This is a genomic window from Bradyrhizobium sp. WSM2254 (assembly GCF_000472645.1).
Taxonomy (GTDB): domain Bacteria; phylum Pseudomonadota; class Alphaproteobacteria; order Rhizobiales; family Xanthobacteraceae; genus Bradyrhizobium; species Bradyrhizobium niftali.
Window position 1 is genome coordinate 1 of sequence record NZ_AXAB01000009.1, and the last position, 111,120, is coordinate 111,120.

The 111,120-nt window shown below is 65.0% G+C and carries 114 protein-coding genes (1 of these 114 only partly in view); 56 read left to right on the forward strand and 58 right to left on the reverse strand.

Going from position 1 to position 111,120, the window contains the following annotated elements; genetic code table 11:
• Window positions 1–244: 244 nt before the first annotated feature.
• The 4 genes from A3M7_RS0106925 to hemH all read right to left on the reverse strand — a co-directional run bounded on the left by A3M7_RS0106925 (window position 245) and on the right by hemH (window position 4,023).
• Complete coding sequence (locus A3M7_RS0106925; protein WP_027543269.1) at window positions 245–688, reverse strand: NfeD family protein; 444 nt, start codon at window positions 686–688, stop codon at window positions 245–247.
• 78 nt (window positions 689–766) lie between these two features.
• Window positions 767–1,759: an SPFH domain-containing protein gene (locus tag A3M7_RS0106930; protein WP_027543270.1), complete on the reverse strand. Its 993-nt coding sequence runs from the start codon at window positions 1,757–1,759 to the stop codon at window positions 767–769.
• Window positions 1,760–1,988: 229 nt separating this feature from the next.
• A complete protein-coding gene (locus A3M7_RS0106935) occupies window positions 1,989–2,960 on the reverse strand; it encodes an ABC transporter substrate-binding protein (protein ID WP_027543271.1) in 972 nt (323 codons plus the stop codon).
• 25 nt (window positions 2,961–2,985) lie between these two features.
• Window positions 2,986–4,023 (reverse strand): ferrochelatase, encoded by a 1,038-nt coding sequence (gene hemH, locus A3M7_RS0106940; RefSeq protein WP_027543272.1) that lies wholly within the window; start codon window positions 4,021–4,023, stop codon window positions 2,986–2,988.
• Window positions 4,024–4,104: 81 nt separating this feature from the next.
• Between hemH and A3M7_RS0106945 the strand changes: the two genes are divergently transcribed.
• Entirely contained in the window at window positions 4,105–4,503 is a 399-nt protein-coding gene (locus A3M7_RS0106945; protein ID WP_027543273.1) for an MAPEG family protein, read from the forward strand.
• Window positions 4,504–4,658: 155 nt separating this feature from the next.
• On the opposite strand, the gene A3M7_RS0106950 is transcribed toward A3M7_RS0106945, so the two are convergent.
• The 3 genes from A3M7_RS0106950 to A3M7_RS0106960 are packed head-to-tail and all read right to left on the reverse strand — an operon-like array spanning window position 4,659 to window position 8,487.
• Window positions 4,659–5,777, reverse strand: a complete 1,119-nt coding sequence (locus tag A3M7_RS0106950) for a nickel/cobalt transporter (RefSeq protein ID WP_027543274.1) — start codon at window positions 5,775–5,777, stop codon at window positions 4,659–4,661.
• Complete coding sequence (locus A3M7_RS0106955; protein WP_027543275.1) at window positions 5,768–6,406, reverse strand: DUF1007 family protein; 639 nt, start codon at window positions 6,404–6,406, stop codon at window positions 5,768–5,770. The genes A3M7_RS0106950 and A3M7_RS0106955 overlap by 10 nt, the downstream gene beginning before the upstream one ends.
• Window positions 6,406–8,487 carry a M3 family metallopeptidase gene (locus A3M7_RS0106960; RefSeq protein WP_027543276.1) on the reverse strand — a complete coding sequence of 694 codons (2,082 nt, stop codon included), beginning with the start codon at window positions 8,485–8,487 and terminating at the stop codon, window positions 6,406–6,408. Before A3M7_RS0106960 ends, A3M7_RS0106955 begins: the two co-directional genes overlap by 1 nt.
• Before the next feature lie 138 nt (window positions 8,488–8,625).
• Between A3M7_RS0106960 and A3M7_RS0106965 the strand changes: the two genes are divergently transcribed.
• From A3M7_RS0106965 to A3M7_RS0106985, 5 genes are all read left to right on the forward strand, one after another.
• Window positions 8,626–8,877, forward strand: coding sequence for a hypothetical protein (locus tag A3M7_RS0106965; protein ID WP_027543277.1), 252 nt, complete (start codon window positions 8,626–8,628; stop codon window positions 8,875–8,877).
• Between the two features lie 675 nt (window positions 8,878–9,552).
• A complete protein-coding gene (locus A3M7_RS0106970; protein ID WP_027543278.1) occupies window positions 9,553–10,695 on the forward strand; it encodes a type III PLP-dependent enzyme in 1,143 nt (380 codons plus the stop codon).
• A 146-nt stretch (window positions 10,696–10,841) separates the two neighbouring features.
• Window positions 10,842–11,429 (forward strand): GNAT family N-acetyltransferase, encoded by a 588-nt coding sequence (locus A3M7_RS0106975; RefSeq protein ID WP_027543279.1) that lies wholly within the window; start codon window positions 10,842–10,844, stop codon window positions 11,427–11,429.
• A gap of 148 nt (window positions 11,430–11,577) precedes the next feature.
• A complete protein-coding gene (locus tag A3M7_RS0106980; protein ID WP_027543280.1) occupies window positions 11,578–11,967 on the forward strand; it encodes a RidA family protein in 390 nt (129 codons plus the stop codon).
• 47 nt (window positions 11,968–12,014) lie between these two features.
• The gene (locus A3M7_RS0106985) at window positions 12,015–13,457 is read left to right on the forward strand and encodes a homospermidine synthase (RefSeq protein WP_027543281.1); all 1,443 of its coding nucleotides are present in this window, start codon (window positions 12,015–12,017) and stop codon (window positions 13,455–13,457) included.
• Between the two features lie 91 nt (window positions 13,458–13,548).
• On the opposite strand, the gene A3M7_RS0106990 is transcribed toward A3M7_RS0106985, so the two are convergent.
• From A3M7_RS0106990 to A3M7_RS0107045, 12 genes are all read right to left on the reverse strand, one after another.
• Complete coding sequence (locus tag A3M7_RS0106990) at window positions 13,549–14,289, reverse strand: acetoacetate decarboxylase (RefSeq protein ID WP_027543282.1); 741 nt, start codon at window positions 14,287–14,289, stop codon at window positions 13,549–13,551.
• A gap of 115 nt (window positions 14,290–14,404) precedes the next feature.
• Window positions 14,405–14,737 carry a hypothetical protein gene (locus A3M7_RS49580; protein WP_027543283.1) on the reverse strand — a complete coding sequence of 111 codons (333 nt, stop codon included), beginning with the start codon at window positions 14,735–14,737 and terminating at the stop codon, window positions 14,405–14,407.
• A 101-nt stretch (window positions 14,738–14,838) separates the two neighbouring features.
• Window positions 14,839–15,555: an MgtC/SapB family protein gene (locus tag A3M7_RS0107000; protein WP_027543284.1), complete on the reverse strand. Its 717-nt coding sequence runs from the start codon at window positions 15,553–15,555 to the stop codon at window positions 14,839–14,841.
• A 30-nt stretch (window positions 15,556–15,585) separates the two neighbouring features.
• Window positions 15,586–16,605, reverse strand: a complete 1,020-nt coding sequence (locus A3M7_RS0107005) for a WD40 repeat domain-containing protein (RefSeq protein ID WP_027543285.1) — start codon at window positions 16,603–16,605, stop codon at window positions 15,586–15,588.
• Window positions 16,605–17,651: a GTP-binding protein gene (locus A3M7_RS0107010; RefSeq protein WP_027543286.1), complete on the reverse strand. Its 1,047-nt coding sequence runs from the start codon at window positions 17,649–17,651 to the stop codon at window positions 16,605–16,607. Before A3M7_RS0107010 ends, A3M7_RS0107005 begins: the two co-directional genes overlap by 1 nt.
• A gap of 54 nt (window positions 17,652–17,705) precedes the next feature.
• Window positions 17,706–18,569 (reverse strand): metal ABC transporter solute-binding protein, Zn/Mn family, encoded by an 864-nt coding sequence (locus tag A3M7_RS0107015; RefSeq protein WP_027543287.1) that lies wholly within the window; start codon window positions 18,567–18,569, stop codon window positions 17,706–17,708.
• 5 nt (window positions 18,570–18,574) lie between these two features.
• Complete coding sequence (locus A3M7_RS0107020) at window positions 18,575–19,444, reverse strand: metal ABC transporter permease (protein ID WP_027543288.1); 870 nt, start codon at window positions 19,442–19,444, stop codon at window positions 18,575–18,577.
• A 6-nt stretch (window positions 19,445–19,450) separates the two neighbouring features.
• Window positions 19,451–20,206 carry a metal ABC transporter ATP-binding protein gene (locus A3M7_RS0107025; RefSeq protein WP_027543289.1) on the reverse strand — a complete coding sequence of 252 codons (756 nt, stop codon included), beginning with the start codon at window positions 20,204–20,206 and terminating at the stop codon, window positions 19,451–19,453.
• Window positions 20,207–20,208: 2 nt separating this feature from the next.
• Window positions 20,209–20,445, reverse strand: coding sequence for a hypothetical protein (locus A3M7_RS0107030; protein ID WP_027543290.1), 237 nt, complete (start codon window positions 20,443–20,445; stop codon window positions 20,209–20,211).
• Between the two features lie 43 nt (window positions 20,446–20,488).
• A complete protein-coding gene (locus A3M7_RS0107035) occupies window positions 20,489–20,989 on the reverse strand; it encodes a hypothetical protein (protein ID WP_008138982.1) in 501 nt (166 codons plus the stop codon).
• Complete coding sequence (locus A3M7_RS0107040) at window positions 20,986–21,597, reverse strand: permease (protein WP_027543291.1); 612 nt, start codon at window positions 21,595–21,597, stop codon at window positions 20,986–20,988. Before A3M7_RS0107040 ends, A3M7_RS0107035 begins: the two co-directional genes overlap by 4 nt.
• A gap of 271 nt (window positions 21,598–21,868) precedes the next feature.
• A complete protein-coding gene (locus A3M7_RS0107045) occupies window positions 21,869–22,465 on the reverse strand; it encodes a superoxide dismutase (protein WP_014491764.1) in 597 nt (198 codons plus the stop codon).
• Window positions 22,466–22,698: 233 nt separating this feature from the next.
• Here A3M7_RS0107045 and A3M7_RS0107050 point away from each other — a divergent pair, with 233 nt between their 5' ends.
• From A3M7_RS0107050 to A3M7_RS0107060, 3 genes are all read left to right on the forward strand, one after another.
• A complete protein-coding gene (locus tag A3M7_RS0107050; protein WP_027543292.1) occupies window positions 22,699–23,226 on the forward strand; it encodes a GNAT family N-acetyltransferase in 528 nt (175 codons plus the stop codon).
• 81 nt (window positions 23,227–23,307) lie between these two features.
• Entirely contained in the window at window positions 23,308–24,693 is a 1,386-nt protein-coding gene (locus tag A3M7_RS0107055) for an MATE family efflux transporter (RefSeq protein ID WP_027543293.1), read from the forward strand.
• 92 nt (window positions 24,694–24,785) lie between these two features.
• Window positions 24,786–25,220 carry a DUF2147 domain-containing protein gene (locus A3M7_RS0107060; protein WP_027543294.1) on the forward strand — a complete coding sequence of 145 codons (435 nt, stop codon included), beginning with the start codon at window positions 24,786–24,788 and terminating at the stop codon, window positions 25,218–25,220.
• 4 nt (window positions 25,221–25,224) lie between these two features.
• Here the strand turns inward: A3M7_RS0107060 and A3M7_RS0107065 are convergent, their stop codons facing one another.
• On the reverse strand, window positions 25,225–26,370 hold the full coding sequence (locus A3M7_RS0107065) for a DUF3095 domain-containing protein (RefSeq protein WP_027543295.1): 1,146 nt from the start codon (window positions 26,368–26,370) through the stop codon (window positions 25,225–25,227).
• 220 nt (window positions 26,371–26,590) lie between these two features.
• Between A3M7_RS0107065 and A3M7_RS0107070 the strand changes: the two genes are divergently transcribed.
• Entirely contained in the window at window positions 26,591–26,977 is a 387-nt protein-coding gene (locus A3M7_RS0107070; RefSeq protein WP_027543296.1) for a hypothetical protein, read from the forward strand.
• A 4-nt stretch (window positions 26,978–26,981) separates the two neighbouring features.
• Here A3M7_RS0107070 and A3M7_RS0107075 read toward each other — a convergent pair whose 3' ends face one another.
• From A3M7_RS0107075 to A3M7_RS0107115, 9 genes are all read right to left on the reverse strand, one after another.
• Window positions 26,982–27,191, reverse strand: a complete 210-nt coding sequence (locus A3M7_RS0107075) for a hypothetical protein (protein WP_027543297.1) — start codon at window positions 27,189–27,191, stop codon at window positions 26,982–26,984.
• A 128-nt stretch (window positions 27,192–27,319) separates the two neighbouring features.
• A complete protein-coding gene (locus tag A3M7_RS0107080) occupies window positions 27,320–28,042 on the reverse strand; it encodes an SDR family NAD(P)-dependent oxidoreductase (RefSeq protein WP_027543298.1) in 723 nt (240 codons plus the stop codon).
• Window positions 28,035–29,417: a class I adenylate-forming enzyme family protein gene (locus tag A3M7_RS0107085; RefSeq protein ID WP_027543299.1), complete on the reverse strand. Its 1,383-nt coding sequence runs from the start codon at window positions 29,415–29,417 to the stop codon at window positions 28,035–28,037. The genes A3M7_RS0107080 and A3M7_RS0107085 overlap by 8 nt, the downstream gene beginning before the upstream one ends.
• Complete coding sequence (locus A3M7_RS0107090; RefSeq protein ID WP_027543300.1) at window positions 29,404–29,649, reverse strand: acyl carrier protein; 246 nt, start codon at window positions 29,647–29,649, stop codon at window positions 29,404–29,406. The genes A3M7_RS0107085 and A3M7_RS0107090 overlap by 14 nt, the downstream gene beginning before the upstream one ends.
• A gap of 151 nt (window positions 29,650–29,800) precedes the next feature.
• Window positions 29,801–31,615 carry a long-chain-acyl-CoA synthetase gene (locus tag A3M7_RS0107095; protein WP_027543301.1) on the reverse strand — a complete coding sequence of 605 codons (1,815 nt, stop codon included), beginning with the start codon at window positions 31,613–31,615 and terminating at the stop codon, window positions 29,801–29,803.
• A 227-nt stretch (window positions 31,616–31,842) separates the two neighbouring features.
• Entirely contained in the window at window positions 31,843–32,118 is a 276-nt protein-coding gene (locus tag A3M7_RS0107100; protein ID WP_027543302.1) for a DUF3551 domain-containing protein, read from the reverse strand.
• Window positions 32,119–32,324: 206 nt separating this feature from the next.
• The gene (gene htpG / locus A3M7_RS0107105; protein ID WP_027543303.1) at window positions 32,325–34,199 is read right to left on the reverse strand and encodes a molecular chaperone HtpG; all 1,875 of its coding nucleotides are present in this window, start codon (window positions 34,197–34,199) and stop codon (window positions 32,325–32,327) included.
• Between the two features lie 122 nt (window positions 34,200–34,321).
• The gene (locus A3M7_RS0107110) at window positions 34,322–34,744 is read right to left on the reverse strand and encodes a hypothetical protein (RefSeq protein WP_027543304.1); all 423 of its coding nucleotides are present in this window, start codon (window positions 34,742–34,744) and stop codon (window positions 34,322–34,324) included.
• A 247-nt stretch (window positions 34,745–34,991) separates the two neighbouring features.
• A complete protein-coding gene (locus tag A3M7_RS0107115) occupies window positions 34,992–35,591 on the reverse strand; it encodes a nuclear transport factor 2 family protein (RefSeq protein ID WP_027543305.1) in 600 nt (199 codons plus the stop codon).
• A 186-nt stretch (window positions 35,592–35,777) separates the two neighbouring features.
• Between A3M7_RS0107115 and A3M7_RS0107120 the strand changes: the two genes are divergently transcribed.
• A complete protein-coding gene (locus A3M7_RS0107120) occupies window positions 35,778–36,551 on the forward strand; it encodes an energy transducer TonB (protein WP_245284207.1) in 774 nt (257 codons plus the stop codon).
• A gap of 72 nt (window positions 36,552–36,623) precedes the next feature.
• Here A3M7_RS0107120 and A3M7_RS0107125 read toward each other — a convergent pair whose 3' ends face one another.
• On the reverse strand, window positions 36,624–37,430 hold the full coding sequence (locus tag A3M7_RS0107125; RefSeq protein ID WP_027543307.1) for a response regulator: 807 nt from the start codon (window positions 37,428–37,430) through the stop codon (window positions 36,624–36,626).
• Between the two features lie 225 nt (window positions 37,431–37,655).
• Here A3M7_RS0107125 and A3M7_RS0107130 point away from each other — a divergent pair, with 225 nt between their 5' ends.
• Window positions 37,656–37,889: a NepR family anti-sigma factor gene (locus A3M7_RS0107130; RefSeq protein ID WP_027543308.1), complete on the forward strand. Its 234-nt coding sequence runs from the start codon at window positions 37,656–37,658 to the stop codon at window positions 37,887–37,889.
• A complete protein-coding gene (locus tag A3M7_RS0107135) occupies window positions 37,889–38,437 on the forward strand; it encodes a sigma-70 family RNA polymerase sigma factor (RefSeq protein ID WP_011090521.1) in 549 nt (182 codons plus the stop codon). Before A3M7_RS0107130 ends, A3M7_RS0107135 begins: the two co-directional genes overlap by 1 nt.
• Before the next feature lie 98 nt (window positions 38,438–38,535).
• Here A3M7_RS0107135 and A3M7_RS0107140 read toward each other — a convergent pair whose 3' ends face one another.
• The 8 genes from A3M7_RS0107140 to A3M7_RS0107175 all read right to left on the reverse strand — a co-directional run bounded on the left by A3M7_RS0107140 (window position 38,536) and on the right by A3M7_RS0107175 (window position 47,691).
• Entirely contained in the window at window positions 38,536–39,237 is a 702-nt protein-coding gene (locus tag A3M7_RS0107140; RefSeq protein ID WP_027543310.1) for a nitroreductase, read from the reverse strand.
• 127 nt (window positions 39,238–39,364) lie between these two features.
• Window positions 39,365–40,609 (reverse strand): acyl-CoA dehydrogenase, encoded by a 1,245-nt coding sequence (locus A3M7_RS0107145; RefSeq protein WP_027543311.1) that lies wholly within the window; start codon window positions 40,607–40,609, stop codon window positions 39,365–39,367.
• A 9-nt stretch (window positions 40,610–40,618) separates the two neighbouring features.
• The gene (locus A3M7_RS0107150) at window positions 40,619–41,866 is read right to left on the reverse strand and encodes an acyl-CoA dehydrogenase (RefSeq protein WP_027543312.1); all 1,248 of its coding nucleotides are present in this window, start codon (window positions 41,864–41,866) and stop codon (window positions 40,619–40,621) included.
• Window positions 41,867–42,011: 145 nt separating this feature from the next.
• Window positions 42,012–43,139, reverse strand: coding sequence for an acyl-CoA dehydrogenase family protein (locus tag A3M7_RS0107155; protein WP_027543313.1), 1,128 nt, complete (start codon window positions 43,137–43,139; stop codon window positions 42,012–42,014).
• A gap of 160 nt (window positions 43,140–43,299) precedes the next feature.
• Complete coding sequence (locus A3M7_RS0107160) at window positions 43,300–45,171, reverse strand: AMP-binding protein (protein WP_027543314.1); 1,872 nt, start codon at window positions 45,169–45,171, stop codon at window positions 43,300–43,302.
• Window positions 45,172–45,214: 43 nt separating this feature from the next.
• Window positions 45,215–46,021: an enoyl-CoA hydratase/isomerase family protein gene (locus A3M7_RS0107165; protein ID WP_027543315.1), complete on the reverse strand. Its 807-nt coding sequence runs from the start codon at window positions 46,019–46,021 to the stop codon at window positions 45,215–45,217.
• Between the two features lie 197 nt (window positions 46,022–46,218).
• Entirely contained in the window at window positions 46,219–46,977 is a 759-nt protein-coding gene (locus A3M7_RS0107170; RefSeq protein ID WP_027543316.1) for an SDR family NAD(P)-dependent oxidoreductase, read from the reverse strand.
• A 54-nt stretch (window positions 46,978–47,031) separates the two neighbouring features.
• Window positions 47,032–47,691 (reverse strand): TetR family transcriptional regulator, encoded by a 660-nt coding sequence (locus tag A3M7_RS0107175; protein ID WP_027543317.1) that lies wholly within the window; start codon window positions 47,689–47,691, stop codon window positions 47,032–47,034.
• Between the two features lie 157 nt (window positions 47,692–47,848).
• On the opposite strand from A3M7_RS0107175, the gene A3M7_RS0107180 reads away from it, so the two are divergent.
• Both A3M7_RS0107180 and A3M7_RS0107185 read left to right on the forward strand, forming a co-directional pair.
• Window positions 47,849–49,021, forward strand: a complete 1,173-nt coding sequence (locus A3M7_RS0107180; protein WP_027543318.1) for an acetyl-CoA C-acetyltransferase — start codon at window positions 47,849–47,851, stop codon at window positions 49,019–49,021.
• Between the two features lie 179 nt (window positions 49,022–49,200).
• Window positions 49,201–50,745, forward strand: coding sequence for an acyl-CoA synthetase (locus A3M7_RS0107185; RefSeq protein ID WP_027543319.1), 1,545 nt, complete (start codon window positions 49,201–49,203; stop codon window positions 50,743–50,745).
• Window positions 50,746–50,874: 129 nt separating this feature from the next.
• On the opposite strand, the gene A3M7_RS0107190 is transcribed toward A3M7_RS0107185, so the two are convergent.
• A complete protein-coding gene (locus A3M7_RS0107190) occupies window positions 50,875–51,417 on the reverse strand; it encodes a methylated-DNA--[protein]-cysteine S-methyltransferase (protein ID WP_027543320.1) in 543 nt (180 codons plus the stop codon).
• A 137-nt stretch (window positions 51,418–51,554) separates the two neighbouring features.
• Between A3M7_RS0107190 and A3M7_RS0107195 the strand changes: the two genes are divergently transcribed.
• A complete protein-coding gene (locus A3M7_RS0107195; protein ID WP_027543321.1) occupies window positions 51,555–52,373 on the forward strand; it encodes an alpha/beta fold hydrolase in 819 nt (272 codons plus the stop codon).
• Window positions 52,374–52,375: 2 nt separating this feature from the next.
• Window positions 52,376–53,188 (forward strand): alpha/beta fold hydrolase, encoded by an 813-nt coding sequence (locus A3M7_RS0107200; protein WP_027543322.1) that lies wholly within the window; start codon window positions 52,376–52,378, stop codon window positions 53,186–53,188.
• 181 nt (window positions 53,189–53,369) lie between these two features.
• Here A3M7_RS0107200 and A3M7_RS0107205 read toward each other — a convergent pair whose 3' ends face one another.
• Window positions 53,370–53,825, reverse strand: coding sequence for a carboxymuconolactone decarboxylase family protein (locus A3M7_RS0107205; protein WP_049823258.1), 456 nt, complete (start codon window positions 53,823–53,825; stop codon window positions 53,370–53,372).
• A 99-nt stretch (window positions 53,826–53,924) separates the two neighbouring features.
• Between A3M7_RS0107205 and A3M7_RS0107210 the strand changes: the two genes are divergently transcribed.
• The 6 genes from A3M7_RS0107210 to A3M7_RS0107235 all read left to right on the forward strand — a co-directional run bounded on the left by A3M7_RS0107210 (window position 53,925) and on the right by A3M7_RS0107235 (window position 60,671).
• On the forward strand, window positions 53,925–54,794 hold the full coding sequence (locus A3M7_RS0107210) for a sigma-70 family RNA polymerase sigma factor (RefSeq protein WP_027543324.1): 870 nt from the start codon (window positions 53,925–53,927) through the stop codon (window positions 54,792–54,794).
• Window positions 54,795–54,881: 87 nt separating this feature from the next.
• Complete coding sequence (locus tag A3M7_RS0107215) at window positions 54,882–56,138, forward strand: M20/M25/M40 family metallo-hydrolase (protein ID WP_027543325.1); 1,257 nt, start codon at window positions 54,882–54,884, stop codon at window positions 56,136–56,138.
• A 194-nt stretch (window positions 56,139–56,332) separates the two neighbouring features.
• Complete coding sequence (locus A3M7_RS0107220) at window positions 56,333–57,010, forward strand: GntR family transcriptional regulator (protein ID WP_027543326.1); 678 nt, start codon at window positions 56,333–56,335, stop codon at window positions 57,008–57,010.
• A gap of 117 nt (window positions 57,011–57,127) precedes the next feature.
• The gene (locus tag A3M7_RS0107225) at window positions 57,128–57,928 is read left to right on the forward strand and encodes a phytanoyl-CoA dioxygenase family protein (protein ID WP_027543327.1); all 801 of its coding nucleotides are present in this window, start codon (window positions 57,128–57,130) and stop codon (window positions 57,926–57,928) included.
• A 157-nt stretch (window positions 57,929–58,085) separates the two neighbouring features.
• Complete coding sequence (locus A3M7_RS0107230; RefSeq protein ID WP_027543328.1) at window positions 58,086–59,399, forward strand: NAD(P)H-dependent oxidoreductase; 1,314 nt, start codon at window positions 58,086–58,088, stop codon at window positions 59,397–59,399.
• Between the two features lie 183 nt (window positions 59,400–59,582).
• Window positions 59,583–60,671, forward strand: a complete 1,089-nt coding sequence (locus tag A3M7_RS0107235; RefSeq protein ID WP_027543329.1) for a TRAP transporter substrate-binding protein — start codon at window positions 59,583–59,585, stop codon at window positions 60,669–60,671.
• A 250-nt stretch (window positions 60,672–60,921) separates the two neighbouring features.
• Here A3M7_RS0107235 and pimD read toward each other — a convergent pair whose 3' ends face one another.
• The 5 genes from pimD to A3M7_RS0107260 all read right to left on the reverse strand — a co-directional run bounded on the left by pimD (window position 60,922) and on the right by A3M7_RS0107260 (window position 68,689).
• The gene (gene pimD, locus A3M7_RS0107240) at window positions 60,922–62,064 is read right to left on the reverse strand and encodes a pimeloyl-CoA dehydrogenase small subunit (RefSeq protein WP_027543330.1); all 1,143 of its coding nucleotides are present in this window, start codon (window positions 62,062–62,064) and stop codon (window positions 60,922–60,924) included.
• 181 nt (window positions 62,065–62,245) lie between these two features.
• The gene (gene pimC, locus A3M7_RS0107245) at window positions 62,246–63,436 is read right to left on the reverse strand and encodes a pimeloyl-CoA dehydrogenase large subunit (protein WP_027543331.1); all 1,191 of its coding nucleotides are present in this window, start codon (window positions 63,434–63,436) and stop codon (window positions 62,246–62,248) included.
• Between the two features lie 138 nt (window positions 63,437–63,574).
• Complete coding sequence (locus A3M7_RS0107250; RefSeq protein ID WP_027543332.1) at window positions 63,575–64,762, reverse strand: acetyl-CoA C-acyltransferase; 1,188 nt, start codon at window positions 64,760–64,762, stop codon at window positions 63,575–63,577.
• Complete coding sequence (gene pimA, locus A3M7_RS0107255; protein ID WP_027543333.1) at window positions 64,759–66,441, reverse strand: dicarboxylate--CoA ligase PimA; 1,683 nt, start codon at window positions 66,439–66,441, stop codon at window positions 64,759–64,761. The genes A3M7_RS0107250 and pimA overlap by 4 nt, the downstream gene beginning before the upstream one ends.
• A 151-nt stretch (window positions 66,442–66,592) precedes the next feature.
• Window positions 66,593–68,689, reverse strand: a complete 2,097-nt coding sequence (locus A3M7_RS0107260) for a 3-hydroxyacyl-CoA dehydrogenase NAD-binding domain-containing protein (protein ID WP_027543334.1) — start codon at window positions 68,687–68,689, stop codon at window positions 66,593–66,595.
• Between the two features lie 130 nt (window positions 68,690–68,819).
• Between A3M7_RS0107260 and A3M7_RS0107265 the strand changes: the two genes are divergently transcribed.
• From A3M7_RS0107265 to A3M7_RS0107305, 9 genes are all read left to right on the forward strand, one after another.
• Window positions 68,820–69,686, forward strand: coding sequence for an IclR family transcriptional regulator (locus A3M7_RS0107265; RefSeq protein ID WP_025575806.1), 867 nt, complete (start codon window positions 68,820–68,822; stop codon window positions 69,684–69,686).
• 66 nt (window positions 69,687–69,752) lie between these two features.
• Window positions 69,753–70,550, forward strand: a complete 798-nt coding sequence (locus A3M7_RS0107270; RefSeq protein ID WP_027543335.1) for an ABC transporter ATP-binding protein — start codon at window positions 69,753–69,755, stop codon at window positions 70,548–70,550.
• Window positions 70,547–71,260, forward strand: coding sequence for an ABC transporter ATP-binding protein (locus A3M7_RS0107275; protein WP_014498266.1), 714 nt, complete (start codon window positions 70,547–70,549; stop codon window positions 71,258–71,260). The genes A3M7_RS0107270 and A3M7_RS0107275 overlap by 4 nt, the downstream gene beginning before the upstream one ends.
• A 12-nt stretch (window positions 71,261–71,272) precedes the next feature.
• On the forward strand, window positions 71,273–72,151 hold the full coding sequence (locus A3M7_RS0107280; protein ID WP_027543336.1) for a branched-chain amino acid ABC transporter permease: 879 nt from the start codon (window positions 71,273–71,275) through the stop codon (window positions 72,149–72,151).
• 2 nt (window positions 72,152–72,153) lie between these two features.
• Window positions 72,154–73,173: a branched-chain amino acid ABC transporter permease gene (locus A3M7_RS0107285; RefSeq protein WP_027543337.1), complete on the forward strand. Its 1,020-nt coding sequence runs from the start codon at window positions 72,154–72,156 to the stop codon at window positions 73,171–73,173.
• Between the two features lie 40 nt (window positions 73,174–73,213).
• Entirely contained in the window at window positions 73,214–74,449 is a 1,236-nt protein-coding gene (locus A3M7_RS0107290; RefSeq protein ID WP_027543338.1) for an ABC transporter substrate-binding protein, read from the forward strand.
• 121 nt (window positions 74,450–74,570) lie between these two features.
• Entirely contained in the window at window positions 74,571–75,797 is a 1,227-nt protein-coding gene (locus tag A3M7_RS0107295) for an ABC transporter substrate-binding protein (protein WP_027543339.1), read from the forward strand.
• Between the two features lie 238 nt (window positions 75,798–76,035).
• On the forward strand, window positions 76,036–77,265 hold the full coding sequence (locus A3M7_RS0107300) for an ABC transporter substrate-binding protein (protein WP_025575793.1): 1,230 nt from the start codon (window positions 76,036–76,038) through the stop codon (window positions 77,263–77,265).
• Between the two features lie 193 nt (window positions 77,266–77,458).
• On the forward strand, window positions 77,459–78,742 hold the full coding sequence (locus tag A3M7_RS0107305) for a glycerate kinase (protein ID WP_027543340.1): 1,284 nt from the start codon (window positions 77,459–77,461) through the stop codon (window positions 78,740–78,742).
• A 224-nt stretch (window positions 78,743–78,966) separates the two neighbouring features.
• On the opposite strand, the gene A3M7_RS0107310 is transcribed toward A3M7_RS0107305, so the two are convergent.
• Window positions 78,967–79,494, reverse strand: coding sequence for a MarR family winged helix-turn-helix transcriptional regulator (locus tag A3M7_RS0107310; protein ID WP_027543341.1), 528 nt, complete (start codon window positions 79,492–79,494; stop codon window positions 78,967–78,969).
• Window positions 79,495–79,671: 177 nt separating this feature from the next.
• Between A3M7_RS0107310 and A3M7_RS0107315 the strand changes: the two genes are divergently transcribed.
• The 3 genes from A3M7_RS0107315 to A3M7_RS0107325 are packed head-to-tail and all read left to right on the forward strand — an operon-like array spanning window position 79,672 to window position 83,217.
• Window positions 79,672–80,712, forward strand: coding sequence for a branched-chain amino acid ABC transporter permease (locus A3M7_RS0107315; RefSeq protein WP_025575788.1), 1,041 nt, complete (start codon window positions 79,672–79,674; stop codon window positions 80,710–80,712).
• 7 nt (window positions 80,713–80,719) lie between these two features.
• The gene (locus A3M7_RS43775) at window positions 80,720–82,489 is read left to right on the forward strand and encodes an ATP-binding cassette domain-containing protein (protein ID WP_049823248.1); all 1,770 of its coding nucleotides are present in this window, start codon (window positions 80,720–80,722) and stop codon (window positions 82,487–82,489) included.
• On the forward strand, window positions 82,486–83,217 hold the full coding sequence (locus A3M7_RS0107325; protein WP_027543342.1) for an ABC transporter ATP-binding protein: 732 nt from the start codon (window positions 82,486–82,488) through the stop codon (window positions 83,215–83,217). Before A3M7_RS43775 ends, A3M7_RS0107325 begins: the two co-directional genes overlap by 4 nt.
• A gap of 166 nt (window positions 83,218–83,383) precedes the next feature.
• Here A3M7_RS0107325 and A3M7_RS0107330 read toward each other — a convergent pair whose 3' ends face one another.
• On the reverse strand, window positions 83,384–84,010 hold the full coding sequence (locus A3M7_RS0107330) for a pyridoxamine 5'-phosphate oxidase family protein (protein WP_027543343.1): 627 nt from the start codon (window positions 84,008–84,010) through the stop codon (window positions 83,384–83,386).
• 123 nt (window positions 84,011–84,133) lie between these two features.
• Between A3M7_RS0107330 and A3M7_RS0107335 the strand changes: the two genes are divergently transcribed.
• Complete coding sequence (locus A3M7_RS0107335) at window positions 84,134–85,018, forward strand: LysR family transcriptional regulator (RefSeq protein WP_027543344.1); 885 nt, start codon at window positions 84,134–84,136, stop codon at window positions 85,016–85,018.
• A gap of 151 nt (window positions 85,019–85,169) precedes the next feature.
• Here A3M7_RS0107335 and A3M7_RS0107340 read toward each other — a convergent pair whose 3' ends face one another.
• Together A3M7_RS0107340 and pobA are read right to left on the reverse strand one after the other, a co-directional pair.
• Entirely contained in the window at window positions 85,170–85,589 is a 420-nt protein-coding gene (locus tag A3M7_RS0107340) for a PaaI family thioesterase (RefSeq protein WP_027543345.1), read from the reverse strand.
• A 219-nt stretch (window positions 85,590–85,808) separates the two neighbouring features.
• Window positions 85,809–86,978, reverse strand: coding sequence for a 4-hydroxybenzoate 3-monooxygenase (gene pobA, locus A3M7_RS0107345; RefSeq protein WP_027543346.1), 1,170 nt, complete (start codon window positions 86,976–86,978; stop codon window positions 85,809–85,811).
• Window positions 86,979–87,236: 258 nt separating this feature from the next.
• On the opposite strand from pobA, the gene A3M7_RS0107350 reads away from it, so the two are divergent.
• The 10 genes from A3M7_RS0107350 (at window position 87,237) to A3M7_RS0107395 (ending at window position 96,874) form a co-directional block, all read left to right on the forward strand.
• The gene (locus A3M7_RS0107350) at window positions 87,237–88,253 is read left to right on the forward strand and encodes a TRAP transporter substrate-binding protein (protein WP_027543347.1); all 1,017 of its coding nucleotides are present in this window, start codon (window positions 87,237–87,239) and stop codon (window positions 88,251–88,253) included.
• A gap of 287 nt (window positions 88,254–88,540) precedes the next feature.
• Complete coding sequence (locus A3M7_RS0107355; protein WP_027543348.1) at window positions 88,541–89,050, forward strand: TRAP transporter small permease; 510 nt, start codon at window positions 88,541–88,543, stop codon at window positions 89,048–89,050.
• Window positions 89,051–89,052: 2 nt separating this feature from the next.
• The gene (locus A3M7_RS0107360) at window positions 89,053–90,372 is read left to right on the forward strand and encodes a TRAP transporter large permease (RefSeq protein ID WP_027543349.1); all 1,320 of its coding nucleotides are present in this window, start codon (window positions 89,053–89,055) and stop codon (window positions 90,370–90,372) included.
• Between the two features lie 12 nt (window positions 90,373–90,384).
• The gene (locus tag A3M7_RS0107365) at window positions 90,385–90,846 is read left to right on the forward strand and encodes a DUF3237 domain-containing protein (RefSeq protein ID WP_027543350.1); all 462 of its coding nucleotides are present in this window, start codon (window positions 90,385–90,387) and stop codon (window positions 90,844–90,846) included.
• A 79-nt stretch (window positions 90,847–90,925) separates the two neighbouring features.
• Window positions 90,926–91,606: a DUF2270 domain-containing protein gene (locus tag A3M7_RS0107370; RefSeq protein WP_027543351.1), complete on the forward strand. Its 681-nt coding sequence runs from the start codon at window positions 90,926–90,928 to the stop codon at window positions 91,604–91,606.
• Window positions 91,607–91,734: 128 nt separating this feature from the next.
• Entirely contained in the window at window positions 91,735–92,544 is an 810-nt protein-coding gene (locus tag A3M7_RS0107375) for a crotonase/enoyl-CoA hydratase family protein (RefSeq protein ID WP_027543352.1), read from the forward strand.
• Window positions 92,541–94,424: a feruloyl-CoA synthase gene (locus tag A3M7_RS0107380; RefSeq protein WP_027543353.1), complete on the forward strand. Its 1,884-nt coding sequence runs from the start codon at window positions 92,541–92,543 to the stop codon at window positions 94,422–94,424. The genes A3M7_RS0107375 and A3M7_RS0107380 overlap by 4 nt, the downstream gene beginning before the upstream one ends.
• A gap of 25 nt (window positions 94,425–94,449) precedes the next feature.
• Window positions 94,450–95,211, forward strand: coding sequence for an SDR family NAD(P)-dependent oxidoreductase (locus A3M7_RS0107385; RefSeq protein ID WP_025575316.1), 762 nt, complete (start codon window positions 94,450–94,452; stop codon window positions 95,209–95,211).
• Window positions 95,212–95,221: 10 nt separating this feature from the next.
• The gene (locus A3M7_RS0107390; RefSeq protein ID WP_025575318.1) at window positions 95,222–95,641 is read left to right on the forward strand and encodes a thioesterase family protein; all 420 of its coding nucleotides are present in this window, start codon (window positions 95,222–95,224) and stop codon (window positions 95,639–95,641) included.
• A gap of 81 nt (window positions 95,642–95,722) precedes the next feature.
• A complete protein-coding gene (locus A3M7_RS0107395) occupies window positions 95,723–96,874 on the forward strand; it encodes an ABC transporter substrate-binding protein (RefSeq protein ID WP_025575320.1) in 1,152 nt (383 codons plus the stop codon).
• Window positions 96,875–97,024: 150 nt separating this feature from the next.
• Here A3M7_RS0107395 and A3M7_RS0107400 read toward each other — a convergent pair whose 3' ends face one another.
• Window positions 97,025–97,753, reverse strand: coding sequence for a glutathione S-transferase family protein (locus tag A3M7_RS0107400; protein ID WP_025575322.1), 729 nt, complete (start codon window positions 97,751–97,753; stop codon window positions 97,025–97,027).
• A 35-nt stretch (window positions 97,754–97,788) separates the two neighbouring features.
• Window positions 97,789–98,052: a hypothetical protein gene (locus A3M7_RS0107405; protein ID WP_027543354.1), complete on the reverse strand. Its 264-nt coding sequence runs from the start codon at window positions 98,050–98,052 to the stop codon at window positions 97,789–97,791.
• A 124-nt stretch (window positions 98,053–98,176) separates the two neighbouring features.
• Here A3M7_RS0107405 and A3M7_RS0107410 point away from each other — a divergent pair, with 124 nt between their 5' ends.
• Together A3M7_RS0107410 and A3M7_RS0107415 are read left to right on the forward strand one after the other, a co-directional pair.
• Complete coding sequence (locus A3M7_RS0107410) at window positions 98,177–98,875, forward strand: YafY family protein (protein WP_027543355.1); 699 nt, start codon at window positions 98,177–98,179, stop codon at window positions 98,873–98,875.
• Between the two features lie 5 nt (window positions 98,876–98,880).
• Entirely contained in the window at window positions 98,881–99,204 is a 324-nt protein-coding gene (locus tag A3M7_RS0107415; RefSeq protein ID WP_027543356.1) for a YkgJ family cysteine cluster protein, read from the forward strand.
• Here A3M7_RS0107415 and A3M7_RS49585 read toward each other — a convergent pair.
• Together A3M7_RS49585 and A3M7_RS0107425 are read right to left on the reverse strand one after the other, a co-directional pair.
• Entirely contained in the window at window positions 99,201–99,599 is a 399-nt protein-coding gene (locus A3M7_RS49585; RefSeq protein WP_025575328.1) for a hypothetical protein, read from the reverse strand. The two genes, A3M7_RS0107415 and A3M7_RS49585, sit on opposite strands and share 4 nt — an antisense overlap.
• 221 nt (window positions 99,600–99,820) lie before the next feature.
• Window positions 99,821–100,168, reverse strand: coding sequence for a DUF3307 domain-containing protein (locus A3M7_RS0107425; protein WP_049823259.1), 348 nt, complete (start codon window positions 100,166–100,168; stop codon window positions 99,821–99,823).
• Here A3M7_RS0107425 and A3M7_RS49590 point away from each other — a divergent pair.
• The 5 genes from A3M7_RS49590 (at window position 100,155) to A3M7_RS0107445 (ending at window position 104,414) form a co-directional block, all read left to right on the forward strand.
• On the forward strand, window positions 100,155–100,415 hold the full coding sequence (locus A3M7_RS49590) for a hypothetical protein (RefSeq protein ID WP_198033715.1): 261 nt from the start codon (window positions 100,155–100,157) through the stop codon (window positions 100,413–100,415). The genes A3M7_RS0107425 and A3M7_RS49590 overlap by 14 nt on opposite strands.
• Before the next feature lie 158 nt (window positions 100,416–100,573).
• A complete protein-coding gene (locus A3M7_RS0107430; RefSeq protein WP_027543358.1) occupies window positions 100,574–102,019 on the forward strand; it encodes a TAXI family TRAP transporter solute-binding subunit in 1,446 nt (481 codons plus the stop codon).
• A gap of 123 nt (window positions 102,020–102,142) precedes the next feature.
• The gene (locus A3M7_RS0107435; RefSeq protein ID WP_027543359.1) at window positions 102,143–102,361 is read left to right on the forward strand and encodes a hypothetical protein; all 219 of its coding nucleotides are present in this window, start codon (window positions 102,143–102,145) and stop codon (window positions 102,359–102,361) included.
• 145 nt (window positions 102,362–102,506) lie between these two features.
• Window positions 102,507–103,616, forward strand: coding sequence for a cyclic nucleotide-gated ion channel (locus A3M7_RS0107440; protein WP_027543360.1), 1,110 nt, complete (start codon window positions 102,507–102,509; stop codon window positions 103,614–103,616).
• Window positions 103,617–103,628: 12 nt separating this feature from the next.
• Window positions 103,629–104,414 (forward strand): enoyl-CoA hydratase/isomerase family protein, encoded by a 786-nt coding sequence (locus A3M7_RS0107445; RefSeq protein ID WP_027543361.1) that lies wholly within the window; start codon window positions 103,629–103,631, stop codon window positions 104,412–104,414.
• Here the strand turns inward: A3M7_RS0107445 and A3M7_RS0107450 are convergent, their stop codons facing one another.
• Window positions 104,415–104,840, reverse strand: a complete 426-nt coding sequence (locus A3M7_RS0107450) for a DUF6157 family protein (RefSeq protein ID WP_049823260.1) — start codon at window positions 104,838–104,840, stop codon at window positions 104,415–104,417.
• 17 nt (window positions 104,841–104,857) lie between these two features.
• Complete coding sequence (locus tag A3M7_RS0107455) at window positions 104,858–105,502, reverse strand: glutathione S-transferase family protein (protein ID WP_027543363.1); 645 nt, start codon at window positions 105,500–105,502, stop codon at window positions 104,858–104,860.
• Window positions 105,503–105,589: 87 nt separating this feature from the next.
• On the opposite strand from A3M7_RS0107455, the gene A3M7_RS0107460 reads away from it, so the two are divergent.
• Window positions 105,590–106,570, forward strand: a complete 981-nt coding sequence (locus A3M7_RS0107460) for a YafY family protein (protein ID WP_027543364.1) — start codon at window positions 105,590–105,592, stop codon at window positions 106,568–106,570.
• 136 nt (window positions 106,571–106,706) lie between these two features.
• The gene (locus tag A3M7_RS0107465) at window positions 106,707–106,940 is read left to right on the forward strand and encodes a hypothetical protein (protein ID WP_027543365.1); all 234 of its coding nucleotides are present in this window, start codon (window positions 106,707–106,709) and stop codon (window positions 106,938–106,940) included.
• 56 nt (window positions 106,941–106,996) lie between these two features.
• Here A3M7_RS0107465 and A3M7_RS0107470 read toward each other — a convergent pair whose 3' ends face one another.
• The 3 genes from A3M7_RS0107470 to A3M7_RS0107480 all read right to left on the reverse strand — a co-directional run bounded on the left by A3M7_RS0107470 (window position 106,997) and on the right by A3M7_RS0107480 (window position 109,938).
• Window positions 106,997–107,944: a fatty acid desaturase gene (locus A3M7_RS0107470; RefSeq protein WP_027543366.1), complete on the reverse strand. Its 948-nt coding sequence runs from the start codon at window positions 107,942–107,944 to the stop codon at window positions 106,997–106,999.
• Window positions 107,945–107,959: 15 nt separating this feature from the next.
• A complete protein-coding gene (locus tag A3M7_RS0107475; protein ID WP_027543367.1) occupies window positions 107,960–108,976 on the reverse strand; it encodes an alpha/beta fold hydrolase in 1,017 nt (338 codons plus the stop codon).
• A 158-nt stretch (window positions 108,977–109,134) separates the two neighbouring features.
• Window positions 109,135–109,938, reverse strand: a complete 804-nt coding sequence (locus tag A3M7_RS0107480) for an MBL fold metallo-hydrolase (RefSeq protein ID WP_027543368.1) — start codon at window positions 109,936–109,938, stop codon at window positions 109,135–109,137.
• Between the two features lie 344 nt (window positions 109,939–110,282).
• On the opposite strand from A3M7_RS0107480, the gene A3M7_RS0107485 reads away from it, so the two are divergent.
• Window positions 110,283–111,120: the 5' portion of an AraC family transcriptional regulator gene (locus A3M7_RS0107485; protein ID WP_027543369.1), read on the forward strand. 113 nt of this gene lie beyond the right edge of the window; 838 of the gene's 951 nt are visible here — the first part of the coding sequence; it begins with the start codon at window positions 110,283–110,285; the stop codon falls past the right edge of the window.

The window sequence follows — 111,120 nt, forward strand, 5'->3', positions numbered from 1 at the left end:
TGGCCGACCGGGACTCTCCTCATCCCGCAAATGGCCGATCAGCTTCTCGAACCGGTACCACTTGACCAGGCCAGCCAGCCGATCCAGCGCCGCATTGGCGCCGGCCCCCTTCGGCATCAGCGCTTCCACAAAGCTCGGCTGTCCCGTCTGCTTAACCGCCATCGCTACCCTCCAAGGCTTTGCCCTAGGGAATCACAATTGACGAATTACGCAACAGGCCCACAAGGGGAGAGGGAAGAGAGAGCTACGCCACCGCCACCGTCAGATTCACGCCGTCGACCTGCACCACCTTCACGCGCGTCCCGGCCGGCGTATCGGGACCTGCGACGCGCCAGACCGTGTCGCCGATGCGCATGGTGCCGTTGCCGTCGATGATCGGCTTCTCCAGCGTGAACTCGCGGCCGAGCAACGCCTCGGTGCGTTTGTTGAGGAAGGGGCTTCCGCTCGCATCCGGACTCGGCCGCGAGAGACGGCGCCACACCGGCACCGCGGCAGCGGCGAAGATCGCGAACATCACCAGCTGCACCTGCCAGGACACGGCAACGGCGAACGAGATCAGCCCGACCAGCAGCGCTGCCAGCCCGAGCCAGAACAGGAATACGCCCGGCGCCAGCACCTCCAGCCCCATCAGGATGAAGCCGAAGATCAGCCAGTTCCAGGTGCCGAGCGATACGAACATGTCGGTCATGACACGACCTCTTTGAAGTGGCGCATGCCCCTATCGGAAAACCGGTGTCCACTTTTCCGGGGCATGCGCATGGTCCGGTTACGGCACCGCTGGCGGCGTCGGGCCGGACGACGGCACCGAGCCGCCGCGACGGGCCGCGGCAGCGGCGGATGCCGCACTCTCGCCGAACGTCGCCTTGGCGATCTCGCCGATGCCGGCAAGCGAGCCCAGCATGCTCATCGCCTCGACCGGAAGCATGATGACCTTCTGGTTCGGCGAGTCCGCCAGTTGCCCGAACGCCTTGATATACTTGTCGGCGATAAAATAGTTCAGCGCCGCGACGTCGCCCTTGGCGATGGCTTCGCTGACCATCTGCGTCGCCTTGGCCTCGGCCTCAGCGGACCGCTCGCGGGCCTCGGCGTCGCGGAACGCGGCTTCCTTGCGGCCTTCTGCTTGGAGGATCTGGCCCTGCTTGGCGCCCTCGGCGCGCAGGATCTCCGACTGCCGCTGGCCTTCGGCGGCGAGAATGTCGGCGCGCTTGACGCGCTCGGCCTTCATCTGCCGGCCCATCGCCTCGACAAGATCGGCGGGCGGCACGATGTCCTTGATCTCGATGCGGTTGACCTTCAGGCCCCAGGGCGAGACCGCGGCATCGACCACGCGCAGGAGGCGCTCGTTGATCTCGTCGCGATGCGACAGCACCTGGTCCAGATCCATCGCACCCATCACCGAGCGGATGTTGGTCATGGTCAGGACGGTGATGGCCTGGGTCAGGTTGGAGACCTCGTAGCTCGCCTTGGCTGCGTCGAACACCTGGTAGAAGGCGACGCCGTCCACCGTCACGGTGGCGTTGTCCTTGGTGATCACCTCCTGCTCGGGAATGTCGATCACCTGCTCCATCATGTTGATCTTGCGCCCGACGCGATCGAAATAGGGCACGATCAGGTTGAGCCCGGGGCTCAGCGTCTGGGTGTATTTTCCGAACCGCTCGATGGTCCAGTCATAGCCCTGCGGCACCGTCTTCACGCCGGCAATCAGCGTGACGATGACGAGCAAAACCAGAACAATCGCGAAAATGTCGAAACCGCTCATATATCCTCCAAGGCAGGAAAAAGCCCTTTCCCGCGCTGTCATTGGTCGGGATCGCAACCCTACCGGTTCAGCGGTCGCGATTCACGTCGGCATTCGGACGATTCTGCACAAGACACACCAGGAGGGGAACGGTCACGATATGTATTTCCGAAAGGCTCTTGAAAGCGTCCGGGCGCAGACCTAGCGGCGAAAGTTAACGAATCCGGGCATGTATCCGTCGCGGACGACCTTACTCGATGACATCGTTCGCTGTTGCAAGCAGGCTTGGAGGAATGGTGACGCCAAGCGCCTTGGCGGTCTTGAGGTTGACCGCGAGCTCGAACTTGGTGGGGTTCTGCACCGGCAGGTCGGCAGGCCGCGCACCCTTCAGGATGCGATCGATGTAGTTGGCGGCGCGGCGGAGCTGCTCGGTGCTGTCGGTGCTGTAGGACATCAGCCCGCCCTCGTCGACGAAGGTGCGGCTCCAGAACACCGCAGGCACGCGCGCCTCAGCGATCGCCATGAGCAGATGCGCGCGGTTGGCCATGGTGAAGAAGTCCGGCAGGATCAGCAGGCCGCCGTCCTTGCGCGAGGCCAGCGCCGCGATCGAGGCTGCGTCATGGACCGGTGCGGGCTCGACCGTCACACGAAGCGTCCGTGCGGCGTCCTCGATCGTGCTTAGCATGAGGGGCGCGAACGGCGCGGTGGCGGGATTGTAGACGACGAAGACGCGCGACACTTTCGGCGCCACTTGCGTCAGCATCTCCAGCCATTTGCCGGCCAGCGGGCCGTCGTAATCGGTGAAGCCGGTGATGTTGCCGCCGGGATGGGCGAGATTCTGGACAAAGCCCTGGCTGACGGGATCGGTCACCACGGCGAACACGATCGGGATCGTCGTGGTGCGCCGGCGCAGCTCTTCGACCGAGGGCGTGCCGACCGCGAGCAGGATGTCGGGCTTGAGCGCGATCAGCTCCTCGGCGAGCCCGGCGATCCGCGCCCGGTCGCCGGCGCCGCTGCGCCAGTCGATCCTGAGATTGTCGTGCTCTTTCCAGCCATGGCCGCCGAGCGCCTCGACCAGGATGGCGCTGCGTGTCTGCCCGATCGTATCGTCGGCGGCCGTGACCGAGAGCACGCCGAGCCGCTGCGTCGGCTGCTGCGCCAGTGCCGGGGACGGCAGCGCCGCGATCATCCCAACAAGCCCCAACACCTCGCGGCGGTTCATGGGGGGCCCATCAAATCCAGGCTCATCATATCCACCCCTGGAGCTCGCGCAGCACCAGGGAGCGGATCACGTCCATGCCGGGTTCGCTGTCGTTGAGGCAGGGGATTGCGGAAAACTGCTCGCCGCCATTGTGCCTGAAGATCTCGGCATTCTCCTGCGCGATCTCCTCCAGCGTCTCCAGGCAGTCGGCGGCAAAGCCCGGCGTCACCACCGCGATGCGGCGCACGCCCTCTTTGGCGAGCCGCTCCATCGTCTTGTCGGTGTAGGGCTGGAGCCACTCGTCATTGCCGAAGCGCGACTGGAACGTCAGCAGCAGCTTCGTCGCGTCCATGCCGAGCCGGCGGCGCAGCGCCTCGGTCGTGGCGATGCAATGCTCCTGATATGGATCGCCCTTGTCGACATAGGATTTCGGCATGCCGTGGAAGGAGGCGACGATCAGCTCCGGCTTGAACGGCAGGGTTGCCAGATGCGTCTCGATCGAGGCGGCGAGCGCCTCGATATAGGCCTCGTCCTCGTAGTACGGCGGCGTCACCCGCAGCGTCGGCTGCGCACGCAGGCGGGCGAGCACGCGGAACACCTCGTCGCAGACGGTTGCCGAGGTCGAGGCGGAATATTGCGGATAAAGGGGGACGGCGAGGATGCGGTCGCATCCCTCCGCGATCAGCGCGTCGATGCCCGACCTGATCGAAGGATTGCCGTAGCGCATCGCCCAGTCCACGACGACGTGATCGCGATCCGACAGCGCGGCCGCGAGCTTGTCGGCTTGCGACCGCGTGATCGTCTTCAGCGGCGACTCGTTCTTCTCGTTGTTCCAGATCTTCTGGTAGTCGAGCGCCTTGGTGCGCGGACGGCTGCGCAGGATGATCCCGTTCAGCACGAACTGCCAGATCAGGCCCTGGTCCTCGATGACCCGGGCGTCCGAGAGGAATTCCTTGAGATAGACCCGCACGCCCGGCGCATCGGCCGTATCGGGCGTGCCGAGATTGACCAGGAGCACGCCGACCCGTTTCTGGCCGGACTGGACGGCTGGCTGCGCGGTCTCGTTGAGGGCGACGGTCGTCATGATCAGTTGCGTCGCGCGTTGCACCGAACTTGTCAAGATGAGCCCGGTTTCGCTAGGGTCTCCCTAAGCGGGGGAGGGAAGATGACACTCGCGGAATGGTGCGTATTCGGAGCCCTGCTGCTCTATCTTGCGACGATCGTCTCGATCAAATGGATCCGGTTTCGCGGGTTCGACAATTCCCGGCCGCGCGATCCCGCCTTCTATGCAGACGCCATCGCGCAGCGCGCGCTCGGCGCCCACCAGAACGGCATCGAGACCTTTCCGTTCTTCGCCTTCGCGGTGCTGCTCGCCGAATTCAGGGACGCGCCGCAGCGGCTGATCGACGAGCTCGCGGTGCTGTTCCTGATCGTGCGGATCGCCTACGTGCTGACCTATCTCGGCAACCGCCCGACACTGCGCTCGATCCTCTGGAGCATCGGCTTTGCGATCAATCTCGGGATCTTCTTCATGCCGATGCTGAAGCGGTTTCTGCCGGTGTGAGGCTGCCGTGTCCCGGACGCGCTGCAACGCCCTTAGCGTTGCGGCGCAGAGCCGGGACCCAGCGGGCCACAGCTACAGTATGGAGAGATGGGCCCCGGCTCTGCAGCGCACCGTCGAAGGGACGCTGCGCTGCGTCCGGGGCACGAGAGCGTGCCTCAAAAACACGTCGTCCGTTCGGCGGCGACGTAGCCGAACAACAGGCCGACGCCGAACAGCAGCACGAGACCTGCGGCGCCGAATTCGATGCCGCGCATGAACAGCGCGCCGCCGCCGTCGCGCCCTGCGCTCAGGCGGCCGGCGATGTCCTTGGCGGAGACGGCGACGACGGCAATGGCCGCGACCGTGATCGCGGTGCCGAGCCCCATCAGGAAGGTCGCGGCGATGCCGGCCCAGAACAGGCCCTGGGCGAGCGCGAACACCAGCACCAGGATCGCCCCCGAACAGGGCCGGATGCCGACGGTCAGGATCGCGGCGAACCCGCGCCGCCAGCCGCCGGGGCCGGCGAGCTCGCTCGGCGCCGGGCCGTGGGAATGGCCGCAATGCTCGTCATGGACGTGGTCGTGCCCGTGATGGGCGTGGGCGTGACCATGATCATGGTGATCGTGGTCATGATGATCATGCGCATCATGATGGTGATGATGGCCGTGATCATGGTGCTGCGGCACGCCCGCGATCGCCGGCACCGGCTGGGCCACCTGAAGAGCGCGGATGAAGGCGCCGCCCTTGACCCAGACCAGCCGCAGGCCGAACAGCGCGATCAGGCCATAGCTCGCGATCTCGATCACGCCTTCGGCCTTGCACATGGTCTTGGCCGTCGCATTCAGCACCCAGGCCGAGATGCCGACGATCAGGATCGCCACCAGCGACTGCATCAGGGCCGAGGCAAACGACAACGCAATGCCGCGCCGCGCGGTCTCTCGGTTGGCGACGAGATAGGAGGCGATCACCGCCTTGCCGTGACCGGGCCCCGCGGCATGGAAGATGCCATAGGCAAACGAGATGAAGAGCAGCGTCCACACCGCCGAGCCGTCGGACTTCGCCGCGCGGATGGTCGCCGACATCTGGCGATAGAACTCCGACTGTTTTGCCAATAGCCAGCCGATGAGGCCGCTGGCCTCGGGCTCGGCCGCCTGCGCGGGTTTCGGTGCGCCGAACGGATTTTGCGCGAGGAGTTCGTGAAGCGCGGCATCGGCCACGCCCAGCACGACGATGACCGCGGCACAGGCGAGAAGCCCGCGGGCAAGCGGAGAATGCAAGCGACCGGTCACGGGCAATCCACCGTGATCTTGTTGGCGAACATCATGCCGAAATTGCTGTTCTCGCCGCTCATGAAGGTCTGCTCGTTGAGCTTCTGCGCGGTCGCGGTGCCGTCACTGGGACGGTCGAGCTTCATCTGGCAGCCGGCGGGCGCGCCGACCAGCTTGACCGGGTTGTCCTTGGCCATCTGGAAGTCGATGAAGAAGGAGCGGTCGAACACTTCGAGCACCAGCTGCTTGGGCTTGACCGGGTTCTTCAGCGGCAGCGTGAAGTGCAGGGTCAGCACCGTATCCTTGTAGTCGAGGAAGTAGTCGACCGGCTCCTGGAATCGCTCCTTCTTGCCGTCCGCTCGCGCGAAGGTGAAGTAGGCATATTCCTTCAGCGACTCGACATTGGTCTGCGCCAGCGGCCCGAGCTCCTCGCGCGTATAGGCGCCCTTGGTCTTGCTCTCGAGCCCCTGCACCGCATAGGCCGAGAACATGTCGTCGAAGGTCCAGGCGTGGCGGACGCCGGTGATGCTGCCGTCCTCGGCGTAGAGGAGCTCGCTGGTCGCGGTGATCCAGACATGCGGATGGGCGCTTGCCGCGCCCGCCGCGAGCGTGAGGCCGGCGGCGAGCAACAGACCGAGAAGGGCGCGCATGCCCATCAGGCCGCCTTCGGAGCGTCGAGCAGGCCGCGGCGGCGGAGCAGTGCGTCGGGCTCCGGCGGGCGGCCGCGGAAGGCCTCATAGGCGGCCTCCGGATCGACCGATCCGCCCGATGAGTAGATGTCGTCGTGGAGACGCTTGGCCACGGCGGGATCGAAGATGTCGCCGGCCTCCTCGAACGCGCCGAAGGCGTCGGCGTCCATCACCTCCGACCACATGTAGCTGTAATAGCCGGCGGCATAATGGTCGCCGGTGAAGATGTGACCGAACTGCGTGGGCCGGTGCCGCAGCGCGATCTCCTCGGGCATGCCGATCTTCTCCAGCTCCTTCTTCTCGAAGGCCCGCACGTCGCTGGCCGCCGCGGCCGGCTGGGTATGGAATTCGAGGTCCACCAGCGCCGAGGAGACGAACTCGACCGTGGCAAAGCCCTGGTTGAATTTTCGCGCGGCGAGGAAGCGCTGGAGCAGGTCGTCCGGCAGCGGCTCGCCGGTCTGGTAGTGGCGGGCGAATTGCTGGAGCACCTCGGGCCGTTCCTGCCAGTGCTCGTAGAGCTGCGACGGCAGCTCGACGAAGTCGGTGAACACGGCGGTGCCCGACAGCGACGGATAGGTCACGTTGGACAGCATGCCGTGCAGGCCGTGGCCGAACTCGTGAAACAGGGTACGGGCGTCGTCGGGCGACAGCAGCGAGGGCTCGCCGCCGGCCCCCTTCGCAAAATTGCAGATATTGAGGACGAGCGGCGCGACGTCGCCGTCGAGCTTCTGCTGGTCGCGCAGCGAGGTCATCCAGGCGCCGGAGCGCTTCGACGGCCGGGCGAAATAGTCGCCATAGAACAGCGCCTTGTGCTTGCCGTCCCGACCCTTCACCTCCCAGACCCGGACGTCCGGATGCCAGACCGGCACGTCCTTGCGCTCCTCGAAGGTGATGCCGAACAGGCGCGTGGCGCAGTCGAAGGCGGCGGCGATCATGTGGTCGAGCGCGAGATACGGCTTGATCGCAGCGTCGTCGAAATTGGCCCGCTGGAGGCGGAGCTTCTCGGCGTAGAAGCGCCAGTCCCACGGCGCGAGCTTGAAATTGCCGCCCTCGGCCGAGATCAGCGTCTGCATCTCGTCGCGGTCGGCGAGCGCCCGGGCGCGCGCCGGCTTCCAGACCCGCTCGAGCAGTCCCCGCACCGCTTCCGGCGTCTTGGCCATGGAGTCCTCGAGCCGGTAGGCGGCGTAGGTCGGGTAGCCGAGCAGGTTCGCGCTCTCCTCGCGCAGCTTCAGGATCTCGACGATGGTCGTATTGTTGTCGTTGGCGTTGCCGTTGTCGCCGCGCGCGGTGAAGGCCTTGTAGACCTTCTCGCGCAGGTCGCGTCGCGCCGAGCTCTTGAGGAACGACTCGACCGAGGAGCGCGACAGCGTGACGATGGCCTTGCCGGCCATGCCGCGCTCTTCCGCCGCGGCCTTGGCGCTGGCGACGAAGCTCTCCGGCAGGCCCTGGCGGTCGGCCTCCCCTAGCTCCATGAACCATTCCTGCTCGTCGCCGAGCAGGTGATGGCTGAAGCCGGTGCCGAGCTGGGCGAGCCTCTCGTTGATCTCGGCCATCCGCGTCTTGGCCTCCTCGGAGAGGCCGGCGCCGGAGCGGTGGAAGCGGGTATAGGTGCGCTCCAGCAGGCGGAGCTGTTCGGGCGAAAGACCCAGATTGGCGCGGTTCTCGTGCAGCTGGGCGATGCGACCAAACAGCACGGCATTCATCATGATCGGATTCCAGTGCCGCGCCGTCCGCAAGGAGACCTCCTTGTCGATCTCCAGGATGGCCGGGTTGGAATGCGCCGAGACGAGGTCGTAGAACACCGCCGCGACCTTGCTCAGCAGCTTGCCGGAGCGCTCCAGCGCCGTGATGGTGTTGGCGAAGTCGGGCGCGGCCGGGTCGTTGGTGATCGCCGCGATCTCGGCGGAATGGTCGGCGAAGGCCTGCTCGAAGGCCGGGAGGAAGTGCTCCGGCGTGATCTCGTCGAAGGGCGGGGTCGCGAACGGCGTCACCCAGGCCTTCAGCAGCGGGTTGGTCTCGGCGTCCGTAGTTTGGCGGAGGTCTGACATCGCAAGTCCCGGTTTTCGAGCTGGTTTGTTGCGGCCAGCTATAGCACGCGATGGGGCTTTTTTGGGCCATTTGGCCTTGCTCCCGCCCGCCTTTTCGGAGAGATTGCGGCCCTCGAAGACTAGGGATCCCTGAACCCCATGAACGCGCCTTCCTCCTCCCGCCAGATCGTCTGGCCCAGCGTCATCACCGTCATCAGCGCCGCCATCCTGATCGGCGCGGAGGTGTTCGGCGCGGCCTTTGCCGGCGGCTGGGCCCTCGCGATCCTGTTCGGTTTAGGCGATCAGGGCGCGCACATCCTCCAGGCCGTGCTGTTCGCACTCGGCGTGCTGGTGATGACCGCGTTCATCCGCGCAGCGCAGCGCGTCGAGCCCTTCACCAAGCGCCGCTGACGCTCGCTCGCGCGCGCGAGACACGCGTGCAGGCTTGAAAACTTAACGCGCGTTCATCTTCCGCGTCGCTCGCGCCACACTGCGCAAGCAGATGTTAGGCAAATCTGTCCTCAGCCTAAAAAAAATGTTGCGAAGCAGAGTCAAAACGCTTATGTGCGCTCTTGCCCAATTTCGCACGTGCCTGTGGTCGTGTGTCAGTCGGTAGGTATCCGGACAAGAGGCCGGACAGCCGCCAAGGGGTGAAGAAGCCGAGGGGCTCTTCGGAAGTGCGGAAGTCAAAAGACCGAAAGGTCGGACGACGAAGCAAACCCGGAGTGTCCAGCATCTCTCTCAAGAGATGCCATGTCGAAGGTGACTTCACTCTTTGCAACCGTGACTGGCAGCCGGAGGCGAACCGGCGCACCCCGCTCTCAACGGGGGACGCGACTTAAAGCAACGACGGATCGGGCTTTTTTGGTCTCTACCGGCAGTCCAACGCCGGCGCGGGCTACTGAAAAGGCTTGTCCTTCATTGCCAGGTGTGCGGGCGGGAAATTCCCAACCAATCCACGGCAGCACAGTCTGGTTTGAGTCTTGTGGCTTCGTCGCGCCTCCATCGCGCGATCCGGCCAGAGCACTCTTATCCGACGTCATTTTTTGAACGGATCCCCGTCGCTGGGCCGTTTGGGAGAGTGCTATGACCGAACGTATTCAGGAATTCCTGCGCAACCGCCGCAGCGAGGGCCGGGACACCGAGCCTTGCCTCGTCGTCGACCTCGAGGTCGTGCGCGACAATTACCAGACCTTTGCCAAGGCGCTGCCCGACAGCCGCGTGTTCTATGCCGTCAAGGCGAACCCGGCGCCGGAAGTGCTGGCCCTGCTCGCCTCCATGGGCTCCTGCTTCGACACCGCGACGGTCGCCGAGATCGAGATGGCGCTGGCCGCTGGCGCTACGCCCGATCGCATCTCCTTCGGCAACACGATCAAGAAGGAGCGCGACATCGCGCGCGCCTTCGCGCTCGGCATTCGGCTGTTCGCGGTCGATTGCGCCGCCGAGGTCGAGAAGATCGCCCGTGCCGCTCCCGGCGCGAAGGTGTTCTGCCGCATTCTCTATGACTGCGCCGGCGCCGAGTGGCCGCTGTCGCGCAAGTTCGGCTGCGACCCGGAGATGGCCGTCGACGTGCTCGACGTCGCCAAGCGCCTGGGCCTCGAGCCGTGTGGCATCTCCTTCCATGTCGGCTCGCAGCAGCGCAAGGTGAAAGCGTGGGACCGTGCGCTGGCGATGGCCTCGCAGGTGTTTCGCGACTGCGCCGAGCGCGGCATCAACCTGTCCATGGTCAACATGGGCGGCGGCTTCCCGACCAAGTACCTGAAGGACGTGCCGCCGGTCGTGACCTACGGCCGCTCGATCTTCCGCGCGTTGCGCAAGCACTTCGGCAACCAGATCCCGGAGACCATCATCGAGCCGGGCCGCGGCATGGTGGGCAATGCCGGCATCATCGAATCCGAGGTCGTGCTCATCTCGAAGAAGAGCGACGAGGACGAGGTGCGCTGGGTCTATCTCGACATCGGCAAGTTCGGCGGTCTCGCCGAGACCATGGACGAGTCGATCCGCTACGCCATCCGCACCGCCCATGACGGCGCGGACATGACGCCCTGCGTGCTCGCGGGACCCACCTGCGACAGCGCCGACGTGCTGTACGAGAAGTCCCCGTATCCACTCCCCGTCACGCTCGAGATCGGCGACAAGGTGCTGATCGAAGGCACCGGGGCCTATACGTCGACCTACTCGTCGGTGGCATTCAACGGCATCCCGCCGCTGAAGACGTACCACATCTGATTTGCCACATCTGACCCGCCTCTCTGTCCGAGGCCTGACGAACCCGGGAGCCGGCTTGCCGGCTCCTCCCTCACATTCCTGATTTCTGACGACGCCTTGGACCGGCGTGCTTCTGGCACGTCGGCTCAAGCGGGGACTGACGCGCCATGACCGCTTTTCGGAAGCCACAGATCGCCCTCACTTCGAAAGCCGCTCCGTTCGCAATCCGTGCGGAACGTGCTGCCGACGTCGCCGCCCGTGAAGCGCTGCTCGATGCCAGCTTTGGCGAGAACCGCCATGGCCGCACCTGCCAGCGCCTGCGCGACGGACGTGCACCTGCCGCAGGCCTCGCCCTGTCGGCTGTGCGCGAGGGGACACTCGTGGGAACCGTGCGGCTGTGGCACGTCAGCGCCGGAGGCAGGCCCGCTCTGGTCCTCGGACCGCTGGCGGTGGACCCTGCCTGCCGCGAGCTCGGGATCGGCGCCGCGCTGATGCAACAAGCGCTGGCCGCCGCCCGGGCGCGCGGGCATGAAGCCGTGATCCTGCTTGGCGATGCCCCCTACTATGCCCGTTTCGGCTTCTCAGCCGAGAAGACCGGCGCACTGATGCTGCCCGGCCCGTTCGAGCGCGACCGCCTGCTGGCGATCGAATTCCAGGCCGGCGCGCTGGATGGCGTTGAGGGGATGATCGTCCCGACCGGCGCGGCCCTGCCCAAACGGAGGGTAGTTCGCCCCCTCCAGGCGCACGCGGCCTAAGGGATTGCCATGATGGCGACGACCGAAGCCGCCTTGAACGGCAACGCCCGGCCGCGCCTGCGCTGAGCTCACTTCCTTTGGGGTTGCGCAGGCCCCGGAAACGCCCTTTAACCCCCGCGAAACACCTCTTTCAGTCGAGGTCCAAACTATGTCCCGTCGCCTGATCTCTACCGGCTCTCCCCTCGAGAAGACCGTCGGCTACAGCCGCGCCGTGATCGACGGCGATTTCGCCTTCGTCGCCGGAACCACCGGCTATGACTACACGACGATGACGATGCCGGCCGATGTCACGAGCCAGTCACGCAACTGCTTCAAGACCATCGAAGCCGCCCTGAAGGAGGGCGGATTCGAGATGGCCGATATCGTCCGTGCGACCTACTACGTCACCGACGCCAGCTACATCGATGCCCACTTCGCCGTCTGCGGCGAGGTTCTCGGTGACATCAGACCGGCCGCGACGTTGCTGGTCGTCACCGCTCTCGCCAAGCCCGAGATGAAGGTCGAGATCGAAGTCACCGCCAAGCGCCGCAGCGCCTGATCCCCCCTCACCCTTTGTTTGCCAGCACGTTCCGGAGAAACCATCCCATGAGTCCCGCCTCGCAGATCTACGCGAAGATCACCGGTCCCATCGTCATGGTCGGCTTCGGCTCCATCGGCAAAGGCACGCTGCCACTGATCGAGCGGCATCTCGATTGCGACAAGTCGCGCGTCACCGTGATCGATCCCAAGGACGAGGGCCGCAAGGCGCATTGCGAGAAGCACAATGTCCGCTTCATCCAGAAGGGTGTGACCAAGGACAATTACCGCGAGTTGCTGACCCCGCTGCTCACCGAAGGCGGCGGCCAGGGCTTTTGCGTCAATCTCTCGGTCGATACCGGCTCCACCGACATCATGGAGCTCTGCAACGAGCTCGGCGCGCTCTATATCGACACCGTCAACGAGCCCTGGCTCGGCTTCTATTTCGATTCCTCGAAGGGCCCGGAGGCACGCTCCAACTACGCCCTTCGCGAAGTGACGCTGGCCGCCAAGAAGGCGCGCCCCGCGGGCTCGACCACGGCCGTCTCCTGCTGCGGCGCCAATCCCGGCATGGTGTCCTTCTTCGTCAAGCAGGCGCTGCTCAATGTCGCCGCCGATCTGAAGCTCAATGCCCCCAAGCCGAAGACCAAGGCCGAATGGGCAGACCTGATGCGGCAGGCCGGCATCAAGGGCATCCACATCGCCGAACGCGACACCCAGCGCTCCAAGTCGCCGAAAGAGCCTGATGTCTTCGTCAACACCTGGTCGGTGGAAGGTTTCCTGTCGGAAGGCGTGCAGCCGTCCGAACTCGGCTGGGGCACCCATGAAAAATGGATGCCCGAAAATGCACGGACCCACGAAGCCGGCTGCGGCGCCGCCATCTATCTGATGCAGCCCGGCGCCAACACCCGCGTGCGCACCTGGTGCCCGACCCGCGGCGCGCAGTATGGCTTCCTCGTCACCCACAACGAGTCGATCTCGATTGCCGATTACTTCACGGTGCGTGACGCCTCGGGCACGGCGGTCTATCGGCCGACCTGCCACTACGCCTATCATCCGGCTGACGACGCGGTGCTGTCGCTGCATGAAATGTTCGGCCGCGCCGCCAAGATGCAGGAAAAGCACCACATCCTCGACGAGAACGAAATCGTCGACGGCATCGACGAACTCGGCGTGCTGCTGTTCGGCCATGACAACAATGCCTATTGGTACGGCTCGCAGCTCTCCATCGAGGAGACCCGCAAGCTCGCGCCCTATCAGAACGCCACCGGCCTGCAGGTGACCTCCGCCGTGCTCGGCGGCATGGTGTGGGCGCTGGAAAACCCGAACGAGGGCATCGTCGAAGCCGACGAGATGGATTTCGATCGCCTGCTGGAAATCCAGCTGCCCTATCTCGGCCCGGTGAAGGGTTTCTACACCGACTGGACGCCGCTGACGGATCGTCCGGGACTGTTTCCGGAAGATATCGACACCAGCGATCCCTGGCAGTTCCGGAATATTCTGGTGCGTTGATCGCACACCACGCCTGATCGATCATGATGCCCGGCCTCGCGCCGGGCATCTCGTTTCACGGCCTATTACTTCGCCAGGTTACTTCGCAAAGTTACTTGGCCATGTAATCGAACGCCACGCTGCCGAGCCCGAGCGTCAGGTCCGCTTTGAAATGCAGCGCCGAGACCACCTCGCGCACCGGCAGCCGGGCGACGTCGCAGAGTGCGTGGGGAAACAGGCCGAGTGCGGCAGGGCCGGTCCACGCTTCCTTCAGCACGACGTCATCGAGATGAAAGCGCACCAGCTCGCAGATCCGCGGGCTGCCGTCGACATGCGGGATGATCTTCAGGATGAAGTTCGGCGACGCCATCGACTTCAGCACCGTGTCGTGGTCGACCTTGCGGTGCTTGTAGCCCATCGTGGCCGAAGCGCAGAGCACCGAGCCGTAATGCAGCGAGCCGACCAAGACGTCGCTCTCGACCTCGATCTTGGGCCTTGCGAGCTTCTTCGGAAAGCCCCACAGCTCGCGGCCGCCGGCGATCGGGGCCTCGTCGTCCAGATACATCGCGTGGGTGTAGCTGCCCTCCTCGCCTTTGAAGCGGACCGGGATCACCTGCCCGGTTTCGGTGTAGTCGCCGAATCCGGTCGAGTCTGGCATGCGGATGAATTCGTATTTCACCACCGGCTCCGCCACCTCAAGCGGCTCGGGCACGATGGCGGCGAGGGCTTCGGGATCGGTCCTGTAGGTGATGATGAAATATTCGCGGTCGAAGAAGCGATATGGCCCCGGCGGGAATGACGGGTTGGTGAGCGGCATCGAATAAGCGGTGCGGCGGACGTCTTCGATCTTCATGGGCGGCCCCATCTGTCGTTGGCGCGACGGATTATGGAGCCGGCCGCCTGCCGAGGCGAGATCGTATAATCGGCATCGGTCGTCAAATGCGCGTCACAATACGCCGGCCGTCGGGCTACTTCTCCCTGATCGGCGGCGCGATCTTCTCGGCGGGCGCTTGCGGCAGCGCCGGCTTGGTGGCCGCGCCCTGCGTCTGCGGTTCGGGGCGCGCGGGCTCGGGCGCCGGGGTGGTCGGCCGGTCACCGCCGGGCTTGGATTCAGCCGGAGTCTTGCTCCGATCGTCGGACGGCGTGCCCTGGAGCGGTGGCGTCGCCTGTGCCGTCTGCATCCGGCTCTCGGCGCGGATTTGCGCCAGCGACAGGCCTGATACCACGACGCCGGCTGCGAACAGCGAGCAGGCGATCATCAGGTCGAATTTCAGTCTGCGCTTGTCATATTGGCCGGGCATGTCGATCACCGCCTTTGTCCGCGGAATCAACGAAATGGCCCGACTGCGGTTCCGTGCCGGACGAGGCGGGAACCGTGCCTCCGCGCGCCAAAACGCCGCGCTCAATCCGTGGTGCTGACTTCCCAGGTGGCGTGGCGCACGCCCGGCAGGTGCTGAAGATCGGTCGCCACCGCATTCAGCTCGTTCGGATCGACCGCGGTCGCGACCAGCTTTGCGACGATTTCGATCAGATCGTCCCCGGTCTCGGCCACGTCGATATCGGCCACCGGATATTTTGCGCCCTCGAGCTTCTCAACGAGCCGGTCGCGCATGTCGGGCAAGGCGTCCGCCGCCACCGCGAGCTTGAAGTAGTAGGTCGCCTCCGAGGTCTTCTCGTTCAGCGGGATGCGGTTGATGGCATTGACCAGCGGACGCAGCATGGTGTTGCCGGCGATCACGAACACGGTCAGCGCGGCCGCCTGCGCGATCATGTCGGCGCCGGCGCAGGAGCCGACCGCGGCCGAGGCCCACAGCGTCGCCGCGGTGTTGAGCCCGCGCACGTCCATGCCCTGCTTCATGATGACGCCGGCGCCCAGGAAGCCGATGCCGGAGACGACATAGGAGATCACCCGGACCGCGCCGTCAGCGCCGGTCAGGTGCATGGCGAGATCCACAAAGGCGGCAGCACCGACCGCGACCAGCACGTTGGTGCGCAGGCCCGCCGTGCGCTGGCGATATTGCCGCTCGGCGCCGATCAGCGTGCCCAGCACGAAGGCCGTGAACAGGCTGACCAGCGTGTCGGCGAAATCAGCAATCTGGAAGGTCGTTAGAAACCGCATGAGCCCCTATACGGCCGGAACGATGACAGATTAAAGCTCCAGCAGACCGCCGTCCCCATTTTCATCCGCAAAGGCCAGCAGCGTGCCCTTGGCGTTCCAGGCGAGCGCGGCGACCGGCGGGGTGCCGTTCTTGCGGACCAGGATCTCGGCGCCGTCTTCGAGCCGCACCATCAGCACGGTGCCGTCGCTATAGCCGGCGGCGAGGATGTCGTTCTTGGGATGGCAGGCGACGACCGAGACGCGCGCCTGCAGCGGCGCGAGCATCGCGGGCTCCTTGCCCATCGGACCGTCCTTGCTGGCGAACGGCCACAGGATGATGGTGTCGGCGCCCGAGGTCGCAAGCGCCTTGCCGCCCGCGCTCCAGGACATCGAACGGACGCGGCCGGGATAGCCGGTCATGCGCATGTGCCGGTTGTCGGCAAGCCGCCAGCCGTGCAGGGCGGCCTCGTGCATCGTGGTGACCAGGAACTTGTTGTCCGGGCTGAAGGTGACGCCGAGATGCGAGCCGGCCCAGGGCAGGAATTCGGCCGATCCTTCCATATTCGGAAACCACAGCGTCGCGCCGTTGTAATGCGCGATCGCGAGCCGCAGGCCCTTCGGTGCGAAGGCGAGCCCGCCGACGGTCGAGGGCACCTCGAGCGACTTCTCCTCGTTCTTGCCGCTCTTGACGGTGGCCGTCTTGCCGGCCGACCAAGCGAAAGCGCCGTCAGCATGCAGCGCCACCGCGTCGATCCAACGGCGCTTCGGGTCGGTGGCGAGCAGCGTCACCTCGCCCTTGGCGTCGAGCGCAACGACCCTGCCGTCGTCGCCGCCCATGATGAGGCGCTTGCCGTCGGAGGCGGTCGAGAGAATGCCGCCGCTGTGCACGGCGACCGTCGTGATCTCGCCCTTGGCGTCGACGAACGCGACATTCTCCTCGCCGCCGACGAAGGCGGCGCGGGGCCCAAGGAAATGCACCGAGGTCACGCCCATGCCGAGCGCGACCGGCTTGACGCGGTCGGTGACGGAGACGATCGAGGCGGAGTCGGGGGCGGGCGTAAACTCTTTCATCACGAGACGATGCAGCTCTCAAAACCCTCGCGAATGGCCTGTTCCGGCAATTCGCGGCCGATGAAGACGAGGCGGCTCTCGCGCGGCTCGCCGTCCTTCCATTTCCGCTGGTGGTTGCCCTCCAGCATCATGTGGACGCCCTGGAAGACGTAGCGGTCGTCGTCGTCGTGGAAGGCGAGGATGCCCTTGGAGCGCAGGATCTTGCCACCTTCCACCTGCACCAGGTTCTGGAGCCAGGGCATGAACATGTTCGGATCGAGCGGCTTGTCGGTCTTGAGCGACAGCGATTGCATGTCCTCGTCGTGATAGTGCTTCAGGCCGTGGCCGTGATCATGGTGGTGATGATCGTGGCCATGATGGTGATGATCATGGTCGTGGTCATGATCGTCGGCCTCCAGAAAGTCCGGCTCGATGTCGAGGATGCGGTCGAGGTCGAAGGCGCCACGATCGAGCACGTCGGCCAGCGCCACCGAGCAGCGCTCGGTGCGGTGGAGTTTCGCATAGGGGTTGATGGCGCGGATGCGGGCCTCGACCTCGGCGAGCTCGGGCTTGGTGACGAGGTCGGTCTTGTTCAGCACGATGACGTCGGCAAAGGCGATCTGGTTCTTGGCCTCGGGCGCGTCTTTCAAACGGTCGGACAGCCATTTGGCGTCGGCGACCGTGACCACCGCATCGAGGCGCGCGTTCTTCTGCACGTCTTCGTCGACGAAGAAGGTCTGGGCCACCGGCGCCGGATCGGCGAGGCCGGTGGTCTCGACGATGATGGCGTCGAACTTGCCCTTGCGCTTCATCAGCCCGTCCATGATGCGCACGAGATCGCCGCGCACGGTGCAGCAGATGCAGCCATTGTTCATCTCGAACACTTCCTCATCGGCGCCGATGATGAGGTCGTTGTCGATGCCGATCTCGCCGAATTCGTTGACGATGACGGCGTATTTCTTGCCGTGGTTTTCCGACAGGATGCGGTTCAAAAGCGTGGTCTTGCCGGCACCGAGATAGCCGGTCAGAACGGTCACGGGAATTTTCTGGGAGGTCGCTTCAGACATAACTACTCCGGGGTCGGGCATTTCCGCGCGACGCGAGGCGGGGTGGCCCCTGCCCTAGTGGTCAAGCGCGCTGGTCAGGGCCTTTATATTGTGCCTGACCATGTCAATGTAAGTGGGGGCAGGCCCCTTTTCACCCGTCAAACCGTCCGAAATCAAGGTCCCGCCGACCTTTGCCCCGGTCTCGGCGGCGATCCGCCGGATCAGGCGGTCGTCGCTGATATTCTCCAGGAAAACGGCCGGGATCCTCGCGGCCTTGATCTGGCCGATGATGGCGGCGATGTCCCGCGCGCTGGGCTCGGTTTCGGTGGAGACGCCGAGCGGCGCGATGAACCGGATACCGTATTCGGCGGCGAAATAGCCGAAGGCGTCATGGGTGGAGATCACCTTGCGCCGCTCGGGCGGAATTGTCGCAACGGCCTCGCGTACCTCGCGGTCGAGCGTTTCGAGCTTTTCCAGATAGGCCTTGGCCTGGGCGCGGAAGAACTCCGCATCATCAGGATCGGCCGCGGCCAGCGCGTTGGCGATATCCGTCACGTAGACCTTGGCATTGGGGACGGACTGCCAGGCATGTGGATCTGCAGCCGAGCCGAGCTTCAGGGGCGCGATGCCCGCGCTGGCGGTGACGACCGTTGCCTTGCTGCCGGAGGATTGCACGAGGCGCGGCAGCCAGCCCTCGAGGCCGAGCCCATTGACGACAACGAACTTTGCGTCCGCGATCCGCTTCGCATCGCTTGGCGCCGGCGTATAGACATGGACGTCGCTGTCGACGCCGACCAGCGTCGTGACGATGACCCGGTCGCCGCCGACATTGCGGACGAAATCGCCGAGGATCGAGAAGCTGGCGACGACGTTGAGCCGTTCCGCGCCGTGCAGCGGCGAGGCGATCAGCAGCAGGGCAAAGAGCGGAAGGAAGCGCATCGCCGTCACGCTTCCAGATGCCGGCCGGGAAACAACTGCCGGACGATGCCGCCGACGCGGCCGAACAGCACCGAGACGATGTAGAGCATAGTCGCGACCAGAATGATCGCAGGGCCCGACGGCACGCGGGTCTGGAACGACAGCACGAGGCCAGCATAGCCCGAGACCGCGGCAGCGACGACCGCGATGCAGATCATGACGGTGAGATCGCGCGACCAGAATCGCGCGATGCCGGCCGGCAGGATCATCAGCCCCACCGCGAGCAGCGTGCCGAGCGCCTGAAAGCCGTTGACGAGGTTGATCACGACGAGCGCGAGGAAAGCGAGATGCGCAGGTCCCCCGGCCCGGCTGACCGTGCGCAGAAACAGCGGATCGACACTCTCGATCACCAGCGGGCGGTAGATCACGGCCAGCACCAGCAGCGTGACCGTGGCGTTGAAGGCGACCACCAGCAGCGTCTGGTCGTCCATCGCGAGGATGTTGCCGAACAGCACGTGCAGCAGGTCGATATTGGTGCCCTTGATCGAGACGATGGTCACCCCCAGCGCCAGCGAGGCCAGATAGAAGGTCGCGAGCGAGGCGTCCTCCTTCAGCCCGGTCGAGCGCGCGACCACGCCGGCGAGGATCGCGACCGCAAAGCCCGCGATCAGGCCGCCGGCCGTCATCGCAAACAGATTGAGGCCGGAGAGCAGGAAGCCGACGGCAGCACCGGGCAGGATCGCGTGCGCCATGGCATCGCCAACGAGACTCATCCGCCGCAGCATCAGGAATACGCCGATCGGCGCGCCCGCCAGCGACAGCGCGATGACGGCGGCAAGCGCCCGCCGCATGAACTCGAATTCGGTGAACGGACTGATCAGCGCGTCATGGAGCATTGGGCGTCACGCCGCGCGCGAATGGGCGTCGTCGGCCGCGCAGGCCGCGGCGCTGTCGTCGAACGCCTCGCACATCCGCATTGCGACGACGAGGTTTTCCGGCGTCAGCACTTCCGCCGTCGGGCCCCAGGCCACAGGGCCCCGCGCCAGCACCAGGGTCTCGGTGAAATGGCTGCGCACCATCTCCATGTCGTGCAGCGCGGCGAGCACGGTGCGGCCCTCGCCATGCCAGTGCTTCACCAGCGCAAGCAGGTCGGTCGTGGTCTTGCTGTCGATGGCGTTGAAGGGCTCGTCGAGCACGATCAGCCGCGCATCCTGGAGCAGCACGCGCGCGAACAGCACGCGCTGCATCTGACCGCCGGAGAGCGTGCCGATCGGGCGGTTCTCGAAGCCATTGAGACCGACGGAGGCTATCGCGCGGAGGATTTTTCCGCGCGCGGCTTTGCCGATGCCGCCGAACAGGCCGGTGCCGCGCCACAGCCCGGTGCCGACGAAGTCGAACACCGAGATCGGGAAGCTGCGGTCGATCTCCGCGCTCTGCGGCAGATAGGCGATATCGCGGGAGTCGAGCCCGCCGAGGTGAATGCTGCCGTCGAGCGGCCTGAGAATGCCGACGATGCCGCGCAGCAAGGTCGATTTGCCGGCGCCGTTCGGGCCGATCACGGCGACCAGCGCGCCTGGCGCGACCTCGCCGTTGAGATGGTGCACGGCCGGATGCCGGTCGTAACCGAGCGTGACGTTGTGGAAATGCAGCGCCGCCATGGTCACCTCATCGCCAGAAACACGATGGCCCAGAGCACGGCGCAGACGGCAACGGCGGCCGAGAGGCGGCCCGCCATGGTCATGCGCAGGATCGACCAGGTCGCGGCCTGGGCCGGATGCGGCGAGGCCGCGTCATGCACGTGGGCATGGGTGTGGTCGTGCCCGTGCGAATGCGCGTCGCCATGAGAATGGCCGTGGGCATGGTCGTGATGGTGGGCGTGGGACGCGGCGGGAACCATGCTAGGACGTTATATTATAACATTACGCCTGTCCACGCCGGGCTCAGGGCTTGCCGATCACCATCGCGATGGCGGCTGCCACGAACGGGAACGGCACCGAGACGGCGCAGCGGAACCAGACGAACCGGGCCGGCATGAACGGGATTTCCCACAAGATCACCCGCTGGAAGGCGAACAGCGCCCAGGCGACGACATAGGCGACCACCTGCGGCACCCCACCGCCCGACTTCAACGCCACAGTGCCGATGGAAAAGCCGATAACGGGGCCGCCGGGCGTGGCAGCACCGGCGACCACGGCGGTCGCGACCCCGAGCCAGCCGCTGTCCGGTCCGAGCCAGCCGGTGATCACCTCCTGCGGAATGATGGCGGCGATGTAGCCCGAGCCGATCACGCCCAGCGCAATCCGCGGCACGATGTTGATGAAGTCCATCGAGCCTTCGCGCAGCGAGGCCTTGAACACCGGGGGCCCGCGGCGGAAGGCGATCAGGCCGACGCCGAACACCGAGCCCCACAGCAGGATGTCGATCAGGAGCGCCGCGCTCAATTCGCCTCCTCGTCGCTGTCGCGCTTCGGATAGAGCCGGACATAGACGAAGCGGCCGAGGCCGCCTGCGAGCACCGGCAGCGGCAGCGAGATGACGATCCGCCACAGCGTGAAATCGGTGCCCATGATCGGGATTTCCCAGGCGACCGCCCGGCCGTAGCCGATCAGGGTCCAGCTCACGACCATGGCGATGGTGGCGCCGAAATCGGCGCCGACCGCCAGCAGCGCGCTCGCCACCGGATAGGCGGTGAATGGCCCGCCCGGCAGGATCGCGCCGAAGGCGGTGCCGATCAGAAGGCCCTTCAGGCCGGATTGCGGCCCGAGCGAGCGCGAGACTTTTTCGTGCGGCAGGATCTCGGAGATGAAGGCGCCGAGCAGGCAGCCGGCCAGCACGCGCGGCAGGATGCCGCCGAACAGCGACAGATCGTGGGTGAGAATGTCGAGAACGCCGTCGGTGCCGTCACGCCGCCAGACCAGCGCCGCGCTGACCGCCACCAGGACCGCGATGATGATCGTCGACCAGCCGATCGGCTTGCGCACACGGCCCGGCCGCGGCTCGGACTCCGCGTCCTCGGCAGGGGCCGGGTCTTTCGGGGAAGGGTCTGACAACGGGCTCGGGTCGGCTCGAGGGTGATGCCCATCCTGATTAAGGGCGCCGCCCATGCGATGCAAACAGTACGATCACAGACCGATGCGCGCATGGCGCAGGACTGATTCAATCCATTCCGCGCAGCAAAAAGGCGGCCGCGTATGCGACCGCCTCTTGTTTTCGTCATTCCGGGGCGGCGCGCCAGCGCCGAGCCCGGAATCCATCGGGCGTCAGCCCGAGTGGACAAATGGATTCCGGGCTCGCGCTTCGCGCGCCCCGGAATGACTCCAATTACGCCTTGTCGAACAGGGACTCGACGTATTCCCAGTTCACGAGGTTCTCGACGAACGCCTTGAGATAGTCCGGACGGCGGTTGCGATAGTCGATGTAGTAGGAGTGCTCCCAGACGTCGCAGCCGAGGATCGGGGTGGCGCCGTGCACCAGCGGATTCTCGCCGTTCGGGGTCTTGGAGATTTCGAGCTTGCCGTTCTTGACCTGGAGCCAGCACCAGCCGGAGCCGAACTGGCCGACGCCGGCCGCCTGGAAGTCCGTCTTGAACTTCTCGAAACCGCCGAGGTCCTCGTTGATCTTCTTCTCGAGCTTGCCGGGCAGCTTGGTGCCGCCGCCATTGGGCTTCATCCAGCTCCAGAAGTGGATGTGGTTGTAGTGCTGGCCGGCATTGTTGAACACCGCGGGGTTCTTGCCGAACGAGCCCTTGACGATCTCCTCAAGGGACTTGCCTTCCCATTCGGTGCCCTTGAGCGCGTTGTTGCCGTTGGTGACGTAGGCCTGATGATGCTTGTCGTGGTGGAATTCCAGCGTCTCCTTAGACATGAACTGGCCGAGGGCGTCATAGGCGTAAGGGAGTGGGGGCAGCGTGAATGTCATGGGTTCTTGTCCGCAACTGGTGGGGAACGTTCTAACGGTCACCCCTTATAGAAGGTTCCGTCGCCGTTAAATACCGTCAATTTGCGAAAAGGCGTGATGCGGCCGCTTGGCCGGATTGCATAAAATCGTCGCATCGTGGGGGGTCGCTTCGACAGGCCGTAAAATATCATTGCCTTTGAGGCGCTTATGGCAGAACGAACGCACCACGGCGCGGAGACGCGAAAGAGAAAGCAATGAGCATCGAGATCGACATCCTGAACGGCGACGCTTCGTGGCGGATCGCACAGCCCCTGCTCAGCGCGATCTGGGGACACGACGCTGCCGAGAAGCCGTCGTGGAGCCACGTCAAATGGGCCAATGCCGACCTTCGCGTGCTGATCGAGACGCCCGAGGACGGCCTCGTCTGCCACGTCGGCATCTACTTCCGCACCGTCACCTGGAATGGACAGAAGGTTCACATCGGCGGCATCGGCGGGGTCTGCACCCGCGAGGACCGGCGCGGCCGCGGCTACGCCACCATGGCGATCGACGCGGCGGTACACACCATCCGGGCCAACGAGGCGGTCCGCTTCGCACTTCTGTTCTGCGAACCGCATAATTTTGCGTTCTACGAGGCCCGCAGCTGGCTGCCCTTCAAGGGCGAGGTCTATTGCGAGCAGCCAGAGGGGAGGATCCGCTTCACCCACATGGCGCCCTATGTCTTCAACATCGTCCGCGCGCCGACGCTCGGCACCATCGACCTCTGCGGCCTGCCCTGGTGAGCCCTGCGTGAGGCGCGGCTGGCGCGCCAGCCGCGCGCCTTATAATATGTCGCTTATCATTCAATATTCCGCCCGGTGAACATGACGATCGACGCCCCCATAGACGCCGCCCCGCCGCGTGCACCGGTCGCCTCCCCCATCGCCAGCCTGCTGACGGCGCCGATCCTGCCGACGCTGCTGCGGCTCGCGATCCCCAACATGATCGCGATGGTCGGCTCGACGCTGGTTGCGATCGCCGAGACCTCCTATATCGGCCGGCTCGGCACCATTCCGCTCGCGGCGATCGCGCTGGTGTTCCCGTTCGCGATGCTGACGCAGATGATGAGCGCGGGCGCGATGGGCGGCGGCGTCTCATCCGCGATCAGCCGCGCGCTCGGCGCCGGGGATCGCGGCCGCGCCGCGACGCTGGCGCTGCATGCCACCATCATCGGCCTCGGCGGCGGGCTGTTCTTCACGGTGATGATGCTCGTCTTCGGCCGCTCGTTCTTCACGCTGCTCGGCGGCCGCGAGCGCGTGCTCGAGGAAGCCAGCGGCTATTCGCAGGTGCTGTTCTCCGGCGCGGTCGCGATCTGGCTCGTCAACACGCTGGCCTCGGTGATCCGCGGCACCGGCGACATGCGCCTGCCCTCGATGACGCTGATCGGGGCGAGCGTGCTCCAGATCGCGCTCGGCGGCACGCTGGGGCTCGGCCTGTTCGGCGTGAAGCAATTCGGCATGCCGGGCGTCGCCGCCGGCCAGTTGATCGCATTCAGCTGCGCCGCGATCTTCTTCCTCTGGTATCTCCTGTCCGGCCGCAGCCGGCTGCCATTGGATTTCCGCGCGTTTCATTTTGAGCGCGCGATGTTTCTGGACATTCTCAGGGTCGGCGCGGTCGCCTGCCTCTCGCCGCTCCAGACCGTGCTCACCATCCTGATCTTCACGAAGATTCTGGCAACGTTCGGCACCGAGATGCTGGCCGGTTACGGCATCGGCTCGCGGCTGGAATTTCTGCTGATTCCGATCACCTTCGCCATCGGCATCTCCTCGGTGCCGATGGTCGGCATGGCGATCGGCGCCGGACATGTGAAGCGCGCACGGCGCGTGGCCTGGACCGCAGCCGCGGCGTCCGCCCTCACCGTCGGCCTGATCGGCCTCGTCATCGCGCTCGATCCCGCGTTGTGGGTGTCGCTGTTCACAGCCGATCCCGGCGTCACCGCCGCCGCGCACAGCTATTTCCACTGGGCCGGCCCGGCCTTTGCGTTCTTCGGCATGGGCGTGTCGCTGTACTTCTCATCGCAGGGCGCGGCGCGCGTCGGCGGACCGGTGCTGGCCTCCACCGCGCGGCTTCTGATCGTCGCGATCGGCGGCATCGGCCTCATGATGGCGCAGGCGCCGGCCTGGACCTTGTTCGCGCTGGTCGGCGGCGCCATGGTCGTGTTCGGATTGTCGACCGCGGCCTCGGTCGCCTTCGCCCGCTGGGGCAAATAAGCGCAGGCAAATAAGCGCGGGAATGTGATTCCATCCAGGGTTGCGCTATCCCGCTAGGCTGCTATGGAGGCGCTCCACTTCGGGGCCTTTCCATGATTACCAGATTCGCTACTCTCATCGTCCTTCTGGCTGCGCTGCTTGGCGCGACCACCGCCCAAGCGCAGAGCGCCGACGGGACCTGGCTGACGCAGGCCGGCGATGCCCGCGTCAAGATCAGCAAGTGCGGCGGCGGCATCTGCGGCCATATCGTCTGGCTGCGCGAGCCCTATGACACTGCGACCGGCCAGCCTGCGACCGACAGCAAGAATCCCAATCCTGCGCTCGCCAAACGCTCGATGATCGGCCTGCCGTTGTTCAGCAGCATGCAGCCGTCCGGCTCAAACAAATGGTCGGGCCAGATCTACAATGCCGACGACGGCAGCACCTATGCGAGCAGCGTCACGGTCACGGGTACAGACTCGCTGCGGGTCGAGGGCTGCGTCGGCGCGCTCTGCGGCGGCGAGACCTGGACGCGCTCGGGACACTAGCGCTTCAAGCCATCATCGCCTTCAGGGCCGTCGCCGCCGAGGCATAGCCGCCCCGTGCGCCGTCGATGAAGTGCACGTGGTCGCTGCGCAGCGCCGACGGCGTGAAGCAGGTCATCATCGCGGCGTCCTGCTGGTAGAGACCGTAGCGAACGATGCCGTCGCGCGCGGCAGCCACGAGACGATCGCTGAGGGCGCGTTCGAGCTCGGCCGTGCAGTCGAGGATCATGCGCAGGCCGTCGTCATATTTCCTGAAGTCCGAGTTCTCGACCACCTGACGTTTGTAGAGGCTGGGCACGAAGCCGCCCACGTTGAGGTCGAAACGCATGATCAGATAGACGAACAGCGTGTAGGCCAGCACGCTGGCGCGACGCGCAAGCAGCGGGCCGCCACGCCTGGTGCGGGCTTCATAGTCGAGCCCCTGCGGCGGCCATTTCAGCGGCGGCCCCTGCGGTGGCACCGGACGGGCGCCGTCTGGGCTGCGCTCGACGAGGTGAATGACGCCCTCGATCACCTTGCGGAACGCCAGCGGGTCCGCGCCACGCACCGGCATCACCAGAACCGACAGGATCAGGCCGCGCGAGGCCGGAATCACCTCGAAGCGGCAGGACAGGCCGGACAGATCCGGCTGCGTGCCGGCCGGCGCCTCAGCGACGGCGAACTCGCCGCGCTTCATCGCGGCGTCGGCCCAGGCGAGCCCGCCGCCGGAGAACATCGCATAGGACAGGTTCGCCGACGGACCGAAGCGGGCGACGCGCACGTCGAGACCTTGCGCCCGGATCGCACTCACCGGCACCAGCGCAACACGCATCGTCAGATCGAGATCCTCCCGCACCCAGGTCGCGGTCGCAGCCAGCGCGTCGCGGGCGCGATCGAGATCGCCGGGCGCGACCGCAAAGCTGGCGCCGTCACCGCCGAACACGAAGGGAAATTCCCGTCCCTCCAGCGCATTGGTCACCGCCGCGATCACGGCGGCGCCGGCCATGTTGACTGCCTTGTAACGCTGCGCCGCGATCGCCTTGGTGGAATCGACGATGTCGGCGACACCGATGCTCCAGTCATCCGGCAGCGGCGCATAGAGCGCGGGGTCCATCAGGCTGGTGAAGCCGCGGAAGACGGGAATGCCGCCATAGAAGGATTCGCCTGATGTCATCGGGGGATGCCGAATGGTTGGGACGCGTCCAGGAGAAATACGTGGCAGGATCGATTCGGGTTCGCCGGCCGATGCGCGGCGAAGCCCCGATCATTGGCCGAAATGGAGGCGGACAACAAGATCGCACCGCGCCGCAATGCCGCAGTTCGTCATTGATCGGCATCAAACAGCCGGCCGCAAATGACGTTTACGGTTGAGCTATCTGAAATGGTTGCGCGGGATGATCGGGGTGTCTGATTTTGGCAACAAGGACTCCACTTCGCCGGTACGCCGACGCACGGGGCTCGATGCGGTCAGTGCGGTGAAAATGCCGGAGGTGCTGACCGCCAGCGTCGATGCCTGGGCCGAGGCCCATCAACTGTCGCGCTCGGATGCAATCTGCAAACTGGTGGAGCTCGGCCTGAGGATTGCGCCTGCCGCACCGGCTTCAGGGTCCACGGTCGCCTCGGACGCGACCAGGCTCGAGGAGCTCGCGGTGCATGAGATCGAGGGACTACTCGATCCCGCATTGCCGGAGGACGAACGCGAGCGCCGCATCCGCCGCCTCACCGAAGGGCCGCCGGAATTCTCACATGAACGGATTGACCTGCCGAAGCACCGGACGTGAGCGACTAGTGCAGCTTCTCATCCTCACGCTTGCGCAAGGCGTCGACAGACGCGTCATGGCAGCCGACCAAGCGCACGAATTGCTGCGGGTACATCTCGTGACCGTGATCGCCGGAATTCTGATGCGTCATCGGCGGGCAACGGACGTCGTCCGGCTTCGCGCACGCTTGCTCCGTCCGGCCCTGATTTGAAGCGGTCATGTTTCGCGTGGTCATGGACTGCTCCCTGTCGATTGGGGCAGATCGATTGACGTAACCCAATCGATTGCGGGGGCATCTTACGACCAAATCCGGTCGAATGTCATTGCGCCGAATCAATGCAATTGTGGCGGCGAGGTTCCGCTTTACGCCGTGTTCCCGGCGTCGACCGTGAACACGGTGCCCGTGACGTTGCGGCCGCCCTCGCCAAGCAGATATTCCACCATGCGTGCGACGTCTTCCGTCTCCGGCAGCCGGCGCAACGCACTTCGGCCCGCGATGCGCTTGCGTCCCTCGTCGGAGAGATTGTGGGTCAGCTCGGTGTCGATGAAGCCAGGCGAGATCGCGTTCACGGTGATGCCGAGCTTGCCGACCTCGCGCGCGAGCGAGCGCGTGAAGCCGGTGGCGGCGGCCTTGGTCGCACCATAGACGGACAGGCCGTTATAGCCGGTGGTCGCGATGATCGAGGAGATGTTGATGATGCGGCCGGCGCCGTCGGCCATCATCTGCCGCGCGACATATTTGGTGAGGATGATCGGCGACAGCACGTTGAGCTGCACCAGCGCCTCGATCTCGGAATTGTGCATGGTGGCGAGCAGGCCTTCGGTGCCGAGGCCGGCATTGTTGACGAGGCCGTAGATCGGGCCGAATTCGTCACGGATGAGCTTTGCGAAAGCGGGAATCGCGTCGATCACCGCGAGATCGCAGGCGCGGAAGTGCAGGCGGCCCTCGGACTCGGCGATCGCCGCCTTGAGTTCGTCGCTCTCGCGCCGTGCCGCCGCGATCACGTTGTAGCCGGCGCCAGCCAGGCGCTTGCCGATCGCAAGGCCGATACCGCGGCTGCCGCCGGTGACGAGGACATTATGCATCGGTGCGCGCCAATTTTCCGGCCGGGGTGACATCAAGCGTCTCGACGAAGCGGATCACCGCCGGCACCTTGTGGGAAGCGAGCTGGGCGCGGCACAGATCCAGGATCTGGTCGCGAATCTCCTGCACGCGCGCCGGATCGGTGCCGTCGGCGAGGATCACGTCGGCGACGACAATGCCGCCGGTGATCGGACTCTTCCGCGACTTGGCCCGCGACATCCGCACGTCGGAATGGCGGTTGATGACCGCCTCGATCTCTTCGGGGTGGACCTTCAGCCCACCGATATTGATGATGCCGCCGCGGCGGCCGACGAAATAATAGCGGTCGCCGCGCAGCTCGACGATGTCGCCGCTGTCGACAAACCCATCGTCGTCGGTGAGCGCGGTGGCGTTGCGGCCGATATAGGCATGCGCCGTGCGTGTGGAACGGATGCGCAGCGAGCCGTCCACGATCTTCATCTCGACGCCGTTGCGATTGCCGAGATAGTCGGCCGGAAAGCCTTCGAGCCCGTCATTGACGGCGAAGCCGACGCCGGCCTCGGTCGAGGCATAGGCATGGCCGACGGAGGAATCGGGGAACGCCGCCTTCAGGCCGTCGAGCACCGCCTGGTCGGCGATCTCGCCGGAGAGACGGACGTAAGCCGGCGCGAATTGCGCGGCCGAGCCGCTCATCAGAAGCTTGCGCCAGTGCGAGGGCGTACCGGAGATGTGCGAGACGCCGCGCGCATTCAGCCGCGTAACGTGATCGGAGAGCGCCTCATGCGGATCCGACAGCACCATGGAGCCGCCGGAGAGAATGGCGCGGAGGAAGATCTGGAGGCCGCCATAACGGCGAATGTCGTAGAACGTCGCCCAGACCGGCGCCGGTCCGCGCGCGGGGCCTTCGGCGACGATCGCGCCGGTCAGCGCTTCCAGCGTATGGCCGGCGATCTTGGGTACGCCTGACGTGCCCGAGGTCAGCATCAGCCATTCGGTGGCGCGCTCGGTCTGCGCGGGCACGGTGGTTTGAAGCGGCAATTGTGCGGTGACGACCAGCGGCACGCCGGTCTCGGCCCAGCGATCGGGCTCGTCGGTGACGACGGCATCGATCCCGGCATCCGCGATCAGCGCGTCCAAATAGGTCGGGTTGAGATCGGGCGGACACAGCAGCATGCGGCGGGCGATGCCGTCGAGCTCGATCATGGCAATGCCCGACCGCAGCTGGTCGGACAATTGGAGCAGCACGGCGCGGCCGGACAGCTCGCGCAGGCGGCCGCGCAAGACCGTCTGCGACAGGATGTCGGTCAGCGACACGACATCGTGCGCATCCGACAGCGTGCGGCCCTTCAGCTCCGCGCCGAGATTGTCGCGAAGCGCAAAGGTCTCACGCGGGGACATTTTCGTAGGCCCGCACGAAATCGCCGATCGTGGCGGGGAACGCTGCGTCCTCGGAAATGGTGAAGGGATCGACGCCTGTTTCGTCCTCGAGCCGAGCGACGAGGATCGCGAAGGCGAGCGAGTCGAAACCCGTCTCGTGCAGGGACAGATCGTCCGAGAGTGCGGGAAGCGTGACGTGCTGTTCCCTGGCGATCTGCTGGATCGCTTCAATGACCTTGGACCTTACCGACATGGTTGGCTTGCCTCTTGCTTTGTTGATCGATCGGATGTCTTGCGGCGGCTCTTGATGACCGCCTCCCCATGAGGTCTGTTTACCCGACAGAAGTAAATGGCTTCTTGGACAATTCAGATAAAATTGGACCTATCTCCGGATTTCGGCTCCGCTAGAGCCTGATCGTACCACCCGCGATCTGAGCATAGGCGCCGGAATCGAGTGCGACATAGGCGCCGGACTTCGGATCGAGCATGAATAGCGGATCGGAGATCGCGCCCGGGTCAAATCCCTCGCGCGCGAGCTCGCCTTTCTTCTGCTTGAACGTCTCGGTCGCATCGAGCTCCCGCGAGATGCGGATGAAGACCGGGCGGGCGTAAGCCGGCAGGCGCCGTGCGAGATGCGCCGGCAATGCCGCGACGTCAAAACCCTCGTTCACGACGATCGCGCTCATCCCGGCGCGGCCATCAGTGCCGACGATGCTGACGCCGTAAGTGGTGGCGTCGATGACGCCGGTAAAATCGCGCATGGCGTCGTTGACCTCCGAGGTCGCGACGTTCTCGCCCTTCCAGCGAAAGGTGTCGCCGATACGATCGACGAAATGAAAGAAGCCCTTGTCGTCGAGCCGCATCAGATCGCCGGTGCGGAACCACGCATCGCCCTTGGCGAAGACGTTGCGCAGGATCTTCTTCTCGGTCTCGCCGGCGTCGGTGTAGCCCTCGAAGCGGCCGCCGCCCTGGTCCGCCGTGCCGATGCGGCCGATGGCTTCGCCCGCCTCGCCGCGGGCGGAGGCAATGCAAAGACCCTCTTCATTGCGCAACGGCGCGCCGCTATCAGGGTCGAGCTTGACGAGGCTCGCAGGAAAGCGATGCGCGAGCAGCGGCGGGATGCGCCCGATCGCGCCCGGCTGACCCTCGACGTTGAACAGGGAGAAATTGCCTTCGGTCGCCGCATAGAATTCGAGGATGCGGGGAATGGCGAAGCGGGACTGAAAGTCCTCCCAGATGTCGCCGCGCAGGCCATTGCCGCAGACGAGCCGCAGGCGATGGCGGTTCTCGTATTCCGACGGCGGCGCCTTGAGCAGATAGCGGCAGAGCTCGCCGATATATTGGAACAGCGTGCAGTCGTGGCGCACGATGTCGGGCCAGAAATTCGACGCCGAGAACTTGTCCGCGATGACTACCGAGCCTCCGGCAGCCAACATGCTGCACGGCGCGACGATGCCGCCGACCGAGTGGAATAGCGGCAGACAATCGTAGAGCCGATCCTGTGGGCCGGCGCCGGTGAGGCCGGCGAACCAAAAGCCCCAATTGAGGATTCGGCGATGGCTGATGCTGGCGGCCTTGGGCAGGCCCGTGGTGCCGGACGTGTAGATCAGCAGTGCACGGTCGTCGATGGTGACGTCGCCGTGCTCTTCGGGATAAAGCGGGCCGTCGTCGAGAGCGGCAAGGGCGACATCGATGGCACGTTCGCTGCGGGCATCGCCATGGGTCCAGACCTTGGCCTCGGTCTTCAGATGCGGCTTCGCACTCTCCAGCGTCTCCACCAGGTCGTGCGCGACGATGATGTGCAGGGGCCTCGCAACATCGAGGCAATGGGCGAGCGATTGCCCGACAAGCTTGGTATTGATCAGCGCGACCACACCGCCGACGCGGCTGATGCCGAGCCATGCGGCAACATAGTCGATGCCGTTTGGCATGATCAGGCCGACAGTGTCGCCCTTGGCGACGCCGACCGAGCGCGCCCAGCGCGCATAGCGGTTGATGCGTTTCGACAAACCTTCGTAGTCGAGCGTTGCGTCATCCGTGACCAGCGCAACGCGATCGGGCTGACGCTGCGCCCAATCGTCGATGACGTCGGCAAACAGCCGGCCCGGCAGCGTCTCGATCCGCGCAGTGAGCTCGATCGCCTTCAGCCAGATCTTTGACGCCGATGGCGCGCGCGCGGCCTTCGGTTGCTCGATGACGCCGGTGGTCATGCCGTTCATGCTTTCGGAACGTGTCTGCTGGTTCCGCCAGCTTAGTCCGCGCGCCCTGCCCAGGTGTTAAGAGACAAGGTAAAAGCCCGTTAGTGCGCGATTAACTCTGGTCATCCTTTACCAGGCCGACGGGACCGGCGCGCGGCCTGGCGTGATCCTTGCGATAGCAAATCGACGACGATGCGGCTGATGCCGCATCACCGAGAGGCGCACAATCGGGCGATCTGTGCGGATCGCTAGTGCACCTTCTTGTAGGGCCGGCGCGGTGGCGGCCCGTTAAAGGCGTAATAAGGATTGACGTCGCACGTCGCGGCGAGCCCTGACGCCGTGGCACGGCATTGCTCCAACGAGGTGAAGGAGCAGTCGAAATAATCACCGCCCCCGCCGCCGGGGCCGCCGCCAATGTAGCGGTGCATGCAAACGGGATAGGCCGGATCGTATCTCTGCGCGCTGGCATCCGCTACGCCCAGCAGCGTGAAGATCGCGGTGAGGGTCAGGAAGGGCAGGCGCATGGAGAAATCCTCGTATCGGTCGCGCCGGCGACTCTGATGCCGGCGACCTCATATGGCATAACACCGCGCCGGAGGCGACCGTTCCCGAGGACAGATGACGGCAAGGTGAGTATCGCGCGCTGTAGAGACGCGACCGTTTCGGCGGTTGCCTTGCACAAGCCCGCAGGCGTCACGGCCGGGACTTGCCCCGGCCTGACGCGTAGCGGCTAGCCGAGCCCCTGCAGCACCAGCCGGTTCAGCCTCGCTGCAAACGCCGCCGGATCTTCCGGCAATTCGCCATCCAGGATCTGCGCCTGCTCGAGCAGGAGCAGGCCGAGATCGTCGACCGTCTTCGAGCCGGCCTGCGCCTTGGTGATCGCGGTGACCAGGGGATGGCGCAGATTGATCTCGAGGATCGGCTTGGTGCGCATGCCGCGGTTCTGCTGCGCCAGGATGCGCTCGAGCTCGCGGCTCGGGCCCTGGCTGTCGGCGACGAGGCAGGAGGCGGAGCTCGTGAGGCGCGTCGAAGCCTTGACGTCGCTGACGCGCTCGCCGAGCGCGGCCTTGATCACGGCGATGGTGGCGGCTTCATCCGCCTCGGGCTCGTCCTTCTTCGCTTCGTCCTTGTCGTCGAGGCGCGGGATCAGGTCGAGGTTGAGATCGCCCTGGCTCAGCGACTTCAGCGGCTTGCCCTCGAACTCCGTCGGCATCGAGGTCCAGAACGCATCGACCGGATCGGACAGCAGCAGCACCTCGATGCCGCGCGCGGTCGCCGCCTCCAGCCGCGGATTGGATTTCAGCCGCTCGATGCTCTCGCCGACCAGATAATAGATCTCGGTCTGGTTCGGCTTGAAATCGGCGATGATCTGCTTGAGCGACCGCTTCTCGCCTGACGTCGTGGTGAAGCGCGACAGCGCCAGCAGCTTCTCGCGGCGCTCGAAATCCTCGTAGATGCCTTCCTTCAGAACCGCACCGAAGGCGTCCCAGATCTTGGCGAAATTCTCCGCGTCCTTCTCGGCGAGGCTTTCGAGCTCGGACACGACGCGTGTCGCCACGGCCTTGCGGATCTGGGCCAGCTGCGGATTGTTCTGCAGCATCTCGCGGGAGATGTTGAGGGGGAGATCCTCGCTGTCGACCACGCCGCGGATGAAGCGCAAATAACCCGGCAAGAGGTCGGCATCGTCGGTGATGAAGACGCGGCGGACGTAGAGCTTCACCCGGCCCTTGCGGTTCGGCTCGAACAGGTCGAACGGCTTTGTCGACGGCGCGAACAGCAGCACGGCGTAGGAGTAGCGGCCCTCGGCGCGGTAGTGCAGCGTCATCGCGGGATCGTCGAAGGCGGATGCGATCTGCTGATAGGCCTTCTTGTAGTCTTCTGCCGAAAGCTCGGATTTCGAGCGCTGCCACAGCGCGCTCGCCGAGTTGATCTGGCGCGGCTCGCCCTCTTCCGGCACGAGCTCGATGGGAAACAGGATGTTGTCGGAATAGGCACTGACGATGCGCTCGATCTCGTAGGTCTCGAGATATTTCTTGGCGTCGTCCTTCAGGTGCAGGACGATCTCGGTGCCGCGCACGACGCGCGCCGCTTCCTCGTCGCTCGCCCGGGCGATCTCGAAGCCGGAGCCGCCGGAGGACGTCCAGCTCCAGACGTCGCTCTCGCCGGCGCGGCGGCTGATGACGACGATCTTCTCGGCGACCATGAAGGCGGAATAGAAGCCGACGCCGAACTGGCCGATCAGGCCGAGGCCGTCCTTGGCCTCCCTGAGTTTGGACACGAAGGCCTTGGTGCCGGAGCGGGCGATGGTGCCGAGATGGTCGATCAGCTCCTGCCGCTCCATGCCGATGCCGTTATCGGCGATCGTGAGCGTGCCGGCCGTCTTGTTCGGGATGATCCGGATCTTGAGCGCGTCGCCCTCGCCCAGCAGCGCCGGACTGGCGATCGCCTCGTAGCGCAGCTTGTCGCAGGCATCCGAGGCGTTGGAGACGAGCTCGCGCAGGAAGATGTCGGTCTCCGAATAGACGGAGTGCACCATGAGGTGCAGCAGCTCGGAAACCTCGGCCTGGAATGGCTGCGTATGCACAGCCGTATCTGACGTCGTCATGCGTTTACCCGGTCAATCGAAATGGAAAACCGGGATATAACGCGATGAGACAGCGGATCAAGAGGACGTGAGAAGCCGCCCCTGCCCGCGGCAGGGGCACCTGTCCCTTGGCCCCAGGGCGATCAGGTCACGCAGCGGCCCGGCTGGAGCAGCTTGGCGACCTCGGTCAGGGAGCTGACCATCGGCTCGCAAGCGATGGTCGGCTTGTTGCGGCCCTGCTTCTGGTTCTGGTTCTGGTTCTGGTTCTGGAGCGCCGCGGGCGGCTTGGCGTTGCCGGTCTCGATCACCGCGGGGACCCGCAGCAGCACCGAGGTATCGGCAAGGTCGTTCAGCCGCATCGACACGGTGCGGGTGGAAACCGTTCCCGGCTTGATCTCGGCGAGCCGGTCGGCCTTGCCGGTCCGGTTGACGTCGTGGCCGGGCTTGTCGGCGACCGCCTGCCAGCGGTCGGCCAGATCATGGCCGGAGGCCAGTTGTACCTGCACCGCGCCGAGCGTTGCGACAATCGCGACGGCGCTCAAAAATACCTTTTGAATCTGTGACATGGCTGTCGACCCCTCGCCCCATGGCGATCGCGGGAACAACGCGGCCGGAGGAGCGGGGGTTCTCGGCAGAAACGATCACTTAACCGTGTGCAAAAAAGTCGCGCCCCGAAAAATATTTCCGGAGCCCTGGAACGACTTTCGCGGCTGGGAGTCGTCTCAGCAGCCGGCTATTCCCCCCTGCCCCATAAGCCGGCGACGTAGGGCGCGACTGTGGTGATGCCAGTCGCGCCTTACTTTTGTCTGGGGTTCACTTCGCCTTCCCGGCCAGCCACGCCCGCCCCTCGCCATAGAGCTTCTCGACCTCGGCGCCGGTCAGGCCCGGCATGTCGCGCTTGACCTTGTAGCCGATCAGCTCCTGCATGTAGGCGAGATGGCGGTAGCCTTCGGGAAGCGCGGCCAGCGCTGTCTGGTCAAGGCGGAGTGTCGCAGCGGGATCGACCGGGTCGATCCGGTCCTTCTCGTAGATCGGCTGGCGGCGGACGATGCCCCAACGGCCCTGCCGCTTCTCCAGGAAATCGTAGAAGCGTCCGGTGCAGACGACGTCGCAGAGCACATCGTGCACGCCCGCGCGCTGCGAGATCGTCATCTTGGTCTGCGCGATGGCGCGCTCGCCGGACAAATCGATGCTGGTGCCGCCGAGGAAATGCAGGATGCGGACACCCTTGGCAAAGCCCTCCTGGCTGACGCGGATGAAGTCCCGCGCCGGTCCCTGAAACCAGGTGGCGGACATCCAGCCTTCCTCGTGCCAGACAGTCGCAAAGCGCTCCCAGTCGCCAGCATCGCGCCACACCGCCCAATTCTCGACGAGATCGCGGATGGCGAGGCGATCGAGGAGTTGCTGGTCCATGATGCGAAATCTCCTGACGGCTTGAAGCTGCGATGGATGTCATCGGCCAGACGTATCAACGGGGCAATTTGGTTGCCGTCAAGCGGGCTTCCCAACCCTTCGAATTTGCCCGCACCCGCGCGAACGCGATACGAGCAGTGAGACTTGCAATCAACCTGATGGCGATTAGTATCCGGATTGATGCAGATGAAATTCCCTTTGTTGGCCGCCCTCCTCGGATTGCTCGCGGCTTCCCGCTCTTATGCCCAGACTGAACCGCAGAGCGACAGCGCCAAAGCCTGGAAGGCGAGGCTAACGGCGCACATTACCAGCAACAGGTTTTTCCCAGTTGAAGCAGGGGGGCAAACCGGCCAAGCCAAAGTCACATTCGTTATCGACCGGTCCGGCAGGTTGATCTCGCGGGCGCTGGCTGAAAGCACCGGCTCGCGGCCGCTCGATGCTGCTGCGTTGGAGATCGTCGCCCGCGCCCAGCCGTTTCCGGAGCCGCCTTCGGAGCTGAAGGAGGATACGTTCTCTTTCACGGTGCCGATTGTCTTCAACGGCCGCCAATTCCAGGTGCCGTCCTCCGGGTTGGTGCTGAGCCGGACGGGTCCCGCCCTCACGGAGTCCGATGCCATGGCCGCCTGGCGCAAGATGGTCACCGAACATGTCTGGCGCAACAGGGCGTTTCCGCCAGACGCGATAGGCCTGAAGGGCGATGCCGGCGTCACATTCGTGGTCGACCGCTCGGGCAAATTGATCTTGCACGCGTTGGTAGAGAGTACAGGCTCCCCACCGCTGGATGCGGCGGCTCTCAAGATGGTGGAGCGGAGCGAACCATTTCCGAAGCCACCTCCGGAGGCGAAGGACGATCTCCAGAGGGTTACCGTCCTGATGACGCTCGACGGAACGTATCGGCCGTGGATCGAGGACGAAGCCAAGGTAAAGGCCAAGATCAACAATGTCTGCCGAGGCTGCTGAAGCAGGAGGCCGGCGAATAAAAAAGACGGCGCGCCTTGCGACGCGCCGTTCTCTTATTCGATAGAGACTTCCTTACGCCGCCGGCGCCTTGGGCGCGCGGTTGCGCGAGTTGCGCTGGAAGAACAGCGCCTGGCTCGCCACCGCCGACACCATCGCCGGCTGGAACGGCTTCGAGATCAGGAACGCCGGCTCGGGGCGCTCGCCGGTGAGGAAGCGCTCGGGATAGGCCGTGATGAACACCACCGGCACCTCGAAGGTGCGCAGCAATTCGTTGACCGCATCGAGTCCCGACGATCCGTCGGCGAGCTGGATGTCGGCGAGGATCAGGCCGGGCCGCCTGTTCTTGGCCAGCGCCACAGCATCGGCATGGGTGCGCGCGACGCCGACCACGTTGTGGCCGAGATTCTTCACCAGGCTCTCGAGATCCATGGCAATGAAGGTCTCATCCTCGATGATCAGCACTTCGGTGGCGATCTCCGCCGCCATCTCGCGTCCCGCGGCGTCCGCGAGCCGCCGCGTCTCGGCGACATCGGTGCCGAGGATGTAGGCGACTTCCTCTTCCGAGAATCCCTCGAGCGAAAGCAGCAGGAAGGCCTGCCGCGGCAGCGGCGTGATGTTCGACAGCCGCCGCTCCGGCGGCATCGGCAGGGTTGTCACCTCGGCGTCGTCGTTGACGGAGACGGAATTCCAGATCTGGGTGAACAGCCGGAACAGGCCGGCCCGCGGCCCATGGCTCTCGTCGAGCACGGCGGGATCCCCGAGCATGGCTTCCAACATGGCTGCGACATAGGCGTCGCCGGAAGCCTGGCTGCCCGTCAGGGCGCGTGCATACCGGCGCAACAACGGCAAGTGTTCAGCGACAAGCTGTGAACGGGACATCCCCACTCCATTCATCTTCGGACCGACCTTAGAAGACTTAGAGAGATCACGAGGGGAGGCCCGGGTTCCCCTGCTCGGGCTGTCTACGTCTCAGGGCAAGAAAAGTTCCGTAGCTGGCGGAACTTTTTCTCGAACCTGGAATTGAGCCTATCCAGGGAACGGCTCCCGGTTGAGAAAACTTCTCGAATTTACAGTCACTTAACTCGGGGAAACGTGGAACAGGTCATGAAAGATCTCAAGTCTCAAGCCAGCAAAAGCACGACCCCCGGCAAGGGAGGGCTCACTCCGGAGATCCAATCCCGGATCGGGCATCAACTCCGCGCCATGTACGACGACGTCGTCCGGCAGGGGGTTCCGGATCGGTTCGCGGAACTGATCAAGAAGCTTGATGCGCCGGGAGCGACACCCCACGTGGAAAATGAGGGCGGATCCAACGACAACAACAATGGGAGGGATTAATGCCTCTCACGGACTCCCTGCGTAACGACATCCTCGCGGCCGTGCCAAGTCTGCGCGCGTTCGCGATCTCGCTCAGCGGCAACGCCGACCGCGCCGACGATCTGGTGCAGGAAACGCTGTTGCGTGCGCTAGCCAACATCGACTCCTTCCAGCCCGGCTCCAACCTGCCGGCCTGGCTGTTCACGATCCTGCGCAACCTGTTCCGCTCCGACTATCGCAAGCGGCGGCGCGAGGTCGAGGACGCCGAGGGCAATTATGCGAAGACGCTGAAGACACAGCCCTCGCAGAACGCGCATCTCGAGTTCGAGGAGTTTCGCACCGCGCTCGAAAAGCTCCCGCAGGACCAGCGCGAAGCGCTCATCCTGGTCGGCGCCTCCGGCTTCTCCTATGAGGACGCAGCGTCGATCTGCGGCTGTGCGGTCGGCACGATCAAGAGCCGGGTCAACCGTGCGCGATCGAAACTCGCCGCGCTGCTCTATGTCGATGGTGCCGAGGATTTCGGGCCCGACGAGACCGTGCGCGCCGTGATCGGCGGCAGCGGCGGCTAGCGGCAGGCCGTCATCGGACTGAGGCGACAAATGGAAAGGCGGCCGTTCACGCGGCCGCCTTTACGTGCGTCTGATGGCGCTGCACTTGAGCCAATAAATCACTTGTCCACGAAGGTCACGGTCTCGGCGACGCTCGCCCGCGAGGTGCGGTAGCTGTTGACCTTGTGGGCGTGGTCGGCATAGCCGAACGAGATGCCACAAACGACGCGGCGGTCATCGGGCAGATTGAAGTGACGGCGGATCAGGCCGGAGTGCCGCGCCAGCGCCGCCTGCGGAATGGTGCCGAGCCCGAGCGCCTGGGCGGCCAGCATGAAATTGGAGACATAGGCGCCGCAATCGATCGCGCCGTAGATGCCGAGCGGCTCGTTGGTGTGGATGACAGCGACATGCGGCGCGCCGAAGAAATTGTAGTTCTCCAGCGCCTGCTTGGCGTAGCCCATCTTGTCGCCGCGGGGGATCCCGAGCGTGTTGTAGAGCTGAAACCCGCTTTCGCGGCGGCGATCGAGATAGACGCCGACATATTCGCGCGGCGGGATGAAATCGTAATCGTCGCCGAGTCCGCCGGAGGCTTCCTTGTAGATCAGCTGGCGAAAGCGCTCCTTGGCCTCGCCGCTGGCGATGATGACCTCCCAGGGCTGGCTGTTGCACCAAGATGCGGTGCGCTGCGCGGTCTTCAGCACATGCTCGATGGTGGCGCGATCGACCTCCTTGGGCAGGAAGGCGCGCACCGAGTAGCGCTCGTTGAGCAACTCTTCGAGCACGCCGATGCGGTCTTCGGTTTGGCTCACTTTTGCATCCATGTTTAGCTCGTGCTCTTTTCTCGTAGGGTGGGCAAAGGCGCCGTAGCTAAAGGCGTGCCCCGGCGCATCTGCATATGGTGGGCACGCTTCGCTTTGCCCACCCTACGAGATACCGCGAGACGTGAGATCAACGCCCCTTGGTCGGGATCTTGTTGTACGGCACGTCCTTGTCGACGCGGATGTCACCCGGCAGGCCCAGCACGCGCTCCGCGATGATGTTGCGCAGGATCTCGTCGGTGCCGCCGGCGATGCGCATCGAGGGCGAGGACAGCAGCATCTGCTGGAACTGGCCCTGCACCGTCTCCTCATCGCTGCCTGTGAGAACGCCGGCCGCGCCCTGGAGGTCCATGGCGTAGGTCGCGATGTCCTGGAGCATCATGCCCGAGACCAGCTTGCCGATCGAGTTCTCCGGACCCGGCCGCTCGCCTTTCGACAGCGCCGAGATCGCGCGGTAGCTGGTATATTTCAGCCCGCTCGACTTCACCGCCCAGCTCGCAAGCTTGGAGCGCACCGCGGGATCGTCGATGGCGAGACCGTCCTCGAGCATCAGGTTCGCGCAGAACTCGAACATTTCGGGCACACCGGTCGCAAGCCGCGAGCCGATCGACATGCGCTCGTTCATCAGCGTGGTCAGCGACACGCTCCAGCCCTCGCCGACGGCGCCGAGGCGCTGGCTGTCCGGGATCACCACGTCGGTGAAATAGACCTCGTTGAACTCCTGCATGCCGTTGGCCTGCTTGATCGGCCGCACCTCGACCCCCTCGCTCTTCATGTCCAGGAAGAACATGGTAAGGCCCTTGTGCTTGGGCACGTTCGGATCGGTGCGCGCGATCAGAAGGCCGAAGTCGGAATAATGCGCGCCCGAGGTCCAGGTCTTCTGGCCGTTGACGACCCAATTGTCGCCCTTCTTCTCCGCGCGCGTGCGCAAGCCCGCAACGTCCGAGCCGGCCGAGGGTTCGGAGAACAGCTGGCACCAGATCTCCTCCCCGGAGGCGAGCTTCGGCAAGTACCGGCGCTTGGCGTCCTCGCTGCCGAAGGCCATCACGGTCGGGCCGCACATGCCCTCGCCGATCTGGAACGGCTGCGTCAGCTTGCCGTAGACGCCCTCCTCCTGCTGCCAGATCACGCGCTCGATCGGCGTGGCGCCGCGGCCGCCATATTCCTTCGGCCAGTGCAGGCAGGCCCAGCCGCCCTCCGCCTTCTTCTTCTGCCAGGCCTTGCCGACATCGACGATGTCGTGCTGGGCGAGCCGGATGCGGCCGAGCGAGGATTTTGACAGCTCCGCCAAAAACTCCTTCGGCGCGTTGCCCTCGACCCATTTGCGCGCGGTCTCGCGGAATGCGGCTTCCTGCGGGGTGTCGTCGAAGTTCATGGCAGACCTCTAACCTCTTCCCTTCGTCGGGATCTTGTTGAACGGCACGTCCTTGTCGACGCGGATGTCGCCGGGCAGGCCCAGCACCCGCTCGGCGATGATGTTGCGCATGATCTCGTCGGTGCCGCCTTCGACACGGGTGCCCGGCGCGCGCAGCAGCATGGCCTGGAAGCGGCCGGCGATCTCGGCATCCTCGGGGCCGCTGATGACACCGCTCGCGCCCTGCAAGTCCAGCGCGTAGGTCGCAACGTCCTGGATCATCGATCCGGCAACGAGCTTGCCGATGGAGTTCTCCGGCCCCGGCCGCTCGCCCTTCGACAGTGCCGAGATCGCGCGCATGCTGGTGTAGCGCAGGCCGCTCGCCTTCACCGCCCAGTTCGCGAGCTTCGAGCGCACCGCCCTATCGTCGATCGCCGGACCGTCCTCCAGCATCAGGCTGGTGCAATAGTCGAACAGTTCGGGGAAACCGGTCGAGACGCCCGCGCCGATCGACATGCGCTCATTCATCAGCGTGGTCAGCGAGACGTTCCAGCCGTCACCGACCTCGCCGAGGCGCTGATGGTCGGGGATACGCACGTTGGTGAAATAGACCTCGTTGAAGTCGGAAGCACCGCTCGCCTGCTTGATCGGCCGCACCTCGACCCCCTCGCTCTTCATGTCCAGGAAGAACATGGTGAGGCCCTTGTGCTTGGGCACATCAGGATCGGTACGGGTGAGCAGGATGCCATAGTCGGAATAATGCGCGCCCGACGTCCAGATCTTCTGGCCGTTGATGACCCATTCATCGCCATCCTTCTCCGCCCGCGTGCGCAGGCCCGCGACGTCGGAGCCGCCGGCCGGCTCGGAGAACAGCTGGCACCAGACCTTTTCGCCTGATGCGAGCGGCGGCAGATAGGTGCGCTTATGCTCCTCCCGTGCGAATGCCATCACGGTCGGCCCGCACATGCCGTGGCCGATGATGAACATATGGGAGAGCTTGCCGAACGGCCCCTCTTCCTGCTGCCAGATCACGCGCTCGATCGGCGACGATCCACGGCCGCCATATTCCCTCGGCCAGTGCAGGCAGGCCCAGCCCGCATCGGCCTTCTTCTTCTGCCAGGCCTTGGCGACCTCGAGGATGTCAGCGTTCTTGAGCTGGGTGCGGCCAAGCGAGGATTTGCGCAGCTCGTCCTCGTACTGCCTGGGCGCGTTCGCTGCGATCCAGGCGCGTGCGGTGGCGCGGAATTCGGCTTCCTGCGGGGTGTCGTCGAAGTTCATGGTCTTGTCTCTTCTTCCGTCATTCCGGGGCGATGCGAAGCATCGAACCCGGAATCCAGAGGTTACTTACTCATCTCGAGATTCTCAGATGTGCAATTGCACATCGTAGTTCGCCGCGTTGCGGCGCCCCGGGATGACGACAACATCAAGCCGCGTTCTTCTTGCGCATGCGGTCGATCAACCGGTCTTCCCAATAGGACAGGCTGCCGAGGGCCAGCGCCATCGCGTTCGCCCGGCGGTAGTACATGTGGCAGTCGAACTCCCAGGTGAACCCCATGCCGCCGTGCACCTGGATATTGTTCTTGGCGCAGTGCTGGAACGCCTGCGTTGCGCTGATGCGCGCGGCGGCGGCGGCTTCCGGCAATTCGGATGCGTTGGTCGAAAGCGCCCAGGCGCCGTAATAGCTGTTGGAGCGCGCCAGCGTCGCCGAGACGTACATGTCGGCAAGCATGTGCTTCACCGCCTGGAACGAGCCGATCTGGCGGCCGAAGGCGATGCGGTCGAGCGCGTAGTCGCGGCCCATCTCCAGCGCGCGGTCGGAGCCGCCAACCTGCTCGAAGGCGCACAGCACGGCGGCACGGTCGAGCACCTGGGTGAGGATGCTCCAGCCCTCGCCGGCCGCGCCCAGCGGCTCGGCCTTGCAGTCCTTGAAAGTGATCTCCGCCTGGCCACGCGTCGGATCAAGGTTGGTCAGGCTTTTCACCTCGACGCCGCCGCCCTTGAGATCGACCAGGAACAGCGAGATGTCGCTCTCACGCCCGCTCGACCCCGTGCGCGCTGCAACGACGGCGAAGTCGGCGATCGCGCCATCGGCCACGGGCTTCTTGACGCCGTTGAGCACGCCATTCGCAGCAGTGAGCTTGATGGCCTTCGGCGACGGATTGCCCTTGCCCTCGAACAGCGCCAGCGTCCCGATCGCCTCGCCCGAGGCAATCGCCGGCAGCCACTTCTTCTTCTGCGCGTCGCTGCCGGCGATCAGCAGCGCTTCGGCGGCGAGATAAACGGTCGAGGAGAACGGCACCGGCGCGTTGGCCCGGCCCATCTCTTCCGCGATCACGCACAGCTCGAGATGGCCGGCGCCCGCGCCGCCGAATTCTTCGGGGATTGCGACGCCGAGGAAGCCCATCTCGGCGAGGCCCTTCCAGAGTTCCTTGTCGTAGGGAGCCTTGCCGTCGAGCACGACGCGCACGGCCTTGGGCGGGCATTTTTCGGTGAGGAATTTGCGCGCCTGGTCGCGGAGTTGCTTCTGGTCGTCGGAGAAGTCGAAGTTCATGGCGGCTTGCTTTCTTATTGGGTCACTTGAATTGATGCCGTCATTCCGGGGCGCGACGACGTCGCGAGCCCGGAATCCATTTCGCCACGCGTATGCGGCCCGATGGATTCCGGGTTCGCGCTATGCGCGCCCCGGAATGACGAATGGAGAGAGGAGTGCTTCATCGCAGCACGATCACATCCTGATCCGGCTTGTCCGCATAGAGCCGCTCCACCAGCACAGCCCGACGCTCCAGGCCGGCGCGCTGGTTGATGTAGCCCTTGTCGGTCAGCTCATTGCCGTCGATCGAGGGCGGCTCGACCATCAGCATGGCGCGCGCGATGATGCGGCTGCTGGCGCCTTCGCACTCCCTGTTGTGCGCTTCCAGACCGCGCCTGAAACAGGCGATCACCTCGGGATGTTTCACGGCCTGCTCAAAGCTGAGATCGGGATTGCCGACAAGCTGGCGGCAGGCATGCAGGTTCGGCCAGGCGAGCAGGCCGATGAAGGCGCGATCCTGCCCTGCGACCAGCGCGTCATGCACGACAGGCGTTGCGGCTGCGATGGTGTCGGTGCGGAGCGAGCCGACATGGACGAACGTGCCGGTGGTCAGCTTGAAGTCTTCGACGACGCGCCCGGCAAAGATGATGCCCTTCACCGGATCGGCGTCGTCGACGAAGATGCCGGCGTCGCCGATGCAGTAGAAGCCTTCCTCGTCGAACATCTTCCTGGTCAGCTCCGGCTGGCCGAAATAGCCGGGCGTGACGTTGACGCCGCGCAGGCGCAGCTCGTATTTCGAGCCGCACGGCACCATCTTCAATTCGACGCCGGGGAACGGCAGGCCGATCAGGCCGACGCGCTCGGTGTCCCAATAGGTGCCGGTCGAGGTCGGCGCGGTCTCGGTCGAGCCCCAGCCGGTGTAGAACACGATGCGCTCGCCGGTGGTCTTCACCGCGAGAGCCTGCATGCGGTCGTAGAGATCGTCGGGCAGCCGCGCGCCGCCATAGGCCATGATCGACAGGTTCTTGAAGAAGGAGCGGCACAGCGCATCGTCCTTCTCCATGGCAGCGGCGAGCGCGGCATAGCCGGCGGGCACGTTGGCGTAATAGGTCGGCGAGATCTCGTGCAGATTGCGCAGCGTCTCCTCGAACTGGCCCGGCATCGGCCGGCCGTCGTCGATATAGAGCGTCCCGCCGTCGACCAGGATGGGATGGAACGCGGCATTGCCGCCCATCGTGTGGTTCCAGGGCATCCAGTCCAGCATGGTCGAGATCGGTCCGCCCGGATCGCGCGGCCGCACCTGCATCATCATCGCGGCATTGGCGCACATCATGCGCTGCGTGTTGATGACGGCTTTTGGCATGCCGGTCGAACCGGAGGTGAAGAGCAGCTTGCCGACGGTGTCGGGCGTGATTTTGTCAATCGACTCCGCGACAGCGGCGGTCACCGGCGTTGCCGCAAGCTCGGCAAAGCTGACGCTCTTGATGCCGTCGCAGGGCCGCAAGACGTGGACCACGGTGACGCCGGTAAGATCGAGCGCTTTGAGTGCCTTCTCAAAGGTCGGGCCGTCCTGCACCATCACCACGGCCGGCTTGATCAGGTCGAACAGGTATTTCAGCTTGACGTGATCATGGCTCATCAGCGAGTAGGCCGGCGACACGGGAGCCGCCGGAACGCGCGCCTGCATCGCCGCCTGCGTCATCAGCGCATGCTCGATCGAGTTGCCGGACAGGATCGTGACCGGGCGGCCATCGAGGCCAAGATTGAGCAGGCCTTGCGTCAGCGAATCCACGGTGCGCTTGGCGTCGCCGTAAGAGACCTTCCGCCATTCGCGGTTGGGGCCGCCGCGCTGGGCGAGCCAGACGCGCTCGGGTGCATGCTTCGCCCATTTGGCGAGCGAGGCCGGGATGTGCCTCTCGTGAGGTTGCAGCGGAATGCGCGACTTCAGCACCACCGTGCCGTCGCCGCGGCGCTCGACGTCGATGTCGCGTGCCAGCCACTCGACCTTGCGAAAGGCGGGCTTCGTCATCACCGCCGCCGCGCTGCCACTCATTTTGCGTCTCCCGGAATTACTGTCCTTTGCGGATCTTCGTCGTTCAGCGCCTGATATAGACAGGCTTTCGCTTCTCAAGGAAGGCCCTGATGCCTTCCGAAAATTCCTCGGAGCGGCTGCACAGGACCTGATTGCGGTCTTCCATCGCGATAACAGCTTCCAGCGATCCGGCATCGACGCTCATGTTGAGGCATTCTTTCGAGAGGCGTAGACCCACCGGCGAGGCCGTGATCATCGCATCGATGTAAGGCTCAGCCGCATCATCGAGCTTGTCCTCGTCGACGACCTCGGAGACGAGACCGACCGCGAGCGCCCGCTCGGCGCCGATGAAGCGCCCCGTGAGGATCAGCTCGGAGGCGACGGAGACACCGACGAGGCGCGGCAGAAAATAGCTGGTGCCGATGTCGCAGCCGCCAAGGCCGAGCTTGATGAAGGCGCAGTTCATCCGCGCCGATTTCGTCGCGATGCGGATGTCGGCCGCAAGCGCCAGCGCAAAGCCGCCGCCGGCCGCCGCGCCCTGCACCAGCGCCAGGATCGGCTGCGGACAGCGCCGCATCAGCATCACGATGTCGGCGATGCGCCGCTGCGAGTCCAGGGATTCGGTGACGCCGGGCGGCTCCTGCTGCCCAGCCCGGCGCGCCATCGCGGCCTTGAGATCGAGGCCCGCGCAAAAATTCTTGCCGGCGCCCTTCAGCACCACGAGGCGCGTCTCGCGGTTGCGCTGGAGGCCCTGGAAATAGACGTTGAGCGCATCGATCAGCGCGGGATCGAGCGCGTTGAGGCTGTCGGGACGGTTGAGCGTCACCCGGTCGACGCCGTCGTTGTGCTCGATCAGCAGGGGTTGGGACATGCGCGACTTCCTTCATCCGCAACAATGGTGCCGATTGCTGCGCCCTCTCCCCTTGTGGGAGAGGGCATGTACGTCGCTCGCCGCGCATTCGCTCGGGTGAGGGGTCTGCCTCCACAGGTGAGATCGCGGAGAGAACCCCTCATCCGTCGCGCTGCGCGCGCCACCTTCTCCCACAGGGGGAGAAGGGGAAGAGAGCTTTACCGCGGCGCCATGCGGATGGCGCCGTCGAGGCGGATGGTCTCGCCGTTCAGCATCGGGTTCTCGACGATGTGCACCGCCAGCGAGCCGTATTCAGCGGCATCGCCAAGGCGCGCGGGATGCGGCACTTGGGCGCCAAGGCTCTTGCGGGCCTCTTCGTTCAGGCCCATCAGCAGCGGCGTCAGGAACAGGCCGGGCGCGATGGTGTTGACGCGGATCTTCTGGCTCGCGAAGTCGCGCGCGGCCGGCAGCGTGAGGCCGACGACGCCACCCTTCGACGCCGCATAGGCGATCTGGCCGATCTGACCTTCATAGGCCGCCACCGACGCGGTGTTGATGATGACACCACGCTCCTCGCCAATCGGCTCGACGGTGACCAGGCGCTCCGCGAACAGCCGCAGGCAGTTGAACGTGCCGATCAAATTGACGTTGATGATGCGGGCGAACTTGGCGAGCGGATAGACGCCGTCCTTGCCGACGATGCGCTGCGAGCCGCCGATGCCGGCGCAGTTCATCAGCACGCGCGCGACACCGTGGGCGGCTTCGGCCTTGGCGATCGCAGCCTTGATGCCGTCCTCGTCGGTGACGTCAGCATGCAGCGCGACGCCCTTCACCTCGGCCGCGACCTTCTCGGCGTTTTCCTTGCTCTGGTCGATCACGCCAATCTTTGCGCCCTTGGCGGCCATGGCGCGGGCGGTCGCGGCACCAAGGCCCGAACCACCGCCGGTGATGAGAACGGCTACGTCTTTCAACTGCATCGCAAATACCTTTCCTTGGGCGTTTCTTCTCTGGACTTGACGGGTTCGGCCGGATCATCCGGCCGCGGCAGCTTCCTCGACGTTGGTGAGGATGCCGCCGCAGATCAGCGTTTCCATGTGCTTGATGTATTGCCGGCAGACTTCGTCGGTGACCGGGCCGACGCCGGTCGCGCGAGACATCGCGTGCCGGCCGAAGAACAGATGATCGCAAGCGCCGATCAGGCTGGTGTAGAACAGCACCGGATCGGTCTGACGGAATTCGCCGCGGCTGACGCCTTCGGCGAGCAGGCGGCGATGAAAATCCAGCAGCGGCGCGACGAAGAATTTCGAGACTTCGTCGGCAGAGCCGGCGACGCTCTCGTGCAGGAGATAGTGGATCAGCCGGTTCATGTAGGGGAACCGGTGATAGGCCCGGATGATGCCGCCAATATGCAGCTTCAGCTTCGCGGTCGGCGTGATCGGCTGGGCCAGCAGATATTCGAGGTTGGACAGCTCCGTTCCCGCATCGCGCTCGAGCAGCGCCAGCAGCAGGCCGTCCTTGTTGCCGAAGTGATATTTGACCAGCGCGGCGTTGGCGCCCGACTTCTGGGCGATGTCGGAGAGCGAAATCTCGATCGAGGAACGTTCGATCATCAGCTCGCTCGCGGCCACGAGCAATTTCTCTGCCGTGGAATTCTTTCCGTTGGGGAGCCTGGTCGGTACGCTGGTAGCCACGGAGTTCCCTGTTCTCGCCGCTTGAAGCGGGGCGCAGATAAGCCCAAGCAGCGCCTCATCACAAGAGTTAATTGATCGATTGACTAAATGATGTCGCGCCCTTTTAATCCGCCCCCGACAACCAACCCGATCCAGAAAAATTCAGGGAGAAACCGAAATGGCCGAGGCTTACATCGTCGCCGCTGCGCGTACCGCCGGCGGGCGCAAGGGGGGCCGCCTCGCCGGCTGGCATCCGGCCGATCTCGCCGCCAAGGTGCTGGACGAGTTGGTCGATCGCACCAAGGTCGATCCGGCCCTGGTCGAGGACGTGATCATGGGCTGCGTGATGCAGGTCGGCGAACAGTCCAACAACGTCGCGCGCAATGCGATCATGGCCTCGAAGCTGCCGGAAAGCGTGCCGGGCACCTCGATCGACCGCCAGTGCGGCTCCTCGCAGCAGGCGCTGCACTTCGCGGCCCAAGCCGTGATGTCCGGTGCGATGGACGTCGTGATCGCCGCCGGCGTGGAATCGATGACGCGCGTGCCGATGGGCCTGTCCTCGCAGCTCCCGGCCAAGAACGGCTTTGGCAATTACAAGAGCCCGGGCATCGAGGCGAAGTACCCCAACATCGTGTTCAGCCAGTTCACCGGCGCGGAGATGATGGCCGAGAAGTACGGCCTCTCCAAGAATGACCTCGACGAATATTCCTTCAACAGCCATCAGCGCGCGATCGCGGCGACGCAAGCCGGTCACTTCAAGAGGGAGATCGTCCCGCTCGAGATCACCCGCGCCGACGGCAGCAAGGATACCCACCACATCGACGAGGGCATCCGCTTCGACGCCACGCTCGACGGCATCAAGGGCGTCAAGCTGATCGCCGAGAACGGCAAGCTCTCCGCGGCCAGCGCCAGCCAGATCTGCGACGGCGCTTCCGGCGTCATGGTGGTGAACGAGCGCGGGTTGAAGCAGCTCGGCGTCAAGCCGCTCGCGCGCGTCCATCACATGACCATGATGGGCGGCGATCCCGTGATCATGCTGGACGCGCCGCTGCACGCCACCAAGCGCGCGCTGGAGAAGGCCGGCATGACGATCGGCGACATCGACCTGTTCGAGGTCAACGAGGCCTTCGCCTCGGTGCCGACCGCCTGGCTCAAGACCACCGGCGCCGATCCGGAGCGCCTCAACATCAATGGCGGCGCCATCGCGCTCGGCCATCCGCTCGGCGGCTCCGGCACCAAGCTGATGACGACGCTGATCCACGCGCTGCACCAGCGTGGCAAGCGCTATGGCCTGCAGACCATGTGCGAAGGCGGCGGCATGGCCAATGTGACGATCGTGGAGCGGCTGTAAACTACTGCTGCCACACTAACGGTGTCGTCCCGGCGAAAGCCGGGACCCATACCGCGAAATCTATCGATAGTGGTTGGTCGCAGTACCGAACGACGATCCTCCGCCAAACGACGCCCTGTGGTTATGGGTCCCGGCTTTCGCCGGGACGACATCTCGTGTGCCTTTTGGGACCTACGCTTATGACCCATCCGTCCGTCTACGCGAAGACCACGCCGAACAAGATCGCCTACCAGATGGCCGGCACCGGCAAGGCGATCACCTATCGCGAGCTCGACGAGCTCTCGAACCAGGGCGCACACCTGTTCCGCTCGCTCGGCCTGAAGGCCGGCGACCACATCGCGCTATTGATGGAGAACCGGCTTGCCTTCATGGAGATCTGCTGGGCAGCGCAGCGCAGCGGGCTCTATTACACCGCGATCAGCCGCTATCTGAAGCAGGACGAGATCGACTACATCATCGCCGATTGCGGCGCCAGGGTCGTGATCACCACGCCGAAATGCGCCGACCAGATCAAGGCCCTGATCAAGGGCACGCCCGGCGAGCCGGTCTTCTACATGATGGACGAGCCGCTGCCCGGATTCCGTTCCTACGACGAGGAAGCCGCAGCACAGCCGACGACGCCGATCGCCGACGAGGTCGCCGGCTACGACATGCTGTACTCGTCCGGCACCACCGGCCGGCCCAAGGGCATCAAGAAGGCGTTCGAGGGCAACAGGATCGACCTGCCGAACGCCTTCCTGCGCGTGCTCTGCGCCGACATGTGCGGCATGAATGCGGAGAGCACGTATCTCTCGCCGGCGCCGCTCTATCACGCGGCTCCCCTGCGCTTCAACATGATGGCAATCGTGCTCGGCGGCACCTCCATCATCATGGAGCGTTTTGACGCCGAAGAGTTCTTGAAGCTGGCCGAGAAGTACAAGGTCACACAATCTCAGCTCGTGCCGACCATGTTTGTGCGCATGCTGAAGCTGCCGGACGAGATCCGCACGAAGTACAACGTCTCGACGCTCAAGGGCGCCATCCACGCCGCCGCCCCCTGCCCGGTCGACGTCAAAGCAGCAATGATCGAATGGTGGGGACCGATCCTGATCGAGTATTACGCCGGCTCGGAAGGTAACGGCGTCACCGTGTGCAATTCGAAAGAATGGCTGGGGCATCGCGGCAGCGTCGGCCGCGCCGTGGTCGGCAAGATCAAGATTCTCGACGAGAACGACGAGGAGCAACCGACCGGCGAAATCGGCACGGTCTATTTCGCCGACGCGCCTGTTTTCACCTATCACAACGATCCCGAGAAGACCAAGAAGGCCTACAACGCCAAGGGCTGGTCGACGCTCGGCGATGTCGGCTATCTCGACAAGGACGGCTTTCTCTATCTCACCGATCGCAAGTCCTACATGATTATCTCGGGCGGGGTGAACATCTACCCGCAGGAGACCGAGGACGTGCTCATCACCCACCCCGATGTCGCCGACGTCGCCGTGTTCGGCGTGCCGAACGAGGAGATGGGCGAGGAGGTGAAGGCGGTGGTGCAGCCGCACGACATGACGCGTGCGGGCAAGGCGCTGGAAGCCGACCTGATCGCCTATTGCAAGGGCCGCCTCTCCGCCATCAAGTGCCCGCGCTCGATCGATTTCGAGGCCGAGCTGCCGCGCACGCCGACCGGCAAGCTGGTGAAGCGGCATTTGCGCGACAAATATTGGCCGAAGACGGCGGCGAAGATCTAGCCCGAGCAGTCGTTCCGAACACCGTCATGGCCGGGCTTGTCCCGGGCATCTACGTTCTTTGTGCGGCCGGGAAGACGTGGATGGCCGGGTCAGGCCCGGCCATGACCCCGAGCGAGCCTCAACGTAGCCTCAATCGAACAGGCTCGGCGTGTGGTTCACCAGCGCGCCTTCGATCTCGAGCATCTTCAGCTTCGTCACGACGCCGCCATTGGCCGAGAAGCCGCCGGGCTTGTTGCCGGCCGCCAGCACGCGGTGGCAGGGCACGACGATCGGGCACGGGTTGCGGCCCAGCGCCTGGCCGACATCGCGCGACAGCTCGACGCCGCCGAGCTGCTTGGCGATGTCGCCATAGGTGATGGTCTTGCCGGGCGGGATGCCACGGGCGATCTCGTAGACGCCGCGGTTGAAGTCGGGCACGCCGTCGAGATCGAGCGGGATGTCGGTGAGGTCATCCGGCTCGCCCGCGAGCAGATTTGTGATCCGGTCGATCGCCTGCTGCACCTCGGCGGGCGGCTCGGCTTCACTGGCATCGATGTGGCGCTGGCTGATGCGGGTGCGGATCTTCTGCTCGCCGCCCATCGGAAGCTGCGTGCCGTTGATGCCGCGCGGGCCCCAGGCGATGGCGCAGAGGCCGATCCTGGTATCGAACAGGGCAAAATGCTGGTCGGTCATGGCTTGGTTCCTGGCTGCGTCCTTGTCGCATGCCCCCAATGTGATCTCTGGCCAAATCTAGGCTTGGAAATAGTTGCGATCCACCCGGTTTCCGGGAATCTTGCACAGGAGTTCCGCCTCCTTCCCGCGAGCCCAGAATGCAGAGCCTTCACGTCAACGGTTACGACATGCCCTATCTCGACGTGGGCGAAGCCAAAGGCGGCCCGCCGCTGGTCTGCGTGCATGGATCGCTCTCGGACTTCCGCATCTGGGGCTGCGTGCTCGGGCCGCTGACGCAACGGCACCGGCTGATTGCCGTCAGCCTGCGGCACTTCTTCCCCGAGCAGTGGGACGGCAACGGCGACACCTATTCCATCAGCCAGCATGTCGACGACGTCATCGCCTTCATCGAAAAACTCGACCTCGGTCCGGTCGACCTGATGGGGCATTCCCGCGGCGGGCACATCTGCTTCCGCGTGGCGCAACGGCGGCCGGAGCTGCTCCGGCGGCTGATCCTCGCCGAGCCCGGCGGCGAACTCGATGCGAGCCTCGATCCCGATTACGTCGGTGGCCCCTCGCCGCTCTTGGCGCGGTTCACGGCCTCGGCCGAGAAGATCGCGGCCGGCGATGTCGACGGCGGCCTTGCCGTCTTCGTGGACACGCTGGAGGGCGCCGGCACCTGGCCGCGGCTCCCGGCGATGGTGAAGCAGAATCTGCGCGACAACGCCTATACGCTGATCGGGCAGGTCCGCGACAACCGCCCGCCGTTCTCGAAGGCGGATGCGGAATCGATCAAGATGCCGACGTTGTTCATCCTGGGCGCGCGGACCAAGGGCCTGCTGCCGAAGGTGCTGCATGCGCTGGCCGCGCACGTGCCCTATTCCAAGACGGCGATCATCCCGAACGCGACGCATCCGATGTTCGAGCAGGCGCCGCAAAAATACTCCGAAGTAGTGCTGGACTTTCTGGCGAGCTGAGCATGCAGAGCTTTCGCGTCAACGGTTACGACATGGCCTATCTCGAAGTCGGAGAAGGCCCGCCGCTGGTCTGCGTGCATGGCACGCTCGGGGATTTCCGCACTTGGTATTCCGTGCTCGGCCCGCTGTCGAAGAGCCATCGGGTGATCTCGATCAGCCTGCGGCATTTCTTTCCCGAGCATTGGGACGCCATCGGCGACGACTACAAGATGGCGCAGCACGTCGCTGATGTAATCGCCTTCATCGAGCAGGTGAGGCCCGCACCCGTCGATCTGATGGGACATTCGCGCGGCGGCCACATCGCCTTTCGCGTGGCGCAGGCGCGGCCTGATCTGTTGCGCAAGCTGGTGCTGGCCGAGCCCGGTGGCGATCTCGACGTCAGCCTGCCGGTCCCTGAAGGCACGCCCGCGCACCCGCCGCTGGCGACGCGCACGGCGCGCTCGGTCGAGATGATCCGCGCCGACGACATCGAGGGCGCGCTGCAGAATTTCTACGAGGGGATCGAAGGCGACGGCTCGTGGCGGCGCGTGCCGGCGGCGGCGAAGCAGCAATTGCGCGACAACGCCATCACCTTCCTCGGCCAGGTCAACGAGCAGCGCAGGCCCTATACGCTCGCGGATGCGCAGGCGATCAGGACGCCGACGCTCCTGATCGGCGGCGGCGCGACGACGGGAAGCCTGTCGGTGATGTGGCGCGTGCTGGCGGAGCACATCGCAGGAGCCAAGACGGCCGTGATCGCGAATGCCGGCCACTGGATGTTCGAACAGGCGCCACTGGAATATGGCGAGGTGGTGAACAGGTTTCTGGCGGAGTAGCTGGGTGTAAGGAACGCACCGTCGTTGATCCCCCTCGCCCCGCTTGCGGGGAGAGGGTGGGGTGAGGGGGAGCCTCCGCGCAGACGGTGACAGCGAGACTCGCGGAAACTCCCCCTCACCCGGAATTTGCGATGCAAATTCCGGCCTCTCCCCGCAAGCGGGGAGAGGCGAAGGAAGAGCCTCACACCTTCCACACGCCGACCGGCATCTTGATCGTCGCGTTGAGGCGGTTCCAGACGTTGATGGTCGCGATCGAGAGGATCAGGGTTGCGAGCTCGCGCTCGTCGAAATGCTTGGCGGCCTCGTTCCAGATCAGATCGGGCACCGGATCCTCACGGTCGGCGATACGGGTGACCGCCTCGGTCAGAGCCAGCGCGGCGCGCTCGGCTTCGGTGAAATAGGGGGTATCGCGCCAGGCCGAGACGGCGAACAGGCGCTCGTCGGTCTCGCCGACCTTGCGGGCGATCTTCGGGTGCATGTCGACGCAGACGCTGCAGCCATTGATCTGGCTGGCGCGCAGGTGCACCAGTTCCAGGAGCTTTTCCGGCAGGCCCTGTTTGGTCAAATTGCCGAGAGATTGCAGGACATTCATGGCCTCGGGCAGGACCATGACGGGGTGATTCATGCGGGCGTGCATCATTGTCGTCTCCATCTGTCGAATTTCGAAGGTTCCGGTCACATTGGCCGGATTGGCTTCGTCATGGGCATGACGGATCGCGACGAGGGAATGTGACCGATGACCCAAAAAAACTTTGAAGAAGATTTTCTCAGCCAACAGTTCGAGGCCAGCAGGGACCATTTGCGCGCGGTCGCCTACCGGATGCTGGGCTCCCGCGCCGAGGTCGACGATGCCGTGCAGGAGGCCTGGCTGCGGGTCAGCCGCTACGATACGTCCGATGTCGCGAATTTGCGGGGCTGGCTGACCACCGTGGTCGCGCGCATCTGCCTCGACATGCTGCGCGCGCGCAAATCGCGCCGCGAGGACCCGATGGGCCCGCATGTGCCGGAGCCGGTCGACGAGACGCGGGAGCGCGAAGCGGAGATGGCCGATTCCGTCGGCGCGGCACTGCTGATCGTGCTGGAAACCTTGCAGCCGGCGGAGCGGCTCGCCTTCGTGCTGCACGACATGTTCGCGGTGCCCTTCGAGGAGATCGCGCCGATCGTCGGGCGCTCCGTCGATGCCTCGCGCCAGCTTGCCAGCCGTGCGCGGCGGCGCGTGCAGGGCGCGCCGGTGCCCGAGACGGACCTGTCGCGTCAACGCAAGATCGTCGATGCCTTCCTCGCAGCTTCGCGCGAAGGCAATTTCGAGGGGCTGCTTGCCGTGCTCGATCCCGACGTCGTCTTTCGCGCCGACCAGGCCGCGGTGCGGCTCGGTACGCTGCCGGAGATCCGCGGCGCGGATGCGGTCGCGCAGCTCTACAAGGGCCGCGCCCAGGCCGCGCGCGCGGCGCTGGTCGATGGCGAGATGGGTGTTGCGGTCATCCTCGGCGGGCAATTGCGCATCGCGCTGCGCGTGAGCTTCAGCGGCGACCGAATCGCGGCGATCGAGGCGGTGGCCGATGCAGAAGAGATCGCGGCGATCGAGGTCGAGGTGCTGGAGCGCTAGGCCGGCGTGGCATCGCATCTGTCCGGATGCTAGGCTTTCCGCATAATCGCGCGCTGCCGGCGCTCAAGACGCGAAAGGACGCAAGTCATGACATCCCGCCTCATTCCCCTGCTCGCACTATCCCTGCTCGGCCTCACCGCCGGCGCCACGACTGCGCTCGCGGCCGCCGACGAGAAGCTGAAATCCGCCGCCGAGCAGGAGAAGGCACCGCTGATCGAGACCTTGCGCGACATGGTGATGATCGAGAGCGGCAGCAGCGACGCCGAAGGCCTGAAGAAGATGGCCGACTTCACGGAAGCCCGCCTGAAGGCGCTGGGCGCCACCACGGAGCGGCGCAAGACCACCGCGGGCACGCGCGCCGACATGGTGATCGCAACGTTCCAGGGCTCGGGCACGCGAAAGCTGATGCTGATCGCGCATATGGACACGGTCTATCAGCGCGGCATCCTCGGCAGCGAGCCGTACCGTGTCGACGGCAACCGCATCTACGGCCCCGGCATCGCCGACGACAAGGGCGGCATCGCCGTGGTGCTGCATGCGCTCAAGATCCTGACGGACGCCGGCTGGAAGGACTACGCGACGCTCACCGTGTCGTTCAATCCGGATGAGGAGGTCGGCTCGATCGGGTCGGGCGAGATCATCGCTGAGCTCGCCGATCAGCACGACGTCGTGCTCTCCTGCGAGCCGACGGTGGCTGCGCCCGTGGCCAAAAATGACGGGCTGCTGCTCGGAGCCAGCGGCACTGCGACGGCGAAAATGGAAGTGAAGGGCCGGGCCTCGCATGCGGGTGCCGCTCCCGATCTCGGCCGCAATGCGCTGATCGAGCTCGGGCACCAATTGGTGCAGACCAGGGATGTCGCCAAATCGATTCCCGGCACGCAGCTCAACTGGACCACCGCGCAGGCCGGCACCGTGCGCAACCAGATCCCGGAGAAGGCCGAGGCCGGCGGCGACGTTCGCCTCACCATCCCCGACGGCATCGCCAAATTGCAGGCAGCGCTCGACGCCAAGCTGAAAGAGAAGCTCGTTCCCGACACCGAGACGACGGTGACGATCACGCCGGGCCGCCCGCCCTTCGTCGCCAGTGATCGCGGCCGCGCACTCGCGCAGGAGGGACAGGCGATCTATGCCGAGATCGACCGCAAGCTCGACATCGCCGAGATGACCGGCGGGGCCACCGACGCCGGCTACGCCAACCGCAGCGGCAAGGCGGTCGTGGTCGAGAGCTTCGGCCTCGCGGGCTTCGGCTACCACGCCCGCGACGAATTCATCGACACCAACTCGATCGTGCCGCGGCTCTATCTGATGAGCCGGATGCTGGTCGAGCAGGGCAAGAAAAAGTAGGCGCCAGACCGGGCCAGATCATTTTCGCAAAAACAACCCCATGCACAGTAGGCCGCCCTAGCGATATCAATGGCTTAGTGGAGCCCCCAAATAGCGCCTGTGGCGGCGTCGGGCCGTGCTTGACGCCATCGGCCTCTCGCAGTACCTTCGAATACGGAATTCCGTATTCCCTCTCATGTTTCGGAGTCGCCGGCGTGATCCCTCTCGACCCGCTCCCGAACCTGATCGACCAGGTCTATGCGCGGATCCTGGAGGCGATCTCCGATCGCACGCTGCAGCCGGGCCAGCGCATCCGGCAGAACGAGCTCGCCGACAAGCTCGGCGTGTCGCGCCAACCGGTGTCGCACGCGCTGCATCTGCTGCATCGACAGGGCCTCGTCGCCGAAAGCGGCCGGCGCGGCTTTGAGGTCACCCAGCTCGATCCCGCGCGCATCCGCCAGCTCTACGAGGTGCGCGGCGCCCTCGATGCACTCGCCGCCAGGCTCGCCGCGACGCGCGCCGCAAGCGACGCGGCAGGGCGCACGCGGCTCGAGGCGGCGCTCGCCGCCGGGCGCCGCATCGATCGCAAGACGTCGCTTGCCGAGCTCATCACCCTCGACGTCGATTTTCATCGCGCGATCTACCAGCTCGCCGGCAATCCCGTGATCGAGGAGACGATCGCGCCGCAATGGCCGCATATGCGCCGCTCGATGGCGACGGTGTTGTCGGAGCTCGACTATCGCGGCAGCGCCTGGGCCGAGCATGCGACGATTGCCGGACACATTCTCGCGGGTGAGGCGAATGCCGCCGAACGCGCGGCACTCGCGCATGCGCAGACGGCGGGACGGATGACCGAGGAGAGATTGCGGGCGACGGACGAGGCGGCGGCGTAGCGATAAGCGCTGTCATTCCGGACGCGCGAAGCGCGATCCGGAATCTCGAGGTTCCGGGTTCGGTCCTGCGGACCGCCCCGGAACGACAACAAGAACAAAACAACAGGAGGACGACCCATGAAACTGTCTCAGGAGCAATTGGAGTTCTTCCACCGCGAGGGCTGGCTGTTCCTGCCCGAATTGTTCAGCCAGGAGGAGGTCGATCTGCTCGCGCGCGAGGCGGTCGGCATCTACGATGCCAACCGGCCGGAGGTCTGGCGCGAGAAGAGCGGCGCGCCGCGCACGGCGTTTGCCGCGCATCTCTACAACGAGGCCTTCCGCATCCTGGGCGCGCATCCGCGCATGATCGACCCGGTCGAGCAATTGTTCGGCGAGCCTGTCTACATGCACCAGTTCAAGATCAACGCGAAATCGGCCTTCACCGGCGACGTCTGGCAATGGCACCAGGACTACGGCACCTGGAAGCGCGACGACGGCATGCCGGAGCCGCGCGCGATGAACATCGCGATCTTCCTCGACGAGGTGATGCCGATCAACGGTCCCCTGATGCTGGTGCCGCGCAGCCAGAATGCCGGCGATCTCGAAGCCTCGCATGACCTTGCCACCACATCCTACCCGCTGTGGACGCTGGACGAGGCAACAGTGACGCGCCTCGTCAAGCAGGGCGGCATCGTCGCGCCCACGGGCAAGCCCGGCGGCATGCTGATGTTCCACGGCAATCTCGTGCACGGCTCAGCCGGCAACATCACGCCCTACCCGCGCAAGATCGTGTACCTGACGCTGAACGCGGTCTCGAACCATATCCGCAACCCCACGAGGCCCGAGTACATCGCCCACCGCGATTTCGCGCCGATCAAGACGGTGGACGACGACGCCCTGCTGCGGCTCGCACGTGCGCCGCGGCAGGCGGCGGAGTAAGCTGTCATTCCGGGGCGACGCGTAGCGTCGAGCCCGGAATCCATTGAGCCGCAGAGCCGCGGATAAATGGATTCCGGGCTCGCGCTTCGCGCGCCCCGGAATGACGAACGCTGATAGTTCGCATCGCCCAACAGCCATTGCACTCTCGGACATTCCCATGAACCTCTTCCGCCTCCTCCAGGCCCGCGCGTCCGCCGGCAAGCCTGTGCGTGTCGCGCTGATCGGCGCGGGCAAATTCGGCTCGATGTTTCTGGCGCAGGTTCCGCACACGCCGGGGCTGGAGGTGCCCATCATCGTCGACATCGACCGCGATCGCGCGCGCGAGGCCTGCCGCACGGTCGGCTGGGATGCGGCGCGCATTGCCGCGACCGTGTTCACCGATGACGGCGCACGCGCGATTGCCGGCGGTGCGATGGACGTGGTGGTGGAAGCGACCGGCAATCCCGCCGTCGGCATCAGGCACGCGCGCGCCGCGATTGCGGCGGGCAAGCATATCGTGATGGTCAATGTCGAGGCCGACGTGCTGGCGGGCCCGCTGCTCGCCGAGGAAGCGCGCAAGGCGGGCGTGGTCTATTCGCTTGCCTATGGCGACCAGCCGGCGTTGACGGCGGAGATGGTCGACTGGGCCCGCGCCACCGGCTTTCGCGTCGTCGCCGCCGGCAAGGGCACGAAATATCTGCCGGCCTATCACGACGTGACGCCGGACGGCGTCTGGCAGCATTACGGCCTGACTGCGGGCGAAGCGCAGTCCGCCGGCATGAATCCGCAGATGTTCAACTCATTCCTCGACGGCACCAAATCGGCGATCGAGATGGCCGCGATCGCCAATGCCTGCGGCCTCGACGTGCCGGCGGAGGGACTGTTGTTTCCGCCCTGCGGCGTCGACGACCTGCCGCATATCATGCGGCCGCGATCGCGTGGCGGCGTGCTGGAGCGCTCCGGCGTGGTGGAAGTCGTCTCCTCGCTCGAACGCGACGGACGGCCGGTGTTTCGCGACCTGCGCTGGGGCGTCTATGTCGTGCTGGAGGCTCCGAACGACTATGCCGCGGACTGCTTCAAGCAGTACGGCCTGAAGACCGATGCGAGCGGACGCTTTGCGGCGATGTACAAGCCCTATCATCTGATCGGGCTCGAGCTGAACATCTCGGTGCTGTCGGCCGCGTTGCGGGGCGAGCCGACCGGCCAGCCTTACGGCTTCCGCGGCGACGTCGCGGCGGTGGCCAAACGCGATCTGCGCGCCGGCGAGATGCTGGACGGCGAAGGCGGCTACACGGTGTGGGGCAAGCTGGTGCAGGCCGCCGCGAGCCTCAAGGCGGGCGCCCTGCCGATCGGCCTCGCGCATCGCTTGAAGCTGAGGCATGACGTCGCGCACGGCGCGGTCGTGCGCTGGAGCGACGTCGAATTCGACGCCGCCAACGAGACGGTGAAGATCCGCAAGGCCATGGAGGCCGCCTTCGCAGCGCAGCATTGAACGGCTGCACCGGTAGCGCAACCAAAGTGCGCTTGATTTGCGGAACCCCTTTCGTCATCCTGAATGGGATCCGGGAATACTGAATTTCGGACACCAGGAAACGTCGGCCTGCGGCGAACATCAAAGCGGCAACAAGACCGCGATCCCTCGTCGAGGACTCGACAACACCCAGAGGGGAAACGAATGGAACGTCGTAAATTCCTGACGGCAGGCGGATTGGGCCTTGCCGCGAGTGCCGTTGCTGCGCCGGCGATCGCACAATCGATGCCGGAGGTGAAGTGGCGGCTCGCCGCGAGCTGGCCCAAGGCGCTCGACACGCTCTATGGCGGCTGCGAATATTTCTGCAAGCGCGTCGCCGAAGTCACCGACAACAAATTCCAGATCCAGCCGTTCGCTGCCGGCGAGATCGTCCCGGGCCTCCAGGTGCTCGACGCCGTGTCGAACGGCACCGTCGAGATGGGCAATACGGCGCTGTATTACTATTGGGGCAAGAACCCGGCCTTCACCTTCGGCACGTCGCTGCCGTTCGGCCTGAACACGCGCGCGCACATCTCTTGGCTGCTGTTCGGCGGCGGGCAGGACCTCCTCAACAATCTCCTCAAGGAGCATAACACGATCGGCGTTCCAACCGGCTCGACCGGCGCTCAGATGGGCGGCTGGTTCCGGAAGGAGATCAAGTCGATGGAGGATTTCAAGGGCCTCAAATTCCGCGTCGGCGGCTTCGCCGGGACCATCATCGCCAAGGTCGGCGGCGTACCGCAGCAGATCGCGGGCGGCGACATCTATCCGGCGCTGGAGAAGGGAACGATCGACGCGGCCGAATGGGTCGGGCCCTATGACGACGAGAAGCTCGGCTTCGTGAAGGTCGCGAAATTCTACTACTATCCGGGCTGGTGGGAAGGCACCGGCCAGGGCCACAACATCATGAATCTCGACAAGTGGAACACGCTGCCCAAGCACTACCAGGCCGCGATCGAGATGGCCTCGCGCGATACCTTCACGTGGGTCACCGGGAAATACGATTACGTCAACCCGCCGGCGCTGAAGCGCCTGCTGGTGGCCGGCGCAATCCTGAAGCCGTTCCCGCAGGAGGTGCTGGAGGCCTGCTACACCGCCGCGAACGAGATTTACGCGGATCTCTCCAAGACCAACCCGCACTTCGCCAAGATGTACGCGAGCCTGTCCGCGTTCCGGAACGAATCGCTCGCCTGGATGCAGGTCGCCGAGCTCAGCTACGACAGCTTCATGATGCGGATGCGCACGCGGACGTGAGGCAGTGAGCCGATCGGTCGAACCACGCTGAAAGTGTCATCGCCCGGCTCGACCGGGCGATCCAGTATCCCAGAGGCCGGAGTTGGAAGGCTCGCTCCTGCCATATCCGCCGCGGCGTACTGGATGCCCGCCTACGCGGGCATGACAGCGGTGACTGTGGTGGAACGGCAAGATCAAACGACGAAAGCCCCGGAGATCTCTCCGGGGCTTTCGCTTTGGTCTTCCAATGCGTCCATGCGCGAAGTGGCGACTAGATCAACCCGCCCGCGTCGGCGACGCGGCGCTGGTGATAGTCGGTGTCGCCGAACGTGTTCTCGATCATGGTCAGGCGCTTGAAGTAGTGGCCGATCTTCGCCTCCATGGTCATGCCGATGCCGCCGTGGAGCTGGATCGACTGCTGGCCGACGAATTTCAGCGACTTGCCGATCTGCACCTTGGCCGCGGCGATCGCGTTCGAGCGCTCCTTGGCGTTCTCGAAGTCGTTCGCCATGGTTGCGAACATCGACATCGAACGCGCCTGCTCGGCCGCGACGAACATGTCGGAGGCACGGTGCTGGAGCGACTGGAACGAGCCGATTGCGACGCCGAACTGCTTGCGCGTCTTGATGTACTCGACCGTGGTCTTGAGCGACTCGTCCATCAGGCCGACCGCTTCGGCGCAAAGCGCGACGCGGGCTTCGTCGACGACGCGTTCGATCAGCGCGAGCGAATCCTCGGGATTGCCGATCGCGGCATCCGCGCCCACCTCGACACCGGTGAAGGTGATATCGGCGGCGTGCAGGCCGTCCTGGGTCGGGTACGATTTCCTGGTGACGCCCTTGGCATCCGCGGGCACCAGGAACACGCCGATCCCGGTCTTGTCGCGGCGGTCACCCCTGGTGCGGGCGGTGACGAGAAGTGTGGCGGCATTCTCGCCGTTGAGCACGACGAATTTTTCGCCGTCGATGATCCAGCCGTCGCCCTTTTTCTTGGCGGTCGTCGAGACATCGAACAGATCGTAGCGGGAGTTCTTCTCGAGCTGGGCAAACGCAAGCGTCTTGCTGCCGTCGATGATCCCGGGCACATGCGTAGCCTTCTGCGCATCGCTGCCGGCGTGGCGCAGGAAGCCGCCGCCGATCACGACGGTTGCGAGATAGGGCTCGAGCACCAGCGCCTTGCCGAGCGCTTCCATCACGATCATGGTCTCGACGCCGCCGCCGCCGAAGCCGCCATCGGCCTCGCTGAACGGCAGGCCGAGCAGGCCCTGCTCGGCGAGCTTGCCCCAGACGGCCTGGCTCCAGCCGCCCTTCTCCTTCATGTACTTCTTGCGGCTCTCGAAATCGTAGGAATCGGTCAGCAGGCCGTCGATGCTTTCCTTGAGAAGCCGCTGCTCCTCGGACAGATCAAAATCCATTTCTTTGGTTCCTCGTACCCGGACTATTTGGCTTCGTCATTCCGGGATGGCCCGAAGGGCCAGGCCCGGAATCCATTTCGCCTCAGCGTATGCGGCCCGATGGATTCCGGGCTCGCGACTTCGTCGCGCCCCGGAATGACGGTGAAAAATTGCCTCCCCGCCTCCGCGGAGAGGGAGCAGATCACAGCCCCAGCACCGCCTTGGCGATGATGTTGCGCTGGATCTCGTTGGAGCCGCCGTAGATCGAGACCTTGCGGTTGTTGAAGTAGCTCGGCGCGATCTGGGCGGTCCATTCCATGGCTTCGTTGGAGCCGTCGTCGCCGTGCACGTCGTAAGGCGCGGCGAACGGGCCGATCACTTCCATCAAGAGCTCGGTGGTGGTCTGCTGGATCTCGGAGCCCTTGATCTTCAGCACGGACGAGGCCGGATTGGGCTTGCCCTTGCCGTGCTTGCCTTCGTCGGCGACGACGCGGAGCTGCGTCAGCTCGAGCGCCTTCAGCTCGATCTCGCACGCCGCCAGCTTATCGCGGAAGGCGGCGTCCTGGATGATCGGCTTGCCGCCGGCTTCGACCTTGGAGGCGAGATCGCGGATGCGGCGCAGCCGCTCCTTGGAGACGCCGACCCGCGCGATGCCGGTGCGCTCATTGCCGAGCAGGAATTTGGCGTAATCCCAACCCTTGTTCTCCTCGCCGATCAGGTTCTCGTAGGGCACCTCGACGTCGTCGAAGAACACCTCGTTGACCTCGACGCCGCCGTCGATGGTCTGGATCGGGCGCACGGTGACGCCCTTCGACTTCATCGAGAACACGATGAAGGAGATGCCCATCTGCTTCTTGGCGCCGGGATCGGTGCGGCAGAGGCAGAAGATCATGTCGGCGTGCTGGGCCAGCGTCGTCCAGGTCTTCTGGCCGTTGATGATCCACTTGTCGCCCTTGCGCTCGGCCTTCGTCTTCAGCGAGGCGAGGTCGGAGCCGGAGCCGGGCTCGGAGAAGCCCTGGCACCACCAATCGTCAACGTTGGCAATGCGCGGCAGGTACTGCTTCTTCTGCTCCTCGTTGCCGAAGGTGTAGATGACGGGGCCGACCATGCTGACGCCGAAGGCGAGCGGCTGCGGCGCCGGATAGGACTGCAGCTCCTCGTTGAAGATGTAGTGCTGCACGGATGTCCAGCCGGTGCCGCCATATTGCTTGGGCCAGTGGCTGACGCCCCAGCCCTTCTTGTTGAGGATGCGCCACCACGTCACCATCTCGTCCTTCGAGAGGTGACGGCCCTCGACCAGCTTGCGCCGCGTATCCGGCGGCACGTTGTCGCGGAAGAATGACCGCACTTCCTCGCGAAACGCCTGCTCTTCCTTCGTGAATGCGAGATCCATCGGATCCTCCTGTTTCCTCGTCGTCCTGGCGAAGGCCAGGACCCATAACCACCGGCCTTCGTTTTGCGAAGGCAACTGCTGTCTGCCCGCCAAACTCCGGCCGCGGAGTATGGGTCCCGGCCTTCGCCGGGACGACAACTACTGCAGCACCTCGAACAATCCCGCTGCGCCCATGCCGCCGCCGACGCACATGGTGACGACCGCGTACTTGGCCTTGCGGCGGCGGCCTTCGATCAGGGCGTGGCCGGTCAGGCGCGCGCCGGACATGCCGTAGGGATGACCGACCGCGATCGCGCCGCCGTCGACGTTGATCTTGTCGGGGTCGATGCCGAGCTTGTCGCGGCAATAGAGCACCTGCACGGCGAAGGCTTCGTTCAGCTCCCAGAGGCCGATGTCGTCGACGGTGAGGCCGTGGCGCTTGAGCAGGCGCGGCACGGCGAAGACCGGGCCGATGCCCATCTCGTCCGGCTCGCAGCCGGCGGAGACGAAGCCGCGGAAGATGCCGAGCGGCTTGAGGCCGCGCTTCGCCGCTTCCTTGTCGCTCATGATGACGGAGGCGCTGGCGCCGTCCGAGAGCTGGCTGGCATTGCCGGCGGTGATCGAAAAACCTTCGCCGCGCACCGCCTTGAGGCCGGCGAGGCCCTCGGCGGTGGTCTCGGGGCGCGGGCCCTCGTCCTGCGAGAGCGTGACGTCCTTGAAGGAGACCTCGCCGGTCGCCTTGTCGGTGACCGCCATTTTGGTCGTGATCGGCGCGAGCTCGTCCTTGAACTTGCCGGCCTGCTGCGCGGCCGCGGTGCGGCGCTGGCTCTCCAGCGAATATTCGTCCTGCTTCTCGCGCGAGATGCCGTAGCGCTTGGCGACGATTTCGGCCGTGTCGATCATGGGCATGTAGACCTCGCCCTTGATCTTGAGCAGCGCAGGGTCCTGGGCGTGGAAGCCGTTCATCTTGTCGTTCTGCACCAGCGAGATCGACTCGCCGCCGCCGCCGACTGCGATCTCGACGCCGTCGAAGATCACCGAGCGCGCGGCGAGCGCGATGGCCTGGAGGCCCGAGGCGCATTGCCGGTCGATGGTGGTGCCGGCGACGGTAACGGGCAGGCCGGCACGGAGCAGCGCCTTGCGCGCGATGTTGCCGCCGGTCGCGCCCTGCTGGAGGGCGGCGCCCATCACGACGTCCTCGACCTCCTTCGGATCGACCTTGGCGCGGGCGACGGCTTCGCCGATGGCGTGGCCGAGCAGCGTGGCGCCCTCGGTGGCATTGAGCATGCCGCGATAGGCCTTGCCGATCGGCGTGCGGGCGGTGGAAACGATGACGGCGTCGGTCAAGAGCGACCTCCTGATACGGTTTTGGTGGATTGTGACGATTTCTGCTGCTGGCGCAATTCGTGGCGCGACAGCTTTCCGACCGGCGTGCGCGGCAGGTCGTCGACGAAGGCGACCTCGGCCGGCAATTCGTGCTTGCCGAGCTTGCCGGCGAGCTGGGCGCGCAGCTCCTCGAGCGAGAACGGCTTGGCGTCGGGCCTCAGCTTGATGAAGGCCTTGGCGGCCTCGCCGCGATACTGGTCGGGAATGCCGAGCACGATCACCTCGTGCACGCCGGGAATGGTGTAGATCGCCTGCTCGATCATCTGCGGATAGACGTTGAAGCCGCCGGAGATGATCATGTCCTTCTTGCGGTCGACCAGGAAGAAATAGCCGTCGGTATCGACATAACCGATGTCGCCGGTGAGGAAGCGGCCGTCGATGAAAGCCTCCGCGGATCCCGCTGGCTTGTTCCAGTACCCCTTGGTGACGTTCGGGCCCTTGATGCGGATCTCGCCGACCTCGCCCGGCGGCAGCACTTTTGTCGGATCGTCCAGCGACACGACGTCGAGCTCGATGCCGGGCAGCATCAGGCCGATCGAGCCGTGCTTGTCCGGTCCCGTGGGCGGATGGCCGGTGCCGGGCGAGCAGGTCTCGGTCATGCCCCAGCCGCTGCGCAGCTTCTTGCCGACCTTGCGCTCGAAGAAGCTGGCGATCTCCACCGGCAGCGGCGCGCCGCCGGAGCCGATGGTGGCGAGCGAGGAGAAATCGCGCTTGTCGAGATCCGGCAGCGCCGCGATCGCGATCCACATCGTCGGCACGCCCGGAAAGTATGTCGCGCGCTTGAGCTCGATGTCGCGCATCACGGCCTCGACGTCGAAACGCTGGTGCAGCGAGATCAGATTGCCGCGGTGGAGCGAGGACAGCAGCACGACGGTGAGCGCATAGATGTGAAACAGCGGCAGCACGCAGATCACGCGCTCGATGACGTCGCCGCGGGTCGCGCGCGACGGCTTGCCCCAGACGTCGTAGATCGACACCGCCGAGGTGAGGTTGCCGTGGGTGAGCATCGCGCCCTTGGGCAGGCCGGTGGTGCCGCCGGTATATTGCAGCAGGGCGACGTCGTCGGCTGTCACTTTCGGCCATTCTGCCGGCGCGGCCGCGCCCTCGACGAAGGCTTTGAACGTGACGATGCGGGGATCGTCGGGGATCGCCGCCTGCGGCGTGCCGACCTTGCCCCAATTGTCGTCCTCGCAGACGACGAGGCGGTCGATCAGGCCCTTCTCCAGGAATTTCAGCGCGGTCGGCAGCAGCGCGGCGAGGTTGGAGGTGACCAGAACGCGCGAGCCGGAGTCGGACACCTTGTGCGTCAGCGCGATCTCGCCGTCGAGCGGAGAAAGGTGCGCGACGCGGCTGCCCGCCTTCAGCGCGCCGAAGAAATTGACGGGGTGATCAGGCGTGTTGCCGAGGAACAGCGCGACGGAGGTGTTCTTGCCGCAGCCAGCGCGGAGGAACGCCGCCGCCGCGCGCTCGGCCATCGCGGCGAGCTCGCTGTAGGTGATCGGACGGTCGCGGAACTCCAGCGCCGTGCGCGGGCCGTAATCGGCGGCGGCTTTCGACAAGAGGTCAGGCAGCGAGCCCTGGACGATGGTGTCGTCCCAACGCACGCCTTCGGGATAAAACTGTTCGCCAGGATGGGTCATTGCTTCCCTTAACCACACAGACCGTCATTCCGGGGCGATGCGAAGCATCGAACCCGGAATCCATCAGGCAGCGCACTCGGAGGCGAAATGGATTCCGGGCCTGGCCCTACGGGCCATCCCGGAATGACCCCCATAGAGGCGCCAGCGACCATCACGCCGCTTTCGACGCCGCCGCCAGCGAGGCGAAGGTCTTGCCCTCCGCCGCGAGCTTCTTCAGCAGCGGTGCGGGCTCGAGGCTGGGGTCGTTGGTCTCCTTGGCGTAGAACGACAGGCGATCGGCGATGTGCTTGAGGCCGACGGTGTCGGCCCAGAACATCGGGCCGCCGCGATAGATCGGCCAGCCATAGCCGTAGAGCCAGACCACGTCGATGTCGGAGGGGCGCGCCGCGATGCCCTCTTCGAGGATCTTCGCGCCCTCGTTGATCATCGGATACATCATGCGCTCGAGGATCTCCTCGTCGCTGACGGCGCGCTTCTTGCGGCCGAGGCGGGCAAGCGTCTCGTCGATCAGCTTCTCGACTTCAGGGTCGGGCAGCGCCGAGCGCGAACCGGCTTCGTACCTGTAGTAGCCCTTGCCGGTCTTCTGGCCGAAACGGCCAGCTTCGCAGAGCGCGTCCGCGATCTCCGACTTGATGCCGCGGTCTTTCCGCGAGCGCCAGCCGATATCGAGGCCGGCGAGGTCGCCCATCGCGAACGGCCCCATCGGCATGCCGAACTTGGTGACGACCGCGTCGACCTGCTGCGGCAAGGCGCCTTCGAACAGCAGCTTCTCGGACTGCTTGCCGCGCTGCGCCAGCATGCGGTTGCCGACGAAGCCGTCGCAGACGCCGACCACGGCCGGCACCTTTGCGATTTTACGCGCGATCGTGACAGCCGTGACGAGGGCATCCGGCGCGGTCTTGTCGGCGCGCACGATCTCGCACAGCTTCATGACGTTGGCCGGCGAGAAGAAGTGCATGCCGAGCACGTCCTGCGGACGCTTGGTCGACTTCGCGATCTCGTCGATGTTGAGATACGAGGTGTTGGAGGCGAGGACCGCGCCCGGCTTGACATACTGGTCGAGCTTGCCGAACACTTCCTTCTTCACCGCCATGGTCTCGAACACGGCTTCGATCACCAGGTCAGCATCACCGACGTTCTCGATGCCGACGACGCCGTTGATCAGCGCCATGCGCTTGGCGGGCGCGTCAGCCGGGATGCCACCGCGCGCCGCGGTCGCTTCCCAGTTCTTCTGCATGATGCCGAGGCCGCGCTTGAGCTGCTCCTCGCCGGTCTCGATCAGGGTGACGGGAACCCCGGCATTGGCAAACGACATCGCGATGCCGCCGCCCATGGTGCCGGCGCCGAGAATGGCAACACGGTTGACGGGACGCGACTTGGTGCCTTCGGGGACGCCCGCGATCTTGCTGGCCTCGCGCTCGGCGAAGAAGGCATAGCGCTGCGCCTTGGACTGGTCGCTGGCGACCAGCTTGAGGAAGCCCTCGCGCTCCTTCTTCAGGCCCTCGTCGAACGGAAAATCGATGGCGTAGCCGACCGCGTCGGCGGCCGCGAACGGCGCTTCCAGGCCGCGCGCCTTCTTGGTCATGGCGGCAACCGCATTGGTGAAGATCGAGCGGTCGGCCTTGGCGGCCGCGATCTTGGAATCGTCGTCGCGCAGGCGGCGCAGCGGGCGCTTCTCGGCGAGCAATTTGCGGACGAAGGCTTCGCCGCCGGAGGCCGGACCTTCGATGATCTCCTCGATCAGGCCGTTCTTCAGCGCTTCCGCCGCACCAATCGGATCACCGCCGACGATCATCTTGACCGCGAGCTCGGGGCCGACCGCGCGCGGCAGGCGCTGGGTGCCGCCGGCGCCGGGCAGCAGACCGAGCTTCACTTCGGGCAGGCCGAGCTTGGCCTCTTTCACCGCAACGCGGAAATGGCAGGCCAGCGCGACCTCGAGGCCGCCGCCGAGCGCGGTGCCGTGAATTGCGGCAACGACCGGCTTCGGCGAGTTCTCGATCTCGGACAGCACGTCGTTGAGGGCGGGCGGCTTCGGCGGCTTGCCGAATTCGGTGATGTCGGCACCGGCGATGAAGGTGCGGCCGGCACAGGTCAGCACGATGCCCTTGATCGCGGGATCGGCGACTGCGGCCTTGATGCACTCCAGAATGCCACCGCGGACTGCGGCACTCAGCGCATTGACCGGAGGGCTGTTGACCGTGACGATCCCGACTTCGTCATGACGCTCAAGCTTGACCACTTCGCTCACGGTTTCCCTCCTTGGTGGGGATTTACTTTTGTTCGATTTCGCGGTGCGGAATTTAATTCCGCATCTTGACGGCAGGGTTATTTTGAAGCACGCACGTTGTCAACGACTCCGCGCAAGAAGCAGATCAGGGATGAAGCGTACAGGAAAGAAGACTGCGACCGATCGGAATTTCGTCGTCGCGCTTTCCCGCGGACTTGATGTGTTGCGCGCATTCCAACCCAGCGACGGCCTTCTCGGCAACCAGGAGATCGCGGCCCGCACCAACCTGCCCAAGCCGACCGTTTCGCGCCTGACCTATACGTTGACGAAGCTCGGTTATCTGACGCCGGTTCCCCGCTTCGAGAAGTATCAGCTCGCGCCGGCCGCGATGGCGCTCGGTTATGCGGCGTTGTCCAATCTCGGTGTTCGACATTTGTCCGAGCCGTTTCGCGAGGAAGTGATGCGCGCGACCGGCGGCGCGGTCGCGATCGGGGGCCGCGACCGTCACAGCATGATCTATTTCGGGCAGAGCCGCGGCAGCGAGACGGTCGGCGTTCAACTCGACGTCGGCTCCCGCGTGCCGATTGCAACCAGCGCCATGGGCCGCGCCTATTTCTGGGCGCTGGCCGAAGAAGATCGCGCCGAGCTGTCGCGCGTCCTGCGCGAGCATTACGGCAGCCGCTGGCCGAAGATGCGCGATGGCCTCGAACGTTCCGGCGAGACCGTCGCGAAATACGGCTTTGCGATTTCCGTCGGCGACTGGCACGACGACATCGGCGCCGCCGGCGTCGCGCTCAAGCTCAACGATGGAACCGGGCCTTACGCTTTCAATTGCGGCGCGCCCGCATTCCGCTTCACGGAAGAGCGCTTGATCAACGACATTGGACCGCGTCTGCTTGCGATGGTAAGGAACATCGAAGCGGCACTCGGGGGTCTGATGCCGCATTCCAAAAAAGAAGTCAGCAAAAAGCTGAAATCAGGAGGAAAAGTTGCGCGTGTGGCCGAGGGGTTCAGATAGCCTTTGTCATGATCGGGAGCGGTTCGCATCGCCCCGTCGCCCACTGAAATTCGCGGGCGAGACGAGATGACGCAGGCACAGCTCGCGCAGGGGACATCGCCCCTGCTCGCGGTTCGCGACGTCAGCGTCGTGTTCGGCGGCATCATTGCGCTCAACGGTGTGTCCTTCGACATGCACAAGGGCCAGATCCTCGGATTGATCGGCCCCAACGGCGCCGGCAAGACGACGCTCTTCAACTGCCTGTCGCGGCTCTACCAGCCGTCGTCCGGCGACATCCTGATGGAGGGCGCGAGCATCCTGTCGCGGCCGCCGCACCGGATCGCCGAGATCGGCATCGGCCGCACGTTCCAGAACGTGGCGCTGTTTCCGAACCTGTCGGTGATGGACAATGTCCGCGTCGGCACGCATGCGCGGACCTCCAGCGACATCATCAGCGACTCGCTGCGCCTCGCCTGGATTCGCCGCAGCGAGACCGACGTCAACAAGAAGGTGCACGAGATCCTCGCCTATCTCGACCTCGAGGACGTCGCCCACACCGTGGTGTCCGGCCTGCCCTTCGGCACCCAGAAGCGCGTCGAGCTGGCGCGCGCGCTGGCGGCCGATCCGAAGATCCTGCTGCTCGACGAGCCGGCCGGCGGCCTCAACCACGAGGAAGTCTACGTGCTCGGCGACCTGATCCGCCGCATCCGCGACGACCGCCACATGACCGTGCTGCTGGTCGAGCATCACATGGGCCTCGTGATGTCGATCGCCGACCACGTCGTCGCGCTCAATTTCGGTAAGAAGCTCGCGGAAGGCACGCCCGCGCAGGTGCAGGCGGACCCCGACGTCATCAAGGCCTATCTCGGGAGCAAGGACCAATGACGACGCTGCTCAACGTCAAGGACCTGCGCGCCTATTACGGCCAGGTCCAGGCGCTCCATGGCCTGTCCTTCTCGCTCAACGAGGGCTCGCTGACGACGCTGCTCGGCGCCAACGGCGCCGGCAAGACCACCACGCTGCGCGCGATCTGCAACATGGTGCGTTCCACCGGTGCGATCGAGTTCGAAGGCAAGCCGTTGAGCAACCGCTCCACCGAGAGCATCGTGCGGTTCGGCATCGCCCACGTGCCGCAGGGCCGCGGCACCTTCACGACGATGACGGTCGAGGAGAACCTCCAGCTCGGGGCCATCACCCGCAAGGACAGCGCCGGCATCGTTTCCGACATCGAGCGCATGTATGCGCATTTCCCGGTGCTGAAGCAGCGCCACACCCAGCAGGCCGGCACGCTCTCGGGCGGCGAGCAGCAGATGCTCGCGGTCGCCCGCGCGCTGATGCTGCGACCGCGGCTGATGCTGCTGGACGAGCCGTCGTTCGGCCTCGCGCCGCTGGTCGTGCGCGACCTGTTCGGCATCCTCGGCAAGATCAACCGCGAGGACAAGGTGTCGATCCTGGTGGTCGAGCAAAACGCCCAGCTCGCGCTCGAGCTCGCCGACCAGGCCTACGTGATCGAGACCGGACGCATCGTGATGTCGGGCAATGCCAAGGACATCGCGAACAACGAAGAAATCCGCAAATCCTATCTGGGTTACTGAGGAGCCGGCACGATGGAGCTGTTCACCAACCAAGTGCTGGCCGGCATCGCCACCGGCGCGATCTATGCCTGCATGGCGCTCGCGGTCGTCATGATCTACCAGGCCATCGACCATCTCAACTTCGCGCAGGGCGAGATGGCGATGTTCTCGACCTTCATCTCCTGGCAGCTGATGCAGTGGGGCGTGCCTTACTGGGCTGCCTTCATCCTCACGCTGGCGCTCTCCTTCGTCGCCGGCATCGCGATCGAGCGCATCCTGTTCAAGCCGCTGGCGAAGGCGCCGGTGCTGACCAACGTCGCCGGCTTCATCGCGCTATTCGCGATCATCAACTCCTCGGCCGGCCTGATCTGGGACTTCACCATCAAGCAATATCCGACCCCGTTCGGCTCCTCGCCGTTCCTCGGCAGCCAGCTGATCTCGACCCACCAGGCCGGCATGATCGGCGTCACCGTGCTGCTGCTGCTCGGCCTCTACTTCTTCTTCCAGTACACGCGCATCGGCCTGGCCATGCGCGCGGCCGCCTCGGTGCCTGAATCGGCCCGCCTCGTCGGCATTAACACGTCCTGGATGATCGCGCTCGGCTGGGGCATGGCGACCGCGATCGGCGCGATCGCCGGCATGCTGATCGCCCCCGTCGTGTTCCTGGAGCCGAACATGATGGGCGGCGTGCTGATCTACGGCTTTGCCGCCGCGGTGCTCGGCGGTCTCACCAGCCCGTTCGGCGCCGTGGTCGGCGGCTTCCTGGTCGGCATCTTCGAGAACCTCGCCGGCACCTACATCCCCGGCGTCGGCAATGAGCTGAAACTGCCGATCGCGCTCGCGCTGATCATCTCCGTCCTGGTCGTCAAACCCGCTGGCCTGTTCGGCCGGCACATCGTCAAGCGAGTTTGATCATGAGCGCAGCAGAAGAAGTCGTTGCAGAAGGCCACCAGGCGGTCGAGGCCGTTCCGAAGCGGGCCATGACGCTGGGCACCGGCACCTCGCTGGTGGTGCTCGCGGCACTGCTGATCGCGCCCGTCTTCGTCAAGAACTTCATCATCTTCCAGATGACGATGCTCCTGATCTACGGGCTCGCGGTGCTGGCGCTGAACATCCTGACCGGCGGCTCCGGCCAGTTCTCGCTCGGCCAGAGTGCGTTCTACGCGGTCGGCGCCTATACGACCGCGGTGCTGATGGAGCACTTCAACGTCAATTACGCGCTGACGCTGCCGATCGCCGGCGTCGTCTGTTTCGGCTTCGGCTTCCTGTTCGGCCAGCCGGCGCTGCGGCTCTCCGGCGTCTACCTCGCGCTCGCGACCTTCGCGCTCGCCACCGCCATGCCGCAGCTCCTCAAGCTGAACTTCCTCGAGCACTGGACCGGCGGCGTGCAGGGCCTCGTCGTCACCAAGCCGGACGCGCCGTTCGGCCTGCCGATGTCGCAGGACATGTGGCTGTACTACTTCACGCTCGTGGTCGTGATTGCGATCTACATCTTCTCGGTGAACCTGCTGCGCTCTCGCTCGGGCCGCGCCTTCATGGCGATCCGCGACAACGAGATTGCGGCCTCCGCCATGGGCGTCGACGTCGCGCTGTACAAGACCCTGGCCTTCGGCGTGTCCGCCGCCATCACGGGCGTCGCCGGCTCGCTCGGCGCCATCGCGGTGCAGTTCGTGGCCCCCGACAGCTACACCATCACGCTGGCGATCTCGCTGTTCCTCGGCATGGTCGTCGGCGGCGTGGGCTGGCTGCCCGGCTCGATCGTCGGTGCCGCCTTCATCATCTTCGTGCCGAACATCGCGGAGGGCATCTCCAAGGGCCTCTCCGGCGCCGTGTTCGGCGTACTCCTGTTCGCCGTCATCTACCTCGTGCCGCACGGCGCAAGGCAGGTTGCGATCGTGGGCCAGCAGCTCCTCGGCAAGCTCAAAAAGAACTGAAATACTCTCACCAAGACTGTCATCGACGAAGGAGACCGAATTGCTTTTTGGAAGAACACTGCGAGCCGCCGCGCTGGTCACCGCAACGGCGGTCATCACTTTCAACTCCGGCGCGGCATTTGCCCAAAAGAAATACGACACCGGCGCTTCCGACACCGAGATCAAGATCGGCAACATCATGCCGTATAGCGGTCCGGCGTCGGCCTATGGCATCATCGGCAAGACCGAAGAAGCCTATTTCAAGATGATCAACGACAAGGGCGGCATCAACGGCCGCAAGATCAACTTCGTCACCTATGACGACGGCTATTCGCCGCCGAAGGCCGTGGAGCAGGTCCGCAAGCTGGTCGAGAGCGACGAAGTGCTGGCCGTGTTCAACCCGCTGGGCACGCCTTCGAACAGCGCGATCCAGAAATACCTGAACGCCAAGAAGATCCCGCAGCTCTTCGTCGCCACCGGCGCCACCAAGTGGAACGACCCGAAGAACTTCCCCTGGACCATAGGCTGGCAGCCCTCCTACCAGAGCGAAGCGCAGATCTATGCGAAATGGCTGATGAAGGAAAAGCCGGACGCCAAGGTCGCGATCCTCTACCAGAACGACGATTTCGGCAAAGACTACCTCAAGGGCACCAAGGATGGGCTCGGCGCCAAGGCGGCGTCGACCATCATCATGGAGGAGAGCTACGAGGTGTCCGAACCGTCGATCGACGGCCACATCGTCAAGATCAAGGCCGCCAATCCCGACGTGCTGCTGATCTATGCGACCCCGAAGTTCGCGGCCCAGACCATCAAGAAGACCGCCGAGCTCAGCTGGAAGCCGCTCCAGATCCTCACCAACGTGTCGATCTCGGTCGGCAGCGTGATGAAGCCGGCCGGCTTCGAGAATGCGCAGGGCGTGCTGTCGGCAGCCTATGCCAAGGACTCCACGGATCCGCAGTGGAACAACGACCCCGGCATGAAGAAGTGGAACGAGTTCGTCGACAAGTACATGCCGGGTGCCGACAAGTCCGACACCAGCATGGTCTACGGCTATGGCGCCGCGTCGACGCTCGCCAAGGCGCTGGAAATGTGCGGTGACGATCTCACCCGCGCCAACCTCATGAAGCAGGCGGCGAGCCTGAAGGACTTTGCACCGGACACCCTGCTGCCCGGCGTCAAGATCAACACCGGCGCGACCGACTTCGCCCCGATCGCGCAGCTCCAGATGCAGCGCTTCAAGGGCGAGAGGTGGGAACTGTTCGGCGAGATCATCAGCGGCGACGTCGCCTCCGAGTGACACGCTGACGCAATAGTCCAACCGCAAAGAAGCCCCCGCGATCGCTCGCGGGGGCTTTTTGTTGACGTCGGGCGTCAATCTTGTTCAATGCGGCCCTGATCCAGCTCGGGGTAGGAGAACAATGACTGCCGGTCGTTTTCAGATTGCGGCCCTTTCGGCCGCACTCGCGTTGTGCACTGCGATGACTGGCCCGGTGCTGGCGCAAAAGAAATACGACAGCGGCGCTTCCGATACCGAGATCAAGATCGGCAACATCATGCCCTATAGCGGGCCGGCCTCCGCCTATGCCGCGATCGGCAGGACCGAGGAAGCCTATTTCAACAAGATCAACGCCGAGGGCGGCGTCAACGGCCGCAAGATCAAGTTCATCTCCTACGACGACGGCTATTCGCCGCCGAAGACGGTGGAGCAGGCGCGCAAGCTGGTCGAGAGCGACGGGGTGCTGCTCATCTTCGGCTCGCTCGGCACCTCCACCAACGGCGCGATCCGCAAGTACATGAACGAGAAGAAGGTGCCGCAATTGTTCGTGGCGAGCGGCGCCTCGAAGTGGAACGATCCCAGGCAATATCCCTGGACCATGGGCTGGCAGCCGAGCTACGCGAGCGAGGCGCGCATCTATGCCAAGTACATCATGAAGGAGAAGCCGGACGCGAAGATCGGCGTGCTGTATCAGAACGACGATTTCGGCAGGGACTATCTCAAGGGGCTGAAGGCCGGCTTGGGGACCAAGGCGTCGATGATCGTGATGGAAGAGGCCTACGACACCTCGGAGCCGGCGGTCGACGAGCACGTCGTGAAGCTGAAGGCCTCGGGCGCCGACGTCCTGATCAGCATCACCACGCCGAAATTCGCCGCGCAAGCGATCAAGAAGGCGGCCGAGATCAGCTGGCATCCGACCCACATCCTCTCCAACGTCTCGGCCTCGGTCGGCGGCGTGCTGGAGCCGGCGGGGCTCGAAATCTCGCAAGGCATCCTGTCGGCCAGCTACACCAAGGACGGCTCCGACCCGCAATGGAACGCCGATGAGGGCATGAAGAAGTTCTATGACTTCCTCGCGCACTACGATCCCAAGGCGAACAAGCTCGATACCGGCGTGGTGTTCGGATACGCCGCGGCCCAGACCATGGTGAAGGTGCTGCAGATGTGCGGCGACGACCTCACCCGCGAGAACGTCATCAAGCAGGCCGCCAGCCTGAAGGATTTCGCGCCGGACACGCTGCTGCCCGGTATCAGGATCAACACCGCACCGGACAATTTCGCCCCGATCGAACAGCTCCAGATGATGCGGTTCAAGGGCAGGAAATGGGAGCTGTTCGGCGACATCATCTCGAGCGAGATCGGCAATTGAACCAGCTCAACTCAAAATCGCCAGGCACGAGTTAAGCAACTCAAGACAGTCGCGCTGTCTCGCACTCGCACACGAGACCGCGCCCGTCCTTGACTACTAAAGAAGCAGCCCCTGTGACGCCGTTGAAGGGGCTTTCTGTTGAAGGCACAGGACAAATCGTATTGAATTGCGGCGGCGTCGCCAAAAACAATCAAGACAAGAAACGGGGCGCACACACCAAGAAAATAGGGAGATAGGAATGCCCGCTGTCACCGGCAAACTTGCGGCCGCGTCACTGGCGCTTGCGCTCATTGCGGCCTCGGCCTCCACTGCATCGGCCCAGAAGAAATACGATACCGGCGCGACCGACACCGAGATCAAGATCGGCAACATCATGCCCTACAGCGGACCGGCCTCCGCCTACGGCATCATCGGGCGGACCGAAGCCGCCTATTTCAAGAAGATCAACGAAGAGGGCGGCATCAACGGCCGCAAGATCAACTATATCAGCTATGACGACGCCTATTCGCCGCCGAAGACGGTCGAGCAGGCGCGCAAGCTGGTCGAGAGCGACGAGGTGCTGTTCATCTTCAACTCGCTCGGCACGCCGCCGAACTCGGCGATCCAGAAATACATGAACTCGAAGAAGGTGCCGCAGCTGTTCGTCGCGACCGGCGCCACCAAGTGGAACGATCCGCAGAACTTCCCCTGGACGATGGGCTGGCAGCCCAACTACCAGAGCGAGACGCAGATCTATGCGAAGTGGCTGCTCAAGAACAAGCCGGACGCCAAGATCGCCGTGCTCTACCAGAACGACGATTACGGCAAGGACTATCTGAAGGGCCTGAAGGACGGCCTGGGCGCCAAGGCGGCCTCGATGATCGTGATCGAGGAGAGCTATGAGACCTCCGAGCCGACCATCGACAACCACATCGTCAAGCTGAAATCGACCGGCGCCGACGTGTTCATGAACATCACGACGCCGAAATTCGCCGCGCAGGCGATCAAGAAGAATTCCGAGATCGGCTGGAAGCCGCTGCACTTCCTCAACAACGTCTCGGCCTCCGTCGGCAGCGTGATGAAGCCCGCCGGCTTCGAGAACGGCCAGGACATCATCTCGGCCGATTATCTGAAGGACGTGTCGGATCCCGCGTGGAACAACGATCCCGGCATGAAGGAGTTTTTGGCATTCATGACCAAATACTTCCCCGAGGGCGACAAGCTCGATAAGGGCACCATCGTCGGCTATGCCGTGGCACAGACGCTGGTCCAGGTGCTGAAGCAGTGCGGCGACAATCTCACTCGCGAGAACGTCATGAAGCAGGCGGCGAACCTGAAGGACTTCCGCACCGAGGCGCTGCTGCCGGGCGTGAAGATCAACACCTCGCCGACCGACTTCGCACCGATCAGCCAGCTGCAGCTCGAGAAGTTCAAGGGCGAGAAATGGGAGCTGTTCGGCGACGTGATCAGCGCCGACGTCGGCGGCTAGCCGCCAGCAGGATCCAGATATGCGAAAGCCCCCTGCGAGCCTCTCGCGGGGGCTTTTTGCTGCACGGCGATTATGATCACGCGATTGCACAATCGAATGATGGTAAACCCTGCTTACGCTTTCGCGCATGATACGGTAGGCAGGTGAACGGCGAATTCGCCGCCATCGCTTCAGTCTGCTCAAGGCCATCGTCATGACCGACCGACGTCCCCTGCTCCGCGCGCTCTACGACGCCGCCGTTGCCGCCGCACATCCGAATACAATTCTGGCGCCGCATCTGCCGCCGGCGCCAAAAGGACGCGTGATCTGCCTCGCCGCCGGTAAGGGCGCCGGCGCGATGGCCGCGGCCGCCGAGCGGCATTATCTCGACGCGCTGAAGCTCGCGCCGGAGCGACTGGTCGGCATCGCCACCACGCGCCACGGCTACGGCGTGCCGACCCGCCGCATCCGCGTGGTCGAAGCCGGCCATCCCGTGCCCGACGAAGCCGGCCTCAAGGGCGCGGCCGATACGCTCGCGCTCGCGGGCGAGGCCGGGCCCGACGATCTGCTTCTGGTGCTGCTCACCGGCGGCGGCTCGGCGAACTGGATCGCGCCGGTGGACGGCATCAGCTTTGCGCAGAAGCAGGCGGTCAACAAGGCGCTCTTGCGTTCGGGCGCGCCGATCGGCGAGATGAACGTCGTGCGCAAGCATCTGTCGCGGATCAAGGGCGGACGGCTGGCGCGCGCCGGCAGGAACGCCGCCGAGATCGTGACGCTCGCGATCTCCGACGTGCCGCATGACGATCCCTCCGCGATCGCCTCCGGCCCCACCGTGCCCGATCCGACCACGCTGGCCGATGCGCGCGCGATCGTGGCCAGGTACAAGCTCGCTATCGACGATGCCGTGCGCCGCGCGCTCGACGATCCCAACAACGAGAGCTGCAAGCCTGATGATGCCGCCTTCGCGCGCGCGTCGTTCGAATTGATCGCGCGGCCCAAGCAGTCGCTCGACGCCGCGGTGAAGCTCGCGAAAGAGGCCGGCTACGAGACCATCGATCTCGGCGCCGATCTCGAAGGCGAGGCGCGCGAGGTCGCGGCCAGTCATGCCGAACTCGCGTTGCAGGCGCGCGCGCAGGGCAAGCGCGTCGCGATCCTCTCCGGCGGCGAGCTCACGGTCACCGTGCGCGGCCAGGGGCGCGGCGGTCCGAACCAGGAATACGCGCTGGCGCTCGCCGCCCTGCTGAAGGACACGGCCGGCATCTCCGCGCTCGCGGGCGACACCGACGGCGCCGATGGTGGCGCCGGCCACCCCACCGACCCCGCAGGCGCGCTGATCGACGCGGCGACGTTTGCGAAGATGAAGGCGCTGGCGCTCCAGCCGCAGGCCTATCTCGACAACAACGACGCGACGGCGTTCTTCGAGGCGACCGGCGATCTGCTGATGCCCGGCCCGACGCTGACGAACGTGAACGATATCCGGGTGATCCTGGTGGATTGAGGCGCCTGCCCAGACGACGGTGTCATTCCCCGCGACCCGGCTACGCCAAGGCTTCGCCGGGGTTGCGGTCCAGGGGCGCCGAAGCTTTAGCGTAGGCGGCAAGCGGGGAATCCAGTACGCCGCTGCTTCTCTGTATCCCACTACGGCCCCTGGAATACTGGATCGCCCGCCTTCGCGGACGATGACGGCGGAGAATGTGGATCGACCGCGGTTAGCCGCGCGCCTCAAAACTCGTTGGCGATCTTCGAGAGCATCTCGATCAGGGCTTCGCGGTTGGCCTGGCCGAGCAGGTCGTTCAGCCGCGCCTCGTGCTTGGTGGCGACGAGCTTTTTCGCCCGCGTCAGCACGGCCTTGCCCTTGTCGGTCAGAACCAGGATATGCGAGCGGCGGTCGTTGGTGGAGCGGATCCGCGCGCAAAGGTCGCGGCTTTCGAGATTGTCGAGCAGGGCCACGAAATTCGGGCGCAGGATGCCGAGGGTGGAGGCGATCTCGGTCTGGTTACGCCCCGGGTTCTTCTCGACCAGCAGCAACACCGAGAACTGCGCCGGCGTGAGCTGGAGCGAGGCCATGCAGCGCAGGAAGTTCTCGAACACCTTAAGCTGCGCCCGCTTCAGGACGTAGCCGAGCTGCTCGGAGAGCTCGCCGAGCTGGAGGGCTTCGGCTGCCCCCTGGGCCTCGGCCGCGTCCTTGCGGCCCTTGGCCGTGTCGGCAGGCTTTTCAGAGGACTTTTCAGCGGATTTGGAAACGGTCATCGCCTCGTGCTCGTAATCCCGCTAAATTCGGGACGGGTCGCCCCGCCCCTTGAAGTTATATTTGATAATTGTTATGGACCATATCAAATATCGCCAGCGCATTTCAATGGCTGTGAGCGGACCGTCCACCGCAATTGCGGAGACCGGTCCTTAATCTTTGAGGGGGAGCGTCCGGTCTTGAACACCACTATCATGCTGTTCCTGGTGCAGGACGGCATCACCAATGGCGCGATCTATGCGCTGCTCGGCCTCGCGCTGGTGCTGGTGTTCGCCGTTACCCGCGTCATCCTTATTCCCCAGGGCGAGTTCGTCACCTATGGCGCGCTGACCTATGCCTCGCTGGCCGCGGGCCAGATGCCGGGCACGGCAAAACTCGCGCTCGCCCTCGGCATCGGCGCCTTCGCCTTCGACCTGTTCGTGGCCCGCAAGGCGCTGCATGGCCGGCTGATCCTGCGCAGCGTCCTCACCAATATCGTGCTGCCCGGCATCGTGCTGGCGCTGACCGTTTATTTCGCCGCCCAGAAGCCGCCGGTGGCGATCTGCATCGTGCTGTCGCTGGTGATCGTGGCGATGATTGGCCTCTATCTCTACCGCGTCGCGTTCCAGCCGCTGGCGCACACCTCCGTGCTGGTGCTGCTGATCGCCTCGGTGGGCGTTCACCTCGCGCTGCAGGGACTGGGCCTCCTGTTCTTCGGCGCCGAAGGCCAGCGCGGACCTGCCGTGCTGTCCGGCTCTTTCACCGCCGGCGCGCTGCGCTTCACCGGCCAGAGCATCACCGTCTACGGCATCACCATCGCCTTCATCGTCGGGCTCTGGCTGTTCTTCGGCCTGACGCTCTACGGCAAGGCGCTGCGCGCGACCGCCGTGAACCGGTTAGGGGCGCGGCTGGCCGGCATCCGCACCACGCTGTCCGGGCAGATCGCCTTCCTGCTGGCGTCCGTCATCGGCGCACTGTCGGGCATCATGATCGTGCCGATCACGACGCTCTATTACGACAGCGGCTTCCTGATTGGCCTAAAGGGTTTCGTCGCCGCGATCATCGGCGGCCTCGTCAGCTACCCCCTCACCGCCGTCGCGGCGCTGTTCGTCGGCATCGTCGAGGCGTTCTCGTCCTTCTACGCCTCCAACTACAAGGAAGTGATCGTCTTCATGCTGCTGATCCCCGTGCTGCTGCTGCGCTCGCTCGCCGCGCCCGCGGTCGAGGAAGAGAAGGACTGACGCCAAGATGCAGAGCCGGCTTCCCATCCTCGTCTTCGCGCTTGTCATGGCGGCGATCCCGTTTGTCCCTGGCATGCCTCCGTTCTGGATCGTGCTGCTCGACAATATCGGCCTTGCCGCCCTGGTCGCGATGGGCCTCGTGATGCTGACCGGCGTCGGCGGCCTCACCTCGTTCGGCCAGGCCGCCTTCGTCGGCTTCGGCGCCTACACCACCGCGGTGCTGTCGACGAGCTACGGCCTGTCGCCCTGGCTGACGCTGCCGTTGTCGCTCGTGGTCAGCGGATCGCTGGCGGTGCTGCTTGGCCTCGTCACCGTCCGCCTCTCCGGCCACTATCTGCCGCTCGGCACGCTGGCCTGGGGGCTCGGCCTGTTCTATCTCTTCAGCAAGCTGGAGTTTTTGGGCCGCAACGACGGCATCTCGGCGATCCCGCCGCTGTCGATCGGCGCGTACAAGATGCTCTCGCCCGGCTCGATCTATTACGCGATCTGGGTCGCCGTGATCCTCTCGGCCCTGCTCACGATGAACCTGCTGGACTCCCGCACCGGCCGCGCCATCCGGGCGCTGCGGCGCGGCCATATCGCGGCCGAGGCGTTCGGCGTGCACACGCCGCGGGCAAAGCTGCTGGTGTTCATCCATGCCGCGGTGCTGGCCGGCCTCTCCGGCTGGCTCTACGCGCACCTTCAGCGCGCGGTGAACCCGACGCCGTTCGGCGCGCAGGCCGGCATCGAATACCTCTTCATCGCAGTGGTCGGCGGCGCCGGTTATGTCTGGGGCGGCGTGCTGGGCGCGGCGATCGTCGTGGTCCTGAAAGAGGTGCTGCAAAGCTATCTGCCGCTGCTCCTGCCGGGCTCCGGCCAGGTCGAGACCATCGTGTTCGGCATCATGCTGGTGGCATTGCTCCAGCTCGCGCCCGGCGGCGTCTGGCCGTGGCTGATGTCGTTCCTGCCCGAGCGCACCGGTGGCAAGAAGCCGGACAATTCGCTGAAACTGGAGCAGCGCACCCGCGCGGCCGGCGAGGCCAGCGTCCTGCTCCAGGTCGAGAAGGCGCGCAAGCAATTCGGCGGCGTGATCGCGGTCAACAACGTCTCCTTCGACGTCCAGGCCCGCGAGATCGTCGCGCTGATCGGGCCGAACGGCGCCGGCAAGAGCACGACATTCAACCTGATCACCGGCGTGCTGTCGGCGACATCGGGCTCGATCTCGGTGCTCGGCAAGAAGGTCGACAACGCGCCGCCGCAGGAGATCGTCAAGCTCGGCATCTCCCGCACCTTCCAGCACGTGAAGCTGGTCCCCGACATGACCGTGCTGGAGAACGTCGCGATCGGCGCGCATCTGCGCGGCCATTCGGGGCCGATCGCCTCGATGCTGCGGCTCGACCGTGCTGACGAGGCAAAGCTGCTCGCCGAGGCCGCCCGCCAGATCGAGCGCGTCGGCCTCGCCGACCAGATGCACCAGCTCGCAGGTTCGCTCTCGCTCGGCCAGCAGCGCATCGTCGAGATCGCGCGCGCGCTCTGCGTCGATCCGATGCTGCTGCTGCTCGACGAGCCCGCCGCGGGCCTCCGCCACATGGAGAAGCAGCAGCTTGCCAGGCTGCTGCGCGAGTTGCGCGACGGCGGCATGAGCGTGCTGCTGGTCGAGCACGACATGGGCTTCGTCATGAACCTCGCCGACCGCATCGTCGTACTCGATTTCGGCACCAAGATCGCGGAGGGCACGCCCGCCACGATCAAGACCAATCCCGAAGTGATCAAGGCCTATCTCGGAGTGGCGGCATGAGCGCGCTATTGTCCGTCACCGACGCGCATGTCGCCTATGGCAAGGTCGAGGCCGTGCGCTCGGTCTCGCTCGAGGTCGGGGCGAACCAGATCGTCACCATCGTCGGCGCCAACGGCGCCGGCAAGACCACGCTGCTGTCCGCCATCATGGGCATTTTGCCGCTGAAGGGCCGCGTTGTCTTTGCCGGCCAGGATCTCGCGCGGCTCGACATCGAGGACCGCGTCGCGATGGGCCTCGGCCTCGTCCCGGAGCACCGCGAATTGTTCGTGACCATGAATGTCGAGGACAATCTCGAGCTCGGGGCCTTCCGCATCGAGCGGGGCAAGGCGAAAGCCTCGATGGAGCGGGTCTACACGCTGTTCCCGCGGCTGAAGGAGCGGCGCAAGCAGCTCGCCGGCACGCTCTCCGGCGGCGAGCAGCAGATGCTCGCGATGGGCCGCGCGCTGATGGGCGAGCCGAAGCTCCTGATGCTGGACGAGCCGAGCCTCGGCCTCGCGCCGATCATCGTCGCCGACATCTTCCGCATCGTCACCGAGCTGCGCGCCAGCGGCGTCTCGGTGCTGCTGGTCGAGCAGAACGCGCAGGCCGCGCTCAAGATCGCGGACCAGGCCTATGTGATGGAGCTCGGCGAGTTCGTGCTCAGCGGCAAGGCCAGCGACATCGCCGCGAACGAACGCGTTGCGGCGAGCTATCTCGGCTTCCAGCACGAAGGCGCGGGCGTGATGTAGTTCTGCTAGCGGCGCTCACTGGCGTATCATCCGCAAAACTGTCATCGTCCGCGAAGGCGGACGATCCAGTACTCCGAGAAGACTGTGATCGAATCGATAGGTCGCTGCGTACTGGATGCCCCGCCTTCGCGGGGCATGACACCGAAGAATACGACGAGATGCGCACCTAGATGCTCGCCGCCTTCTCCTCCTTCAACGCCGCCACCTCCGCTTCCAGGTCGGCGATGCGCTGATCCCTCGCCGCCAGCGCGGCCGCGACATCCGCCGCGTCGAATTTCTGCGGAATGTGCTGCGGGCAGTTGGTGTCCCAGGCCGCGATCTTGAACAGGATCACCTGCTCGGGCCGCGCGCGGTAGCCTTTCGGCATCAGCGACGTCGCGAGCGCATCGTCGTCCTCGACCACGCGCGCCTCGCCCCAGATCTTCACCCGGCGGCGATGGGCGTAGTCCATCACGAAGATGTAGGCCTTGGGATTTTCGGACAGGTTTCCCTGCGTGATGTATTGCCGGTTGCCGGCATAGTCCGTGAAAGCCAGCGTCTGCTTGTCCAGCACCTTCAAAAAGCCCTTCGGGCCGCCGCGGTGCTGGATGTAAGGCTGGCCGTCCGCCGAGGCGGTGGCGAAATAGAAGCTGTTGGCTTCAGCGAGGAACGTTGCGAGGTTCTCGTCGACCTCGGTGCGCCAGCCGCGCTGCTCGGCCTGCGCATAGCCTTCGCGTGATCCCTTTCGGGTCTGGATCGATTTCACCGCCGGCGTGAACGCCACGTCGCTGGCGTAGGTATGAGTTGCCGTCATCGGAAGTTCTCCTGGAATTCCGGCGCAAATCTGCGTCTTTCGACCGCTAAGGTGGCAACCTTCGGCTTCTAAAACAATCAGCCGGCTTGACACTTCATCATTGCAATATATGCAATAATGTCCATGGACCGCCTGGACGCCATGCACGTCTTCGTCACCGTCGCCGACCTGCGCGGCTTTGCGCCGGCGGCGCGCAAGCTGCACCTGTCGCCCTCGGCGGTGACGCGGCTGATCGCGGCGCTGGAAGAGCATCTCGGCGCCCGGCTGTTGCAGCGGACCACGCGGCAGGTGACCCTGACCGACGTCGGCACGCGCTACCTGGAGCGCGCCCGGCGCATCCTCGCCGATGTCGAGGAGGCTGACGGCTCGGCGCGGGAAGAGCGCAACCGGCCGAGCGGGCGGCTGGTGGTGTCGGCGCCCGTCGGCTTCGGCCGGCTGCATGTCGGGCCGGTCATGACGGCCTATCTCAAGCGCTATCCCGAGGTTGCCGGCGAATTGCGGCTGTCCGACCATCTCGTCAATCTCGTGGAAGACGCCGTCGACGTGGCGGTTCGGATCGGCCATCTCGCCGATTCCACGCTGGTGGCCCGCCAAGTCGGCGAGATGCGGCGGATCGTGGTGGCCGCGCCGAGCTATCTGAAGCGCCATGGCGAGCCGAAGACGCCGGAAGCGCTCGCCTCGCACCAGACCATCCAGTTCGGCCCGGCGACCGAATGGCGTTTCCCGCATGACGGCCGCGACATCGAGGTGACGCCGTCGCCCCGCTTCATCAGCAACAGTGCAGACGCAGCGCTGCAATATGCCGAGGCCGGCGGCGGCGTGACGCGGGTGCTGGCCTATCAGGCCGCCGAGGGGCTGAAGCGGGGACGATTGAAAATCGTGCTGGCGAAATACGAGCAGCCGGCACTGCCGATCCATGTCGTCTATCCGACCTCGCGCCTGCTCTCGGCCAAGGTGCGCGCGTTCATCGATCTCGTGGTGGAGACGGCGGAGTGGCGGTTCGGATAGCCTCACCCTCTCCGTCATGGCCGGGCATAGCCGTCCGAAGGACGGCGTCGCTTCCGCTCGCCTATGTCCCGGCCATCCACGTCTTTCTCACAAGGCACGAAGAACGTGGATGCCCGGGACAAGCCCGGGCATGACGATGGAGAGAGCGGTGCTATCCCTTCTTCGGCACCACCCGAAACGTCCCGCTGGCGCGCGCGATCACGGCATCGTCGGCCTTGACCAGGCACTGCGCGAAGCAGATCGTGCTGCCGGTCTTGATCGCCTCGCCCTCGACTGCGAGCCATTGGCCGATCTCGGCGGCGCCGACAAAGTCGACCGACAACGAGATCGTCACGAAGGACGTCGTCCAGCCGGTCGCCTGTGCGCAGCTGTAACCCATGGCGGCATCGGCGAGCGCCGCGATCAGCCCGCCATGGATCAATCCGCGCGCGTTGGTGTGCGGCTTGGCCAGGCGCAGGCCGATGATCACGGCCTTGTCGGTCTTCTTCGAATAGAGCGGCTCCCAGGGATCGGTGAGCGGCGCTTTACGGAAATGCGGCTCGAAGCCGGCGGGAATGTCGGTAGAGGTCATGGCTGTCTCGCGTTGCTGGTTGCCAGCATTGAACGCGATGTGGATGACGGTTTCACCGCCTACAAAGTTTTAAACGGAATTTGCGGGGGTGTTTGAAATGGCCTCCGCTGTCATTGCGAGGAGCTCTTGCGACGAAGCAATCCAGACTGCCTCCTCGGAGGGTCTCTGGATTACTTCGCTACGCTCGCAATGACGGAGTGTGCGGGGCCGCCACGTTCCCTAAAACGGCAGCCCCACATAATTCTCCGACAGCGAGGTCATCGCGGCCTGCGAGTGCGTGACGTAGTCGAGCTCGGCGAGCTGGATCCGGGCGCCGATGCTGCCGGTGTCGGGGAATTTGTGGAGCATCGAGGTCATCCACCAGGAGAAGCGCACGGCTTTCCAGACGCGCGCGAGCGCCTTGGCGGAATAGGCGTCGAGGCCGGCGCTGGACTTCTCGTCGTAGAATTCGCGCAGCGCGCTCGACAGATAATGCGCGTCGCTGGCAGCCAGGTTCAATCCCTTGGCCCCGGTCGGCGGCACGATGTGGGCGGCATCGCCGCACAGGAACATCCTGCCGAAGCGCATCGGCTCGGCGACAAAGCTGCGCAACGGGGCGATGCTCTTCTCGATCGAGGGACCGGTGACGAGGCTGTCAGCCGCCTCCTGGTCGAGCCGGCGCTTCAATTCGTCCCAGAAGCGGTCGTCCGGCCATTGGTCGACGTGGTCGTCCAGCGAGCACTGCACATAGTGGCGGCTGCGCTTCATCGAGCGCATGGTGCAGAGCGCAAAGCCGCGGGCGTGGTTGGAGTAGATCAGCTCGTGGCTGACCGGCGGCGTCTCGGAGAGGATGCCGAGCCAGCCGAACGGATAGACCCGCTCGAACTCCTCGATCGCCGAGGCCGGGACGCTGGCGCGGCTGACGCCGTGGAAACCATCGCAACCAGCGATGAAATCGCAATCCACCGTGTGGGTGACGCCGTCCTTGACCCAGGTTACGCGCGGGTGATTGCCGTCGAAATCATGCGGCTGCACGTCCCTGGCCTCGTAGACCGTATTGAGGCCGGCCGCCTTGCGCGCGTTCATCAGGTCGAGCGTGACCTCGGTCTGGCCGTAGATCATCACCGTCTTGCCGGTCGCCGCCTTCATGTCGATGCGATGACGGCGGCCGGAAAAGGCGAGCTCGATGCCCTCATGCACCAGGCCTTCGGCATGCGCCCGCGCACCGGCGCCGACCTGGTCGAGCAGCGCGACGGTTCCCTCCTCCAGGAGACCGGCGCGGATGCGGCCGAGCACGTAGTCCGGGCTCTGCCGCTCCAGGATGAAATTGTCGATGCCGTAATGGTGCAGCAGTTGCCCAAGCAACAATCCAGCCGGCCCGGCCCCGATGATTGCGACTTTTGTCCGCAATACTTGCTCCACCCGATCCTGTAGGCTTTCGCCGCGGCTCGCTTGTCGCGTCGGTCCGCGCAAGATAATTATATCATATAATCGTTGGGCAAAAGGGGAGGCCCGAGCAGCGACAAATCCATGCAACATGGCTGACGTAGATGACGCGGCGGCACGCCGCGCCAGTTCCGGCTTGAACGCGCCGTCAAATTAGATAACATGTTAAATAACGAGACCGGGCCATCGAAGCCCGCCGTCGAAAACAGGGAGAGACGTGTGATGAGGAAAGCCTGTCTGGCTTTGTTGCTCGCAGCAAGCGTGACGCCCGCGTTCGCGCAGGACAAGACCTTCGATTTGAAGATCTCGCACTGGGTGCCGGCTTCGCATCCCCTCCAGAAATCGCTGGAAGACTGGGCGGCTGCGGTCGAGAAGGATTCCGGCGGCACCATCAAGGGCAAGGTGTTTCCGGCCCAGCAGCTCGGCAAGGCGTTCGATCATTACGACATGGCGCGCGATGGCATCGCCGACGTCACTTATGTCAATCCCGGCTATCAGCCCGGCCGCTTCCCGATCGTCGGCGCCGGCGAATTGCCGTTCCTGATCTCGGATGCCAAGGGCGGCTCGATGGGGCTGGACGCCTGGTATCGCAAATATGCAGAGAAGGAGATGAAGGACGTCAAATACTGCCTCGCCTTCGTCCACTCACCCTCGTCCTTCCACTCCCGCACCAAGAAGATCGTGACGCCGGAGGACGTGAAGGGCCTGAAGATCCGCCCGGCGCACGCCACCATGGCGAACTTCGTCACCTCGCTCGGCGGCACCAATGTGCAGTCCTCCGCGCCCGAAGTGCGTGACATCATCGAGCGCGGCGTCGCCGACGGCGTCACCTTCCCCTGGGGCTCGCTGGTGCTGTTCGGCATCGACAAGGTGACCAAGTACGACATGGAGGCGCCGCTCTACACCACGACCTTCGTGTTCGTGATCAACAAGGACAAGTACAACGCGATGTCCGACAAGCAGAAGGCCGCGATCGACAAGAACTGCTCGGTCGAGATGGCGGGCGTCGTCGGCGAGCACTGGGGCAAGTTCGAGGATGCCGGCATCGACAAGGTCAAGGCGGAATCCAATCATGAAGTCTACAAGCTGACACCCGAGCAGACCGCCGCCTGGAAGAAGGCCGCTGAGCCGCTGGTCAAGACCTGGTCCGAGGGCGCGAAAAAGGCCGGCGCCGATCCGGACGCAGCACTCGCGGATTTGAAGGCGTCGCTGAAGAAGTACAACGCGCTGGCGGAGTGAGGCCTGGTCACTAAGAACACGGCGGGGGGAGACATCTCGCCGCTGTTGTTCTGCAAGCGGGTTGAAGGTGAGGAGCGCACTCTGCTTCGTCCCCCTCTCCCCGCCTGCGGGGAGAGGGTTGGGGTGAGGGGGAGTCTCCGCGGGGACGGTGACAATTGGACTCGCGGAGAGTCCCCCTCACCCGGAATCCGCGCGTTCCGCGCGAATTCCGGCCTCTCCCCGCAAGCGGGGAGAGGCGAAGGGCGCGCCGGGTCGAAAGCAAGAATGACAGCACTTAAGGATCTCCCATGAAGCGCGCCTGGATGGATCGCTTTATCGACACGATCGAATGGATCGCGGCCGGCTTCGTCGGCCTCGTCGCACTCGACATCTTCCTGTCGGTGCTGCTGCGCAACACGCTGAACTATTCGATCCCCGACAGTTTCGATATCGGCCGCATGCTGCTCGGCATCCTGATCTTCTGGGGCATTGCCGCGACCTCCTATCGCGGCACCCACATCACGGTCGACCTGGTCTGGGGCAATGTCGGGCCGCGCTATCAGCGCTGGATCGACGTGTTCGCGACCATGGTGCTGCTGTTCGTCGTCACCGTGCAGACCTGGACCTTGTTCGACAAGGTGCGCGGCACTTACAACGACAACGTCCAGACCTTCGACATGCACATGCCGACCTGGCCGTTCTTCGCGATCGCCTGGATCGGCGACGTCTCGGCCGTGCTGCTGATCGCGATCCGCACCTACCGGCTGATCCTCCATCCCGAAGAAATGCACGACCCCAAGCTGAAGGCGACGGAGTAACCATGAGCACCGATGTCGTCGCCGTAATCGGCTTCGTTTCCCTGTTTGCGTTGATGCTGCTGCGCGTGCCCGTCGGCATGGCCATGGGCCTCGTCGGCGTCTCCGGCTTCTCCTATCTGGTCGGCGCCACGCCGGCGCTGAAGCTGGTCGGCCAGACCTCGATGCGTACGGTCACCGACTACACCTTCGGCGTCATCCCGATGTTCCTGCTGATGGGCTCCTTCGTCAGCAATTCCGGCATGAGCCGCGAGCTGTTCCGCGCCGCCAACGGCTTTGTCGGGCATTTGCGCGGCGGGCTCGGCATCGCCACCGTCGGCGCCTGCGGCGGCTTTGCCGCGATCTGCGGCTCCTCGGTTGCGACCGCCGCGACCTTCTCCGCCGTCGCCTATCCCGAGATGCGCCGCTTCGGCTATCCGCAGTCGTTCGCCACCGGCGTGATCGCGGCCGGCGGCACGCTCGGCGCGATGCTGCCGCCCTCCACCGTGCTGGCGGTCTACGGCATCATCACCGAGCAGGACATCGGAAAGCTCTTCATCGCCGGCATCATTCCGGGCCTGCTGGCGATGACCATGTACATGATCACGATCGCCCTGATCGGATACTTCCGGCCGGACTTCCTGCCCAAGGGCAAGGTGCTGCCGTGGCGCGAGCGCTTTGCCGGGCTGAAGGAGATCTGGGCGCCGGTTCTGCTGTTCGTCTTCGTCATCGGCGGCCTCTACGGCCTGCCCTTCCTGCCGCGCTTCACGCCGACGGAAGCCGGCGGCGTCGGCGCCACCGGTGCCTTCATCATCGGCGTGCTGACCGGCCGGCTCGACCGCGAGAAGATTCTGGCCTCGCTGCTCCAGGCGACGCGCACCGCGGCCGCCGTGTTCACCGTGCTGATCGGCGCGCTGATCTTCGGCTATTTCCTCACGGTGACGCAGACCCCGCAGAAGGTGACGGAATTCCTCACCGGCCTCGGCCTCGGCCCCTACGGCGTGCTGGCGCTGATCATGGTGATGTATCTCGTGCTCGGCTGCCTGATGGACGCCATGGCGATGATCATCCTGACCGTGCCGATCATCTTCCCCGTCATCATGCATCTCGGCTTCGACCCGATCTGGTTCGGCGTCATCATCGTGATGACGGTCGAACTCGGCCTGATCCACCCGCCGGTCGGCATGAACGTCTTTGTCATCAAAAGCGTGGTGAAGGACGTCTCCTTCTCCACCATCTTCAAGGGCGTGATCCCGTTCGTGGCGACGGATCTGGTGCGGCTGGTGATCCTGATCGCCTTCCCGCTGCTGGCGACGTGGCTGCCGACACGGATGATGGCGCATTGACGAGGTGAGGCGATGACCACGCCGACGTTAGAGACGAAATACGTCTTCACCATCACCGCGCGCATCGGTGACGTCGTCACCGCGGGCGAGACCGGCATCGGCGTGCGCCGCATCATCCCGATCGTCGGCGGCGAGGTGACGGGCGCGATCACCGGCAAGGTTCTTCCCTTCGGCGCCGACTTCCAGACCATTCGCCCCAACGAGCTGATCGACCTTGAAGCCAAATACGCCTTCGAGACCGACGACGGCGCCATCGTCTATGTCGAGAACAAGGGCATCCGCTTCGGCCCGGTCGAGCTGTTGCAGAAGCTCAAGCGCGGCGAGGCAGTCGATCCGAAACTGATCTATTTCCGCACCGTGCCGAAGTTCGAGACGGGGCATGAAAACTATCGCTGGCTGATGCAGCACATTTTTGTCGCCTCAGCCGCGCGCCACGCGGACCGCGTGGTGATCGACGTGCATCAGGTGATGTGAGGAATCGGTCTTTGACCCAGGGCGAACCTGGTTCAGAATGTGATCTGCGCCAAGTTGTGCAGCCCACGGGAGTCCCACCATGTCTCTTATGGCTTCCAGCGAACCAGTCCCCCAACACACCTTCGACTCCGCCGAAATGGGCGCTATCGCTCATCTCTACCGCGGCGAGGTCTATCGATCGACGATCTGGCGAACGCGGCTCGACAACACGACCAATTGGGCGATCGTCACGATGGGCATCGCGCTGTCGACGACATTTTCGAGCCCGGAGGCTTCGCCTCTACCACTCGTACTCGTCGGACTGCTCCTTGCCGTGTTCCTTGGTATGGAGGCACGGCGTTATCGCTATTTCAATGTCTGGCGTGCCCGGGCTCGTTGGTTGGAGAGGAATTTCTATGCGCCAATCTTCACCGGAGAAGCGCACGATGATAGCTGGAAGGCTGTTCTCGCGCGCGACTACACTGCGCCCCGCCATCACATTTCATTTGTCCGCGCTGCCGGACGGCGGTTACGTCGCAACTACGTCTGGATTCTCGCCATCCAGGCGACCGCCTATTACGGCAAGATTGCAATCCATCCGACGCCTGCAGTGACCTTGACGGAACTTATCGATCGCGCCGCCGTCGGACCGATTCCCGGCTGGGTCGTTCTGATCGGGGGCTTTGCCTACAATTTCGGGTGGCTGGCGTTTGCGCTCGGCACGATGTGGCTCGACCAACGCGAGCACGGGACCAAGGGCGACCAGGTGGCGATGGGCTGATGACATCGGCGGCTACCCGTTCCTGGGGGAGCCGAGACGAGCGTAGCTGCCCCGACGCCAGGGAGGGCTTCCCTTGTTGACTCCTTGTAAATTCGTTATACAACATAACTATTCTGATAAGGACGCAAATGACACAGGGAAACGCCGAGACCGCTGACGCGGGCGCCTCCGGGCTGTTGAGGATCGAGAGGGCGGACCGGGTTCTGACCGTGGGCCTGAACCGGCCGGCCAAGCGCAATGCGCTCAATGACGGCATCATCCTGGAAATCGGCGAGTGCTTTGCCTCCCTGCCCGAGGATATCGGCGCGGTCGTCATCCACGGCATCGGCGATCACTTCTCCTCCGGCCTCGATCTTTCCGAGCTGACCGACCACGACGCGACCGGCGGTCTCCTCCATTCGCAGATGTGGCACCGGGTGTTCGACCGCATCCAGTACAGCCGCGTGCCCGTGATCGCCGCGCTCAGGGGCGCGGTGATCGGCGGCGGGCTGGAACTCGCCTGCGCCGCACATATCCGCGTCGCCGAGCCCTCGACCTATTTCGCCCTGCCGGAAGGACAGCGCGGCATCTTCGTCGGCGGCGGCGGCTCGGTGCGGCTGCCGCGGCTGATCGGCGTTGCCAGGATGATGGACATGATGCTGACCGGCCGCGTCTATAGCGCGACCGAAGGCGCCTCCTACGGCTTTGCGCAATATGTGACGGAGGCCGGCAACGGGCTCGGCAAGGCGCTGGAGCTTGCAACCAAGGTCGCCTCCAACGCGCCGCTGACGAATTTCGCCGTGCTCCAGGCGCTACCGATGATCGCGGAGGCCAATCCGCAGGCCGGCCTGTTGATGGAATCGCTGATGGCGACGGTGGCGCAGAGCGACAAAGAGGCAAAACGCAGGATCCGCGAATTCCTCGAGCACAAGACCGCCAAGGTGAAGCCAAAGTCATGAGTGCACAGCCGTCCTCTTCCAACACGGAGCGCGGCGCAAGCACTTTCCCGCTGCGACCCATTTCGTTCGGCGATCCCGTCGTCAACATCGAACGGCGCGAGGACGGGACGATCTACCTGCGGCCGAAGCAGCCGCTCGGCGACTATCCCGTCCGCATCACCGACCGCCTGCATCATTGGGCGGCGACGACGCCGGACCGCGTCTTCATGGCCGAGCGCGAAGGCGGCCGCGGCTGGCGCAAGATCACCTATGCCGAGCTGCTCACCGCGAGCCGGCACATCGCCTCCGGGCTGATCCAGCGCGGCCTGTCGGCGGAGCGACCGGTGGTCATCCTCTCCGGCAATTCGATCGACCATGCGCTTCTGGCTTTCGGCGCGTTCTATGCCGGTGTTCCGTTCTGCCCGGTGTCGCCGGCCTATTCGCTGGTGTCGAAGGATTACGGCAAGCTGTCCTATCTGATGAAGCTGTTGACGCCCGGCCTCGTCTTCGCCGAGGACGCCGACAAGTTCGCGGATGCGCTCGCCGCCAATGTTTCGCTCGGCACCGAGATCGCCGCGTCCTACGGCACCGTGCCGGGCCGCGACGTCACCCTGCTCGCCGACCTCATGGCGACGCCGATCCGCGGCGATCTCGACGAGGTCCACGGCAAGATCGGCCCCGACACGATCGCGAAATTCCTGCTGACGTCGGGCTCGACCGGCAATCCCAAGGCCGTCATCAACACCCAGCGCATGATCTGCGCCAACCAGGTGATGCTGCGCGAGACGCTCGCCTTCCTCAAGGACGAGCCGCCCGTCATCATCGACTGGCTGCCCTGGAATCACACCTTCGGCGGCAACCACAATATCGGGCTGACGCTCTACAATGGCGGCTCGATGTATCTGGACGCCGGCAAGCCGATGCCGGGCGGCATCGAGGAGACCGTGCGCAATCTCCAGGAGATTTCGCCGACGGTCTATTTCAACGTACCCAAGGGCTACGAGTCCCTGCTGCCATACCTGCGCGACGACCAGGGCCTGCGCGCAAAATTCTTCGACCGGCTGCATGCGATGTTCTTCTCGGGCGCGGCGCTGTCGCCGTTCGTCTGGAACAGCCTCGACGAGCTCGCGGTGAAGGAAAAAGGCTATCGCGTGCCGATGCTGACCGGCCTTGGCGCCACCGAGACCGCACCGTTCTTCATGTCGGTCAATCCGCGCACCAGCCGCTCCGGCCATGTCGGGTTGCCGGTCTCAGGCAATGACGCCAAGCTGGTGCCAAACAACGGCAAGCTCGAGGTCCGCGCCAAGGGGCCGAACGTGATGCCCGGCTACTGGCGCCAGGCGGACATCACCGCAAAATCCTTCGACGAGGAAGGATTTTACATGATGGGCGATGCGCTCAAGCCCGCCGATCCCGATGATCTCAACGCCGGCTTCGATTTCGACGGCCGCGTCAGCGAGGATTTCAAGCTCGGCAGCGGTACCTGGGTCAGCGTCGGCCCCTTGCGCGCGCGCTTCGTCGCGGCCTGCGCACCGCTGGTGCGCGACGTCGTCATTGCCGGCATCAACCGCGACGAGGTTTCCGCGCTGGTCGTGCTCGACCTCGACGGCTGCCGGCTGATCAACCCGACGCTGCCGGCCGACGATCTCGTCGTCGCGACGCGCGACCGGCTGGTGCGCGAGGCCTTTCGCGAGCGCCTGACCCGTTTCCTCGGCTCGGCCACCGGCTCCTCGACGCGGATCACGCGCGCGATCCTGATGGATACGCCGCTCTCGATCGACAAGGGCGAGGTCACCGACAAGGGCTCGATCAACCAGCGCGCGGTGCTGGAGCATCGCGGCGCGCTGATCGACGAGCTCTACGCTGCCAATCCGTCGGACCGTGTGATATCGGTCGGCTAAGAAATCATCGCTACAGGAGAACGCCATGTTGTTGAAGGATCAGGCAGCCATCGTTACCGGCGGCGCATCGGGGCTCGGCGCGGCGACCGCGCGAAAACTGGCGGCACAGGGCGCCAAGGTCGCGGTGTTCGACCTCAACGCCAAGCTCGCAGAAACCGTTGCCGCCGAGATCAAGGGCGTGGCCGTTACTTGCGACGTCTCCGATGCCGCCTCCGCTGAGGCTGCGATCGCGCAGGCAACCAAGGCCCACGGCCCCGCGCGCGTGCTGGTCAATTGCGCCGGCATCGGCGTTGCCAAGCGCGTGGTGGGCCGCGACGGCCCGATGGCGCTCGCCGATTTCGACAAGGTGATCAAGGTCAATCTGATCGGTACCTTCAACATGCTGCGCCTCGCCGCGACCGAGATGTCCAAGCTCGAGCCGCAGGCGACCGGCGAGCGCGGCGTCATCATCAACACCGCCTCCGTCGCCGCCTATGACGGCCAGATCGGGCAGTCGGCCTATTCGGCCTCGAAGGGCGGCATCGTCGGCATGACGCTGCCGATCGCGCGCGAGCTCGCACAGTTCGGCGTCCGCGTGCTGACGATCGCGCCCGGCCTGTTCCTCACCCCGCTGCTCGCCAACCTGCCGCAGGAAGCCCAGGACTCGCTCGCGGCCGCGATCCCCTTCCCGCGCCGGCTCGGCAACGCCGACGAGTTTGCCGCGCTCGCGCTGCACATGGTCGAGAATTCGTACCTGAACGGCGAGGTGGTGCGCCTCGACGGCTCGCTGCGCATGGCGCCGAAGTAAGGCGCGACGCATGTTCGTGAACCGGCGCGACGTACAGATCCAGTGGGGCGATTGCGACCCCGCCAACATCGTCTACTACCCGCGCTATTTCGCGATGTTCGACGATTCGACCTCGACCCTGTTCGAGGTCGCCGGCTTCTCGAAACAGGACCTGGTCCACAAATACGGCCTGGTCGGTATCCCCATGGTCGACACGCGGGCCAAGTTCTACATCCCCTCGACCTATGGCGACTGGATCACCATCGAGACGAAGATCGAAAGCATCAAGCGCTCGAGCTTCGAGGTGAAACACAACGTCTACAAGGCCGCCGATCTCGCCATCGAGGCATTCGAGACCCGCGTCCTGGTCGGCCGCGACCCGGCCAATCCGGAGAAGCTGAAATCGGCACCGTTTCCGGCGGAAATGGTGACCAAGTTCACGGGGAGCTAAATCGCCGCATCACCAAAAGAGGGGGCTGAATTACCCCCCGATTTCTGCTTTCAAAGAAACACGTCAAGGGAGAAATAATAGATGAAACGCTTTTACCTGACCGCCGCCATCGCCGCGGCGACGCTTGCCCTGCCGGCCCTGCCCGTACTGGCGCAGACCAGCGAAATCACCATCGGCATCACCACCACCACGACCGGCCCGGGCGCCGCCCTCGGCATTCCCGAGCGCAACGCGCTGGAATTCGTGCCGAAGGAGATCGGCGGCGTGCCGCTGAAGGTGATCGTGCTCGACGACGGCGGCGATCCCACCACCGCAACCACCAATGCCCGCCGCTTCGTGACGGAATCCAAGGCCGACATCATCATGGGCTCGGCACTGACGCCCCCGACCATCGCGGTCTCCAACGTCGCCAACGAAGCCGGCATCCCGCATTTCGGCCTCGCGCCGTTCCCGATCACGCCGGAACGCATGAAGTGGTCGGTGGCGATGCCGCAGCCGATCCCGATCGTAGGCAAGGTGCTGTACGATCACATGAAGTCGAAGGGTGTGAAGACCCTCGGCTATATCGGCTACTCCGATTCCTACGGCGACCTCTGGTTCAACGACCTGAAGGCGCAGGCCGTGCCGATGGGCATGACCATCGCGGACGAGGAGCGCTTCGCCCGTCCCGATACGTCGGTGACCGGACAGGTGCTCAAGCTCGTCGCCGCCAATCCCGACGCGATCCTGGTCGGCGCCTCCGGCACCGCGGCCGCGCTGCCGCAGACCGAGCTGCGCGAGCGCGGCTATCAGGGCCTGATCTACCAGACCCATGGCGCGGCCAGCATGGACTTCATCCGCATCGCCGGCAAAGCGGCCGAAGGCGTGCTGATGGCCTCGGGCCCGGTGATGGATCCCGAGGACCAGCCGGACGAAGCCGCAACCAAGAAGCCGGGCCTTGCGCTCAACTCGGCCTATGAGGCCAAGTACGGCCCGAACAGCCGCAGCCAGTTCGCCGGCCATTCCTACGATGCGTTCGAGATCCTCAAGCGCGTCATTCCGACGGCGCTGAAAACCGCAAAACCCGGCACGCCGGAATTCCGCGAAGCGATCCGCCAGGCGCTGCTGTCGGAGAAGGAACTGGCGGCGAGCCAGGGCGTCTACAACTTCACCGAAAAGGACCGCTACGGCCTCGACGAGCGCTCGCGCATCCTGCTCACCGTGAAAAACGGCAAGTACACGCTGGTGAAGTAAGCGCGACGATAATCTTGAGACTGGCAAGAGCCGGCCCGTTGGGCCGGCTCTTTTCCTTTTACTTCCAGACTCTCGGGTCGTCATGCCCGGGCTTGTCCCGGCCATGACGATGTGGAGAGTTCAGCGTCTCGAGACCTACGGTCTTGTGAGCTAGGCCGCCTGCCGCAGCGGCGTCCAGGCGAACTCCGGATAGTAATCGTCCATCATGCGGTCGACATAGGCGGTGAGGTTCGGGAAGCCCTCGGCCCGCTGCCGCAAGCCGGATTCGAAGAATGGCGTCAGCATTCCGGCGAGCATACCAAAGGCGGTGGCATCGACACCGCAGGGCTTGTTGCCCATCAGATAGGCCTTGTCGCCGAGCTGCACCGAAAGCGCGAACAGCGAGCGCACGGCGAGATCGACGTCGTCGTCGGGCGCGTGACGGCCGAGGCCGGAGAGCAGATAGTTCTCGGCGACACGGAATTGCGCATCCTCGCGCAATTTTTCGCGATTGTGTTCCGGCGCCCCGTCGAAGAAATGCGACGGGCCCTTGGCGAAGTTGACCGGATCGACCCAGCGCGCGCCGACCACCGCCCAATAGAGGTGATGCTCGATCATGCGCTCGAACGCCCAGGCCTGCGCGCGCTCGGCCAGTGACAGGCCGGCGTCGAAATCGAAGCCGTAGCGGCGCTCGATATGGGCGCGGATGAAGGTGGAATCGGCCACCGCCTCGCCGCCGTCGTCGATGAACGGCAGCTGCCCCTTGGGCGAGGCGGGCGGCATCGCGCGCTCCTTCCGGTAGGGCAGTCCCGCCATCTTGAGCTGCACCTCCGTCTTGGTGACGAAGGGGCTGATTTCCGGCAGGCCGAAGCCGGTGCCAAAGCCGTAAAGCGTGATCATGCGAGCTCTCCTGAACCTGCGAAAGTCGACGGAACCTAACGACGGGCTGCTGCCACCATGGTGGCAGCAGCCGTGATATCTTCTGCGAAACGGGCCCCTCGCCAGGCGCGGCCCATGACGTGGCGGACCAGCGCGTCCGCAGCCTGGATCAGCGAGCGTGTCACCATGGTCGCGAACGCAACGCGGAGGTCGACGACGGTGAGATCGAAAAACATGAGCCGGCTGAAGGCCAAAGCGTGCAGCATGGCCTGCGCCCGCCACAGCGGACCGGCCGGGCCGAAATGGGTTGGGACGATCATGGACAAATCCTCTTCAGTCGATGTGTTGTCCCGGTATAGAACCCCCCTGCTGCCAACATCCTGTCAGCATCCACGCGCCGGATTTTGAGCGGGCTGCGGTCAGGAATTTGGAAAGAGAATTGTCATGAGACGCGCCGACCGGCTGTTTCAGATCATCCAGGTGCTGAGGCGCACGCGTAAGCCGCTGACGGCGGATGCGATCGCGGCCGAGCTCGAGACCTCCAAGCGCACCATCTATCGCGACATCGCGACGCTGATCGGCCAGCGCGTGCCGATCCGTGGCGAGGCCGGCATGGGCTACATCCTGGAAAAGGGTTTTGACCTGCCGCCCCTCATGCTGACACCCGACGAGATCGAGGCGGCGGTGCTGGGCGCGCAATGGGTCGCGGGCCATGCCGATTCCACACTGGCGCGCGCGGCCGAAGATCTGATGGCCAAGATCGCCGACACCGTGCCCGAGCGCCTGCGTCCCTTCGTGCTGGAGCCTGCGAGCCGCGCGCGGCCGAGCTGGAACAGGGAGCCGGACCGCCTCGACATGGCGCGCACGCGCACCCAGATCCACGAAGGCAAGAAGATCATGCTGCGCTATCGCGACGAGCAGGGCCGCCCCAGCGAGCGCATGATCTGGCCGATCTCGGTCGGTTATCTCGAAGCCGTGCGCCTGCTCGCGGCCTGGTGCGAGCTGCGCAGCGACTTCCGCAGCTTCCGCACCGACCGCGTCGTGGACGCGACCTATCTCGACGAGAAATATCCGGAAAGGCGCGACGTGCTGCGCGCAAAATGGCGGCAGAGCCTGGTCTGGGGCCCGCCAAAGGACACATGACGACGATGGACGAGACATCCCCCATCGACCTGTCGAGCTGCTGCCAGAGCTGCGGCGCCTGCTGCGGCTATTCGGAGAACTGGCCGCGCTTCTCGGTCGAGAGCGACGAGGAGCTTGCTGCGATCCCGGAGGCGCTCGTCAATGCGCGGCAATCCGGCATGCGCTGCGACGGCGACCGCTGCTCGGCGTTGCGTGGGGAGATCGGGAAAGAGACCGCCTGCGGCATCTACGCCGTGCGGCCGGAGGTCTGTCGCACCTGCATGCCGGGCGATGCCGAATGCGCGATGGCGCGGCGGAAGTTCGGGCTGCCGATGATCGCGAACTCTTAAGCGGGGACGGCTTCGCTGATCTCGTCGTCGAGCTCGTCATCGAGCGGTGCAAGCACCGAGAGCGGCTTGGTCGACAGCGTGATCGGCTTGCGGCCTCCCGACAGCGACGGCGAGGATTTGGTTACGCTTTCGCGCGACAGCGCGTAGAGCGTCGAGCCGACACGGCCGCCGTTCTCGATCAGGTCGCGCTCGCTGCAGCTGCCTGCGATCGCGACCGCCAGCGAATGCAAATGGCTGCGGCGATAGCAGAACAGCGCCAGCTTCGCGCGTGCGTCAGGGGAAACACTCTCAACCAGCCTCGGCAGCCCGCTCGCACTGGCGCGATACATCTCGCCAAGGAGCTCGTCGCGGACCGGGCAGAAATCGCTTTCAAAGGCGTCGCGGCTTGAAAACATTGCAGTTCTCCCTCGTGTGGGGAAGATGCAGCGCAATTCTCTAACGAAAGGTTAACCACCCGGGACGGTAGTCACCCGGGGTGCGTGCGCGCCCCCCGCGAATCAGAGGCGGACGGGAATTGCCACTTGCCGTCATTCCGGGGCTCGCGAAGCGAGAACCCGGAATCTCGAGATTCCGGGTTCGGTCCTGCGGACCGCCCCGGAATGACGGATGCAAGCAATCAGTTCGCCGCCATGTAGATGGAGAGGCCGAACCCGGTGAGATGGTGCAGCGCCTGATCGATACCGATCAGGGTCCAGAACCAGGGATGCGCGAGGTCGACACCGAAATTGGCCGAGACGAAGCCCTTGGCCCGGTCGATCGTGATGTGGATCACGAAATCGATCAGCGCCACGAACCAGAATTTCGGCGCCACGATCAGGATCAGCGGCAGCGCAACCGCAAGGTGAACCAGGCAATGCACCAGGAGCGGCAGGGCCCAGCCGTGCTTCTGGTCCTTGCCATGCGCCATCCAGGCGGTCTGGAGGACGAAATCAGCGATGATGTGCTTGAACGTGAGCAACAACATCCAGCCAATGAGCGCCTCAACCGGAACCGCCGATGACATGGGTGGAAACGACAAAGCTGACGCCCTCATTGACGTGATCAAGAAAGATTGGAGCGTTCAGCGCAACTTCTTCTTGGGCCGGTCAAATCGCCGGGACCTCCGATTTATGACACCTCCCGCGGCGGAATGCAGCCGGGGGGAACCGGAAAATCGCCAACTGTGGCTAACTGGTGATAGCATGACCAATCGCCGCGCCGGCGCCGAGTAAGGTTACCTTCGGCTCGAAATTTGCATTCCGTGACCTTAGCGCTATCATTGGCGGTAGAGAATATCGTTCTTTTTTCAGGCGTTTACGAATTGCAGGGCCGCACGCAGCGATCAGATCCGCGAGCCGCCCGAGACCCAGAATAAGGCCAGAGTGCTGCCATGAGTACTGAAGGCCCGACCATATCGTCGGTCGAACCGCCGCCCCGGCGTCCCAAGGTGATCAAGACCAATCAGCAGCAAGTCCTGCTCTACGTCGTGCTGACCCTGCTGCTGTCGCTTGCCACCGTCTGGGCCGGCCGCACGCTGGTGCACAATTCGGAGACGCTGACCTTTGCCGTCGGCGCACCCAACAGCGACGAGGCGCTGTTCGCGGCCAAGCTCGCCGCACTGCTGAAGAACAACGCCTCGCGCTTCCGCATCAAGATCGTCAACAACCCTGACAATGCCAAGGCGCTCGCCCAGTTCGACCGCAAGCAGGCCGATCTCGCGGTGCTGCGCACCGATGCCAAGGTGCCGCTGCGGGCGCGCGCGCTCGCGATCCTCGAGCACGATCTCGTCCTCCTGCTCGGACCCGGCAACAAGAAGATCAAGTCGCTTGCCGAGCTGAAGAAGAAGAAGGTCGCAGTCCTCGCCGAGAACGAATCCTCGCTCGCCTTCGTTCGCAGCATCCTCGACATCCCCGACGGTCCGGACGCCGCGAAGATCCAGATGGCGCCGCAGGGCGCAACGCTCGACAAGCTGTTTGCGCCGGGAGCCGGCTTCGGCGCGGTGATCGCCATCGTCCACGCCTCGAAAGCGGTGCGGGACAAGGCCTATGAGCAGGTCGCCAAACGCGGCGGCTTCACGCTCAACGCGATCGACGAGACCAAGGCGCTGGCACGCAAATTCCCCGGGATTTCCGACGAGACGCTGACGGCAGGGACGCTGTCGGCCTCGCCTGAAATTCCCGACGACGATCTCGAAACGATCGGGCTCGAATGGCTGCTGGTCGCGCAATCCAGGATGTCGGCGACCACGGCGGGCGAACTGGCGCGGACCGTCTACGAGAACAAGTCTGCCCTCGGGCTCGACAGCGGCTTCGCCAGCAGGATCGAGCCGGCCTCCGTCGAGAAGGACGCCTATGTGATGGCGCATCAGGGCGCGGCCGATTACATCAACGACGACACAAAGTCGTTCATGGATAAGTACAGCGACCTGATGTATCTCGGCGCCGCCGCGCTCAGCGTCATCGGCTCGATCTTCGCCGCGATCTACGCCAAGATCACCCGGATCGCGCCGGAGAAGGCCAGCGAGCTCTCCACCGCCATCCTCGACATCGGCGAGCGCATCGAGCACGCCCACTCGCTGGATCAGCTCGAATGTCTCCAGGACGAGCTGGAAGGCATCCTGCGCGGCGCGGTCATCGGGCTCCGGGACGGCACGATCAGTACCGACGGGCTCGACACCTTCAAGCTCGGCTACGAATTCGTCCGCGACGAGATCGGCATGCGTCGCGACTACCTGAAACGCCGTGCAGGCGAGATCGACAAGACCGCCCACGATGCCGGCCCTCCGCCGCACGACGACAGCAACGTCGTGGTGGTCAAGACCGCGCAGAGCGCTTGATCCGCCGGGCCGGCACCCTCAGGGCGGGACTGGCGGAAACCTTGCCGGTGGATCGACGGCCGGAACCCTGGAACCCTCCCCATCCGCAACCGTTGGTTTCCGGATCCAGCCGGAGAACGCGCCATGCGTATACTCCTCATGGCCTGCCTCCTGGGAATGCTCGCAGCGGTTGGCTATTTCGCTTATTCCGCGATGGCGGTCGAAGGCGAGCCGATCCCGACGGAAGGCTATGTGGCCCTCGCGCTGGGGGCGGGATTTTCCGTCGTCGTCGGCGTCGGCCTGATGGTCCTGCTGTTCTTCAGCAGCCGCCGCGGCTACGACGAGCCGCCGCATTTCAGGTAGCGGCTCGGCCAGCTCCCGCACCCCGCCTTCGTCTCCCCATTTGCCACGGCCCGCGCCCGTCGTTGACGGCCTCCGCCCGGGCGGGCACTTTGGCAGCGAAGTCCCAGCCGGGACCGCAAAAGCCAGCACCGAGCCGCCTTCCCGCATGTCCAAGCCGCTGATCTCCGCACTGGCCCAGTTCGTGGCCGCCACGGCCGGCCGCAACATGACCAAGGCAGCCTATGTGGCGGTCGGCGTCGGCGTGCTCAGCATGGTGCTGCTGACGGTTGGCCCGGCCTATGAGACGGCGCCCCGCTGGGTCGATGCCCTGCTCTGGGCCTGCCTCGCCTATTTCGTGTTCGAATGGGTCGTCCGGCTGCGCCACATGAGGCGAACCGAGCGCCTTGCGCTGTACATGTCCTCCTCCGCCGGCATCGTCGATGCGATCGGAGCGCTGGCCGTGCCGGTCGCGCTGATGCTCGGCGTCGAGCTCCGGACGGCCTGGCTGCTCAGCGTGCTCTGGGTCCTGAAGGTGGTGCCGGGCATTCCGGGCCTGCGCCAGCTGCGCCGCGTCCTGGTGCTGGAATCGGGGCCGCTGGTCAGCGTGCTCGTGATCTTCCTGATGGTGGTTTTCCTCGCCTCCGTCGCCGAATATTTCCTGGAGCGGGACGTGCAGCCGCAGACCTTCGGCAGCGTGCCGGCGGCGCTGTGGTGGGCGGTGGTGACCTTGACGACGACCGGCTATGGCGACGTCGTGCCGGTGACGCCTCTGGGACGCATGGTGGCGGCGCTGGTGATGATCTCCGGCCTCGGCGTGTTCGGCCTCTGGACCGGTATCCTGGCCACCGGCTTTGCCGCGGAGACCCGGCGCGACAATTTCCTCAAGACCTGGGAATCCGTCAGCAAGGTGCCGTTCTTCGCAGCGCTTGGACCGGCGGCCATCGCCGACGTCACCCACATGCTGCGCACCATGGAGCTGCCGGCGCGCACCATGATCATCCGCAAGGGCGCGCAGGGTGATTGCATGTATTTCATCGCCGCAGGTGAGGTCGAGGTCGACCTGCCCGGCAAGAAGGTGCAGCTCGGCGAAGGCGCCTTCTTCGGCGAGATGGCGCTGCTCGGCAACAACATGCGCGGCGCCAATGTCTCGACCACGAAGGTGTCGCGGCTCCTGGTGCTCGACCTCGTCGATTTCCGCGTGCTGATGGCGCGGCATCCGGATCTCGCCGAGACCATCGACGCCGAGGCGAAACGGCGCACGCTCGAGAACAAGTAAACGGAGACAAGAATGTCCGATACCGCCGAGGCGGCCAGCGGCCCTGTGCTCGACATCGACGGCGCGCGCGCCACCATCCGCCTCAACCGTCCCAAGCATCTCAACCGGCTCCAGGCGGAAGACCTCGGCGAGCTCGTCAAACTGTTCGACCGGATCGAGGCTGATCCTGCGATCCGCGTGCTGGTGCTGACCGGCACCGGGCGCGCCTTCTCGGCGGGCTATGATCTGAATTCGGTCGCCGAGCGCGCGGTGAGCGCAAACGAGCAGCAGAGCGCGGGCTCCGCCTTCGAGGTGGTCGTCAACCGGCTGGAGGATCTCGGCGTGCCGACGATCTGCCGGCTCAATGGCGGCGTCTATGGCGGCTCGACCGACCTCGCGCTCGCCTGCGATTTCCGCATCGGCGTCGACACCGCGGAGATGTTCATGCCGGCGGCGCGGCTCGGGCTGCACTATTACAGGAGCGGCATCAAACGCTACGTGACGCGGCTCGGCGTCGACAATGCCAAGAGGCTGTTCCTGACCGCGCAGAAGATCAGCGCGCCCGAGATGCTGCGCATCGGTTATCTCACCGCCATGGTGCCGGTGGAATTCCTGGACGAGGAGGTCGACAAGCTCGCCGGCGTCCTCGCCGGCAACGCGCCACAGGCGATGCGCGGCACGAAGCGCGCCATCAACGAGTTCGCCCGCGGCGAATTGGACGAACAAGCCGCCGACCAGCGCCACCGCGACAGCATGCGCGGCGACGAGATCAAGGAAGGCATCAAGGCGTTCGCAGAGAAGCGAGCGCCAAAATTCTGATCACGCCCGCTTCGACCGCATCGCGCGCACCTGCGTGAGCTTGGGATCGCGGACCAGCGCCTGGTAGCGTTTGCTGTCGACGGCGTAAATCGCGATCCGGCCCTCACTGTCGGCATGAACGCCCCAGCCAAAGCGCTTGCCGAGGCTCGACGCCCTCATGCACGCCTGCCCCCGGGAGAAGAACGCTTCACGGGCCGCACGCTTGTCCGTCTTCGTCGCCTTCACATCGAGTTCGCGTCCCGGCGCAGACGTCGCGAAGATCACGTCGTCGGACGTGTATTTGTAGGGCGCCTTGGCGATCATCTCGTATTGCAGGCACGCCACCGTCTGCTTTCCCCCGCGGAGCGGCGGCTCCTCGCCAGTACGCGCGGGACAGTCTTCAGCAACCCGGATGAAGGTGTTGAAGCAGTTGGTCGTGTGTATCATCTGCAACCCCGGATCATTCAACCACCAACAGCCGCCGCATGCTGGGCTGCCATCTCCTCATCCGCCGCATTGATGCGCTCAAACGCGGGCCGCGAGGTCATGCGCTCGGCGTAGCGGACGAAGACGTCCTTTTTCGGCACGATGCCGAACATCATCGTCCAGCTGAACGCGACGCCCCACAGGACATCCGCGGCGGTCATGCGCTCGCCGAGCAGATACGGCCCCTTCGACAGTTGCGTCTCGAGCGCACCCAACATGGTGTCGTAATCGGCATAGGGCGATTGGGTGATCGGCGCCGGCTCGCGCTGCATGAACTTGTCGATCAAAGCCGGCTCGAACGATGCGCCGTAATAGGCGATCCAGCGCAGATAGGGGCCGCGCAGCGGATCGTTCAGCGCGGGCGTCAATCCCGCCTGCGGAAACAGGTCGGCGAGATAGATGGTGATCGCGACCTGTTCGGTCACCAGCGCATCGCGATGGCGGATCGCCGGCACCTTGCCGAGCGGGTTGATTGCGAGATAGGCGCCCTGCCGCTGCTCGCCGGCCTTCATGTTGAGGACATGGAGATCGTAGGGAGCCCCCAGTTCCTCCAGCAGCACCCGCGTGCCGGTGGCGCGGCTTTGCGGCGAATAATACAGCGTGATGCGGTTCGGATCGGTCATGGCAGGTCTCCTCGGGCGCCGTCTGGCGATGCGCACCTTGTAGCGACCCATACCTGACATCCTGTGTCAGGTATGGTTTAAGGGATCATGCGCGCGAGCCGGATGCTGTCGATCCTCACCACCCTCCAGGCCAGGGGGCAAGTCACCGCGCCCGAGCTCGCGGAGGCCTGCGAGGTGTCGGTGCGCACGATCTATCGCGACATCGACGCACTCGCGGCATCAGGCGTCCCTGTCTATGCCGACCGCGGCGCGGAGGGCGGCTATCGCCTGCTCGACGGCTATCGCGTGCGGCTGAACGGCCTGTCGCAGAACGAGGCGGAAGCGCTGTTCCTGACCGGGTTGCCGGGGCCGGCAGCAGCGCTCGGGCTGGATGCGGCGATGATCGCCGCGCAGAACAAGCTGATGGCGGCGCTGCCCGCCAATCTGCGCGAGGACGCCGGGCGGATGCAGGAGCGTTTTCACCTCGACGCCCCCGGCTGGTTCGGCGAGGCGGAGGAGCCAAAGCATCTGCGCGCCATTGCCGGCGCGGCTCTGCGCGGGACGTTGATCAAGATCCGCTACCAGAGCTGGCGCGCCGAGAAGCAGCGCCGCGTGGCGCCGCTCGGCCTCGTGCTGAAGGGCGGCAGCTGGTATCTCGCAGGACAGGTCGACGGCAGCGTGCGCACCTATCGCGTCGCGCGCGTGCTCGATTGCACGGCGCTCGACGACCGCTTCGATCGTCCCGCCGATTTCGATCTCGCCGCCTATTGGCAGGCCGCAACGCTGCGCCTCGAGGCCGAGATGCATCCGAATGTCGCGATCGTGCGGCTGTCGCCGTTCGGCGTGAAAATGCTCGACGCGCTGAGCCAGCCTTACGTCAGGGCGCGCACGCAGATCGAAGACGCCACCGACGGGGACGGCTGGCGCATCGCCAGAGTGCCGACCGGCAAGACGTCATGGCACGCCGCGGCCGAATTGCTGCGGCTCGGTCCCGAGGCCGAGGTGCTGGAGCCCGCCGATCTCCGCGAGACAATGGCCGAGCTGACGCAGGCAATGGCCGCGCGCTATCGCGCGGCGCGGAAAGCATGACAGCGGCGCAACGCGCCGCAGCCGACGAAACAATCCTGAAACACGATTCCCGGCCGGCGCCGTGAACGCATTCGCATTTCGACCCGACGGAGATGCAGGGACACAACAACGGCCTCGCGCCAACTGGAGAATGAAGATGTTTCGTAAGCTTGCACTCGGTCTGATCGCTGCCGGCTCGCTCGGCGTTGCCGCCCTCGCCCCCACCGCCGCTTCGGCCCACGGCTTCCACCATCACTGGGGTCCCGGCTGGGGCTTCGGCGGAATCTACGTCAACACCGGCGTCAACAACTGCTACCAGGAGCGCGTCGTCCAGACCCGCCACGGCCTGCGCGTTCGCGTCGTGAATGTCTGCGCCTACGGCATCTACTGATACTTCGCGCCGTCGACAAAGCCCCGATCGCTCCGCGATCGGGGTTTTGCATTGGCCTAGCCGGCCTGCCGCTGCCGGCGAAACCAGGCCCAGGTCTCGCGGGTCGTCGCGATGTAGCCGCGGCCGCGATGGACGATCTCGCCGTCGACGATCTCGTTCAGCTTCGGCAAAGCGTGGAAGGGTATCGAGGGATAGGCGTGATGCTCGACGTGGTAGGGCATGTTCCACGCGAACCATTTGACGATCGCGGCGGTGTAGGTGGTGCGCGTGTTCTGGAAGGCGCTGCGGGTGCGATCGCAGCCGGTGTGCTCGGCATAGAGATAGGGCCGCAGGAAGAATTGCCCGATGACAAGCGGCACGATCCAGACCCAGAGCAGCAGCGCTGAGGAGAACCACAGCGAGAGCGCGAGCAGGAGCGCATAGAGCGCAGCATAGGCGCGCGCCTCGCGCACGATTGTGGCGCGCTTGTTTTCGGGAATCCAGGGCACGGTGACCTTGCCGGTGACGGCATGGCCGAACATCAGCCGGAGACGGCCGGCGACCTGGAGCAGGCCGCTATAGGCGAGCGCAAGCTGCGTGTCGGATTTCGGCTTCACGCCGACGATCAGCTCCGGGTCCTTGTCCGGATCCTGGGTGTAGCGGTGATGGTCCCAGTGAAACAGGCAGTAATATTCGTAAGGCTGTCCGATGATGAAGGCCGAGGGATAGCCGACCGCAAGGTTGAGGCCACGGCTGCTGAACGCGGTCTTGTGCGCGGTCTCGTGCAGCGCCATGAACAGGAAGGCGACGAAATAGCCGTGCACCGCCATCAGCGGCAGCGCCCATAACACCCCCCAGGCCGAAGAGACCTTCCAGACCAGCACGCCGCCCAGCACGACCAGGCCGTAATGGCTGAGGCTTTTCGCGGCCCCTCTGAGATTGGAGCGCACCGACAATTCACGCAGCATCGCCGGCGTGAGCGGCTTCAGGCGGTGGGCCGGCTCTGAAACGGTTGCGTCAGTCATGATCGGATGCCTGTCTTACTTGCTGAGGAGCTCTGCGATCTCGGCCTTGAGGAAGGCCTGGTCGGGTGGATTGTTCACGGGGTTGCCGGCGCGATGGCCGTGCAGCGACGGGATCGGATGCAGCACCGCCGATTTTGCGTTGGCCAGCCGGCCGAGCTCGTCCTCGTTGTCGCGGACGTCGAAATAGCGATCGGTGGCGCCCGGCATCAGCAGCATGTGCGCTTTGATCGCGGCGAGCGCCCGATCGAGATCGCCGCCGAATGCGGCGCAGCGGCTGATATCGCCGCGCTGCCAGATACCGATCTGCGCCAGCAGGTCGTTGGCATCGCGCCGCGCGAACGTCGCATCCCACCCCCGGACGAGATAGTCCTCGAGCGAGCTGAAACCGGCCTCGCGCCAGAGCTCGTCGCGATAGAAGCCGTGCGACATCGCCCAGCCGGCATAGACGCGCCCCATGGCGCGGTAGCCGACCGTGGGCTTCTCGACGAAACGGCCGTCACGGAAGGCGGGATCGCCTGATAGCGCGGCCTTCACGCCTTCCAGGAAGACATAATTGTAGGGCGCGCAACGCGCGCTGCCGCAGACCACCGCGGCGCGCTCGACCATCTCGGGGTGAGAGGCGGCCCAATGATAGGCCTGCATGCCGCCCATCGACCAGCCATAGACCAGCGCGAGCTTCGAGATGCCGAAGCGCCCGGTGAGGAGCCGGTGCTGGACCGCGATGGCGTCGTGATAGGTCAGCTCAGGGAACGGGCCAGCCGTGTTCGACGGCGAGGACGACAGGCCGTTGCCGAACAGATTCGGGATGATGACGAAGTAGCGTTCGGGATCGAGCAGGCCGCCGGGCCCGATCAGCCATTCGGTGTCGTAATGCTGCGCGCTGAACGAGGTCGGGTAGAGGATGACGTTGTCTTTGGCCGGGCTCAGGGCGCCGTACGTCTTGTAGGCGAGCTTCATCGAGGGGAAGATGGCTCCGGACTGGAGCGTGACGTCGCCGGCCTCGAAGATCTCGTAGTCGCGCTGCGCCGTCATGGGACGAACTCCCGCTCACGCGGCCGCAGAACGCGCCGCTGAAATGGCGATGCATCGATCATGCCGGGCCGTTCACGCATCATTGCGCCACGCTTAATAACTGTACAAATAGTACATATATTAGCGGGCGGCAAGATAAATCTGGTTGGCTTGCCGGCTCAGGCGATGGCTGCCAGATAGCGCGCGACAGACGCCGTGAACGCGGCCTTGGCCCCGGTGGCGATGTTGCGCCCCCACCAGGCGCCATAGATGCGGTCGAAGGCGAACGGCTCGACAACGCCGGCGATCCGCCGCACCGCGGCGGCATTGAGCGGCATGTAGTTAGGATAGGAGTACATGAAGCTGACGAAGCGGCGGTCCATCGTCACCTGCGCGATGTCGCCGGTGAGCAGCGCCCCCTTGCCGTCCGCACCCTGCCGCCAGTGCAGCATGGTCGCACCGGCGAAATGGCCGCCGCTGCGCAGCAGCACCACGTCGCCGGAGATGCGATGGCTGTCGCCGGTCCAGTGCACGATCGACGCGTGCGGTCGCGTCACCCATTCGCGGTCATCCGCGTGCAGATAAACCGGAATGCTGCCGAAAGCCTCGCTCCAGTCGGCGAGCGCGCCATAATAATGCGGATGCGAGATCGCGATCGCCTTCAGTCCGCCGAGCGAGCGCACAAGCGCGATCGCCTCCGGCGTTGCCAGCGGTACGCAGTCCCACATCACGCAGCCGTCTGCGAGCGGCACGAGCAAGGCGCGCTGACCGATGGCGAAGCTCGGCTCGAGTGCAAGGCCGCTCAGGCCGAGATCGTCGCGCCAGACGACGCGGTGGCGTTCCGCCAACGCCTCGCGGGTGAGGAAGGTTTGTCCTTTCCAGCCGACGAATTGCCGTTCGTCCTCGCAGACCGGACAGGACACGGGCGGATCGCCGCTGGCCGGGAATTGCGCGCCGCAGGTTTCGCAGGTCCAGAGGGGCATGGCCAGGATCCGAAAGAGGCCGGGACGGAGGGACGTGACATCGCCCCACGGAGCAAGTGGGGAGGAACCAATGTTGTCAACGCAGGCTACGTTCTGGTCCACGCCGGCGCAATTGGCCGGCCATCACGATCAGTTTTGCGCTCGGCGGCTGGATCGCGGAGTGGATCGGCCACGGCGCCAACTGCTTTTGCGATCCGGGCATGCCAGGCTGCGGCACCTGGTCGCGGTCTCAACGCGTCATCGCGAGTGGCTTATCACGCAATCCGGCGCTTTTGCCGCTTGCGGCGCATCGGTCCGAAGATACAACCTGCGACATATCGCAACGAACTTTTCCTTCTCGATCGATGACCCAGCCTCAACTCTCGTTCGATGGCGACCCGAACGGCCAGGCCTATGAAAGATGGCGCGAGCAGTTTTGCCGCCAGGTGGCGAACGTCGATTTCGTGCCGGTCGGGGAAGGGCACGTTCACCGGACCATTGCGCCGGCCATTCTTCCACGCCTCAGACTCTCGGCGTCGTTCGGCACGCCGCTGTCCTTCGTGTCACTGGGGACGAACGACGAATTGGTGATCACGATGTCGCCGAATTCGGCGTTGAGCGGGGCCATGGGAAAACGCCCGCTGGAGATCGCCGCGGGCGACATCACGATCGGCGATCCCTCGATCAAGGGCGCCCACATCACCCAGACGGCCTACGGAAATTTCCAGACCGCGCTGCTGCCGCGCAAGGCGCTGCTGCGCGCGTGCCCGAATGCCGAAGACCTGATCGCGCAGTCGATCCCCGGCGCCAATCCGATCACGTCGATGTACCTGCGATATTACGATCTCGCGCATGCCTATGCCGACAAGCTCGCGCCCGCGGAGCTCGACGCCGTCTCTCAGCATTTGTTCGACCTCGCCGTGCTGATGATCGGAGCGCGCGGCGATGTCGCCGAGGAAGCGCGCATGCGTGGCCTTGCGGCGGCGCGTCTCGAAACCCTCAAATCCGACATCCTGATGCAGCTGGGCAACCCCGCGCTGTCGCTCACCGATCTTGCAGCCGCGCACCGGGTCAGCCCGCGCACGATCCAGTTGCTGTTCGAGCAGGCCGGCATCACCTACAGTGGATTCGTGCTGGAGCAGCGATTGCTGCGCGCCGAGCGGCTGCTTCGAAATCCAAATTTGCGCACGCGCAAGATCATCG

Coding starts and splice junctions, on each gene's coding strand:
- A3M7_RS0106970 (WP_027543278.1), top strand. CDS start 9,553: ATGACCGAACGTATTCAGGAATTCCTGCGCAACCGCCGCAGCGAGGGC.
- A3M7_RS0106930 (WP_027543270.1), bottom strand. CDS start 1,759: ATGAGCGGTTTCGACATTTTCGCGATTGTTCTGGTTTTGCTCGTCATC.
- pimC (WP_027543331.1), bottom strand. CDS start 63,436: ATGGATCTCGCATTCACGAAGGAAGAGCAGGCGTTTCGCGAGGAAGTG.
- A3M7_RS0106965 (WP_027543277.1), top strand. CDS start 8,626: ATGAACGCGCCTTCCTCCTCCCGCCAGATCGTCTGGCCCAGCGTCATC.
- A3M7_RS0106980 (WP_027543280.1), top strand. CDS start 11,578: ATGTCCCGTCGCCTGATCTCTACCGGCTCTCCCCTCGAGAAGACCGTC.
- A3M7_RS49585 (WP_025575328.1), bottom strand. CDS start 99,599: ATGTTTTCAAGCCGCGACGCCTTTGAAAGCGATTTCTGCCCGGTCCGC.
- A3M7_RS0107205 (WP_049823258.1), bottom strand. CDS start 53,825: ATGCACGCCCGCATGAATCACCCCGTCATGGTCCTGCCCGAGGCCATG.
- A3M7_RS0107225 (WP_027543327.1), top strand. CDS start 57,128: ATGAAACTGTCTCAGGAGCAATTGGAGTTCTTCCACCGCGAGGGCTGG.
- A3M7_RS0107325 (WP_027543342.1), top strand. CDS start 82,486: ATGAGCGCGCTATTGTCCGTCACCGACGCGCATGTCGCCTATGGCAAG.
- A3M7_RS49580 (WP_027543283.1), bottom strand. CDS start 14,737: ATGCCCGGCCAATATGACAAGCGCAGACTGAAATTCGACCTGATGATC.
- A3M7_RS0107375 (WP_027543352.1), top strand. CDS start 91,735: ATGACACAGGGAAACGCCGAGACCGCTGACGCGGGCGCCTCCGGGCTG.
- A3M7_RS0107455 (WP_027543363.1), bottom strand. CDS start 105,502: ATGACCGATCCGAACCGCATCACGCTGTATTATTCGCCGCAAAGCCGC.
- A3M7_RS0107385 (WP_025575316.1), top strand. CDS start 94,450: ATGTTGTTGAAGGATCAGGCAGCCATCGTTACCGGCGGCGCATCGGGG.
- A3M7_RS0107440 (WP_027543360.1), top strand. CDS start 102,507: ATGTCCAAGCCGCTGATCTCCGCACTGGCCCAGTTCGTGGCCGCCACG.
- A3M7_RS0107470 (WP_027543366.1), bottom strand. CDS start 107,944: ATGACTGACGCAACCGTTTCAGAGCCGGCCCACCGCCTGAAGCCGCTC.
- A3M7_RS0107065 (WP_027543295.1), bottom strand. CDS start 26,370: ATGACATCAGGCGAATCCTTCTATGGCGGCATTCCCGTCTTCCGCGGC.
- A3M7_RS0107425 (WP_049823259.1), bottom strand. CDS start 100,168: ATGTTGTTGCTCACGTTCAAGCACATCATCGCTGATTTCGTCCTCCAG.
- A3M7_RS0107235 (WP_027543329.1), top strand. CDS start 59,583: ATGGAACGTCGTAAATTCCTGACGGCAGGCGGATTGGGCCTTGCCGCG.
- A3M7_RS0107280 (WP_027543336.1), top strand. CDS start 71,273: ATGGAGCTGTTCACCAACCAAGTGCTGGCCGGCATCGCCACCGGCGCG.
- A3M7_RS0107295 (WP_027543339.1), top strand. CDS start 74,571: ATGACTGCCGGTCGTTTTCAGATTGCGGCCCTTTCGGCCGCACTCGCG.
- A3M7_RS0107465 (WP_027543365.1), top strand. CDS start 106,707: ATGTTTCGTAAGCTTGCACTCGGTCTGATCGCTGCCGGCTCGCTCGGC.
- A3M7_RS0107395 (WP_025575320.1), top strand. CDS start 95,723: ATGAAACGCTTTTACCTGACCGCCGCCATCGCCGCGGCGACGCTTGCC.
- A3M7_RS0107350 (WP_027543347.1), top strand. CDS start 87,237: ATGAGGAAAGCCTGTCTGGCTTTGTTGCTCGCAGCAAGCGTGACGCCC.
- A3M7_RS0107335 (WP_027543344.1), top strand. CDS start 84,134: ATGGACCGCCTGGACGCCATGCACGTCTTCGTCACCGTCGCCGACCTG.
- A3M7_RS0107330 (WP_027543343.1), bottom strand. CDS start 84,010: ATGACGGCAACTCATACCTACGCCAGCGACGTGGCGTTCACGCCGGCG.
- A3M7_RS0107000 (WP_027543284.1), bottom strand. CDS start 15,555: ATGCGGTTTCTAACGACCTTCCAGATTGCTGATTTCGCCGACACGCTG.
- A3M7_RS0107480 (WP_027543368.1), bottom strand. CDS start 109,938: ATGCCCCTCTGGACCTGCGAAACCTGCGGCGCGCAATTCCCGGCCAGC.
- A3M7_RS0107445 (WP_027543361.1), top strand. CDS start 103,629: ATGTCCGATACCGCCGAGGCGGCCAGCGGCCCTGTGCTCGACATCGAC.
- A3M7_RS0107340 (WP_027543345.1), bottom strand. CDS start 85,589: ATGACCTCTACCGACATTCCCGCCGGCTTCGAGCCGCATTTCCGTAAA.
- A3M7_RS0107030 (WP_027543290.1), bottom strand. CDS start 20,445: ATGGTTCCCGCCGCGTCCCACGCCCACCATCACGACCATGCCCACGGC.
- A3M7_RS0107475 (WP_027543367.1), bottom strand. CDS start 108,976: ATGACGGCGCAGCGCGACTACGAGATCTTCGAGGCCGGCGACGTCACG.
- A3M7_RS0107230 (WP_027543328.1), top strand. CDS start 58,086: ATGAACCTCTTCCGCCTCCTCCAGGCCCGCGCGTCCGCCGGCAAGCCT.
- A3M7_RS0107050 (WP_027543292.1), top strand. CDS start 22,699: ATGAGCATCGAGATCGACATCCTGAACGGCGACGCTTCGTGGCGGATC.
- A3M7_RS0107430 (WP_027543358.1), top strand. CDS start 100,574: ATGAGTACTGAAGGCCCGACCATATCGTCGGTCGAACCGCCGCCCCGG.
- A3M7_RS0107210 (WP_027543324.1), top strand. CDS start 53,925: ATGACCCAAAAAAACTTTGAAGAAGATTTTCTCAGCCAACAGTTCGAG.
- pimA (WP_027543333.1), bottom strand. CDS start 66,441: ATGACCCATCCTGGCGAACAGTTTTATCCCGAAGGCGTGCGTTGGGAC.
- A3M7_RS0107405 (WP_027543354.1), bottom strand. CDS start 98,052: ATGATCGTCCCAACCCATTTCGGCCCGGCCGGTCCGCTGTGGCGGGCG.
- A3M7_RS0107045 (WP_014491764.1), bottom strand. CDS start 22,465: ATGACATTCACGCTGCCCCCACTCCCTTACGCCTATGACGCCCTCGGC.
- A3M7_RS0107215 (WP_027543325.1), top strand. CDS start 54,882: ATGACATCCCGCCTCATTCCCCTGCTCGCACTATCCCTGCTCGGCCTC.
- A3M7_RS0107135 (WP_011090521.1), top strand. CDS start 37,889: ATGCCTCTCACGGACTCCCTGCGTAACGACATCCTCGCGGCCGTGCCA.
- A3M7_RS0107410 (WP_027543355.1), top strand. CDS start 98,177: ATGAGACGCGCCGACCGGCTGTTTCAGATCATCCAGGTGCTGAGGCGC.
- A3M7_RS0107415 (WP_027543356.1), top strand. CDS start 98,881: ATGGACGAGACATCCCCCATCGACCTGTCGAGCTGCTGCCAGAGCTGC.
- A3M7_RS0107285 (WP_027543337.1), top strand. CDS start 72,154: ATGAGCGCAGCAGAAGAAGTCGTTGCAGAAGGCCACCAGGCGGTCGAG.
- A3M7_RS0107165 (WP_027543315.1), bottom strand. CDS start 46,021: ATGTCCCAACCCCTGCTGATCGAGCACAACGACGGCGTCGACCGGGTG.
- A3M7_RS0107060 (WP_027543294.1), top strand. CDS start 24,786: ATGATTACCAGATTCGCTACTCTCATCGTCCTTCTGGCTGCGCTGCTT.
- A3M7_RS0106975 (WP_027543279.1), top strand. CDS start 10,842: ATGACCGCTTTTCGGAAGCCACAGATCGCCCTCACTTCGAAAGCCGCT.
- A3M7_RS0106990 (WP_027543282.1), bottom strand. CDS start 14,289: ATGAAGATCGAAGACGTCCGCCGCACCGCTTATTCGATGCCGCTCACC.
- A3M7_RS0107275 (WP_014498266.1), top strand. CDS start 70,547: ATGACGACGCTGCTCAACGTCAAGGACCTGCGCGCCTATTACGGCCAG.
- A3M7_RS0107160 (WP_027543314.1), bottom strand. CDS start 45,171: ATGAGTGGCAGCGCGGCGGCGGTGATGACGAAGCCCGCCTTTCGCAAG.
- A3M7_RS0106925 (WP_027543269.1), bottom strand. CDS start 688: ATGACCGACATGTTCGTATCGCTCGGCACCTGGAACTGGCTGATCTTC.
- A3M7_RS0107015 (WP_027543287.1), bottom strand. CDS start 18,569: ATGCGCTTCCTTCCGCTCTTTGCCCTGCTGCTGATCGCCTCGCCGCTG.
- A3M7_RS0107200 (WP_027543322.1), top strand. CDS start 52,376: ATGCAGAGCTTTCGCGTCAACGGTTACGACATGGCCTATCTCGAAGTC.
- A3M7_RS0107370 (WP_027543351.1), top strand. CDS start 90,926: ATGTCTCTTATGGCTTCCAGCGAACCAGTCCCCCAACACACCTTCGAC.
- A3M7_RS0107100 (WP_027543302.1), bottom strand. CDS start 32,118: ATGCGCCTGCCCTTCCTGACCCTCACCGCGATCTTCACGCTGCTGGGC.
- A3M7_RS0106960 (WP_027543276.1), bottom strand. CDS start 8,487: ATGTCAGACCTCCGCCAAACTACGGACGCCGAGACCAACCCGCTGCTG.
- A3M7_RS0107380 (WP_027543353.1), top strand. CDS start 92,541: ATGAGTGCACAGCCGTCCTCTTCCAACACGGAGCGCGGCGCAAGCACT.
- A3M7_RS0107190 (WP_027543320.1), bottom strand. CDS start 51,417: ATGACCGACCAGCATTTTGCCCTGTTCGATACCAGGATCGGCCTCTGC.
- A3M7_RS0107090 (WP_027543300.1), bottom strand. CDS start 29,649: ATGTCGGTAAGGTCCAAGGTCATTGAAGCGATCCAGCAGATCGCCAGG.
- A3M7_RS0107185 (WP_027543319.1), top strand. CDS start 49,201: ATGACCCATCCGTCCGTCTACGCGAAGACCACGCCGAACAAGATCGCC.
- A3M7_RS0107025 (WP_027543289.1), bottom strand. CDS start 20,206: ATGGCGGCGCTGCATTTCCACAACGTCACGCTCGGTTACGACCGGCAT.
- A3M7_RS0107145 (WP_027543311.1), bottom strand. CDS start 40,609: ATGAACTTCGACGACACCCCGCAGGAAGCCGCATTCCGCGAGACCGCG.
- A3M7_RS0107170 (WP_027543316.1), bottom strand. CDS start 46,977: ATGCAGTTGAAAGACGTAGCCGTTCTCATCACCGGCGGTGGTTCGGGC.
- A3M7_RS0107140 (WP_027543310.1), bottom strand. CDS start 39,237: ATGGATGCAAAAGTGAGCCAAACCGAAGACCGCATCGGCGTGCTCGAA.
- A3M7_RS0107450 (WP_049823260.1), bottom strand. CDS start 104,840: ATGATACACACGACCAACTGCTTCAACACCTTCATCCGGGTTGCTGAA.
- A3M7_RS0107055 (WP_027543293.1), top strand. CDS start 23,308: ATGACGATCGACGCCCCCATAGACGCCGCCCCGCCGCGTGCACCGGTC.
- A3M7_RS0107180 (WP_027543318.1), top strand. CDS start 47,849: ATGGCCGAGGCTTACATCGTCGCCGCTGCGCGTACCGCCGGCGGGCGC.
- A3M7_RS43775 (WP_049823248.1), top strand. CDS start 80,720: ATGCAGAGCCGGCTTCCCATCCTCGTCTTCGCGCTTGTCATGGCGGCG.
- A3M7_RS0107355 (WP_027543348.1), top strand. CDS start 88,541: ATGAAGCGCGCCTGGATGGATCGCTTTATCGACACGATCGAATGGATC.
- A3M7_RS0106985 (WP_027543281.1), top strand. CDS start 12,015: ATGAGTCCCGCCTCGCAGATCTACGCGAAGATCACCGGTCCCATCGTC.
- A3M7_RS0106955 (WP_027543275.1), bottom strand. CDS start 6,406: ATGGGCATGCGCGCCCTTCTCGGTCTGTTGCTCGCCGCCGGCCTCACG.
- A3M7_RS0107195 (WP_027543321.1), top strand. CDS start 51,555: ATGCAGAGCCTTCACGTCAACGGTTACGACATGCCCTATCTCGACGTG.
- A3M7_RS0107365 (WP_027543350.1), top strand. CDS start 90,385: ATGACCACGCCGACGTTAGAGACGAAATACGTCTTCACCATCACCGCG.
- A3M7_RS0107125 (WP_027543307.1), bottom strand. CDS start 37,430: ATGTCCCGTTCACAGCTTGTCGCTGAACACTTGCCGTTGTTGCGCCGG.
- A3M7_RS0107460 (WP_027543364.1), top strand. CDS start 105,590: ATGCGCGCGAGCCGGATGCTGTCGATCCTCACCACCCTCCAGGCCAGG.
- A3M7_RS0106945 (WP_027543273.1), top strand. CDS start 4,105: ATGACACTCGCGGAATGGTGCGTATTCGGAGCCCTGCTGCTCTATCTT.
- A3M7_RS0106935 (WP_027543271.1), bottom strand. CDS start 2,960: ATGAACCGCCGCGAGGTGTTGGGGCTTGTTGGGATGATCGCGGCGCTG.
- A3M7_RS0107155 (WP_027543313.1), bottom strand. CDS start 43,139: ATGAACTTCGACTTCTCCGACGACCAGAAGCAACTCCGCGACCAGGCG.
- A3M7_RS0107400 (WP_025575322.1), bottom strand. CDS start 97,753: ATGATCACGCTTTACGGCTTTGGCACCGGCTTCGGCCTGCCGGAAATC.
- A3M7_RS0107075 (WP_027543297.1), bottom strand. CDS start 27,191: ATGACCACGCGAAACATGACCGCTTCAAATCAGGGCCGGACGGAGCAA.
- A3M7_RS0107310 (WP_027543341.1), bottom strand. CDS start 79,494: ATGACCGTTTCCAAATCCGCTGAAAAGTCCTCTGAAAAGCCTGCCGAC.
- A3M7_RS0107110 (WP_027543304.1), bottom strand. CDS start 34,744: ATGTCACAGATTCAAAAGGTATTTTTGAGCGCCGTCGCGATTGTCGCA.
- A3M7_RS0107080 (WP_027543298.1), bottom strand. CDS start 28,042: ATGCATAATGTCCTCGTCACCGGCGGCAGCCGCGGTATCGGCCTTGCG.
- A3M7_RS0107120 (WP_245284207.1), top strand. CDS start 35,778: ATGAAATTCCCTTTGTTGGCCGCCCTCCTCGGATTGCTCGCGGCTTCC.
- A3M7_RS0107300 (WP_025575793.1), top strand. CDS start 76,036: ATGCCCGCTGTCACCGGCAAACTTGCGGCCGCGTCACTGGCGCTTGCG.
- A3M7_RS0107020 (WP_027543288.1), bottom strand. CDS start 19,444: ATGCTCCATGACGCGCTGATCAGTCCGTTCACCGAATTCGAGTTCATG.
- A3M7_RS0107010 (WP_027543286.1), bottom strand. CDS start 17,651: ATGTCTGAAGCGACCTCCCAGAAAATTCCCGTGACCGTTCTGACCGGC.
- A3M7_RS0107270 (WP_027543335.1), top strand. CDS start 69,753: ATGACGCAGGCACAGCTCGCGCAGGGGACATCGCCCCTGCTCGCGGTT.
- A3M7_RS0107095 (WP_027543301.1), bottom strand. CDS start 31,615: ATGAACGGCATGACCACCGGCGTCATCGAGCAACCGAAGGCCGCGCGC.
- A3M7_RS0107115 (WP_027543305.1), bottom strand. CDS start 35,591: ATGGACCAGCAACTCCTCGATCGCCTCGCCATCCGCGATCTCGTCGAG.
- hemH (WP_027543272.1), bottom strand. CDS start 4,023: ATGACGACCGTCGCCCTCAACGAGACCGCGCAGCCAGCCGTCCAGTCC.
- A3M7_RS0107305 (WP_027543340.1), top strand. CDS start 77,459: ATGACCGACCGACGTCCCCTGCTCCGCGCGCTCTACGACGCCGCCGTT.
- A3M7_RS0107130 (WP_027543308.1), top strand. CDS start 37,656: ATGAAAGATCTCAAGTCTCAAGCCAGCAAAAGCACGACCCCCGGCAAG.
- A3M7_RS0107085 (WP_027543299.1), bottom strand. CDS start 29,417: ATGTCCCCGCGTGAGACCTTTGCGCTTCGCGACAATCTCGGCGCGGAG.
- A3M7_RS0107435 (WP_027543359.1), top strand. CDS start 102,143: ATGCGTATACTCCTCATGGCCTGCCTCCTGGGAATGCTCGCAGCGGTT.
- A3M7_RS0107360 (WP_027543349.1), top strand. CDS start 89,053: ATGAGCACCGATGTCGTCGCCGTAATCGGCTTCGTTTCCCTGTTTGCG.
- pimD (WP_027543330.1), bottom strand. CDS start 62,064: ATGGATTTTGATCTGTCCGAGGAGCAGCGGCTTCTCAAGGAAAGCATC.
- htpG (WP_027543303.1), bottom strand. CDS start 34,199: ATGACGACGTCAGATACGGCTGTGCATACGCAGCCATTCCAGGCCGAG.
- A3M7_RS0107150 (WP_027543312.1), bottom strand. CDS start 41,866: ATGAACTTCGACGACACCCCGCAGGAAGCCGAATTCCGCGCCACCGCA.
- A3M7_RS0107005 (WP_027543285.1), bottom strand. CDS start 16,605: ATGAAAGAGTTTACGCCCGCCCCCGACTCCGCCTCGATCGTCTCCGTC.
- A3M7_RS0107265 (WP_025575806.1), top strand. CDS start 68,820: ATGAAGCGTACAGGAAAGAAGACTGCGACCGATCGGAATTTCGTCGTC.
- A3M7_RS0107070 (WP_027543296.1), top strand. CDS start 26,591: ATGATCGGGGTGTCTGATTTTGGCAACAAGGACTCCACTTCGCCGGTA.
- A3M7_RS0107390 (WP_025575318.1), top strand. CDS start 95,222: ATGTTCGTGAACCGGCGCGACGTACAGATCCAGTGGGGCGATTGCGAC.